This is a genomic window from Nonomuraea sp. NPDC052129 (genome assembly GCF_040680095.1).
Lineage (GTDB): Bacteria > Actinomycetota > Actinomycetes > Streptosporangiales > Streptosporangiaceae > Nonomuraea.
This window is the reverse complement of sequence record NZ_JBFAVX010000026.1, coordinates 57,672-171,008: the sequence shown is the minus strand read 5'-3', so window position 1 is coordinate 171,008 and position 113,337 is coordinate 57,672. Positions and strand designations below refer to the sequence as shown.

At 69.7% G+C, this 113,337-nt stretch carries 102 protein-coding genes (2 of these 102 running past the window's edge); 48 read left to right on the top strand and 54 right to left on the bottom strand.

Annotated features, from left to right (window positions below; translation table 11 throughout):
- Together AB0L53_RS41110 and AB0L53_RS41105 are read right to left on the bottom strand one after the other, a co-directional pair.
- Positions 1-539, bottom strand: partial view of an ABC transporter permease subunit gene (locus tag AB0L53_RS41110; protein ID WP_364006405.1) — the 5' portion only. The gene continues 226 nt to the left of window position 1, outside the view; the window shows 539 of its 765 coding nt (coding positions 1-539); the start codon lies at positions 537-539; its stop codon lies off the left edge, out of view.
- Positions 536-1,255, bottom strand: a complete 720-nt coding sequence (locus tag AB0L53_RS41105) for an ATP-binding cassette domain-containing protein (protein ID WP_364006438.1) — start codon at positions 1,253-1,255, stop codon at positions 536-538. Before AB0L53_RS41105 ends, AB0L53_RS41110 begins: the two co-directional genes overlap by 4 nt.
- A 112-nt stretch (positions 1,256-1,367) precedes the next feature.
- On the opposite strand from AB0L53_RS41105, the gene AB0L53_RS41100 reads away from it, so the two are divergent.
- From AB0L53_RS41100 to AB0L53_RS41090, 3 genes are all read left to right on the top strand, one after another.
- A complete protein-coding gene (locus AB0L53_RS41100) occupies positions 1,368-3,167 on the top strand; it encodes a histidine kinase (protein ID WP_364006402.1) in 1,800 nt (599 codons plus the stop codon).
- The gene (locus AB0L53_RS41095) at positions 3,164-3,805 is read left to right on the top strand and encodes a response regulator transcription factor (RefSeq protein ID WP_364006400.1); all 642 of its coding nucleotides are present in this window, start codon (positions 3,164-3,166) and stop codon (positions 3,803-3,805) included. Before AB0L53_RS41100 ends, AB0L53_RS41095 begins: the two co-directional genes overlap by 4 nt.
- 304 nt (positions 3,806-4,109) lie before the next feature.
- Positions 4,110-4,622, top strand: a complete 513-nt coding sequence (locus tag AB0L53_RS41090) for a DUF402 domain-containing protein (RefSeq protein WP_364006397.1) — start codon at positions 4,110-4,112, stop codon at positions 4,620-4,622.
- Between the two features lie 94 nt (positions 4,623-4,716).
- Here the strand turns inward: AB0L53_RS41090 and AB0L53_RS41085 are convergent, their stop codons facing one another.
- The gene (locus AB0L53_RS41085) at positions 4,717-5,106 is read right to left on the bottom strand and encodes a hypothetical protein (protein ID WP_364006394.1); all 390 of its coding nucleotides are present in this window, start codon (positions 5,104-5,106) and stop codon (positions 4,717-4,719) included.
- Between the two features lie 935 nt (positions 5,107-6,041).
- The gene (locus AB0L53_RS41080; RefSeq protein WP_364006391.1) at positions 6,042-7,298 is read right to left on the bottom strand and encodes a glucarate dehydratase family protein; all 1,257 of its coding nucleotides are present in this window, start codon (positions 7,296-7,298) and stop codon (positions 6,042-6,044) included.
- Between the two features lie 104 nt (positions 7,299-7,402).
- Here AB0L53_RS41080 and AB0L53_RS41075 point away from each other — a divergent pair, with 104 nt between their 5' ends.
- Positions 7,403-8,875, top strand: a complete 1,473-nt coding sequence (locus tag AB0L53_RS41075) for an aldehyde dehydrogenase (NADP(+)) (RefSeq protein WP_364006388.1) — start codon at positions 7,403-7,405, stop codon at positions 8,873-8,875.
- A gap of 170 nt (positions 8,876-9,045) precedes the next feature.
- On the opposite strand, the gene AB0L53_RS41070 is transcribed toward AB0L53_RS41075, so the two are convergent.
- The 5 genes from AB0L53_RS41070 to AB0L53_RS41050 form a co-directional block, all read right to left on the bottom strand.
- Positions 9,046-9,951, bottom strand: coding sequence for a 5-dehydro-4-deoxyglucarate dehydratase (locus AB0L53_RS41070; protein WP_364006385.1), 906 nt, complete (start codon positions 9,949-9,951; stop codon positions 9,046-9,048).
- A gap of 418 nt (positions 9,952-10,369) precedes the next feature.
- Positions 10,370-11,131: an IclR family transcriptional regulator gene (locus tag AB0L53_RS41065; protein WP_364006382.1), complete on the bottom strand. Its 762-nt coding sequence runs from the start codon at positions 11,129-11,131 to the stop codon at positions 10,370-10,372.
- Between the two features lie 79 nt (positions 11,132-11,210).
- Positions 11,211-12,074 carry a carbohydrate ABC transporter permease gene (locus tag AB0L53_RS41060; protein ID WP_358436258.1) on the bottom strand — a complete coding sequence of 288 codons (864 nt, stop codon included), beginning with the start codon at positions 12,072-12,074 and terminating at the stop codon, positions 11,211-11,213.
- Complete coding sequence (locus AB0L53_RS41055; RefSeq protein WP_364006378.1) at positions 12,071-12,997, bottom strand: sugar ABC transporter permease; 927 nt, start codon at positions 12,995-12,997, stop codon at positions 12,071-12,073. The genes AB0L53_RS41060 and AB0L53_RS41055 overlap by 4 nt, the downstream gene beginning before the upstream one ends.
- On the bottom strand, positions 12,994-14,301 hold the full coding sequence (locus AB0L53_RS41050) for a sugar ABC transporter substrate-binding protein (RefSeq protein WP_364006375.1): 1,308 nt from the start codon (positions 14,299-14,301) through the stop codon (positions 12,994-12,996). The genes AB0L53_RS41055 and AB0L53_RS41050 overlap by 4 nt, the downstream gene beginning before the upstream one ends.
- Positions 14,302-14,440: 139 nt before the next feature.
- Between AB0L53_RS41050 and AB0L53_RS41045 the strand changes: the two genes are divergently transcribed.
- From AB0L53_RS41045 to AB0L53_RS41020, 6 genes are all read left to right on the top strand, one after another.
- On the top strand, positions 14,441-15,235 hold the full coding sequence (locus tag AB0L53_RS41045; RefSeq protein ID WP_364006372.1) for an NAD(P)-dependent oxidoreductase: 795 nt from the start codon (positions 14,441-14,443) through the stop codon (positions 15,233-15,235).
- Positions 15,236-15,474: 239 nt separating this feature from the next.
- A complete protein-coding gene (locus tag AB0L53_RS41040) occupies positions 15,475-16,449 on the top strand; it encodes a sugar ABC transporter permease (protein WP_364006369.1) in 975 nt (324 codons plus the stop codon).
- Complete coding sequence (locus tag AB0L53_RS41035; RefSeq protein WP_358174457.1) at positions 16,433-17,302, top strand: carbohydrate ABC transporter permease; 870 nt, start codon at positions 16,433-16,435, stop codon at positions 17,300-17,302. Before AB0L53_RS41040 ends, AB0L53_RS41035 begins: the two co-directional genes overlap by 17 nt.
- Before the next feature lie 34 nt (positions 17,303-17,336).
- Complete coding sequence (locus tag AB0L53_RS41030; RefSeq protein WP_357946904.1) at positions 17,337-18,611, top strand: extracellular solute-binding protein; 1,275 nt, start codon at positions 17,337-17,339, stop codon at positions 18,609-18,611.
- 63 nt (positions 18,612-18,674) lie between these two features.
- On the top strand, positions 18,675-19,955 hold the full coding sequence (locus tag AB0L53_RS41025) for a Gfo/Idh/MocA family oxidoreductase (protein ID WP_364006365.1): 1,281 nt from the start codon (positions 18,675-18,677) through the stop codon (positions 19,953-19,955).
- Between the two features lie 46 nt (positions 19,956-20,001).
- Complete coding sequence (locus tag AB0L53_RS41020) at positions 20,002-21,090, top strand: dienelactone hydrolase family protein (protein WP_364006362.1); 1,089 nt, start codon at positions 20,002-20,004, stop codon at positions 21,088-21,090.
- Here AB0L53_RS41020 and AB0L53_RS41015 read toward each other — a convergent pair.
- From AB0L53_RS41015 to AB0L53_RS41000, 4 genes are read right to left on the bottom strand one after another with little or no spacing between them, the layout of a single operon-like run.
- Entirely contained in the window at positions 21,067-22,959 is a 1,893-nt protein-coding gene (locus AB0L53_RS41015) for a DUF6807 family protein (protein WP_364006359.1), read from the bottom strand. The two genes, AB0L53_RS41020 and AB0L53_RS41015, sit on opposite strands and share 24 nt — an antisense overlap.
- A gap of 2 nt (positions 22,960-22,961) precedes the next feature.
- Positions 22,962-24,011, bottom strand: a complete 1,050-nt coding sequence (locus tag AB0L53_RS41010) for a mandelate racemase/muconate lactonizing enzyme family protein (RefSeq protein WP_364006356.1) — start codon at positions 24,009-24,011, stop codon at positions 22,962-22,964.
- Positions 24,008-24,886, bottom strand: coding sequence for a 5-dehydro-4-deoxyglucarate dehydratase (locus AB0L53_RS41005; protein ID WP_364006353.1), 879 nt, complete (start codon positions 24,884-24,886; stop codon positions 24,008-24,010). Before AB0L53_RS41005 ends, AB0L53_RS41010 begins: the two co-directional genes overlap by 4 nt.
- Positions 24,883-25,770 (bottom strand): NAD(P)-dependent oxidoreductase, encoded by an 888-nt coding sequence (locus AB0L53_RS41000; RefSeq protein WP_364006350.1) that lies wholly within the window; start codon positions 25,768-25,770, stop codon positions 24,883-24,885. The genes AB0L53_RS41005 and AB0L53_RS41000 overlap by 4 nt, the downstream gene beginning before the upstream one ends.
- A gap of 221 nt (positions 25,771-25,991) precedes the next feature.
- Between AB0L53_RS41000 and AB0L53_RS40995 the strand changes: the two genes are divergently transcribed.
- On the top strand, positions 25,992-26,963 hold the full coding sequence (locus AB0L53_RS40995) for a LacI family DNA-binding transcriptional regulator (protein ID WP_357656179.1): 972 nt from the start codon (positions 25,992-25,994) through the stop codon (positions 26,961-26,963).
- Entirely contained in the window at positions 26,960-27,901 is a 942-nt protein-coding gene (locus AB0L53_RS40990) for an aldose epimerase family protein (RefSeq protein WP_364006347.1), read from the top strand. Before AB0L53_RS40995 ends, AB0L53_RS40990 begins: the two co-directional genes overlap by 4 nt.
- 10 nt (positions 27,902-27,911) lie before the next feature.
- Here the strand turns inward: AB0L53_RS40990 and AB0L53_RS40985 are convergent, their stop codons facing one another.
- Positions 27,912-30,383: a SpoIIE family protein phosphatase gene (locus AB0L53_RS40985; protein ID WP_364006344.1), complete on the bottom strand. Its 2,472-nt coding sequence runs from the start codon at positions 30,381-30,383 to the stop codon at positions 27,912-27,914.
- Between the two features lie 175 nt (positions 30,384-30,558).
- Between AB0L53_RS40985 and AB0L53_RS40980 the strand changes: the two genes are divergently transcribed.
- The 7 genes from AB0L53_RS40980 to AB0L53_RS40950 all read left to right on the top strand — a co-directional run bounded on the left by AB0L53_RS40980 (position 30,559) and on the right by AB0L53_RS40950 (position 37,844).
- Positions 30,559-31,188 carry a response regulator gene (locus tag AB0L53_RS40980; protein WP_364006341.1) on the top strand — a complete coding sequence of 210 codons (630 nt, stop codon included), beginning with the start codon at positions 30,559-30,561 and terminating at the stop codon, positions 31,186-31,188.
- 95 nt (positions 31,189-31,283) lie between these two features.
- On the top strand, positions 31,284-33,791 hold the full coding sequence (locus AB0L53_RS40975) for a DNA translocase FtsK (protein WP_364006338.1): 2,508 nt from the start codon (positions 31,284-31,286) through the stop codon (positions 33,789-33,791).
- 78 nt (positions 33,792-33,869) lie between these two features.
- On the top strand, positions 33,870-34,634 hold the full coding sequence (locus tag AB0L53_RS40970; protein WP_364006335.1) for a helix-turn-helix domain-containing protein: 765 nt from the start codon (positions 33,870-33,872) through the stop codon (positions 34,632-34,634).
- Positions 34,635-34,680: 46 nt separating this feature from the next.
- Positions 34,681-36,090 carry a 30S ribosomal protein S12 methylthiotransferase RimO gene (gene rimO / locus AB0L53_RS40965; RefSeq protein WP_364006332.1) on the top strand — a complete coding sequence of 470 codons (1,410 nt, stop codon included), beginning with the start codon at positions 34,681-34,683 and terminating at the stop codon, positions 36,088-36,090.
- Positions 36,087-36,659 carry a CDP-diacylglycerol--glycerol-3-phosphate 3-phosphatidyltransferase gene (pgsA, locus tag AB0L53_RS40960; RefSeq protein ID WP_364006329.1) on the top strand — a complete coding sequence of 191 codons (573 nt, stop codon included), beginning with the start codon at positions 36,087-36,089 and terminating at the stop codon, positions 36,657-36,659. Before rimO ends, pgsA begins: the two co-directional genes overlap by 4 nt.
- A 2-nt stretch (positions 36,660-36,661) precedes the next feature.
- The gene (locus tag AB0L53_RS40955; protein WP_364006326.1) at positions 36,662-37,153 is read left to right on the top strand and encodes a CinA family protein; all 492 of its coding nucleotides are present in this window, start codon (positions 36,662-36,664) and stop codon (positions 37,151-37,153) included.
- 334 nt (positions 37,154-37,487) lie between these two features.
- A complete protein-coding gene (locus tag AB0L53_RS40950) occupies positions 37,488-37,844 on the top strand; it encodes a helix-turn-helix transcriptional regulator (protein ID WP_357656163.1) in 357 nt (118 codons plus the stop codon).
- Here AB0L53_RS40950 and AB0L53_RS40945 read toward each other — a convergent pair.
- Both AB0L53_RS40945 and AB0L53_RS40940 read right to left on the bottom strand, forming a co-directional pair.
- A complete protein-coding gene (locus tag AB0L53_RS40945) occupies positions 37,841-38,620 on the bottom strand; it encodes a DNA-formamidopyrimidine glycosylase family protein (RefSeq protein WP_364006323.1) in 780 nt (259 codons plus the stop codon). The two genes, AB0L53_RS40950 and AB0L53_RS40945, sit on opposite strands and share 4 nt — an antisense overlap.
- A 109-nt stretch (positions 38,621-38,729) precedes the next feature.
- Positions 38,730-39,179 (bottom strand): Rrf2 family transcriptional regulator, encoded by a 450-nt coding sequence (locus tag AB0L53_RS40940; RefSeq protein ID WP_357946947.1) that lies wholly within the window; start codon positions 39,177-39,179, stop codon positions 38,730-38,732.
- Between the two features lie 235 nt (positions 39,180-39,414).
- On the opposite strand from AB0L53_RS40940, the gene AB0L53_RS40935 reads away from it, so the two are divergent.
- On the top strand, positions 39,415-40,596 hold the full coding sequence (locus AB0L53_RS40935) for an ROK family protein (RefSeq protein ID WP_364006320.1): 1,182 nt from the start codon (positions 39,415-39,417) through the stop codon (positions 40,594-40,596).
- Between the two features lie 52 nt (positions 40,597-40,648).
- Here AB0L53_RS40935 and AB0L53_RS40930 read toward each other — a convergent pair whose 3' ends face one another.
- The 4 genes from AB0L53_RS40930 to AB0L53_RS40915 form a co-directional block, all read right to left on the bottom strand.
- Positions 40,649-42,088 carry a glycoside hydrolase family 3 protein gene (locus AB0L53_RS40930; RefSeq protein ID WP_364006317.1) on the bottom strand — a complete coding sequence of 480 codons (1,440 nt, stop codon included), beginning with the start codon at positions 42,086-42,088 and terminating at the stop codon, positions 40,649-40,651.
- Positions 42,089-42,187: 99 nt separating this feature from the next.
- Positions 42,188-43,039: a carbohydrate ABC transporter permease gene (locus AB0L53_RS40925; RefSeq protein WP_358535353.1), complete on the bottom strand. Its 852-nt coding sequence runs from the start codon at positions 43,037-43,039 to the stop codon at positions 42,188-42,190.
- Positions 43,036-44,043 (bottom strand): sugar ABC transporter permease, encoded by a 1,008-nt coding sequence (locus AB0L53_RS40920; RefSeq protein WP_364006315.1) that lies wholly within the window; start codon positions 44,041-44,043, stop codon positions 43,036-43,038. The genes AB0L53_RS40925 and AB0L53_RS40920 overlap by 4 nt, the downstream gene beginning before the upstream one ends.
- Positions 44,044-44,047: 4 nt before the next feature.
- Entirely contained in the window at positions 44,048-45,379 is a 1,332-nt protein-coding gene (locus AB0L53_RS40915) for an extracellular solute-binding protein (protein ID WP_357946961.1), read from the bottom strand.
- Positions 45,380-45,517: 138 nt separating this feature from the next.
- Here AB0L53_RS40915 and AB0L53_RS40910 point away from each other — a divergent pair, with 138 nt between their 5' ends.
- Genes AB0L53_RS40910 through AB0L53_RS40900 form a run of 3 tightly spaced genes read left to right on the top strand, consistent with a single transcriptional unit; the run spans position 45,518 to position 48,444 of the window.
- Entirely contained in the window at positions 45,518-46,663 is a 1,146-nt protein-coding gene (locus AB0L53_RS40910; RefSeq protein ID WP_364006311.1) for an ROK family transcriptional regulator, read from the top strand.
- A 12-nt stretch (positions 46,664-46,675) separates the two neighbouring features.
- Positions 46,676-47,335: a M15 family metallopeptidase gene (locus tag AB0L53_RS40905; protein WP_364006308.1), complete on the top strand. Its 660-nt coding sequence runs from the start codon at positions 46,676-46,678 to the stop codon at positions 47,333-47,335.
- 23 nt (positions 47,336-47,358) lie between these two features.
- Complete coding sequence (locus AB0L53_RS40900) at positions 47,359-48,444, top strand: glutamate--cysteine ligase (protein WP_364006305.1); 1,086 nt, start codon at positions 47,359-47,361, stop codon at positions 48,442-48,444.
- A 10-nt stretch (positions 48,445-48,454) separates the two neighbouring features.
- Here the strand turns inward: AB0L53_RS40900 and AB0L53_RS40895 are convergent, their stop codons facing one another.
- From AB0L53_RS40895 to AB0L53_RS40855, 9 genes are all read right to left on the bottom strand, one after another.
- On the bottom strand, positions 48,455-49,204 hold the full coding sequence (locus AB0L53_RS40895) for a sulfite exporter TauE/SafE family protein (protein WP_364006302.1): 750 nt from the start codon (positions 49,202-49,204) through the stop codon (positions 48,455-48,457).
- Positions 49,201-50,997: a gamma-glutamyltransferase family protein gene (locus AB0L53_RS40890; protein WP_364006299.1), complete on the bottom strand. Its 1,797-nt coding sequence runs from the start codon at positions 50,995-50,997 to the stop codon at positions 49,201-49,203. The genes AB0L53_RS40895 and AB0L53_RS40890 overlap by 4 nt, the downstream gene beginning before the upstream one ends.
- Entirely contained in the window at positions 50,994-51,962 is a 969-nt protein-coding gene (locus AB0L53_RS40885; protein WP_364006296.1) for an oligopeptide/dipeptide ABC transporter ATP-binding protein, read from the bottom strand. Before AB0L53_RS40885 ends, AB0L53_RS40890 begins: the two co-directional genes overlap by 4 nt.
- Positions 51,959-52,927, bottom strand: coding sequence for an ABC transporter ATP-binding protein (locus tag AB0L53_RS40880; protein ID WP_364006293.1), 969 nt, complete (start codon positions 52,925-52,927; stop codon positions 51,959-51,961). Before AB0L53_RS40880 ends, AB0L53_RS40885 begins: the two co-directional genes overlap by 4 nt.
- The gene (locus tag AB0L53_RS40875) at positions 52,924-53,799 is read right to left on the bottom strand and encodes an ABC transporter permease (RefSeq protein ID WP_364006290.1); all 876 of its coding nucleotides are present in this window, start codon (positions 53,797-53,799) and stop codon (positions 52,924-52,926) included. The genes AB0L53_RS40880 and AB0L53_RS40875 overlap by 4 nt, the downstream gene beginning before the upstream one ends.
- Positions 53,792-54,751 (bottom strand): ABC transporter permease, encoded by a 960-nt coding sequence (locus tag AB0L53_RS40870; protein WP_364006287.1) that lies wholly within the window; start codon positions 54,749-54,751, stop codon positions 53,792-53,794. Before AB0L53_RS40870 ends, AB0L53_RS40875 begins: the two co-directional genes overlap by 8 nt.
- Positions 54,751-56,358: an ABC transporter substrate-binding protein gene (locus AB0L53_RS40865; protein WP_358535377.1), complete on the bottom strand. Its 1,608-nt coding sequence runs from the start codon at positions 56,356-56,358 to the stop codon at positions 54,751-54,753. The genes AB0L53_RS40870 and AB0L53_RS40865 overlap by 1 nt, the downstream gene beginning before the upstream one ends.
- Positions 56,359-56,473: 115 nt before the next feature.
- Positions 56,474-57,148, bottom strand: coding sequence for a GntR family transcriptional regulator (locus tag AB0L53_RS40860; protein ID WP_364006283.1), 675 nt, complete (start codon positions 57,146-57,148; stop codon positions 56,474-56,476).
- A gap of 149 nt (positions 57,149-57,297) precedes the next feature.
- Entirely contained in the window at positions 57,298-62,106 is a 4,809-nt protein-coding gene (locus tag AB0L53_RS40855; protein WP_364006280.1) for a DEAD/DEAH box helicase, read from the bottom strand.
- 89 nt (positions 62,107-62,195) lie between these two features.
- Between AB0L53_RS40855 and AB0L53_RS40850 the strand changes: the two genes are divergently transcribed.
- Together AB0L53_RS40850 and AB0L53_RS40845 are read left to right on the top strand one after the other, a co-directional pair.
- On the top strand, positions 62,196-62,684 hold the full coding sequence (locus AB0L53_RS40850) for a VOC family protein (protein WP_358436160.1): 489 nt from the start codon (positions 62,196-62,198) through the stop codon (positions 62,682-62,684).
- 239 nt (positions 62,685-62,923) lie between these two features.
- Positions 62,924-63,118 (top strand): DUF3046 domain-containing protein, encoded by a 195-nt coding sequence (locus AB0L53_RS40845; RefSeq protein WP_364006277.1) that lies wholly within the window; start codon positions 62,924-62,926, stop codon positions 63,116-63,118.
- Positions 63,119-63,174: 56 nt separating this feature from the next.
- On the opposite strand, the gene AB0L53_RS40840 is transcribed toward AB0L53_RS40845, so the two are convergent.
- Entirely contained in the window at positions 63,175-63,465 is a 291-nt protein-coding gene (locus tag AB0L53_RS40840) for a hypothetical protein (protein ID WP_364006274.1), read from the bottom strand.
- A gap of 214 nt (positions 63,466-63,679) precedes the next feature.
- On the bottom strand, positions 63,680-64,042 hold the full coding sequence (locus AB0L53_RS40835) for a hypothetical protein (protein WP_364006271.1): 363 nt from the start codon (positions 64,040-64,042) through the stop codon (positions 63,680-63,682).
- Positions 64,043-64,054: 12 nt separating this feature from the next.
- Here AB0L53_RS40835 and AB0L53_RS40830 point away from each other — a divergent pair, with 12 nt between their 5' ends.
- A complete protein-coding gene (locus AB0L53_RS40830) occupies positions 64,055-64,267 on the top strand; it encodes a hypothetical protein (RefSeq protein WP_364006268.1) in 213 nt (70 codons plus the stop codon).
- Between the two features lie 229 nt (positions 64,268-64,496).
- Here AB0L53_RS40830 and AB0L53_RS40825 read toward each other — a convergent pair whose 3' ends face one another.
- Positions 64,497-64,844, bottom strand: coding sequence for a VOC family protein (locus AB0L53_RS40825; RefSeq protein ID WP_364006265.1), 348 nt, complete (start codon positions 64,842-64,844; stop codon positions 64,497-64,499).
- Between the two features lie 399 nt (positions 64,845-65,243).
- Here AB0L53_RS40825 and recA point away from each other — a divergent pair, with 399 nt between their 5' ends.
- The 4 genes from recA to AB0L53_RS40805 all read left to right on the top strand — a co-directional run bounded on the left by recA (position 65,244) and on the right by AB0L53_RS40805 (position 71,946).
- The gene (recA, locus tag AB0L53_RS40820; protein WP_357947004.1) at positions 65,244-66,344 is read left to right on the top strand and encodes a recombinase RecA; all 1,101 of its coding nucleotides are present in this window, start codon (positions 65,244-65,246) and stop codon (positions 66,342-66,344) included.
- Positions 66,345-66,380: 36 nt separating this feature from the next.
- A complete protein-coding gene (gene recX / locus AB0L53_RS40815) occupies positions 66,381-67,994 on the top strand; it encodes a recombination regulator RecX (RefSeq protein ID WP_364006262.1) in 1,614 nt (537 codons plus the stop codon).
- 602 nt (positions 67,995-68,596) lie between these two features.
- Positions 68,597-70,213, top strand: coding sequence for a ribonuclease Y (gene rny, locus AB0L53_RS40810; RefSeq protein ID WP_364006260.1), 1,617 nt, complete (start codon positions 68,597-68,599; stop codon positions 70,211-70,213).
- Between the two features lie 821 nt (positions 70,214-71,034).
- A complete protein-coding gene (locus AB0L53_RS40805; protein ID WP_364006257.1) occupies positions 71,035-71,946 on the top strand; it encodes a hypothetical protein in 912 nt (303 codons plus the stop codon).
- Positions 71,947-72,023: 77 nt separating this feature from the next.
- Here the strand turns inward: AB0L53_RS40805 and AB0L53_RS40800 are convergent, their stop codons facing one another.
- The 10 genes from AB0L53_RS40800 to AB0L53_RS40755 form a co-directional block, all read right to left on the bottom strand.
- On the bottom strand, positions 72,024-72,986 hold the full coding sequence (locus AB0L53_RS40800) for an ABC transporter permease (RefSeq protein ID WP_364006254.1): 963 nt from the start codon (positions 72,984-72,986) through the stop codon (positions 72,024-72,026).
- The gene (locus AB0L53_RS40795; protein WP_364006251.1) at positions 72,986-73,966 is read right to left on the bottom strand and encodes an ABC transporter permease; all 981 of its coding nucleotides are present in this window, start codon (positions 73,964-73,966) and stop codon (positions 72,986-72,988) included. The genes AB0L53_RS40800 and AB0L53_RS40795 overlap by 1 nt, the downstream gene beginning before the upstream one ends.
- Positions 73,963-74,973, bottom strand: coding sequence for a dipeptide ABC transporter ATP-binding protein (locus tag AB0L53_RS40790; RefSeq protein ID WP_364006248.1), 1,011 nt, complete (start codon positions 74,971-74,973; stop codon positions 73,963-73,965). Before AB0L53_RS40790 ends, AB0L53_RS40795 begins: the two co-directional genes overlap by 4 nt.
- A complete protein-coding gene (locus AB0L53_RS40785) occupies positions 74,973-75,995 on the bottom strand; it encodes an ABC transporter ATP-binding protein (RefSeq protein WP_358436142.1) in 1,023 nt (340 codons plus the stop codon). Before AB0L53_RS40785 ends, AB0L53_RS40790 begins: the two co-directional genes overlap by 1 nt.
- A 48-nt stretch (positions 75,996-76,043) precedes the next feature.
- The gene (locus AB0L53_RS40780) at positions 76,044-77,870 is read right to left on the bottom strand and encodes an ABC transporter substrate-binding protein (RefSeq protein WP_364006244.1); all 1,827 of its coding nucleotides are present in this window, start codon (positions 77,868-77,870) and stop codon (positions 76,044-76,046) included.
- Positions 77,871-78,080: 210 nt separating this feature from the next.
- Positions 78,081-79,961, bottom strand: coding sequence for a prolyl oligopeptidase family serine peptidase (locus tag AB0L53_RS40775; RefSeq protein WP_364006242.1), 1,881 nt, complete (start codon positions 79,959-79,961; stop codon positions 78,081-78,083).
- A gap of 149 nt (positions 79,962-80,110) precedes the next feature.
- Positions 80,111-81,010, bottom strand: coding sequence for an amino acid ABC transporter permease (locus AB0L53_RS40770; RefSeq protein WP_364006240.1), 900 nt, complete (start codon positions 81,008-81,010; stop codon positions 80,111-80,113).
- Complete coding sequence (locus AB0L53_RS40765; protein ID WP_364006237.1) at positions 81,007-81,678, bottom strand: amino acid ABC transporter permease; 672 nt, start codon at positions 81,676-81,678, stop codon at positions 81,007-81,009. The genes AB0L53_RS40770 and AB0L53_RS40765 overlap by 4 nt, the downstream gene beginning before the upstream one ends.
- Positions 81,679-81,740: 62 nt before the next feature.
- On the bottom strand, positions 81,741-82,592 hold the full coding sequence (locus AB0L53_RS40760; RefSeq protein ID WP_364006234.1) for a glutamate ABC transporter substrate-binding protein: 852 nt from the start codon (positions 82,590-82,592) through the stop codon (positions 81,741-81,743).
- Between the two features lie 41 nt (positions 82,593-82,633).
- Positions 82,634-83,389 carry an amino acid ABC transporter ATP-binding protein gene (locus AB0L53_RS40755; RefSeq protein ID WP_225290675.1) on the bottom strand — a complete coding sequence of 252 codons (756 nt, stop codon included), beginning with the start codon at positions 83,387-83,389 and terminating at the stop codon, positions 82,634-82,636.
- Positions 83,390-83,523: 134 nt separating this feature from the next.
- Between AB0L53_RS40755 and miaB the strand changes: the two genes are divergently transcribed.
- Positions 83,524-85,014 (top strand): tRNA (N6-isopentenyl adenosine(37)-C2)-methylthiotransferase MiaB, encoded by a 1,491-nt coding sequence (gene miaB / locus AB0L53_RS40750; protein WP_364006231.1) that lies wholly within the window; start codon positions 83,524-83,526, stop codon positions 85,012-85,014.
- A gap of 235 nt (positions 85,015-85,249) precedes the next feature.
- On the opposite strand, the gene AB0L53_RS40745 is transcribed toward miaB, so the two are convergent.
- Positions 85,250-85,885 carry a hypothetical protein gene (locus tag AB0L53_RS40745; RefSeq protein WP_364006228.1) on the bottom strand — a complete coding sequence of 212 codons (636 nt, stop codon included), beginning with the start codon at positions 85,883-85,885 and terminating at the stop codon, positions 85,250-85,252.
- Between the two features lie 183 nt (positions 85,886-86,068).
- Between AB0L53_RS40745 and AB0L53_RS40740 the strand changes: the two genes are divergently transcribed.
- Entirely contained in the window at positions 86,069-86,614 is a 546-nt protein-coding gene (locus tag AB0L53_RS40740) for a hypothetical protein (RefSeq protein WP_364006225.1), read from the top strand.
- Positions 86,615-86,785: 171 nt separating this feature from the next.
- A complete protein-coding gene (locus AB0L53_RS40735; RefSeq protein WP_364006222.1) occupies positions 86,786-87,529 on the top strand; it encodes an isocitrate lyase/phosphoenolpyruvate mutase family protein in 744 nt (247 codons plus the stop codon).
- 12 nt (positions 87,530-87,541) lie between these two features.
- Here the strand turns inward: AB0L53_RS40735 and AB0L53_RS40730 are convergent, their stop codons facing one another.
- Positions 87,542-87,934 (bottom strand): VOC family protein, encoded by a 393-nt coding sequence (locus AB0L53_RS40730; RefSeq protein WP_358436114.1) that lies wholly within the window; start codon positions 87,932-87,934, stop codon positions 87,542-87,544.
- 63 nt (positions 87,935-87,997) lie between these two features.
- Between AB0L53_RS40730 and AB0L53_RS40725 the strand changes: the two genes are divergently transcribed.
- Positions 87,998-88,423, top strand: coding sequence for a MarR family winged helix-turn-helix transcriptional regulator (locus AB0L53_RS40725; RefSeq protein WP_358174385.1), 426 nt, complete (start codon positions 87,998-88,000; stop codon positions 88,421-88,423).
- A 43-nt stretch (positions 88,424-88,466) separates the two neighbouring features.
- Positions 88,467-89,339 (top strand): LLM class flavin-dependent oxidoreductase, encoded by an 873-nt coding sequence (locus AB0L53_RS40720; RefSeq protein ID WP_364006218.1) that lies wholly within the window; start codon positions 88,467-88,469, stop codon positions 89,337-89,339.
- Position 89,340: 1 nt separating this feature from the next.
- Here AB0L53_RS40720 and AB0L53_RS40715 read toward each other — a convergent pair whose 3' ends face one another.
- Positions 89,341-90,240, bottom strand: a complete 900-nt coding sequence (locus AB0L53_RS40715; protein ID WP_364006215.1) for a ribonuclease Z — start codon at positions 90,238-90,240, stop codon at positions 89,341-89,343.
- 18 nt (positions 90,241-90,258) lie between these two features.
- Positions 90,259-91,161, bottom strand: coding sequence for a class I SAM-dependent methyltransferase (locus tag AB0L53_RS40710; RefSeq protein ID WP_364006212.1), 903 nt, complete (start codon positions 91,159-91,161; stop codon positions 90,259-90,261).
- Between the two features lie 107 nt (positions 91,162-91,268).
- Here AB0L53_RS40710 and AB0L53_RS40705 point away from each other — a divergent pair, with 107 nt between their 5' ends.
- The 12 genes from AB0L53_RS40705 (at position 91,269) to AB0L53_RS40650 (ending at position 106,161) form a co-directional block, all read left to right on the top strand.
- Positions 91,269-91,784, top strand: a complete 516-nt coding sequence (locus AB0L53_RS40705; protein WP_358535431.1) for a methylated-DNA--[protein]-cysteine S-methyltransferase — start codon at positions 91,269-91,271, stop codon at positions 91,782-91,784.
- 69 nt (positions 91,785-91,853) lie between these two features.
- Entirely contained in the window at positions 91,854-92,759 is a 906-nt protein-coding gene (gene miaA, locus AB0L53_RS40700) for a tRNA (adenosine(37)-N6)-dimethylallyltransferase MiaA (protein WP_364006209.1), read from the top strand.
- A 9-nt stretch (positions 92,760-92,768) separates the two neighbouring features.
- A complete protein-coding gene (dapF, locus tag AB0L53_RS40695; RefSeq protein ID WP_364006206.1) occupies positions 92,769-93,581 on the top strand; it encodes a diaminopimelate epimerase in 813 nt (270 codons plus the stop codon).
- Positions 93,582-93,632: 51 nt separating this feature from the next.
- The gene (locus AB0L53_RS40690) at positions 93,633-94,388 is read left to right on the top strand and encodes a hypothetical protein (protein ID WP_364006203.1); all 756 of its coding nucleotides are present in this window, start codon (positions 93,633-93,635) and stop codon (positions 94,386-94,388) included.
- A 19-nt stretch (positions 94,389-94,407) separates the two neighbouring features.
- Positions 94,408-96,684 (top strand): tetratricopeptide repeat protein, encoded by a 2,277-nt coding sequence (locus tag AB0L53_RS40685; protein ID WP_364006200.1) that lies wholly within the window; start codon positions 94,408-94,410, stop codon positions 96,682-96,684.
- 44 nt (positions 96,685-96,728) lie between these two features.
- Positions 96,729-97,487, top strand: a complete 759-nt coding sequence (locus AB0L53_RS40680; protein WP_364006197.1) for a glucose 1-dehydrogenase — start codon at positions 96,729-96,731, stop codon at positions 97,485-97,487.
- Positions 97,488-97,620: 133 nt separating this feature from the next.
- On the top strand, positions 97,621-97,983 hold the full coding sequence (locus AB0L53_RS40675; RefSeq protein WP_214638474.1) for a phosphomannose isomerase type II C-terminal cupin domain: 363 nt from the start codon (positions 97,621-97,623) through the stop codon (positions 97,981-97,983).
- Positions 97,984-98,301: 318 nt separating this feature from the next.
- Complete coding sequence (locus AB0L53_RS40670) at positions 98,302-100,749, top strand: FAD-dependent oxidoreductase (RefSeq protein WP_364006194.1); 2,448 nt, start codon at positions 98,302-98,304, stop codon at positions 100,747-100,749.
- Complete coding sequence (locus AB0L53_RS40665) at positions 100,746-101,948, top strand: sarcosine oxidase subunit beta family protein (protein WP_364006191.1); 1,203 nt, start codon at positions 100,746-100,748, stop codon at positions 101,946-101,948. The genes AB0L53_RS40670 and AB0L53_RS40665 overlap by 4 nt, the downstream gene beginning before the upstream one ends.
- On the top strand, positions 101,948-102,196 hold the full coding sequence (locus AB0L53_RS40660) for a sarcosine oxidase subunit delta (RefSeq protein ID WP_364006189.1): 249 nt from the start codon (positions 101,948-101,950) through the stop codon (positions 102,194-102,196). The genes AB0L53_RS40665 and AB0L53_RS40660 overlap by 1 nt, the downstream gene beginning before the upstream one ends.
- The gene (locus AB0L53_RS40655) at positions 102,193-105,429 is read left to right on the top strand and encodes a 2Fe-2S iron-sulfur cluster-binding protein (RefSeq protein ID WP_364006186.1); all 3,237 of its coding nucleotides are present in this window, start codon (positions 102,193-102,195) and stop codon (positions 105,427-105,429) included. The genes AB0L53_RS40660 and AB0L53_RS40655 overlap by 4 nt, the downstream gene beginning before the upstream one ends.
- Before the next feature lie 99 nt (positions 105,430-105,528).
- Positions 105,529-106,161, top strand: a complete 633-nt coding sequence (locus AB0L53_RS40650) for an HNH endonuclease family protein (RefSeq protein ID WP_364006435.1) — start codon at positions 105,529-105,531, stop codon at positions 106,159-106,161.
- Positions 106,162-106,208: 47 nt separating this feature from the next.
- On the opposite strand, the gene AB0L53_RS40645 is transcribed toward AB0L53_RS40650, so the two are convergent.
- Genes AB0L53_RS40645 through AB0L53_RS40635 form a run of 3 tightly spaced genes read right to left on the bottom strand, consistent with a single transcriptional unit; the run spans position 106,209 to position 108,471 of the window.
- Positions 106,209-106,523, bottom strand: a complete 315-nt coding sequence (locus tag AB0L53_RS40645; protein WP_358436077.1) for a PepSY domain-containing protein — start codon at positions 106,521-106,523, stop codon at positions 106,209-106,211.
- A gap of 35 nt (positions 106,524-106,558) precedes the next feature.
- The gene (locus AB0L53_RS40640) at positions 106,559-107,797 is read right to left on the bottom strand and encodes a HAMP domain-containing sensor histidine kinase (protein WP_358436074.1); all 1,239 of its coding nucleotides are present in this window, start codon (positions 107,795-107,797) and stop codon (positions 106,559-106,561) included.
- Positions 107,794-108,471 carry a response regulator transcription factor gene (locus tag AB0L53_RS40635; RefSeq protein WP_358436071.1) on the bottom strand — a complete coding sequence of 226 codons (678 nt, stop codon included), beginning with the start codon at positions 108,469-108,471 and terminating at the stop codon, positions 107,794-107,796. The genes AB0L53_RS40640 and AB0L53_RS40635 overlap by 4 nt, the downstream gene beginning before the upstream one ends.
- 93 nt (positions 108,472-108,564) lie before the next feature.
- Here AB0L53_RS40635 and AB0L53_RS40630 point away from each other — a divergent pair, with 93 nt between their 5' ends.
- The gene (locus tag AB0L53_RS40630) at positions 108,565-108,993 is read left to right on the top strand and encodes a hypothetical protein (protein WP_364006182.1); all 429 of its coding nucleotides are present in this window, start codon (positions 108,565-108,567) and stop codon (positions 108,991-108,993) included.
- Here AB0L53_RS40630 and AB0L53_RS40625 read toward each other — a convergent pair.
- The 5 genes from AB0L53_RS40625 to AB0L53_RS40605 form a co-directional block, all read right to left on the bottom strand.
- Positions 108,977-110,890, bottom strand: coding sequence for a hypothetical protein (locus AB0L53_RS40625; protein WP_364006180.1), 1,914 nt, complete (start codon positions 110,888-110,890; stop codon positions 108,977-108,979). The two genes, AB0L53_RS40630 and AB0L53_RS40625, sit on opposite strands and share 17 nt — an antisense overlap.
- Before the next feature lie 62 nt (positions 110,891-110,952).
- Complete coding sequence (locus AB0L53_RS40620) at positions 110,953-111,165, bottom strand: DUF2277 domain-containing protein (protein ID WP_225290696.1); 213 nt, start codon at positions 111,163-111,165, stop codon at positions 110,953-110,955.
- A gap of 4 nt (positions 111,166-111,169) precedes the next feature.
- Complete coding sequence (locus AB0L53_RS40615; RefSeq protein WP_357656073.1) at positions 111,170-111,907, bottom strand: IclR family transcriptional regulator; 738 nt, start codon at positions 111,905-111,907, stop codon at positions 111,170-111,172.
- 19 nt (positions 111,908-111,926) lie between these two features.
- Positions 111,927-112,679 (bottom strand): IclR family transcriptional regulator, encoded by a 753-nt coding sequence (locus tag AB0L53_RS40610; protein WP_364006175.1) that lies wholly within the window; start codon positions 112,677-112,679, stop codon positions 111,927-111,929.
- Positions 112,680-112,698: 19 nt separating this feature from the next.
- Positions 112,699-113,337, bottom strand: the 3' portion of a protein-coding gene (locus tag AB0L53_RS40605; protein ID WP_364006172.1) for a heterodisulfide reductase-related iron-sulfur binding cluster. Its footprint extends 579 nt past the window's final position; 639 of the gene's 1,218 nt are visible here — the last part of the coding sequence; the start codon falls outside the window, past its right edge; its stop codon occupies positions 112,699-112,701.

Genomic DNA, 113,337 nt, shown 5'->3' with positions numbered 1-113,337 from the left:
AGCGACACGACCGAAACGATCGCCGCCGCCGTGGATCGAGTGGCTACGCCCAAGCCGAGGCCCACCAATGCGAGCACGGTCACCGACAGCCCGGAGGCGAGCAGCATCGGCAGGTCGTTGGCCAGAGGGGACTCGTTGAACTGCAAGTGGCGCTCGCCCGCTATGAGGCGGCTCGTCACGTACGTGAGGATAATGATCGAGTTGGCGGCGACGAAGGTGACGGCGGCGACCACCCCCGCCTTGGCCAGCAGTAAGGTCCCTCTCTTGGGAACGACTGTGAGACTTGTGCGGATCATGCCGCTGGCCTGCTCCGCAGTGATGGCCAGCACGCCGAGGACAGCCAGGCTGATTTGGATCAGTGGCAGGAAACCTTGTTCGGGGGCCGCCGCTCGCAGTGATCCGCGTTCATCCGCCAGGCCGCTGACGTAGAAAGTCCAGATCATGCCGAGGACCACCGTGAGCGCAGCCACTCCGAGTGCGTGATAGGTCGAGGTGACCGAACGCAGCTTCAACCATTCGGAAGACAGGATCGTCCTCATCGTGCGGCTCCGTATTCCACGCTGCTCGCCGTCAGGGCAAGGTAGGCGTCTTCGAGCGACGGGTAACGCTCAGTGAGCTCCGCCACGGTGGCTTCCATGATCAGCTTGCCTCGGCCAAGGATGATGATGCGCTCGGCCGTCAGCGCCATCTCGCTCATCAGGTGGCTGGAGAGCAGGATGGTCCTGCCCTCCTTGGCCAAGGAGCGCATTAAGTCGCGAATCCAGCGCACCCCGTCGGGATCGAGTCCATTGACCGGTTCGTCGAACATCAGCGTGCCCGGGTCGCCGAGCAGGGCGGCCGCGATGCCGAGGCGCTGTTTCATGCCGAGTGAGAAGCCGCCCACCCGCTTGCGTGCCACCCCGGCCAGGCCCACCTGTTCGAGAACCTCGGCGACACGCGTCGGACCGATGTCATTGGTGCGCGCCAGGCACAACAGATGGTCGTAGGCCCTGCGCCCGCCGTGCACGGCGCTCGCGTCCAGCAGCGCGCCCACCTCACGCATGGGCCTGCTCAGCGAGGTGTATCGTCGCCCGTTGACGAGTGCCTGGCCCGAGGTGGCGGAGTCGAGGCCGAGGATCAGGCGCATCGTGGTGGATTTGCCGGCACCGTTGGGGCCCAGGAATCCGGTTACGTGGCCGGGCTCTATGTTGAAGGACAGATTGTCTACGGCGAGCGTGTCGCCGTAGCGTTTGGTCAGGCGGTTGAGTTCGATCACGCGGTAAAGAATGAGGTACGGCGGGCGCTTGCCACATCGGACCACGGTCCGAACCTCAAGGTCAGACCCCAGTCTGACGTGCAGGCCCACCCTCAACCACTACGGTCAACGCGTGAACGAATCCCCCTCCCTCTTCACCGCTCGCTTGAGCCGTCGCCAGCTGATCGGGCTGGACCTGCTGGCAGGGTTGGGCTTCTGTCTCATGTTCCTCACGGCGGCGACGAGTGGGTGGGCGCTGCCGCCGTGGGCGAGGCTGGCTCTTATCCTGGGGCTGGGTTTGCCGCTGGTCATGCGCAGAGTGTGGCCGTTGCCCGTCTTCTGCTTCGTGCTGACAGTCTCCATCGTGGCCGCTGCGGTGTTAGGGGTGTCATCCGCTTATATCTCGCCTGCCTACGCGCTCTATGTCGTCGCTCTGGCCGATGCCCGGGGTGCGTGGGTTCCGACCTCGGCGATCGGTGTGCTCACCCTGGTCACGTTGGTCGGAATGGTGGTCGCCGGCGGTGTGCCGCAGCCGGCGGGCCCCGCGTGGCTGACGAATCTCGACCAGCCGCTCATCGGCATCGCCGCACTGGGCGGCGCGTGGACGGTTGGGCGAGCCGTACGAGAACGAAGACACTATGCGGCGCGCGATGCCGAGCGCCTGGCTGGACAGGCCGTGGCGGAGGAGCGGTTGCGCATCGCCCGTGAGCTGCACGATGTCGTCGCGCACAGCGTGGGATTGATCGCGGTCAAGGCGGGCGTGGCCAATCATGTGATGGCCACCAGGCCGGAAGAGGCACACGATGCGTTGCGGGTGATCGAGACCGCCAGCCGGAGCGCGCTCGTCGAGATGCGCCATTTGCTCGGCGTCCTCCGCTCAGACGAGACGCCTGACCGTGGCCCCGCACCGGACCTCAGCGGCCTCCCGCGGCTGGCCGAGCAGGCCAGATTGGCGGGCGTGGAGGTAGAGCTGGACCTCCGGTTGGCGGCCGGGGGAGGCCGGAACAGTGGAGAAGATGTCGCACCGCATTCGCGGGCTGATCACAAGGACGACAAGGGCAATCGCGCGGCCGGGTCTAGTACCAATCGTGCAGACCGGGACAGTGCGGCTATGGAGGATGCCGACGTTGCGATCAGGGACGGTGGGGGAGACCAGGGGTGGGTTGGTGACCGGACTGATACCCGGGGCGGTACCGGCCAGAGGGTCCAGGGTGGGGCTGGTCTGGGCTTCCGGGGTGGGGTCGGTCGAACGGCCCAGGACGGCAGCGGCCAGAGGGTCCAGGGCGGGGCCGGTCTGGGCTTCCGGGGTGGGGTCGGTCGAACGGCCCAGGACGGCAGCGGCCAGAGGGTCCAGGGCGGAGCTGGTCTGGGCTTCCAGGATGGGACCGGTCAAACGGCCCATGGTGGGACCGGCCAGTGGGCCCATGGTGGTGCCGACCAGAGGGACCAGGGTGAGGCTGGCCAGTGGAGCCAGGACGGGGCCGCTCAACGGGCCCAAGAGGGGACAGGTCAACAGGCCCAGGACATGGCAGGCCAACGGGTCCATGACAGAGCCGGCCAGGGGGCCCGGGACGGGGGCGAGAGCGGCCTAGGCATGGGCGAAGGAGAAGATGGCTCGCGGCTCGGGGTGGGACTGCCTGAGGGGGTGGAGTTGTCGGTCTATCGGATCGTCCAGGAGGCGCTCACCAATGTGGTGAAGCATGCGGCACCAGCCCGGTGCCGGATATCGGTGGTGGCCGACGTGATGGAGGTGCGGATCGAGGTGATCGATGACGGTCCTGGCCGTCGCACACTGCCGGTGGAGGGAACGGGACACGGGCTGATCGGAATGCGGGAGCGGGTCATGATGTACGACGGGGTGTTCGAGGCCGGGCGTCTACCTGGGCGAGGGTTTCGGGTGTCGGCCCGGTTGCCTTATGGGGGCACTTCGTGATCCGTGTTCTTGTCGCCGATGACCAGGCGCTGCTCAGGGGGAGCTTCAAGGTATTGGTCGACTCGGAGCCCGATCTGACCGTTGTGGGTGAGGCCGCGACGGGAGCCGAGGCGGTGGCCGTTGCTCTGGAGGAGCGGCCTGATGTGGTCCTCATGGACGTGCGCATGCCGGAAATGGATGGCATCGAGGCCACTAGGCGGATAGGAGATGTGGCTCGGGTCCTGATCGTGACCATGTTCGACCTCGACGCCTACGTTTACGACGCACTCCGTGCTGGAGCCAGTGGGTTCCTGCTCAAGGACACCCCGCCGGCCGACCTGGTCGCCGCCATTCGGGTGGTCGCGGCTGGTGAGGCGTTGCTGGCTCCGAGGGTGACGCGCAGGCTGATCGAGGAGTTCACCCGCACGCCTGCGTCACTACAGGTCAAGGGGCTGCATGGCATTACGGAGCGGGAGCGGGAGGTTCTCATCCTGATCGCTCGGGGTCTCTCCAACAACGAGATCGCCGCCCATCTTCACCTCAGCCTCGCCACGGTCAAGACCCACATCGGGCGGCTCCTGGCCAAGCTCGATGCTCGGGACCGGGCACAGCTTGTCATCGTGGCGTACGAGAGTGGGCTCGTTTCTGCGGTTCGTTGATCAGGGAGTTGGTTCGTTGGTCGGCGGGTTAGGAGCGCGGACGGGGCCGGAGTGTTGGTTGGCGGGCTAGGGAGTGCGGTGGCATCGGGCTGTTGGGGGCCTCGATGAGTGGGCGGCCCGGAAGGGTCGCTGAGTGCTGGATGTTGTCGGTGGGCTAGGGAATGCGGGTGAGGTGGGGGCTGTAGTCGGGTGCGAGGAAGAGCGGGATGTTGGTCGGTGAGTTAGGGAACGTGATGCGTCGGGGATGTTGGTCGGAGGTTTGGGGAGCGCAGGATCTGAGTGATGGTCCGGTAGCGTCCCTGGAGTGACCGATGTGAGGGTTGTCTTCCGGAAGTACGGCGGGGCGTTGCACTGGAACCATTCAGCGAAGGTGCTCGGTGAGGATGAGCACGGCGTGTGGGTCGCGGTGCCGGGCGGGACGGTCGCCCGTAAAGGGGAAGGGCAGCCGATTGTGTGGGAGACCACGGCCATCATGTTGTTTCCGCGTGACGGCTGGTGGACGGCGTCTTTCAACTCGCCGCCGCATCGGGCTGAGGTGTATGTGGATGTCACTACCGTTCCCGAGTGGCGTGATGGTGAGGTGACCATGCTCGACCTCGACCTCGACGTGATCAGGATGCGTGACGGGCGGTTGATTCTGGACGATGAGGACGAGTTCGCCGAGCACCAGGTGTTGCTGGGATATCCGCAACAGATGATCGACCAGGCCGAGGAGACGGCCAGGTGGTTGATGGGCGCAGTGGGCGGACGGCAGGGGCCGTTCGGGGGTGCGCATTCGAGGTGGCTTGATCAAGGGGGCGGTAGCGACCCGGCTTGATCAAGGGGGCGGCAGCCACGCGGCTTGATCAAGAGGGCGGCAGCCACTCACTTGATCAAGAGGGTGGCGGCAGGACGAGGCGAGCGGTGGGCGGTCAGCGGATGAGGCGTAGGGCTTCGGCCATGGCGGCCAGACGGCGGGGGGAGGCGAGACCGGCGTGGTAGAGGTGGAAGTCCGTGGCGCCTGCCTTGGCGTACGTTCTGAGTTGCTCGGCGAGTGCCTGGCCGTCGGCGGGGCGCGGGGGAAGAGCCAGGACATATGCGCCCACTCGCTGGCCGGGACCGCAGAGTTCGCCCAGTCTGGCCAGGCGGGCGGCGTCCGAAGTTGGGTCGCCCCAGCAGTTGCCCACCAGCACCTCCGCTCCGGGCTCACCGGCGGGGAGGGCGGCGAACGAGCTGGCAGCCCAGGGGTCGGGGTTGGCGTGCAGGGTGATGGGTACGTTCGGCGCGGTCTCGCGGGCCACGGTGATGAGGCGGGTGCGCAATGATGCCGACAGTTCAACGCGTACGTTTCGGACATCGTCGGCGAATGGGCCGAGGGCGGCCTCCACAGTGTCGGGAGGCGATGGCGAGCCAGAAGCCGGCGACGCAGTCGCTGGTGAGGCAGCAGTTGGCGATACAGGTGCTGACGAGCCAGAAGCTCGCGACGCAGCTGCTTGCGCGGCGGAAGACGGCGATGCAGGTGCTGGTGAGGAAGCAGACGGTGCGGAAGAGGTCGGTGCGGGAGATGCCTGGTCGTTCCTGCTCGACGCGGGAGAGGTTACGGCCCTAGCGGGAGGGCCGTCGATGGCCGCGCGCACGCGTTCTCTGGTGCCTTCTGGGTAACGGGGAGCGCAGACCGTACAGAAGCAGAGCGTCAGCAGGTCACTGTCCACGGACGTCCAGTCGGCGCCGGCCGTCTTCTCGTGCACGCTCTGGTGCCCGAAGCCCATGGGGCCGCACGCCTCGAGGATGAGGCCATCCGGTTCGCCGACGGTCAGGATCTCGCTGACCAGACGCTCGCAGTACTCGATCACGTCCTCGAAAGCCGGACACAGCGCATATGGATAGGGATCACCGAATGCGTTACGTACTACCAGGTCAGGATGCAGACCGCCCAGGAAGGAGTTGTGTGTCAACACCGTCCATGCGTATACCTGAAGTCCGACGGCCTTCAGGGCGTCCCGTGCCTGCAGGTAGGCGTCCGTGGGTGTCCAGGTGGGGGAGGCCGGTGTCAGGCGTCCCCAGGAGGAGGGCCGTACTGGCAGGTAGAAAGCCGATTGTGGGACATCCAGCACTCGGTGGGCGGGGTGATACGGCGTTGCCGCGCGGGTGGAGTGATAGCTGGCCGCCAACGCGACGGCCTCGACGCCCAGCTCCGCGAGGCGCGAAGGGGCCGACGGGTCGCCGACGATGTCCCAGGGGTAGGCGTAGGCCACGTTCACCAGCGCGGTCTCCTCGCAGAGAAAGCAGGCTCGAAGCGCTGCATATAGGTGGTGTCGTCGCGCTCGGTGATTCCGCACGCGAGATATTGCTCATGCATCATGGCCAGGGCGTCCCGGTCCAGTTCGATGCCCAGGCCGGGCCCGTTGGGCACGGGTACGGCGCCGTCTACGAACCGCAATGCGCCCGGCGCGACTACGTCCTGCCCGTTCTGCCATGGCGTGTGGGTGTCGCAGGCGTGGGTGAGGTTCGGCGTGGCGGCGGCCAGGTGGGTCATCGCGGCCAGGCTGATCCCAAGGTGCGAGTTGGAGTGCATGGACAGCTCCAGCCCGAACGTGTCACACAGTGCGGCGATATGCGAGGAACGTACGAGTCCGCCCCAGTAATGGTGGTCGAGCAGCAGCACTCCGATCGCTTGGGTGGCGATGGCAGGCGGAAGGTGCTCGGGCGTCACCACGCACATGTTCGTGGCCAGCGGCATCGGGACCTCGCTGGCGACCTTCGACATTCCGGGGATTCCGGGCGTGGGGTCCTCCAGATACTGCAGGCTGCCTTCGAGCGCCTGTCCTACCTGGATCGAGGTCTCGACGGTCCAAGCGGCGTTCGGGTCGAGGCGGAGGGGCACACCCGGGAAGGCCTCCCGCAGGGCTATGATCGCCTCGACTTCTTCCTGAGGCGCGAACACGCCGCCTTTGAGCTTGATCGACGCGAAACCGTACTCCTTGATCAGTATCGATGCCTGCTCGACCAGCCCCGCCGGGTCGAGCGCCGCGCCGAATCTGTCGGGCTCGCCGCCCGGATGTCCCGCCCACTTGTAGAAGAGATAGGCGCTGTACGGCACGGCGTCGCGTACCCGGCCGCCCAGCAGATCGACGACCGGGACGCCGGCTGCCTTGCCGCGAATGTCCAGACAAGCCACCTCGAAGGCCGCGAACACCCGATCGATGCTCTTCTCCTGGGTCGCGGCCCCGGTCAAGCCGTGCATATCGGTCACTACGTCGCCGACGAGCGCGCTGATCCTGACATACATCTCGTTCGTGGCATGCACATCCACGCCGACCAGTGCCTCGGCGCATTCGCGTACCTTGGTGAGATGCCCCAGGTCACCGTACGTCTCGCCGAGGCCGCTCAGCCCCTCGTCGGTGACCACCTCGACGATCGTCCGCAGCGCCCAGGGTTCGTGTACGCCGGCGGCGTTCAACAGCGGCGGATCCTTGAAGGCTACGGGGGTGACGTGGATCTGCCTGATGATCATATGACCGCCGTCCATATATGTGAACAAGTGCCAGGTTTGTGGACAGGTTGTCGCAACTGTAAGAATCAATATGAAGAAGTGTCAAGACTCCGAAGGGCCATTCGATGATCTACGGACACAACCCCAGGACCGGCGAGACCGTGGGCAGCGCCCTGCCTGAAACCGACCGCGCCGGGGTCGACATGGTTGTTTCCGCCGCGGCCGCCGCAGGTGCGGCCTGGCGGGCGACTCCCGCCGCCGAGCGGGCCGAAGCGCTGGAGGCTGTCGCCGACGCTCTCACCGCGAAGGTGGACGAGCTGTGGCAGACCGCCGACAGTGAGACGGCGCTGGGAGAGGTGCGGCTGCGCGGCGAGGTCGCTCGTACGGCCGGCCAGTTCCGGCTTTTCGCTCAGGTGATCAGAGATGGTGGCTACCTCGACGCCATCGTCGACCACGCCGATCCCTCGGCCACCCCGCCCAGGCCCGACGTACGCCGGATGAAGCAGCCGTTGGCCGGCGTGGTCGCGGTGTTCGCGGCGAGCAACTTCCCGTTCGCGTTCTCCGTGGCGGGTGGCGACACCGCATCGGCGCTGGCCGCCGGTTGCGCGGTCGTGGTGAAGGCGCATCCGGGCCACCCCAACACCTCTGAGCAGGTCGCTCGCATCGTCCGCAAAGCCCTGCCGTACCCCGACCTGCTGGGGCTGGTGCAGGGCATGCAGGCGGGCGCCGACCTGGTGCAGCACCCGGGCGTGGTCGCGGCCGGGTTCACCGGGTCGGTCCCGGGCGGCAAGGCGATCCAGGGGCTGATCGACCAGCGAGAGGTGCCGATCCCGTTCTTCGGGGAGTTGGGCAGCGTCAACCCGGTCGTCGTACTGCCGTCCGCGCCCATGGCGGAGGTGGCCACCGGGTTCGCTACATCGTTGACGATGGGGGTCGGGCAGTTCTGTACGAATCCCGGGCTGATGTTCGTGCCCGAGGACGATGAGCTGCGCAAGGCGCTGGCCGCAGCTGTGGAGGGGACCACCGGCGGGCCGATGCTGGGTGAGCGGATCAGGGACGGCTACCTGGGCGGGCTGCAGCGGCTCGGCGAGCTGCCGGTGCTGGCCGAGGGCAAGGCGGGAGAGGGTAGCTTGGCCGTCACGCCCACGGTGTTCACCACGGATCTCGACTCGTTCGCGGCGAAGTTGCCGGGCATCAACGAGGAGTGCTTCGGTCCGGCGTCGATCGTCGTGACTTATCGCGAAGTTTCGGACCTGCGGGCCGTGCTTGAGCGGCTGGAAGGGTCGCTGACGGCCACCGTGCACGCCACCGACCCCAGCGAGGCCGGTGAGGTCGCCGAGGTGCTCGGGCGTAAGGCCGGGCGGCTGATCTGGAACGGGTGGCCCACCGGGGTTGCGGTGTGCTGGGCGATGCATCACGGAGGTCCGTGGCCGGCTTCGACCTCGGCAGCGCACACGTCGGTCGGCGCGACGGCCATCGACCGGTGGCTGGTGCCGACGGCGTACCAGGACTGGCCGGGTGAGTTGCTTCCAGAGGAGCTCAGGGACGACAACCCGCTGGGTGTCCCGCGACGGGTGGACGGCGCGCTGGGGCGTTAGTCAGGGACGGGATGTGGCAGGTACGCGCCCTGGTATGGGCGCGTCTTGCTGTCTGGTGGTGTGCGGAGACGGGCCCTGGTCTGGGGGTGGAGGGCGCGTCTTGCTGTCTGGTGGTGTGGCGGAGACGGGCCCTGGTCTGGGGGTGGAGGGGCGCGTCTTGCAAAGGCCGGTCAGGCCCCGGCGATCTCCAAGCCGATGGCCAGGATGCGCTCCAGCTCCCGAAGGTCCTCCGCAGAGGGGTCGACCAGCGGAGGCCGTACGCCACCGACCGCCAATCCCCGCATCCGGACCCCCGCCTTGACCAGCGAGACTGCGTACCCCGGCACCCGGTCCCGTAGCTCCACCAGCGGCAGGTAGAAGTCGGTGAGCAGTCGTTGCACCAGCACCTCGTCGTCCCCGGTCACCGCCTTGTGGAAGGCCAGTGCGATCTCCGGTGCGAAGGCGAAGACGGCGCTGGAGTACAGCGTTACGCCCAGCCCTCGGTAGGCGGGGACGGTCAGTTCGGCGGTGGGCAGGCCGTTGAAGAAGGTGAACTCCCGGTCCGTAGACCGCCGTACGGTCAGGATGATGCGCTGGAGCAGGTCGAAGTCGCCGAGTCCGTCCTTGAAGCCGATGATTTCGGGCAGTTGGGCCAGCTCGGCCACCGCCGAGGGGGAGAAGCGGGCGGTGGCGCGGTGATAGATGATGACGGGCAGCCCGCCGGCTGAAGCCACCTCACGCACGTAGCGGACCAGGCCGTCCGGGGGAGCGGTCACCAGGTAGGGGGGCATCAGCAGCAGGCCGTCAGCTCCGTTGTCCGCCGCCGCGCGGGCGAACGCCTTGGCAGTGGGCAGCGGGCCGCCCGCGCCCGAGAAGACCGGGACCCGGCCGCCTGTGGCCCGCACCGACGTGGCCACGACCTTGGTGTAGTCGGTGACGTCGAGCGCGTTGAACTCGCCTGTGCCGCACGCGGTGAACACTCCTCCGGCTCCGGCGGCGACCCCATTGGCGACGTGCTCGGCCATCGTCTGCTCGCCTATGTCGCCGTCAGTGCCATAGGGGGTCACGGGAAAGAAGAGAACACCATCTAGCCGCATCAACAATCCTTCCTAGCGGATGAGCGGATAAGCGGAAGCCGATGGGCCCGAAGCGGATGTTCGGGAGAGCCCGAAGCGGATGTTCGGGAGAGCCCGAAGCGGATGCGCGGGCGAGCAGATGTGCGGGTGGGTGGATGCGGCCCAGTGGATCTGGGTGGGCGCCAAGCGGATGCGGATGTGCGAGGGAGGGGATGCGGCCCAGTGGATCCGCGTGGGCGCCAAGCGGATGCGGATGTGCGGGGGCGTGGATGTGGGCCAGTGGATCCAGGTGGGCCCGAAACTGAAGCGGACACGCGGGGGAGTGGATGCGGATCAGTGGATGTGGGGAAGCGCGAAGCGGAAGCGCATGAGCCCGAAGCGGCAGTGGACGAGCGGGGGAGCGGATACGGATCAGCGGAACCGGATGGCCCGCAGCCGATCAGCGGATGCCCTCTCGGCGAAGCGTGGCGGCCAGCTTCCGCGTGTGTCTGGTCACCGCGTCCGTGACCTTCTCGATCTCGGCCGGTGCCAGGCCCGCCGGCATCGAGCAGCTGATCGCGTCCGTGGCCGGGATTCGGTAGTCGACCGCCACCGCCACGCAGGCCACGCCCGGGGTGCCCTGTTCGCGTTCGTAGGCCCAGCCCCGAGTGCGTACCTGGTCCAGTTCCCCGATCAGCTTGGCCGGATCGGTGAAGGTGTGCTCGGTGATCGGCGTCAGCGGGTCCGGCAGCAGGGCCGCCACCTCGTCGTCGGTGAGCTGGGCGAGCAGCACCTGGCCGAGCGCCGTGACGTGGGCGGGCAGTCGTCGGCCCACCCTGGGGATCACGTGGTGTGCCTCCCGCGACTCCCTGGTCGCCAGGTAGAGGACGTGCGCCTCGTCGCGGCGGGCGAAATGTGCGGTCTGGCCGGTCTCCGCGCGCAGGTCCTCCAGCGTCTCCTGGGCCAGGGGCAGGGCGGGGTCCTTGTCGAGGTACGCGGTGCCGGTCAGCAGGGCGTGTGGCCCGATGCCGAAGGCCGATCTGGCGGAGTCGGTCTCGACCCAGTTCAGCTCGACCAGGGTGCGCATCAGGGCGTGCAGGGAGCTGCGTGGAAAGCCCGTGTGCTGCTGGAGCTCCGACAGGGTCAGGGTCTCGTGGGAGGCGGCCAGAGTCTCGAGGATGCGGACCGTCCGCTCGGCGGACTTGACTAGCTGGGGCTCCATACTCATCCCATCTTGACAGAGGCTTCAGAGTGTCAGCATATGGGATTCCATCCAGATACATGGACAGATACATGGACGTCTAACCCTTGATGGCGCCGCTGGTAAGGCCGCGCATGAACTGCCGTTGGAAGGCCAGGAACGCGATGATCGACGGCAGCAGCGCGAGCAGTGATGCCGCGAGCAGTACGCCGATGCCGACCTCCTCGTCGGAGCGGAGGGAGCGCAGCGCGATGGGCAGGGTCCACATGCTGGACTCGGGCGCCACGATCAGCGGGAGCAGATACTGGTCCCAGATCATGGTGAAGCCGAAGACGCCGATGACGCCGAGCGCGGGCCGGCACAGCGGCAGGATGATGCCGAAGAAGATGCGCAGTTCGCCCGCGCCGTCGATGCGCGCGGCCTCCTCCAGTTCGACCGGCACTTCCTTCATGAACTCGGTCATGACCAGGATGGAGAAGCCCCAGGCGCCCACCGGAAGGATCATGCCCGCGTACGTACCGATGAGATCGGCGTGGATGATGGGCATGTCGGCGAGCACCAGTGAGAGCGGGATCGCGATGATCTCCTCGGGCAGCATCATCGTCGCCAGCATGATCAGCATCACGAACGCCATGCCCCTGAACTTCTTGCGCGCGAGCGCGTAGGCGGCGAAGACGCTGACGAGCATCTGGAGCAGCAGCCCGAACCCGACCACCACGAACGAGTTGAACAGGTAGTGGTAGACGTTCTTGTTGCCGGCCTGGACGAAGTTCTCCAGGGTGAAGTCGTCGGGCCAGAGCGAGAATCTGGTCGGGTCGAGCGTCTTGCTGAAGGCGCTGACCAGCAGCCCGACCAGCGGCCCGGTGAAGACGATCACCATGAAGGCGTAGACCAGCACCTTGAGGGTCGTGGCGAGAGGGCCCCGCCTGGACTCCAGGCCGAGAGCGCTGTCGAATCTCATCATGCGTTCTGCCTCCTGCGCATGACCTGGGTCAGCACTGTGAGCAGCAGGGTCACCGCGAACAGCACGATCCCGCCGGCCGACGCGGTGCCCAGGTCACCCTTCTGGAACCCGAGCTTGTAGATCAACGTCATCAGCACTTCGGACGATCCGTTCGGCCCGCCGTTCGTCAGCACGTACACCTCGACGAAGACGCGTATGCCGCGGATGGCGGCGAGGGTGAACAGGATCCAGAACACCGGGCGCAGCGCGGGCAGCGTGATGTGCCGCAGCCGGTGCCAGGTGGTGGCCCCGTCGACGGCGGCGGCCTCGTACAGCGTGCGGTCCACGCCGACCAGGCCCGCCAGGAAGATCATCATGTCGTACGGCGTGCCGCGCCAGATGCTCATGCCCATGATCGACAGCAGCGAGGAGTGCTCGCTGGCCAGGAAGGGCTGCGGGTCCAGGGCGATCCAGCCGAGAATGGTGTTGATCATGCCGCTGTCGGCGGGATGATACATGATCCGCCAGACCTCGGCCACCGCCGCCATCGTGGTCACCACCGGCAGGAACGCCGCGGTCCTGATGAACCACAGGTAACGTGCCGGACCCTCGATGAGCAGCGCGAACAGCAGGCCGAGAATGAGCGAGCCCGCGGTCGTGCCCAGGGCCAGCACGATGCTGTGCCAGATGGCCGAGACGAAGGCGTCGTCGGTCATGATCGTGGCGTAGTTGTCGAGGCCCACCCATCGATCACCGACGTAGCGGATCTCGAAGAAGCTCATCCGCAGGCCCTCGAACATGGGGATGAACTTGAAGAACAGGAACAATAGCAAGGCCGGCGACAGGAACGCCCACGCGATGAGAGTCCCCCGCCGCCGCATCCGCTTGGGACGGCGGCGGGGGGTCTCCGTGCGGCTCCGCGCCTGGGTGAGCGTCGGAGTCATGATGCTTTCTGGGTCTGCAGTTCCTGGGTGAGCTTGGTGCTCAGGGTGTCCATCGCCGTCTTGACGTTGGCTGAGCAGTCGGCCCACACCGTGTTGATGGAGTCGGCGGAGTCCTGGCGGATCGGCGCCCAGTTCGGCACCGGCGGCGCGTAGACCGCGTTGGCGTAGGCCTCCTGGAACACCTTCCAGCGCGGGTCCTGGCGTTCGGCGGCCATGTCGACCTGGGAGTTGACCGGCAGACGGACGATGGCGCCGTTGGCGTCCTTGTTCATGCCGATGCGCTGGCCGTCGGGGGAGACCGCGAACTCGGCGAACTTCTTCTGGCCCTCGACGTTGTCGGAGCCGGCCATCTGGTAGACGTTCTCGCCCTCACCGAGGGTGCCGGGGCCGCCCGACGGGCCCTTGGGCACCGGTACGACCTCGATCTTGTCGGTCCCGATGCTCTTGACGAACCTGGCGAGCACGTACGGGCCGACCAGGTAGATGCCGCCCTGGCCCTTCTCGAACACCTCGTGGGTGACGGTCGTGTCGTTGCTGACCGCGCCCGGATTGACGGTCTTGGCCTTGCAGAACTGATCCTGCAGGTACTGGACCGCCTCCACGGTCTTGGGGTCGCTCACGAGAGGGCTGAACTTGCCGCCGCCGTTGGCCTTCACGAAGTCGCCGCCGTTGGCGTAGATCAGCGAGGAGGCGTACCAGGAGGCGTAGCCGCGCTTGGTGCCCGCGGGGATCACGAAACCGGCCGTGTCCTTCTGGCCGTTGCCGTCCGGGTCCTTGTCGGTGAAGGCCGCGGCCAGCTTGGCCAGGTCGTCCCAGGTCTTGGGCGGCTCCATGCCGACCTTCTCCCGCCAGTCCTTGCGGATGATCAGGGCGAAGGCCTGGGCGGAGAACGGTGTGCCGTAGTACTTGCCGTCGGAGCCCTGAGCGGCCTTCCATGCCTGCTCCGACACCTTGTCGCCGCCGGCCAGCTTGGCCTTGTCGACCTCCTGCAGCCAGCCCTGCGTGTGCATGTTGCCGAGTTGTGCCGTGTCGTTGATGACGATGTCAGGTAGCTTCTTCTGAGCTGCCTGCTGTTGGAGCTTCGTCTCGAAGTCGTCGAAGAGCGCGACGACTTTCGTTTTGATACCGCTGGCCTTCGTGAACGCGTCGGCCAGTTTCACCGCCGTTTTCGCGGAGTCGGAATCGGGCGCCTGCCTGATCCAGATCTCCAATGCGTTGTCCGAACTTGATCCCCCGGAGCCGCAGCCTGTCAGCGTTACGGCCAGGGCCGTCGCAATCGCGGCCCCGAGCAGCTGGCGTGACATCAGACCGCCTCCCGTTCACATATATGGACACCTGTCGCAGACGTGGAGCCTGTCCGTGTGAACGTAACGAGTGACCTAGGTCACGGTCAATATTCAGGAATGTGAATTTGGACCAGAGTTGTGTACAACAATGAGCCATATGCGCATTCTCATGACCGGCGCCGCCGGCAAGGTCGGTACGCTGCTCCGCCCCCGCCTCGCCCGTGACGGGCGTACGCTGCGCCTGTCCGACCTCCACCCGCTGGAGACCGCGCCCGGCGAGGAGATGGTGACGGCCGACCTCGCCGACGAGGCGGCCATGGCCGAGGCGATGAAGGGCGTCGACGCGGTGATCCATCTGGGCGGCCAGAGCCGGGAGCATCCGTGGGCCGACATCGTGCGGGCCAACATGGACGGCATGCACGTCCTGCTCGAGGCCGCCCGCCGGGAGGGTGTCGAGCACCTCGTGCTGATGGGCAGCCATCACGCGGCCGGTTTCCACACCCGCCCGGCCGATGGCGCGGACCTGCCCGACTACGCCTTCCCCCGGCCCGATACCTTCTACGGCGTGAGCAAGGTCGTCATGGAGGCCCTCGGCAGCCTCTACCACGACAGGTTCGGCATGAACGTGACCGTGATCCGGCTGGGCACCTGCAACGAGGCTTCGGGTGACACGCGCGGCCTGGCCACCTGGATCTCCCCTGACGACCTCGCCCGCCTGGTGGAGGCCGCGCTGACCGCGCCCGGCTACCACGTCGTCTGGGGCGTCTCCGACAACGCGCGCCGCTGGTGGTCGCTGGAGGAGGCCCGGTCGATCGGGTACGTCTCGCGGGACGACTCGGAGGGCCAGGCCGCCGCGCTGATCGCCGAGCACGGCGAGCCCGATCTGAGCGAGCCGCTGCACGACCGCGCGGGCGGCGTCTTCACGCTGAAGGACCTCGGAGGCAAGTGGTAGGACGTTTCCCCTGCGTGACGCCCTCATAAGGTGCTGTGCAACCGGTTGTATTCAGTCACAAAACATTCATCCGACCCTTTGCTCTCGACCATTCATTGAACTGGCGAAATATAGATCACGATATATCGATAACAGCTATGTAACGCCTGCAAAGGGTTGACGAAACTTTTGGCACACCTATAGGAAGGCGCTATCCCATCCCGCCGAGCCGGGCAAGCCCTGATACGAGGGGTGCATGAATGTCTGTAACCCCGGACAGCGCGGTTGCGACCGTGCCACCACGCGCGCAACCGCCCGGTGGGCGTCGCCGCATCTCACCCGTTAACGCTCACAAACGGCGTGAAGCCCGCACGGCCTACGTCTTCCTCGCGCCGTGGTTCATCGGCCTGTTCGTGATCACGGTCGGCCCGATCCTGGCGTCGCTGTACCTGTCGTTCACCGACTACAACCTGCTCGAAGCGGCCAAGTGGGTCGGGTGGGACAACTACAGCAAGCTCTTCACCGTCGACACGCGGTTTCTCACCTCGCTGAAGGTGACCACGATCTACGTGGTCGTGTCGGTGCCTTTGCAGCTGGCCTTCGCGCTCGCCCTGGCCCTGGCGCTCGACCGGGGCCTGCGTGGTCTGTCGTTCTATCGCTCGATCTACTACCTGCCCTCCCTGCTCGGTGGCAGCGTGGCGATCGCCATCCTCTGGCGCAAGCTCTTCGGTAGTGACGGCCTGGTCAACGCCGTGCTGGACGTCTTCGGCATCCAGGGCGCCGGTTGGGTCTCCGACCCCGACACCGCGCTCGGGACGCTGATCCTGCTGCACGTGTGGACGTTCGGCGCACCCATGGTGATCTTCCTGGCCGGGCTGCGGCAGATTCCGCAGAGCTACTACGAGGCGGCGGCGGTCGACGGGGCGAGCAGGTTGCGGCAGTTCCGTTCGATCACACTGCCGTTGCTGACGCCGATCATCTTCTTCAACCTCGTGCTCGAAGTGATCAAGTCGTTCCAGTCCTTCACCCAGTCGTTCATCGTCAGCAGCGGCACGGGTGGTCCGGTCGACTCCACGCTCTTCTACACGCTCTACCTGTATCTGAAGGGCTTCAAGAGCTACGAGATGGGCTACGCGGCCGCCATGGCCTGGGTCCTCCTGCTCATCATCGCCGGACTGACCGGCGTGAATTTCCTCGCGTCGAAGTATTGGGTCTTCTATGGCGACACGAAGTAAGCCGCTGCCGCTGCTGTTCCGCCCGCTTCCGCGGGGCAGCCGCGTCCTCAAGCACATCCTGCTGATCGGCTTCGGCCTGGTCATGCTCTATCCGCTGCTCTGGATGGTGTCCAGCTCGCTGAAGCCGGAGGACCTGATCTTCCGCGAGCCCGGCCTGTGGCCGAGCAGCTTCACGCTGGAGAATTACAGCGAGGGCTGGACCGCGCTCAAGCACTCCTTCGGCTACTACCTGTGGAACTCCGCCGTCCTTACGGGCTTGACCGTGGTGGCGAATCTGGTCGCCTGCTCGCTGGCCGCGTACGCCTTCGCCCGGCTGGACTTCCCGCTGAAGAAGCTCTGGTTCGCGGTCATGCTCGGCTCGATCATGCTGCCGTACCACGTGACGGTGGTGCCGCAGTACATCGTGTTCTCCAAGCTCGACTGGATCAACACGATCTGGCCGCTGATCGTGCCCAAGTTCCTGGCCACGGACGCGTTCTTCATCTTCCTCATGGTCCAGTTCATCCGCACCCTGCCGAGAGAGCTGGACGAGGCCGCGGCCATCGACGGCGCGGGCTACTGGAGGGTCTTCCTCCAGGTGATTCTCCCGCTCTGCACCCCGGCGCTCGCGACGACCGGCATCTTCACTTTTATCTGGACGTGGAACGACTTCTTCAGTCAGAACCTTTACCTGACAAACTCGGACAATCTCACAGTGGCCGTTGCACTCCGCTCCTTCCTAGACTCCAGTGGCGAGTCGTCGTGGGGCCCCATGTTCGCGATGTCGATCGTGTCATTGGGGCCGATCTTCGGCTTCTTCCTTGCCGGTCAGAAATATCTGATTCGTGGTGTTGCGACCACCGGACTGAAGTAACACCCCCCGCAACTCTTCACCAGGAGGTAGAGCTGTGAAGCCTAGGATGATGTGGACCGTCGCCCTGCTGTCGGCGGCCGTCATGACGGCCGCCGCCGGCTGTGGCGGCGGTAGCGGCGACAAGGCGAGCGGCGACAAGATCCATCTCCGCTTCTCCTATTGGGGCAGCGACGCGCGGCAGAAGCTCACCGAACAGGTGATCAAGAAGTTCGAGGAGAAGAACCCGACCATCGACGTCGAGGGCGACTTCTCCAACTGGGAGAGCTACTACGAGAAGCTGGCCACCAAGGTGGCGGCCAACGACTCGCCCGATGTCATCAGCATCGAGATCCGCGGCCTGAGCGAGTACGCCGGCCGCAACGCCCTGGCCGACCTGGCGGGCAAGGTCAACACCGCCGACCTCGACCAGCAGGTGCTCACCAGCGGCCAGGTCGACGGCAAGCAGTACGCCATCCCGAGCGGCGTCAACACCTTCTCGATGCTCGTCAACAAGTCGGCGCTGGAGAAGGCCAAGCAGAAGCTGCCTGACGACAAGTCCTGGACCTGGGACGACTGGATCAACCTGGCCAAGCAGATCTCCGCGGCCGGCAACGGGGTCAACGGAGCCGAGTACAACTACAACCCCGCCTGGCTGCAGATCTTCGCGGCCCAGCGCGGCGAGAAGTTCTACGACGGCAACAAGATCGGGGTGACGCCCGAAACGCTCAAGGCGTGGTGGGGCATCCACCAGCAGCTCATCCAGACCAAGGGCTCCGCAGACGCCGCCAAGAGCGCCGAACTGATCTCCGTGGGCCCCGAGCAGTCGCTGCTGGCCACCAACGCGGGCGCGATGGGCATGTGGTGGAGCAACCAGCTCAACGCCCTGTCCAAGGCGTCGGGCCAGGAGCTGACCCTGATGCGGATGCCCAAGACGGCGGGCGCGACCACCGGCGGCATGTTCCTGCAGCCGTCGATGTTCTACACGGCCTCCGCCAAGTCCGACCACCCCGCGGAAGCCGGCAAGTTCATCGACTTCCTGGTCAATGACCCGGACGCGGCCTCGATCCTGCTGAGCGACCGTGGCCTGCCGACCAACGCCAAGGTGCTCGCCGCCGTGAAGGGCAAGCTGCCGGCCGTCGACCAGAAGACGCTGACCTTCATCGACGCCGTCAAGGGCGAGCTGAGCCCGATCGTCGCCCCGCCGAAGGGCGCGCTGCAGATGGAGGACATCCTCAAGCGCAACAGCGAAGAGGTCCTCTTCGGCAAGACGACACCGGACGCCGGCGCGCAGAAGTTCCTGACCGAAGCCAACGCGGCCATCGCCGGCTGAGGTCTGATCCAGGCTGGGGGCGCGACAGCCCCCAGCCCCCACTCCACGACTCGGGGAGAGAAGTTGAGCACCAGGTACGCCTTCGTCGGACTCGGCCATCGCGCCCAGATGTACGTCGATGCCCTGCTGGGTGACTGGCGGGACACCGGTACGATCGTCGGCCTCTGCGACGTCAACCAGACGCGCATGAACTACTACGTCGAGCGCATCGGCCAGCAGGTGCCGTGCTTCGCCCCCGACGAGTTCGGCAAGCTGCTGGAGCTGGCCGACGCCGTCGTGGTCACCACGGTGGACGTGACCCACGCCCGCTATGTCGTCGCCGCCCTCGACGCGGGCCTCGACGTCATCGTGGAGAAGCCGCTCACCGTCGACGCCGAGGGCTGCGAGGCCATCGCCGCCGCCGCCGAGCGCAACCCGGGCAAGCTGGTGGTCACCTTCAACTACCGCTACTCGCCGCGCAACTCGGCGGTGAAGAAGCTGATCAGCGAAGGCGCGATCGGCGACGTCACCTCGGTCCACTTCGACTGGGTGCTCGACACCATCCACGGCGCCGACTACTTCCGCCGCTGGCACCGCGACAAGGCCAACTCGGGCAGCCTGCTGGTACACAAGTCCACCCACCACTTCGACCTGGTCAACTGGTGGCTGGCGGCGGCGCCCGAGCTCGTCTTCGCCCAGACCGACCTGCGCTTCTACGGCCAGGCCCTGCCCAGGGGCCCGCGCCCCGCCCGTGGCCAGGGCGCGCCCGGCCTCGGCACCGACCCGTTCATCCTCGACATCTCCACCGACGAGCGGCTCAAGCGCCTCTACCTGGACGCCGAGCACGAGGACGGCTACATCCGCGACCAGGACGTCTTCGGACCGGGCGTGACGATCGACGACAACATGTCGGTCCTGGTCCGCTACGCCAACCGGGCCATGCTCACGTACTCGCTCACCGCGCACGCCCCGTACGAGGGCTACCGCGTGGTGTTCAACGGCACGGAGGGCCGGATCGAGCTGGAGGTCCTCGAGCGGCCCTGGACCCCGGAGCACGCCGCGATCGACCCGAGCGCCGCGGGCAAGGAGCACATGGCCGGCGCCGGGGAGAAGCTCACCCTGCACCGGCACTGGCAGGAGCCGGAGGAGATCGCCATCGAGCAGGGAGAGGGTGGTCACGGCGGTGGCGACCGGCTGCTGCTCGACGACGTCTTCCGCGGCCCCGGTGATGACCCGCTCGGGCGCCCGGCGGGTTACCGCGACGGCATCCGCAGCGTGCTGGTCGGCGTGGCCGCCACCCGCTCGGCCAGCACCGGTACGCCCGTCCGCCTGGCCGCCGACGGCACCCGCCTCGTCGGCGCCTGACCGATGCGTGAGCTGCGCCATCTCCGGCCGTTCTCTGGGCTGGCCGATGCCTGAGCTGCGCCACCTCGGGCCGTTCTCCGGTCTGGCCGAGCTCGCGGAGCGCCGGCACGGCCTGTTCCCTGAGGCCGCGCCCGGCCCCGCGCTCAGGAAGGCCGCCCGCGAGGCCATCGGGACGCTCGACCTCGCCGTACGCGAGGTGCGGGTCGAGCGCTCCTGGACGACGCCGGACCTCAGCGGCGAGGAGCTCTCCTGGTCGGTGGGGTTCGGCCCGCGTACCCACGCCTACCTGCTCAAGCCCCGCGACGCGGAAGGACCGCTGCCCGGCGTGCTCGCGCTGCACTGCCACGCGGGCATGAAGTGGGCGGGCAAGGAGAAGATCGCGGACGGCCCCGAGCCGGCCACGCCCGAGGTGCTGCGGCTGCGCGAGCAGATCTACGGCGGCCGGGCCTACGCGAGCGAGCTGGCCAGGCGGGGCTTCGCCGTACTCGTCCCCGACGTGATCGGCTGGGGCAGCCGCCGCTTCGACCCGGCGGACATGCCCGAGCGCGTGCTCACCCAGGCGAACGACCCCGGCATGTCCGAGGCGGATCGCTACGACGTCGCGGCCGGCCACCACGAGCATGTGCTGGAGAAGTACTGCACCCTGCTCGGCACCTCGCTGGCCGGTGTGGTGGCGGGCGAGGACCTGGCCGCCGCGGCCTACCTGCGCTCGCGCCCAGACGTCGGGCGGATCGGCTGTGTGGGGCTGTCAGGGGGCGGCCTGCGGGCGGCGCTGCTCGGCGCGTTCGACACCGGCGTCGACGCGGTCGCCGTCGCCGCGATGGTCTCCACCTACCGCGAGCTCCTGGACGGCTACGTCGCCGGGCACACCTGGATGTTCTTCCCGCCCGGACTGTCGCGCGTCTGCGACTGGCCGGCGCTGGTCGCCGCCCGCGCACCCGAACCGCTTCTGGTCATGTACGGCGAACGGGACCAGCTGTTCCCACCGGCCGGGATGCGCGCGGCGCACGAGGCCATCACGCGCCGCCACCCGGACGGCGGCTACGAGGGGGTTTTCTTCGACGCCCCGCACGCCTTCGACGTCCCCATGCAGGAGCACGCCTTCACCTGGCTAGAGCGCCACCTCGGCGGCTAGCCCGGCCGCCTCTGTGGCGGACAGGTGCCCGTCGGCCACGACCACGGACACGCCCCTGGTCAGCTCGTCCTCGAAGACCAGCGGCGTGTCCCAGGCCAGCGCGGTGCCCACACCGGGATACTGCGCCACTCTGACGAACCACGGCTCGTCCCCCGCCCGGACGAACACCAGCGTCCAGTCCTCGCCCGCCAGCGCCAGCCAGGGCGCCCGGGAGCCGTGGACCAGCTCCTCGCCTTCGTCTGACGCGGTGAACACGCCCAACCCCCGCGACGCCACCGGCGCCCGCCAGAAGAAGCCGCCATAGCCCGCCCCGGTCCGGCCCTTGGTGGCCGAGCTCTGGATCGTCAGCGGCGCGCCCGTGAGGTTGCGCAGCGTGAAGCCGAAGTCCAGCGCCCAGCCCCGCGACAGCGGGACGGCCCGCACGGTCCGCTCCTCACGCACCACCGGCTCCTCGCCCGGCCGCTGCCACAGCAGCGTCTCGGCGAAGCCCGAGGAGTCGCGCCCGGTGAACGACACATGCCGCTGGATCCCGTGGTCGTCCAGCCACTGAGGCCCCTGGTCCCTGACGAACGTCCGGCCGCCCCAGAAGTTGCGGCCGCCGACATCGGTGACGGCCACCCCGGCGCCGAGGTGGTGCGGATGGTCGGCCGGCTGCAGCTCGGTCACCACCGTGCCGCCCAGCGTGCGGACCGGGTGGAGATAGGGGCGCGGGGCCGCGGTGATCGGCAGGTCGGGCCGCGTGACGTACTCGGCCACCACCTGGTCGGCCACCATCAGCGGCACGGCCCAGCTCACGCCCAGCTCGGAGAAGAGCTCCAGCCGCTCCGCGCAGGACTCGACCACCTGGGCGATGCCGGGCAGCACCGGCCCCTCACCGGAGAGGTCCTGGTGGTCCTGGGAGATCGGCAGCGGATCGGGCGCGACCCTGATGGCCTCCAGAACCTCCATGAAGGCCCCGGTCCGGTGGATCGGCACGATCAGCTCAGCCCCGGAGCGTACGTGCTCGACGAGGTTCTCCAGCAGGTCGGCCCGGGGGAAGCGACGCACGGGGCCGTCGCCGACGCGGACCTCGTCCACCGTGTACGTGAACGTGATCGTGCCCCGTTCGCCGTGGACGACCACGTACGGCTCGTCGCGCCCGGTGGCGCAGAGCGTCACGGCGGCCACGATCGGCGGCCCGTCCGCCAGGTGGACGCGGATGGCCGAGGTGTCGTCCGACTCGATGGCGTTGGCGTGGAACAGCTCCGCCTCGACCGACGTGACCGCGCCGCGCTCCTCGGCGCCCGCCACGGCGAGGGCGGTGGCGACGGCGTGCGCGAACGGGTTGGTCAGCGCGCCGTCCACGATGTCCACGCCGTCGAGCCGGCGCCGTCCCGACCAGGAGCTGCGGGTGAAGTAGGAGGCGGGCCGCGGCCACGCCCCCGTCACCCCGATGCCGGTCACGCGGCCGATCGTGTCCTCGGCGATCAGCCGGCGCACCTCCGGCAGGGCCGCGGACGCGAGGCTCTGGAAGCCCACCTGGCAGGCGAGACCGGCCTCGGCGGCGGCCTGCTCCATGCGCTCGAAGTCGGCGAGCGTGGCCGCCGTCGGCTTCTCCACCAGCACGTGCGCGCCGGCCGCCAGAGCCGCCAGCGTCAGGTCCGCGTGCGTCGGGATCGGGGTCGCCAGGATGGCGATCTGCGCGCCGGTCCGCTTGATCAGCTCGGGCAGGTCGGTGGAGAACTCCGGCGTGCCGAGCCCGTCGAGGTCTTCGGGGGCGACCGGCCGCACGTCGCAGACGCCCGCCAGCTCGATCTGGCCGGCCAGCTTCCGCAGCCGGTTGAGGTAGTGGGCGCCGAACCCCTGTGCTCCGGCGAGTACGACCCGCATGGTCATCTCCAGTGGAGGCCGAGCCCCCGGTGCTCACCGACGCGCACCTTCGCGTCGCTCACGTGGACGGGATACGGCTCGGCCAGCAACCCCAGCGCGGCGAACGAGGCGTCCTCGACCTCCTCGGCCATGCACGGCAGCGGCAGAGCCAGCGCGAGCTGCGCCGACAGGTCGGGCAGCAGGTGCGGGTAGACCGGTACGTCGAACGTCCGGGCCAGCTCGGTGATGCGCAAGAACGGGGTGATTCCGCCCACCCTGACCACATTGGGCTGCACGATGTCGCAGGCCCCCGCCGTCAGCAGGTCGCGGAAGCCGTAGACGGTGTAGACGTTCTCGCCGACCGCGATGGGCACGTCCACGGACCGCCGCAGCTCCACGTGCGCGGCGACGTCGTCGGCGGGCAGCGGCTCCTCCAGCCAGTGCAGGTCGTACGGGGCCAGCGTCTCGACGGCGCGACGGGCCCGGTGCAGGTCCCAGCGCTGGTTGGCGTCGATCATCAGCAGCGTGCCGGGGCCGACGACCTCGCGGACCGCGGCCACTCGCTCGACGTCTTCGGCGAGGTCGGGCCGGCCCACCTTCATCTTGATCCCGGGATAGCCCGCGGCCTTCCACCGCTCGGCCTGGGCGACCAGCTCCTCCAGCGAGTAGTGCAGGTTCACCCCGCTGCCGTAGACCGGCACCGTGTCCCTGCGCCGCCCCAGCACGTCGGCCAGGCCGCGCTCGCCGCAGCGCAGATCCCACAGCGCCAGGTCCACCCCGGCCAGCGCGACGGTGGTGATCCCGCCGGGCCCGGCCTCGCGCAGGTGCCGCCAGAGCCGGTCCCACACCACTTCGGGGTGCGGGTCCAGGCCGATGACGGCTTCGCGGATGTCGTTCTCCAGCAGCGCCTGTACGGCCCGCGCCCCGATCTGCGGCGTCCAGGAGAAGCCGGTGCCCGTCCGGCCGTCGTCGAGCGTGAGCTCCACGACCATGACGTGGTTGACGGGCACGTCCGGCCCCCACGGCCTGGACAGCTCGGCGGTGTGAGCGCTCACTTTCAGGTCACGGATCATGAGGCGCCTGCCAGCGACCGCCCGTGTTCGATCAGGGCCTTCAGCTCGGCCACGTGCTCGGGCGAGGCGTCGACCAGGGGCGGGCGTACCGGGCCCGCGTCCAGGCCGCCGAGGCGTACGCCGGCCTTGACCAGGGAGACGGCGTAGCCGGGGACCTTGGAGCGCAGCCGTACGAGCGGCTCGTAGAACTCGGTGAGCAGGTGGTCGGCGCCGTTCAGGAACGCGGTGGCGATCTCCGGCGCGAAGGCGAAGACGGCGGAGGAGTAGAGCTCCACGCCGATGCCCCGGTAGGCGCCCATCGTCAGCTCGGCCGTCGGCAGCCCGTTGAAGAACCGGAACTCCTCGCCGATCTCCCTGCGCACCGCCAGGATCGTGCGCTGGATGAGGTCGATGTCGCCCAGGCCGTCCTTGAGACCGATCACGCCCGGGATCCTGGCCAGCTCCACGACCTGCTCGGGGGTGGGCGCCACCGCGTCGCGCTGGTAGATGATGACCGGCAGGATCGCGGCGACCGCGCGTACGTAGGCGGTGAAGCCCTCGTTGGGGCCCTTGGCCAGGTAAGGGGGCATGAGCAGCAGGCCGTCGGCGCCCGCCTCGCGGGCCGCGCGGGCCTGGCTCAGCGCCGCGCCGAGCGGGCCGCCGGCCCCCGCGAAGACCGGGACCTGGCCGGCCGTGGTCTCGACGGCCACCCGGACGGCCGTGGCGTGCTCAGCCTCCGACAGCGCGGGGAACTCACCCGTGCCGCAGGCCGCGAACACCGCGCCGGGCCGGTGCCGGAGCCCGCGCCTGATGTGCTCGGCCAGCACCTCCTCGGCCAGCCCGTGGTCGGGGTCGAAGGGGGTCACGGGGAAGAAGAGGACTCCGCTGAGGTTCATCCGGTCTCCAGTTCGGTGTGCCACGAGCGCTTGGGCGTCCAGCCCAGCATCCGCCCGGCCTTGGCGGAGGTGAAGGCGGGAGAGGTCCCGGTGAGGTTCGCGGCCGCGGCGGCGGTCGAGGGGATGACGGCGGGGAGCAGCTCCGCCAGGGGCTCGCGGGCCAGCGCGTCGGCCGCCCCCGCGAAGAACACCTCGCCGTTGGGCAGGTCGGGCAGGCGTTCGAGGAGCACCGAGATCAGGTCGGAGGCGTCCCTGGCGTCGAGGTAGTTGAACAGCGAGGCCCCGGCGATGTCCGGCCGGTCCAGCCGTTCGACGATCGTGTGGCCCGACTGGGTGGGCGCGCCCGCCCACTCTTCAGGAGCTACCACGAAGCACGGCCGCACCGCCGCGAACCGTGTCTCCGAGCTGCGCGCGAACGACGCCATCGTCTGCTCGGCCACGACCTTGGACAGGTTGTAGGCGTTCCACGGCGCGACGGGGTGCTCCTCGTCGATGGGCAGATAGCTGGGCGTCCAGCCGCCGGGCGCGCCGTAGCCGATGACGGTCGGGCTGCTGGCCACGACCACCTTGCCGACCCCGGTGCTGCTCGCGGCCGCGCACACGTTGAAGGCGAGCTGGGTGTTGGTACGGAAGGTCAGCCCGTCGGTACGGCTGAACGGGGTCGCGATAGCGGCCAGGTGGATCACGGCGTCGGGCCGGAAGCGGGCCATGACGTCATACGCCTCGCCCAGGTTCGTCAGGTCGGCGGGCAGGGTGACCGCGGCCTCGGGGGGAGTGCCCGGTGTGACGTCGATGCCGATCACCTCATGACCGGCCTGAGCCAATGAGGCGACCACGCTGCGCCCTAGCCGGCCGGCGCTGCCGGTCACCAGTGTTCGTGTCATCGGTCGTTCACCACTCCTGCTTGGGATACAGCAACCGGTTGCAGAAAGTATCGAGGCGGGGCCGGGAGAACGTCAAGCGGCATGGCCTTCTCGCACCAGGTGGTCTGGCCATATGAAGAGATATGGTGGGGATTTGGGTGAAAAATCCGGCGGGGATGGCTGATTGACAGTGATACAAACGATTGCACTAAAGTACTAGGTACGGTCGGAGGAGGCCAAGCGTGGCGGTGACGATTCGTGACGTGGCTGAGGCGTCGGGCGTGCATGTTTCCACGGTGTCCCGGGCGTTCTCCGCGCCCCACCTGGTCAACCCCGAGACGCGCACCCGCGTGCTCGCCATCGCCGAGGATCTCGGCTACCGGCCCAACCGCGCCGCGCGAGCGCTGACCACGGGCCGCACCCACAACATCGGCCTCATCGTGGCCGACATCGCCAATCCCTTCTTCCCGCCGCTGATCAAGGCCGCCCAGGCGCAGGCCAGGCTCCGCGACTACCACGTGTTCGTGGCCGACACCGATGAAGACCCGCAGGTCGAGGAGGATCTGATCCAGACCCTCACCAAGCAGGTCGACGGCGTGCTGCTGTGCAGCCCGCGCCTGACGAACCGGACGATAGAGCGGCTGCGCGAGGAGGTGCCGTTCGTCGTGGTCAACCGCCGGGCCAAGGGCATGCCGACCGTGCTCATGGACGTGGGCCGCGGGGCCAGGCAGGCCGTCGAACACCTCACCGCGCTCGGGCACCGGCGCATCGCGCTGGTCACCGGGCCCAGCGGGTCGTGGACCAGCAAGGAGATGCAGGAGGCGGCCGCCGCGATGAACGACGTGGACGTCGTCTTCCTCGGCCCCAACCCGCCGACGGAGCTGGGCGGCCTGGCCGCGGCCACCGACGTCATCGCCTCGGGCGCGACCGGCGTGCTGGCCTACAACGACCTGGTCGCCATCGGCCTCATCGAGGGGCTCGCCGAGCGGGGCAAGAGCGTCCCCGGAGACGTCAGCGTGATCGGCGTGGACGACATCGTGCCGGGCCGGCTGAGCCGCCCGAAGCTGACCACGATAGCCATGCCCACCGCCGCCGCCGGCCGCATCGCCGTAGACCTGCTGCTCCAGTCGGTCGACTCGGCGGCCACCGCCGCCGCCACGATGCTGGAGACGGCCCTGATCGTCCGCGAGTCCACGGGAAAGGCACACAGATGATGTTCGGAACGCTGCCGTCGGGTGAACAGGTCGAGCGCGTCGAGCTGTCCTCGGGACGGCTGCGCGCGAGCGTGCTCACGTACGGCGCCATCCTGCAGTCGCTGGAGGTGTCCGGCGTCAACGTGGTGCTCGGACTGCCCACGCTGGAGGACTACCTCACCCGCAGCCGCTACTTCGGCGCCGTCGTCGGCAGATACGGCAACCGCATAGCGGGTGGCCGCTTCACCCTCGACGATGTCGAACACCGCCTGCCGCTCAACAACGGGCCCAACAGCCTGCACGGCGGCAACCGTGGCTTCGACCGCAAGGTGTGGACGGTCTCCGAGGTCACTGACTCCTCCGTGACGCTCACGCTGACCAGCCCCGACGGCGACCAGGGCTATCCGGGCACGCTGACCGCCTCGATCACCTACACGCTCGAGGACGACGCCCTGCGCCTGGACTACACGGCCGAGACCGACGCGCCCACCGTCGTCAACCTCACCAACCACTCCTACTTCAACCTGGCGGGCGGCGGCGACGTGCTCGGGCACGTGATCCAGATGGACGCCGAGCACTACCTGCCCGTCGACGAGGACAAGATCCCCACGGGCGAGCCGGCGCCGGTCAAGGGCACGGCCTTCGACTTCACCACGCCGCACGCGGTGGGCGAGCGCTACGACGGCGGCTACGACCACTGCTTCGTGCTCGACGGCGGCATCCGGGTGACCGAGCCGGTCGGCGGTCTGACCATGGAGGTCACGACCACCGAGCCGGGGGTCCAGTTCTACGCGGGCGGCATGCTGGACGGCGTCGCCACGCCGTACGGACCGCACGCGGGTCTGTGCCTGGAGACGCAGCACTTCCCCGACTCGCCCAACCAGCCGCAGTTCCCCTCGACCGTGCTGCGGCCGGGCGAGACCCGCACCTCCACGACCTCCTACCGGTTCACCAGCTGACCGACCGCTCCTACCGGTTCACCACCTGACCGCCTGCCCGCAGCGCGGTCGTGGCGCGGAGCACCAGGAGCGCCACGTCGTCGTTCGACGGCTCGGTGGCGAACGACTCGACCACTTGCCGGATCCGCTCGGCCACGGCGTGCGCGCTCAGCCCCGAGCAGCCCGACAAGATCGCGGTCAGCCCGTCGTCGTCATCGAGCAGCCGGTCGCCGTCGCGCCGCTCGGTGACGCCGTCGGTGACGCACAGCAGCAGCTCCTCGGGCAGCAGCTCGAACGTCTCGGTGTAGAACCGCGCGTCGCCGTCGATGCCCAGCAGCAGCTGCGAGGTGGCGACGGGCTGGACCTCGCCGTTCGCGCGCAGCAGCAGGGGCGGGGGATGGCCCGCCGAGGCGAGCGTGCACAGCGCGCCGCCCTGGGGCAGCGGCGTCAGCTCGCCGCAGAGCAGGCTGAGGAAGCGGCCGTCCTCGCCCTCATCCAGCAGCGTCTGGTTGAGCCGGTCGAGGATGTCGGACACGGTGTAGTTCTCCTTGGCCAGCAGCCGTACGGCGTGGCGGGCCAGCCCGGTCACCGCGGCGGCCTCCGGACCGCTGCCGCAGACGTCGCCGAGGGCGAAGCACCAGTGGTCGCCGACGGTGAACAGGTCGTAGAAGTCGCCGCCGACATGCGCGCCCTCTTCGGCGGGCTCATAGACGACCGCCGACTCCAGCCCCGGCATCGGCGCCACCCGCATGGGCAGCAGGCTGCGCTGCAGCACCCGTGACGTGGTCGCCTGCCGCGAGTAGAGCATGGCCGTGTGCAGGTTGAGCGCCACCAGGCGGCACAGGTCGGCGAGCAGGTCGGCCAGCTCCAGCGGAAGGGTCGGCTCGACGCGCCCGATCACCAGCGCGCCGTGCGAGCGGCCCTGGGTGAGCAGCGGGAACGACAGCACGCTCTCCGGCCCGACCGGCCAGGTCACCTCGCCCAGCGCCGCGCGCGGGATGACGGGCAGGGCCTGGCGCAGGTCGGCGTTGTGGCGTTCCTCGCTGTGCCACACGTGCGCGAGCCTGGTCATGCCCGCCAGGTCGGTCAGGTAGACCGCCGCCCAGGTGGCGATCTTAGGCACGACCAGCTGGGCCGTCAGAGCCGCGATCAGCTCCTCGTCGTGCACGCCCGCCAGCAGCTCGCCGGCCTCCGCGAGGAACGACAGCCGGCCCCGATGCGCCCGGTCGCGCTCGGCCAGTCGCTCGCGCTGCACGGTCACCGCCACCTGGTCCGCGATGTGCTGCAGGCTCGCGGTGAGCGCCTGGTCGAACCGGCCGGGCTCGGCGGCGGTCGCCACGAGGTAGCCGGTCACCTCGCCCGCCACCACGAGCGGCGCGCACACCAGCGACCTGGCCTGGAGCCGCTGGGCCAGCTCGACGTCGGTGGCCAGCAGGTCGTCGAACATCACCGGCGCCTGCCGCTCCACGCCGAACACGCCCGCCGCCACCACCCCCACCAGCCCCGCCGTCGCCCCGGTGCCCGCCGCGACGCCGAACCGGTTGCCGCCCTCGGCCCGTACCAGCACATAGGCGGCGTCGGCCGCGCTGGACAGCTGGACGATCTGCGCGATGGTGTCGAGCAACTCGTCCAGCGGCATGTCGTGGTCGAGCAGGTCCTTGATGCGGCCGCCCTGCTCCCGTTTGAGCGGGGCGGGCGGGGAGGCCAGAACATAGCGGTGGTCGCTGGACACCACGATCCAGATCGACCGGCGGTCCCGCGCGCGGCCGTCGGTGCGCAGGTGAGAGATGTAGACCGGGAGCAGGTCCCCGTCGCGGTGCCGCATCCTGGACTCGCCGCGCCAGCGGCCCAGACCGAGCGTGTCCGACAGCGACAGCGCGCACGGGCCGTGCCTGCGCCAGGCGACCAGCTCCGCCAGCGGCTCGCCGACGACCTGGGCGGCGGGCCAGCCGAGCAGTGCCTCCGCCTCGGCGTTCCAGGTGACGATCCGGCCGTCGAGATCGCTCACGATGACGGCGACGTGCAGGGTCTCCGTGGAGGCCGAGACCGAGGCGGCCTTCGTGGCGGGGATGCCGGAGGCGCTCTCGTGGCCGCACCCCTTGTCGAGCTCCATGCGGACCCAGACCCGCTTGGCGGCGCCCGTGTACGTGACGCCCCAGGCGTCGGCGAGCATGCCCGCCAGCGCCAGACCGCGCCCGCTCGTGGCCATGCCCTCGGGCGGCGGCGACTCGGCGGCCGGCACGATCAGGGCCGGGTGGTGATCGTCGACCTCGATCTCCAGCCTGGTCGGGATGGCGTTCGGGTCGAGCCGGCAGGTCAGCTCCAGCCCCGTGCCCGCGTGCACCACGGCATTGGTGACGAGTTCGCTGGTCAGCAGAACGGCGTCTTCGGTCAGGTGGCTCAGCTGCCATTCGCCGAGCACCTGACGTACGAAGCGCCGCGCGGCCGCGGGGGCCTGCGGGGTGCCGTCGAAGGCCGTGCTCGACACGCGGGTCGTGTCCACTATGCGTCCTAGAACATCACTCGATGTGGCAGTTCGGTCACTCTCAGAGTGGCAGACTGGACGGCTCCAATACCCCCCAGTTGCAAAGAAGGCCTCCATGGTCGTGCTGTTGGACCCGCTGGAGGTGAGGTATGGGCGGGTCTCAGGTGGTCTCGGGGGAGAAGGACGGGTTGTGATGAATCGCCAGGTGAAGATCCTGCTGGTCGACCACAAGGACGAGAGCCTGGTCGCGCTCGAGGCGGTCTTACGCCCGCTTCAGCAGCAGTTGTTCAAGGCCAGATCGGGGCAGGAGGCGATGAAGCTGATGCTCCGCCACGACTTCGCGGTGGTGCTGCTCGACGTGCTCATGCCCGGCGTGGACGGCATGGACGGTTTCGAGACGGCGACCCACATCAAACGGTTCGACCAGGCGCGTGACGTGCCCATCATCTTCCTGACGGGCACCGAGCCGGGATCCGGCGCCGCGTTCCGCGGTTATGCCGTGGGGGCGGTCGACTACATCACCAAGCCGTTCGATCCGTGGGTGGTGCGGTCCAAGGTCGCGGTCTTCGCCGAGTTGTTCCGCAAGAGCGCGGTGCTGCGGGAGCAGACGGTCCTGCTGGGCGACCTCGTGCAGAACGATGTGGCGCACTCGAGGAACGCGCGGGTGCTGTGCGGATTCTCCGAGCGGCTAGGCGCCGTCGAGGCGCGGCTCGGCGAACTGGCCGGCTCCTGCGCCGGCGACGAGGCTTTGAGGGAAGCGATCAGGGACATGGCCGAGCTGGTGGCCGGCATGCAGGCGGCCTTCGACACGGTTCGATTGTGACGGGTCCGGGGTAAGAGAGCTTTCGCACGCCGCCTTCACGCGTGTTCGGCGAGCCTGTGTGCGTTCCGCGGTGTCTCCGTCGTACCTTTGGCATCATGGCCACCCGTACGCCGAAAAGCGCATCGAAGGGGCCGGCGAAGCGGTCGACCTCCGCCCGCTCGACCCCCGCCAAGCGCGCATCCAGCTCGACCGGGCGGCCGAGGGCGAAGGGGGCCGGGTCGGCCCGCAAGCCGGGCATGACCCACCATGACCCGATCACGTGGGTCTTCACGATGATCGGCAAACTGATCGTCGGGCTCTGGATGCTGCTCGCCAACGGCATCGGCAGCACCGCCCGGGCGCTCGGCAAGAACGCGCGCGACCTCGATCCCGCGCATCGGCGCGACGGGGTGGGCCTGTCCGTGCTCGCCGGCGCCATCGTGCTGGCCGCGATGACCTGGCGCCAGGCCGACAGCACGGTCTCCGGCGTGGTCAACGTCACCGTGCACAGCGTGTTCGGGTCGCTGGCGTGGGCGCTGCCGCTGCTGCTCGGCCTGCTCGCCTGGCGCTACCTGCGCCACCCCGACCAGAACGCCGACACCGGCCGCATGGTGATCGGGTGGAGCGCGCTGCTGGTCGGCGTGCTCGGCGTCATCCACGTCGCCAACGACACGCCCTACCCCGCCGGCACCGCCAACGACGGCATGGAGCGGGTGTCGCAGGCGGGCGGCATCATCGGGTTCATCGTGTCGGCGCCGCCGATGAGCATCCTGCCCGCCTGGATCACGATCCCGCTGCTGCTGATCCTTTCGGGCTTCGGCGTGCTGGTCATCACGGCCACTCCCGTCCACCGCGTCCCGGAGCGGCTGGCCGAGCTCACGCACCTGCTGTTCGAACGGCACGCGCTCGCCGAGCAGGCCGCGCCCGTCAAGAAGCGGCCCAGGGCCAAGAAGGGCGAGACGGGCGAGAAGGCCGATCTGGTCAAGCCGTACGACACGCCGGTGCTCTCCGAGCAGGACAAGCGCGCCGGGCACTCGCCGGAGATCGTGCCGGGGCTGACGGACGAGGAGGAGCCGCCCCCCACGCCGGTCAAGAAGACCGAGCCGCCGGAGCCCACTCCCGCGCCCCGCAAGGTCGAGCAACTGGTGCTCTCGCCCCAGGCCGGGCCGTACAGCCTGCCCGATCTGCAGTTCCTCAAGCCGGGCAGCGCGCCCAAGCCGCAGACCAAGGCCAACACCGTCGTCGTCAACGCGCTGACCAGCGTCCTTGAGCAGTTCGTCATCGACGCGCAGGTGATCGGGTTCACCCGCGGCCCGACCGTGACCCGCTACGAGATCGAGCTGGGCCCCGCGGTCAAGGTGGAGAAGGTCACGGCGCTCACCAAGAACATCGCGTACGCCGTTAAATCGGCAGATGTCAGGATCTTGTCGCCGATTCCGGGGAAGTCGGCCATCGGGGTGGAGATCCCGAACGCGGACAAGGACCTGGTCTCCCTGGGCGACGTGCTGAAATCCCAGGTGGCGCAGAGCGACCACCACCCGATGATCGTGGGACTGGGCAAGGACGTCGAGGGCCGCACCATCGTGGCGAACCTCGCCAAGATGCCCCACCTGCTCATCGCGGGCGCCACCGGCGCCGGTAAGTCGGTCTGCGTCAACGGCCTGATCACCTCCATCCTGATGCGAGCCACGCCCGACGAGGTGCGCATGGTGCTCGTCGACCCCAAACGGGTGGAGCTGTCGGTCTACGAGGGCATCCCCCACCTGATCACGCCCATCATCACCAACCCGAAGAAGGCCGCGGAGGCCCTCGAATGGGTGGTGGGGGAGATGGACCGTCGCTACGACGACCTGGCCGCCAGCGGGTTCCGGCATGTCGACGAGTTCAACAAGGCCGTGCGGGCCGGCAAGCTGCAGCCGCCGCCGGGCAGTGAGCGGGTCTACCAGCCCTACCCGTACCTCCTGGTGATCGTCGACGAGCTGGCCGACCTGATGATGGTCGCCCCGCGTGACGTCGAGGACTCCATCGTGCGCATCACGCAGCTCGCCCGCGCGGCCGGCATCCACCTGGTCATCGCCACGCAGCGGCCCTCCGTCGACGTGGTCACCGGCCTGATCAAGGCGAATGTGCCCTCGCGGCTGGCCTTCGCCGTGTCGAGTCTCACCGACTCGCGGGTCATCCTCGACCAGCCGGGCGCCGACAAGCTGGTCGGCCAGGGTGACGCGCTGTTCCTGCCGATGGGGGCCAGCAAGCCCATCCGGATCCAGAACGCGTTCGTCTCGGAGAAGGAGATCGCCGAGATCGTCACGCACTGCAAGACGCAGATGCAGGCCGAATACCGCGACGACGTCGCCGCGGCGCCGGTCAAGCGGGAGATCGACGGCGACATCGGCGACGACCTCGACCTGCTCGTCCAGGCGGCCGAGCTGATCGTGACCACGCAGTTCGGCTCGACCTCGATGCTGCAGCGCAAGCTCCGCGTCGGCTTCGCCAAGGCGGGGCGGCTCATGGACCTGCTGGAGAGCCGCAACGTGGTCGGCCCCAGCGAGGGTTCCAAGGCTCGCGAAGTGATCGTGAAGCCCGATGATCTGCCCGGTTTGCTAGCTGACTTGCGTGGCGAATGACCCCAATGCACGTTCGCCCGACGACTACTGATTGAATGTGAATCATTACAGAACGTCGTGGGACGGAAGGCGCTAGCCATGCCGGAACAGAGCACAGGGGCCATGCTGGCGGCGGCCCGGCGATCAGCCGGGCTGTCGGTCGCGCAACTGAGCGAGACCACCCGCATTCGTGAGGCGATCATCTACGCGATCGAGCGCGACGACTTCTCGCAGTGCGGTGGTGATTTCTATGCGAGGGGACATGTCAGAGCCGTAGCCAAGGCCGTCGGGCTCGACCCCGTGGCGACCGTCCACCTCTATGACGAAGAACACAGCGGGGCGGCCACGCCCATCCGGGCCGCCGCCGTCTTCCAGGCCGAACGCAAGATCAGGATCAACGAGCGGCGCGGTCTCAACTGGACGATGGCGCTGGGCGTGGCCCTGGCCATCACCATGGTCTTCGGGGCGGTCAGGGTGCTCGGCGGCGGCACGTCGGACGAGATTCGCACCGCCGACTCCCACCTCATCCCGCCGAACGTTCCGATCAACGAGCACGCGCCCAAACCGTCGCACGCCAAGGGGAAGGCGTCCAACGCGGCAGCCAAGGACGTCGTCGTCGTCAAGGTCAAGGCCAAGCGCCCGTCATACCTGAACGTCAGCGACGCCAAGGGACGCAAGCTGTTCTCGGGGACGTTGCAGGCGGGCAAGAGCAAGACCTACCGGTCCGACATCGAGGTCCGTCTTCTGATCGGTGACGCGGGCGCCGTGTCGCTGCAGGTCGACGGCAAGGATCTGGGACATCCGGGGGCTAGCGGGGAGATGGTGACGCGCTCGTTCAAGCCTTCCAAAGCACAACCTAGGTAGCCCGTGCGCCCGGTGGTGGCCAACTGCCGATACCGTAGTGTTCACCATGTCATCCCGCCGAACCGCATCGCTGATCACTCTGGGCTGCGCGCGCAACGAGGTCGACTCCGAGGAGCTGGCCGCGCGACTTGAGGCTGCCGGTTGGCAGCTGGGCGACGACGACCCCGATGTCGTCGTCGTCAACACGTGTGGCTTCATCGACTCGGCGAAGAAGGACTCCATCGACACGCTGCTGGCCGCGGCCGACTCCGGGGCCAAGGTGGTCGCCGCGGGCTGCATGGCCGAGCGCTACGGCAACGAGCTCGCCGACGCTCTGCCCGAGGCCAGCGCGGTCATCTCCTTCGACGACTACACCGAGATCGGCGGCCGACTCGACGACGTGCTCGCCGGTCGGCCGCTCAAGCCGCACACGCCAAGAGACCGCCGCACCCTGCTACCCATCTCGCCCGTGGACCGTGCCAGCGCGGGCAAGACCGCCATCCCCGGCCACGGCGACCTGCCCGACGGGCTGGCGCCCGCCAGCGGGCCGCGCGTGCTGCGCAAACGGCTCGACGAGAGTCCTGTGGCCTCGCTCAAGCTGGCCTCCGGCTGCGACCGGCGCTGCACGTTCTGCGCCATCCCGGCCTTCCGCGGCGCCTACGTCTCGCGCGACCCGGAGGAGCTCCTGGCCGAGGCCGACTGGCTGGGCCACCGGGGCGTCCGTGAGCTCGTCCTCGTCAGTGAAAACTCGACGTCCTACGGCAAGGACCTGGGCGACCTGAGGGCGCTGGAGAAGCTGCTGCCGCGGCTGGCGGCGGTCGAGGGCATCCAGCGGGTGCGGGCCAGCTACCTGCAACCGGCCGAGCTGCGGCCGGGGCTCATCGACGTGCTCGCCGGCACCGAGGGCATCGCCCCCTACTTCGACCTGTCCTTCCAGCACGCCAGTGGCACAGTCCTGCGCCGGATGCGCCGTTTCGGCGACCCTGAGCGCTTCCTAGGACTGCTGGACAGCATCCGTGAGGGCGCGCCCGAGGCGGGTGTGCGCTCCAACTTCATCGTCGGCTTCCCCGGTGAGACCGAGGAGGAGTTCGGCGAGCTGGTCGGGTTCCTGGAGCAGGCCAGGCTCGACGTGATCGGCGTGTTCGGCTACTCCGACGAGGACGGCACCGAGGCGGCCGGCTTCGCCGACAAGCTCGACCAGGACGTCATCGACGAGCGCGTGCGCGTCCTGACCGAGCTCGCCGAGGAGCTGACCGCGCAGCGCGCGGAGGAGCGCATCGGCACGGAGGTCGACGTGCTCATCGACGACGACCTGGGCGACGGTGGCTATGAGGGACGGGCCGCCCACCAGGGTCCCGAGGTCGACGGGTCCGTCACGGTCCAGGGCATCGGCCTGGTCCGCGGTCAGATCGTGCGCGCGGTGGTGGTCGACGCCGAGGGGGTTGACCTGATCGCGCGCATCAAGGCCGGTCCATGACCAAGGACGAGCGCCGCGTGGTGAGCCCGTGGAACATCGCCAACGTCCTCACGGTCCTCCGGTTGGTGCTCGTCCCCTTCTTCGTCGTCTGTCTCTTCCTGCCGGGCATGGGCTGGCGCCTGGGCGCGCTGGCGGTGTTCGGCGTGGCCTCGTTCACCGACCATCTGGACGGCGAGCTGGCCAGGCGCTATGGGCTGATCACCGATTTCGGGAAGATCGCCGACCCGATCGCCGACAAGGCGCTGACCGGCGCGGCCCTGGTGTCCCTGTCGATCCTCGGCGAGCTGCCGTGGTGGGTGACGGTCACCGTCCTGGGCCGCGAGCTGGGCATCACCGCCCTGCGGTTCGTGTTGCTCAGGCACGCGGTCATCCCGGCCAGCTACGGCGGCAAGGTCAAGACCGTGCTGCAGATCACCGCCATCGTCCTCTACATCCTGCCCGGCGTGCCCGACCCGATCCGCTGGGTGGTGATGGGCGCGGCCGTGGTCGTCACGGTGGCCACGGGCGTCGACTACGTGGTGCGCGCGATCAAGCTACGGCAGGTGGCCAGACGGGCCCGCGGGGAGTGATCATGGTTGGTGCCGCGGAAGTTCTCTCCCTGCTCGTACACCGGGCCGCCACGCTCGCCGTGGCCGAATCGCTGACCGGCGGGCTCATCGGGGCGGCGTTCACCTCGGTCTCGGGGTCCTCCAAGTCGTTCAGGGGCGGGGTCATCTCCTACGCCACCGATCTGAAGCACCGGCTGCTGGAGGTGCCGGACGAGCTGTTGCGCCGGGAAGGGGCCGTGCACCCGGAGGTCGCCGCGGCGATGGCGGTGGGGGTCGCCCGGCTGTGCGAGGCGACATACGGCCTGGCGGTGACCGGTGTGGCGGGGCCGGAGCCACAGGACGGGAAGCCCGTCGGCACCGTGCATGTGGCCGTCAGCGGACCCGGCGATCAGATTTGGCAGAGACAGTTGAGGCTTGAGGGGTCTCGCGAACGTATCAGGGTAGAGACGGTGGACGAGGCTATCGATCTACTGGCAAGTGTGCTGAAGGGGAACAATGGGGAACATACCGGGTGATTACCGTGTTACGTCCCCAGCGAACATCCGAGGCACGGTCTCACACGGTGTCGGTTGATACGGGTACGGTGGAGCTGTGAGTGAGGTCCGTGAGCCATCTGCAAGCACCGAGCGCCCGGCAGGCGGGCCTAACGAGTCACGTAACGAACCTTCACGTAATGAGCTGTCACGCACTGAGCCATTGCGCAATGAAGGAAGCGCGGCGGGGCAGGGACGGAGACGTCCGATGATGACGGCGAGGAGCATGTACGAGCCGAAGAAGAAGAACGGACGGCACGATCCGACCGCGCGGGGCGTGGCGGTGAAGCCATCCACGCCGGGGAGGGAGCGACAGATGATTCTGCTGCGTCAGCTGCTCGGCGACGTGCTGAGGCGATTGAGGGTGCGGCAGGGACGCACTCTTCGTGAGGTGTCCACGCTGGCGCGTGTCTCGCTTGGCTACCTGTCCGAGGTTGAGCGCGGTCAGAAGGAGGCGTCATCGGAGCTGCTGGCGTCGATCTGTGGCGCCCTCGGGGTGCCGCTGTCGCAGGTGTTGCGTGAGGTGTCCGACCAGTTCGCGCTGGCGGAGCTCCAGGCCACCCCTGTGCTCGCCGACGCGCCGGAGCACGAGCGCATCCCCCTTCCCGAGACGGTGCCCGGGTCGATCTCCGACTCCGTGTTTCCCGAAGTCAAGGACATGGTGGCCGCCTAACGCGGTTGGCAGTCACCACACCACAGGATCAGGCGTTCCTGTGGCTGTGCGCCCATCTCGCCGCGACTGATGCGCGTTCCGCATCGGCGGCAGGGTCGGCCTGCCCTGCCGTAAACCCACGTCTGGCCGGCCGGTCTGCGGTCGCCCGTGGTCACTGTGGCGGCGTGTGTCCTGTTCGCCGCCAGGAGCCGCTGGGCGAGCGTCACGAGCGCGTCCAGGTCCTCGATGTCGCCGACCTTCCGCCACGGCCAGATGCCGCGCAGGAAGAGTGTCTCGGCGCGATAGATGGTGCCGATTCCCGAGAGATTGCGCTGATCGAGCAGCGCCTCACCGATCGTCCGTTCCGGCGCCTCGCGCAGACGGCGCACGGCCTCGGCCGGATCCCAGTCGTCGCCGAGCAGATCGGGCCCCAGATGCCCGACGACGCGGTGCTCGTCGGCGGTCTTCAGCAAATCCACCACCCCCAATCGCACGCCCACGGCCTGCCACCGCTCGTTGGCCAGCACCAGCCGGATCTGGTCGCCGGGGGCGGTGCGACGGCCCGCCGGCAGCACTCGCCAGCTGCCGTCCATGCGCAGGTGCGTGTGCACGGTCAGGCCGCCCTCGACGCGGGTCAGCAGGTGCTTACCACGTGAAAGGCTCTCCAGGACCGTCCGGCCGCTGAGATCGGCCGTGGCGTGCCGGGGGACCCGGAAGTCCGAACGGGTCAGGATTCGGCCGTCGAGGGCGCCGCGCAGCCGCGCGGCCGTACGGTAGACGGCATCTCCTTCGGGCATGCCCCCAGTCTAGAAACTCGGCCAGACCGGCCGGCGCCCCCTTCTGAACGGCGTCCCGGCTGAGCCGCCGGGTTGCTCCCAGGGTGCCGGACGGGGCCGGTGGGTGGGGTCAGTCCCAGGCGGCGGGGTCGGCGGCGAGTTGGCGGACGCGGTCGGGGAGGGCGCCGCTGGCCACCTGGTCCAGCGTGACCTCCTCCAGGATGGCGCGTTCGGTGGCGCGCAGTGCGATCCAGACCTGCTGCAGCGACTCCGCCGGTCCCCGGTAGCCCACGTGCTCGGGACGCTCACCTCGTACGTTGGCCAGTGGCCCGTCGACCGCCCTGATGACGTCGGCGAGAGAGATGTCCGCGGCGGCCCTGGCCAGGACGTAGCCGCCTTCCGGACCCCGCTGGCCGCGGACCAGTCCGGCACGGCGCATCTGCAGCAGGATGTTTTCCAGGTATTTGGGGGGCATGTCCTGCTCTTTGGCGAGCTCGCCCACGGTGGTCGGGCCGGCGCCGGCTGCGGCGAGTTCGGCGGCAGCACGGAGGGCGTAGTCGACACGAGCGGAAAGGCGCATGTTGTCGATTATCCCTCCTGGTCAACACTGGTTATGCGCAACGTCGCCAGAATGGGCGGTCGATCCGGACGCGGCAGACGCGGTGCCTGCACGGACACCGCGATCAGTGGGCTGCCAAGGCGGCGGAGGATGGACGGGATGATCGTGAGACATCCTCGTGTTCACCTGCGGTGATAAGCAAGGTCCAGGGCGCTAAACTTCCAACAACCTTTTCGATTTGACGGTGGGATTCAGCGTGGAGCGACGCCCTGGTGTGCCCAGACTGCTCAGGGAGATCAACGACCGGGCCGCACTGGAGTTGTTGCTGGCCACGGGCCCGATGACGCGGGGGCAGATCGGCGATCAGACAGGGTTGTCCAAGGTCACCGCCTCGCAGACGCTGTCCCGGCTGGAGGAGCGCGGGCTGGTCGAGGTCGTCGGCACGCAGGCCGGCGGGCGCGGCCCCAACGCGGCGCTCTACTCCGTCATCCCCTCCAGCGCCTACGTGGCCGGGCTCGAGGTGGGGCCCGAGCTGATCTCCGCAGCCGTCGCCGACATCCACGGCCGGACGATCGCCGAGGTCACCGTCGGTCCTGCCGACCTCGACGACCCGGTCTCGGTCGTGCACGGCGCGATCATGAAGGCCTGCCGCAGCGCCAAGATCAGCATCGGCCGGCTGCGCGGCGTGGTCATCGGCACCCCCGGCGTGGTCGATCCGCGCAGCGGCGACGTGCGCTTCTCCTTCGACCTGCCCGGCTGGCACGAGGGCATCCACGAGGCGCTCGCCGGTGACCTCAAACGCGAGGTGACGATCGAGAACGATGTCAACCTGGCCGCGATCGCCGAGCGCGCCGACGGCGCCGCCCAGGGGCTCGACGACTTCGTGCTGCTCTGGTCCGCCCGTGGCCTCGGTCTCGCGGTGATGCTCGGCGGCAAGCTGCACCGGGGCCGTTCGGGCAGCGCGGGCGAGATCGGCTACCTGCCGGTGCCCGGCGTACCGCTGCCTGAGGACATCCGCAACGAGCCGGGCCGCCTGCCCTCGCTGGCGGGCGGCCTGCAGTCGCTCGTCAGCGCCGAGGCCGTGGGCGAGCTCGCGGGGGGCTACGGGTTCACGGCCGAGAGCGCCGGGGAGTGCGTGAAGGTCGCCATGGCGGCCGGAGCCGAGGGCGAGCCCTTTCTCGATGAGATCGCGCACCGGCTCGCGCTCGGCGTGGCCGCGGTCTGCGTGATCCTCGATCCGGGGCTGGTCGTGCTGGCGGGCGAGGTGGGCCAGGCCGGTGGCACCGCGCTCACCGCCCGGGTGGAGGAGGCCGTGGCCCGCATCTGCCCCGTACGCCCCCAGGTCGTCACCACCACGGTCACCGACAAGAACCCGGTGCTGCGCGGCGCCGTCCTCGCGGCCCTGGACCAGGCCCGCGAGGCACTCCTCAAACCGTGACCAGCCCGACTTGGGCCACGACCGGCCCGACTCACGCCACGATCAGTCCGGCTCAGACGGTGAGCAGTTCCACGGCCGCCTGGGCGTTCGCGCGGGCCGCGCCGTACGTCGCGATATAGGCCGCGCTGTCCGGCCGCCAGATCGGCAGCCCCATCTCGATCACCGTCGCGTCGGGCCGGACCGCCACCAGGGCGGAGACCAGTTCGCGGCTGGCTTCGTTGCGGTGCGCGTCCTTGATCACCAGGACCAGCGACCGGTGCGTGGCCTTCGCCAGCAGCACCGGCACGTCCGCGTCGGCCGGCTTCACCCGGATGATCTCTGCCTGGGGCAGCCATGGCCCCACGCCCCAGGGCACGTCGCCGACGGCGATCGTCGGCGGCGTGTCCACCTCGATCACCAGCGGCTCGACCAGAGGCTCCGTCACGCCCGTGAGCCGCACCGCGCGCCTGGCGGCGTGCAGGCCGACCCCGTTCTGCTCGACCGAGGGCGAAGCGGGCGAGCCGAACCACTCGCGCAGCGCCGCCAGCCTGGCCGCGGCCTCCTCCAGCCGGGCCTCGGGCAGCCGCCCCTCCCGTACGGCCGCGACGATCTCGTCGACCATGTGCCGCACGTCGTCGTAAGTCGGCAGCGGGCCCAGGCAGAGCAGATCGGCGCCCGCGGTCAGCGACAGCACGGCGCCACCGGCCAGGCCGACGCTCTTGGTGATGGCGTGCATGTCCATCGCGTCGCTGATGACCGCGCCGTCGTACCCGAGCTCGCCCCTGAGCAGTTCGGTCAGTGCGGCGGCCGACAGCGTGGCCGGGGTCGGGCCGGTCAGCGCGGGCACCGCCACGTGCGCGGTCATGATCGACTTGGTCCCCGCGCCGATCGCCGCCCGGAACGGCGCCAGCTCGCGCTCGCGCAGCACGTCGAGCGTGACGTCCACGACGGGCACGGACACGTGCGAGTCGACCCGGGTGGCGCCGTGGCCGGGGAAGTGCTTGACGCAGGCGGCCACGTTCACCGACTGCAGGCCCTGGACGGCGGCCACCGTGTGCCTGGCCACCAGCTCGGGGTCGTCGCCGAACGACCTGGTGCCGATCACCGGGTTGTCGGCCTCGGTGTTGACGTCGGCGTCGGGCGCCATGTCCAGGTTGATGCCGCAGGCGGCCAGTTCCGAGCCGATCGCCCGGTAGACCCGGTGGGTGAGCTCGGCGTCGTCCACCGCGCCCAGCGCCGCGTTCCCCGGGTACGGGCTGCCGACGTGGTAGGCCAGGCGGGTGACATCGCCGCCCTCCTCGTCCAGGGAGATGACGGGTTCGCCGGCCGCGCGCAGGGACGCGGTCAGCGCCCGCAACCGGTCCGGGGCGGCGACGTTGAAGCCGAAGAGGGTGACACCACCCAGGCCGTTCTCGAGCTCGCGCAACACCCAGTCGGGCGCCGTGGTGCCCTGGAAGGCGACGAGCAGTGTGCCGGCCGCGAGGCGGCGCAGCCCCCGATCACTCTGACTCATAGCTCCTCATCAAATGGACGTTCAGGCATTGGACGTTCAGGCATTGGAGTTCAGGCACGGTCAGGGCACGGCGAGGCCGCACGAAGACCCGTGGATCGGTCAGCCCTTGACGGCCCCGGCCACCAGACCGGAGACCATGCGGCGCTGAACCAGCAGGAAGAAGACGACGACCGGGATGGTCATCATCGTGGAGCTGGCCATGATGGCGCCCCAGTCGGTGCCCTTCTGCCCGAAGAAGTACTGCATGGCGACCGGCATCGTGTAGCCCTCCGAGCCGCTCATCAGGACCAGCGCGAAGATCAGCTCGTTCCACGCGGTGATGAACGAGAAGATGCTGGTGGCCACCAGACCCGGCGCGACCAAGGGGAAGAGCACCTTCCAGAACGTGGTCATCCGCCCCGCGCCGTCGATCCAGGCCGCCTCCTCCAGCGACTTGGGCACGGCGGCGACGAAGGTACGCAGCATCCAGATGCCGAAGGGCAGCGTGAGCCCCACGTTGACGAGGATCAAGCCGGCCAGCTGGTCGTACAGGCCGAGCCGCTTGACACTCAGGAACAGCGGGATGAGCAGCGCCTCGGAGGGGATCATCTGCACGATCAGCAGCAGGATCAGGAACGTGTTGCGCCCCTTGAACCGGAAGCGGGCCACCGCGGTCGCCGCCAGCAGCGAGAAGACCGCCCCGATGAGCACGGTGCCCCCCGCCACAATGGCGCTGTTGCGCATGTAGAGCCAGATCGAGTGCCCGGCCACGCCCTCGCTCAGCACCCGGTCGACGTGCTCGAAGGTGAAATGGGTGGGGAACGGGATGAAGTCGGTGGTGAAGATCTGGTCGTTGGCCTTGAACGAGGTCGAGGCCATCCAGTACACGGGGAAGATCGCGATCAGGAACACCAGCAGCCCGGCCGCGTTCAGCGCGATCTTGCCGAGTTGTTTGCGCGCGAGCGGGCTCACATCTCCTCCTGCTTGACGAGCTGCCTGACGTACACCGCGGTGACGACCAGCAGGATCGCGGTCAGCACCAGGGCGATCGCCGCGCCGGAGCCCATCTTGGGCGGCGGCCGGAAAGCCTCGGCGTAGGAGTAGATCGACAGGTTGAACGCCTCACGGTTCGATGGACCGCCCATGAGCACGTACAGCTGGGCGAAGACCTTGAAGTCCCAGATGATCGACAGTACGGTCAGCACCGCGAAGACCGGCTTGAGCAGTGGGAAGGTGATCTTCCTGAACGTCCGCCAGGCCGACGACCCGTCCACCCGCGCGGCCTCGTACAGCTCGGCCGGGATGCCCTTCAGCCCCGCCAGCACCGAGACGGCCACGAACGGGAAGCTCGCCCAGACGACGCAGATGATCAGCACCATGTAGATGGACCACGCGTCGTTGAGCCAGGGCTGGCCGGTCCAGTCGGTCCGGCCGAAGAGCAGGCTCGACAGCCAGTCGGGCAGCAGGTTGAGGACCCAGTTGATGACCCCCGCCTCCGCGTCGAACAGCCACTTCCAGATGATGCCCTGCGCCACCGGCGGCACGGCCCACGCGAACATGATGCCGACCACCACGAACGTGGACATCTTTCTGCCGAGCTTGTTGAGCAGGACGCCCACCGCCGTGCCGACGATCAGCGTCAGCGACACCGCGACGACCGCGAAGACGAGCGTGTTGCGCAGCGAGGACCAGAAGATCTCGTTGTCGAAGATGCGGGTGAAGTTGTCCCAGCCGACCCAGGTGGCGGGCTTCCTGCCGCTGATCTGGACCAGGCCCACCTTCTGGAAGGCGATGACCCCGACCTGGAACAGCGGGTAGAGCAGCAGCGCCCCGATCACCAGCAGGCCGGGGATCAGCAGCACGTACGGCACCGACCAGGTGGGCAGGCCGCTGGCCCGGGCCGGGCGGTGGGAGTTGGGCCGCCGCGGGGTGGAGGACTGACCGCCACCCCTGGCGAGCGTCGAGGTGTTCGTCATAAGGCTAGGAGGCGGCGTTGAGGATGTCTTCGAGCTCCTTGTTGGCCTTGGCCAGCGCGTCGTCGGCCGACGACTTGCCCTCGATCACCGTGCGGGCCGCGTTCTGCAGCACCGCCTTGGTCTCGTTGGCCTCGGTCCAGTGCGGGCTGGCCGGGAAGGCCTTGGCCTTGGCGAAGGCGGCGGCGAACGGCGCCTGGGCCGGGTCGCTGGCCAGCGCGGCCAGGGCGTCCGGGTAGACGGGGAGCAGGCCGCCGTCCTTGGCGTACTTGTCGCCCCACTCCTTGCCGGAGGCCAGCTTCACGAACTCCTTGGCCGCGTCCTTCTCCTTGGCGCCACCCCACACGGCGATGTCGTTGCCGCCCAGGAAGGACTGCGCCTCGCCCCCGTCCTTGGACGGGAGCGGGAAGAAGGCCAGTTTGTCGCCCTTGAGCTTGCCCTTGCTGTCCTCGTCGATGCCCGGCAGGTCCCACGACGCGGTGAGGTACATGCCGACCTTGTTGTTGGCGAAGCGGGTACGGATGTCCGTGGTGTTCTGGGTGAGCCGCGACTTGCTGGACAGGCCGTCGGTGACCAGGCCGGTGTACTGGGCGAAGCCGGACTTGAAGGCGGGGTCGGTCAGCTTGCCGACCCACTTGTCGCCCTCCTTGACGGCGTAGTCGCCGCCGGCGGTCCAGGCGAGGGCGCCCAGCAGGTGGTTGGCGTCGGAGCCGCCGTTGAAGGCGAACCCGTCGACGTCCTTGCCCTTCTTGGACTGGATCTTCTTGGCCGCGGCGACCAGGTCGTCCCAGGTCTTCGGGACCTCGATCTTGAGCTCCTTGAACCAGTCGGCCCGGTACAGGACCGCCCGGCTGCCGCCGCCCCACGGCACGGCGTACGTCTCGCCGTCGATCGTCTCCAGGCCCATCAGGTTCTTCGGGATCTGCGCCTGGTCGCCCGAGGCGACGATGTCGGTGACGGGCTCCAGGGCCTCCTGGCTCTGCCACAGCGGCACCTGGTCGTTGCCGATCTCGGTGACGTCGGGACCGGTGCCACCGGCCGCCGCGGCGGTGAACTTGTCGTTCACCTGCGGCCACGGGATCCACTCGACCTTCACCTTCGCGCCGGTCTGCTGCTCGAAGGCGGCGACCAGCTCGTCGGTGTACTTCTGCGCGGCGGGGTTGCTGTCGCCCAGGCGCCAGAAGGTCAGCTCCTTGCCCGCGTACTTGGGGCCGGACGCGGGGGCGGAGGCCGCCGCGCTCGGCGAAGCCGCGGGCGTCCCGCCGGAACCACAGGCGGCCAGGCCCAGGGCCAGAGCGGCCGTGGTGACCGTAGTGGCGGTGATCTGCGCGATCCTCACAGGGTTCTCCCTTCCCGGGTGCTCGCTTGCGGTCCGCACCAGGCTGATCTGCATGTCCGAACGACTGCTGCTAAACTAACAAGAAACTTTCTTAAAAAAAACGCCCGTTAGCCATTCGTGACGAGAGGGAGCGCGTCGATGAGCCGAAGCCCGGGGATCCCTCGGCTGCTCCGCCGGTTGAACGACCGCACGGCACTCGAACTCCTCCTGGAGGACGGGCCGCTGACCCGTGCGGAGCTCGGAGAGCGGACCGGCTTGTCCAAGGTGACCGCAGGTCAGCTGCTCGCCCGGCTGGAGGAGCGGGGGCTCGTCCGGGTGGCGGGGGAGCGGGCGGGGGGCAGGGGTCCGCACGCGGCCCTGTACGCGGTGAACCCGTCCAGTGCGTACGTCGCCGGGCTCGAAGTGCTGCCCGACAGCCTGACCGTGGGTGTGGCGGACATCACAGGACAGATCGTGGTCGAGGTCACCGTCAACCCGGCGGACGGAGATCCGGTCAAGGCCGTGCACTCCGCGGTCCAGCGGGCCTGCGCCTCGGCCCGCGTCAGCCTGTCACAGCTGCGCGCCTTCGTGATCGGCACCAGGGGCGTGGTCGATCCGGGCAGCGGCGACGTGCGCTTCTCCTGCGACCTGCCGACCTGGCACGTCGGCGTGCTGGCCAGCCTGCGCCAGACACTGGGCGTTCCGGTGATCATCGAGAACGACGTGAACCTGGTCGCGCTGGCCGAGCACCGCTACGGCGCCGCCGTCGGACACGACGACTTCGTGGTCATCTGGGCGGGCGTCGGTCAGGGGCTGGGCGTCATGCTCGGCGGGCGGTTGCACCGGGGCATCACCGGGACCGCGGGCGAGATCGGCTGGCTGCCCGTGCCGGGCGAGCCGCTGCCGGTCGACGTGTCGCAGCCGACCTCGGGCTCCTTCCAGCGGCTGGTCGGGCACGACGCGCTGAGCGGGCTCGCCACCACGCACGGCGTGCTCGGCACCACGGTCCCCGACCAGGTGCGCAACGGCTGCGACGGGTACCTGGACGAGGTGGCGGCGCGCCTGGCGGTGGGGGCCGCGGCCGTGACGGTCGTCCTCGACCCCGGACTGATCGTGCTCAGCGGCGACGTCGGCCGGGCGGGCGGCGAACGCCTGGCCGCCAAGGTCGAGGAGGCCGTCGCCCGGTTCTGCCCGACGCGGCCCAAGGTCGTCACGACCGGGGTGGCGGGCAATCCGGTGCTGCGCGGCGCCCTGGTCGCGGCCTTGGCGCAGGCCCGAGATCAGGTTTTCTCCGACACTGTGTGAGAATTTCTGCCTATGTGGCAGCTCACGAGCGACATCGTGCTGATCTCTGATCCGCGCGTCGCCGCGATCCCGGTGCGCGACAACGGCGAGGAACTGGCGGACGTACGCGGCCGCCTGCGCGTGGACGAGCGGATGGCCGACCGCGTGGGTGCCTACGCGCACCTGCGGTCCGGGCTGCTGGCGCGGCTGGAGCGGGCCGAGCGGCGGCTGCCCGACGGCTTCCACCTGCTGGTCGTCGAGGGCTACCGGCCGATCGACACGCAGCGCCGGATCTTCGAGGAGTACCGCGACGGGCTGCGCGCTGCTTTCCCCGAAATGTCGCCTGACGAGGCATGTATCGCGGCAAGCCGGTATGTGTCGCCAGTCGAGGTCGCCCCACACACCGCCGGGGCCGCCGTCGACCTGACGCTCACCGCGCCCGACGGCACGGAGTACGACATGGGCACCCAGGTCAACGACAACCCGGAGGAGAGCGACGGCGCCTGCTACATGGACGCCACGAACATCTCGGCCGACGCCCGCGCCCATCGCAAGATCCTCGCTGACGCCCTGGAGCCTGTCGGCCTGGTCAACTACCCGACGGAGTGGTGGCACTGGTCCTTCGGCGACCGGTATTGGGCGCTCGCCGAGGGAAGACCGTACGCACACTATGGCCCACACCGCTTTGCCTAGCGGAAAAGGGGCATAAAAGGGATGTGACTCCTCTTATCGGGATCGAGGAGGAGTACCTCATCGTCGATCCCTGGTCGCGCCACGTGGCTCCCCGGGCGGCAGAGGTGTTGGCCGCCGCGACGGACGTCCTAGACGTCGTTCACGAGATCACCCGTTTCCAGGTCGAGGCCCGTACCGCTCCTTCGGCCGACCTCGGGGAGTTAGGCACGCGGCTGAGGGCCGCGCGCAAGGAGGTGGCCGAGGCGGCCCGCTCGTGCGGGCTGGCCGTGGTCGCCAGCGGCATTCCCGTCCTCGGTGACGTCGTGCCGATTCCGCTCACCGACGACGTCCGTTACGAGCAGGGCCGGATCCTCTACCGCGCGCTGCAGGACGAGCTCACCATCTGCGCCCTGCACGTGCACGTGGACGTTCCTGACGAAGAACAGGCCGTCTACGTCGGCAACCATCTGCGCCCGTGGCTGCCCACGCTGATCGCGCTGGCCGCGAACTCGCCCTTCTTCGTGGGGCGCGACACCGGCTACGCGTCCTGGCGGGTGATCAGCTGGGGCCGCTGGCCGGTCTCGGGCGCACCGCCGTACTTCCCGTCGTACGCCGACTACGAGCTGGCGCTGCGCGCGCTGTCGCAGTCGGGCGCGCTGATGGACCCCAAGACGGTGTACTGGGACGCGCGCCCGTCACCGTCGCTGCCGACCGTCGAGGTGCGCGTCGCCGACGTGCCGCTGGACGTCAGCGACAGCCTCACCATCATCGGGTTGATCCGCGGCCTGGTCGTGACCGCGCTGGCCGCCGTGGCGCGCGGTGACCGCGGCCTGCCGATCCCGTCGGAGGTCGTACGGGCCGCCTACTGGCGAGCGGCCCGCGACGGCCTGGGCGGCCACAGTCTCGACGTACGCGAGGGTGCGCTGGTGCCGGCGCGGGTGATGGCCGGCCGCCTTCTGGATCACGTACGGGACGCCACGGCCGAGGCCGGTGACCTGCCGTTGGTCGAAGAAGGGCTGGACCGGCTGCTCGGCCGGGGTTCCGGAGCGGAGCGGCAGCGCAGGGCGCACGCCCGTACCGGGCACCTGGCCGCGGTCGTGGACGACCTGATCGAGGCCACGGTCGCCTGACCGGTCAACTTCAGCGCAGGGCGAGCACGGTCGCTACGCCCAGCCCGAAGACGACCACCACGCCGCGCAGCACCGCGGGCGGCATGAGCCGGGCCAGACGGGTGCCGAGGAAGCCACCCGCCAGGCTCGCCGGCGCGACCACCGCCACCGCCTCCCACCGCACGGGCCCGAACAGCGAGAACGCCACCACCGACACCGTGCTGATCACCAGCGACAGGGTCGCCCGCACGGCGTTGACCCGATGCAGGTCGTCATGCAGGAACAGCCCGAGCACCGCCAGCAGCAACACCCCCATGCCGCCGTTGAAATAGGCGCCGTAGCAGCCGCCGAGGAACACCCCGACGTGGACCAGCCCGCTGGTGCCCTGCCGCCCGTCGCCCTCGAAGCGCTTGCGCAGCCAGGGCTGGGCCAGCAGCGCCAGACTGGCGAAGGCCACCAGCCACGGCACCAGCGAGTCGAACAGCCGCCCCGGGGTGAGCAGCAGCAGCGAGCTGCCCGCGATCGCGCCGAGCACGGTGGTGGCCGAGAGCACCGTGGCCCGGCGCCGCTGCCCGCGTAGTTCGGCCCGGTAGCCCAGGACGCCGCCCAGGTAGCCGGGCCACAGCGCCACCGCGTTCGTCACCGAGGCGGTGATGCTCGGATAGCCGAGCGCCAGCAGCGCCGGGAAGGAGATCAGGGTGCCCCCGCCGGCCAGCGCGTTGACCGCCCCGGCAAGCAGGCCCGCCCCGGCCAGGAAGGCCAGCTCGGACAGCTCGATCATCGGCCGGCCGCGTAGCCCTGGGCGCCGCGCGGGTTGGCGGCGGCCTTCAGGAAACCGCCGTCACGGGCGACCGCGCTGAGCCGGCCGAGCGACCACGGCCCCTGCACCTCCACCTGGTGGCCACGCCGCCGGAGCTCGGCGACCACCGCCGGGTCCATCCGGTTCTCCACGTGCATGACGCCCGGCCGGGAGCCACGCGGGAAGAACGAGCTGGGGAAGTGCTCGGAGTGGAACATGGGGGCGTCGACGGCCTGCTGCAGGTTGAGCCCGCCGTGGACGAGGGAGAGGAAGAAGTTCAGGCTCCACTGGTCCTGCTGGTCGCCGCCGGGTGTGCCGAAGGCCAGCCACGGCTTGCCCTCGCGCAGCGCGAACGACGGCGACAGCGTGGTGCGCGGGCGCGTGGCCGGCCGCAGCGAGGCGGGCAGCCCCTCCTGCAGCCAGAACATCTGCGCCCGGGTGCCGAGGCAGAAGCCCAGCTCCGGAATCGTGGGCGAGCTCTGCAGCCAGCCCCCGCTCGGCGTGGCGGAGACCATGTTGCCGTGCCGGTCCACGACGTCCACGTGACAGGTGTCGCCACGGGTGGAGCCGTCGGAGCCGACCGTGGGCTCGCCTATACCGGACCGTACGCCCGAGATGCCCGGCGCGGTGCTGACCGTGCCGGCTCCGGGGAACACCGGCAGCCGGGGCGTGCGCCCGCCTGGTGCGCCCGGCCGCAGCTCCATGCTGGCCTCGACGCCGATGATCGCGCGCCGCTTCGCCGTGTACTCGTCGTCGAGCAGGTCGGCCATCGGCACCTCGGCGTCGCCGTACCAGGCTTCGCGATCGGCGAAGGCGAGCTTGGCGCTCTCGATCACCGTGTGCACGTAGTCGGCGCTGAGCTGCCCCATCGCGTCCAGGTCGAACCCCGACAGCAGGGCGAGCTGCTGCAGGAAGACCGGCCCCTGCCCCCACGGGCCCGTCTTGCAGACCGTGTGCCCGTGGTAGTCGAAGGTGACCGGCTCCTCGACCGACGCCGACCAGTCCGCCAGGTCGTCGCCGGTGAGCAGGCCGCCGTGGACCTCGCCCGAGCTGTCGCGCCAGGCGGTGTCGGCGCTGAACCGGGTGATCGCCTCGGCGACGAACCCCCGGTACCAGGCGTCGCGGGCGGCCGCGATCTGCCCCTCGCGGCTGCTCGACGCGGCCCGCGCCTCGGAGACGAGCCTGCGGTAGGTGGCGGCGAGCACGGGATTGGTCAGCTTGGCTCCCGGCACCTTCCCCTGCGGCAGCCAGGTCGCGGCCGACGTCGGCCAGTCCTCGAGGAAGAGCCGCTCGACCGATGAGACCGTGGCGGCGATCCGGTCGAGCACCGGGACGCCGTGGGTGGCGTAGTGGATGGCGGGTTCGAGCACGTCGGCCAGCGTCCAGGTGCCCCAGCGCTCCAGCATGAGCATCCAGCCGCCGAACGCCCCGGGCACGGTGGCCGCCAGCAGCCCGGTGCCGGGCACCACGTCGAGCCCCAGGCCGGTGAACCGGTCGATCGTGGCGGCGGCGGGGGCGACGCCCTGCCCGCACACGACCGACACCCGCTCCTCGTCCTGGCTCCACAGCAGGATGGGCACCTCGCCGGCGGGCCCGTTCAGGTGCGGCTCCGCCACCTGAAGAACGAACCCGGCGGCGACGGCCGCGTCGAAGGCGTTGCCGCCGCGTTCGAGCACGCTCATGCCGGTAGCGGAGGCCAGCCAGTGCGTGCTGGCCACCATGCCGAAGTCTCCGGTCAGCTCGGGCCTGGTGGTGAACAAACTGCTTCCCTTCATCGGGTGGCGGCCGCGTCGGGCACGTGATCCGCCGTGACCAGGTGACAGGCGACCGGGTGGCCGCTCGTACGGGGGTCTGTCAGTGCCGGCTCGCTCGTCCGGCAGGCGTCGTACGCCAGCGGGCACCGAGTGTGGAACCGGCAGCCGGCGGGTGGATCGACCGGGCTCGGCACGTCGCCGCCCAGCACGATCCGGCGCCGCTCGCGCTGCCTGACCGGGTCGGCCACCGGCGCCGCCGACAGCAGCGCCTGCGTGTAGGGGTGGCGGGGTTCGGCGAAGATCTGGGCCGTCGGCCCGGACTCCACGATCTTGCCCAGGTACATGACCGCGATCCGGTCGGCCAGGAACTCCACCACCGACAGGTCATGGGTGATGAACAGGCAGGAGAAGCCCATCTCCCGCTGCAGGTCGGTGATCAGGTTGAGCACCGACGCCTGCACCGACACGTCCAGCGCCGACACCGGCTCGTCGGCCACCACCAGCTTGGGCTCCAGGATCAGTGCGCGGGCCAGCCCCACCCGCTGCCGCTGCCCGCCGGACAGCTCGTGCGGGAAGCGCGACCTCATCTCCGGGCGCAGCCCGACCTGCTCCAGCATGGCCGCGACCCGCCCGCCCGCCTCCCGGCGGCTCGCGATCCCGTGGTGCAGCAGCGGCTCGCCGACGATCTGCTCGATCGTGAAGCGCGGGTTGAGCGAGGAGTAGGGGTCCTGGAAGACCATGTGGACATCCCTGCGCAGCGGGCGCATGGCCCGGCGCGACAGGTGGGTGATGTCGCGGCCGTCGAGCCGGATGCCGCCCGAGGTGGGCTCGGTCAGCCGCAGGACGCACTTGCCGACGGTCGACTTGCCGCTGCCCGACTCGCCGACGAGGCCGAGCACCTCGCCCTGGCCGATGCTCAGCGACAGGCCGTCCACGGCGCGTACCTGGCCGTAGTGCTTGACCAGGTTGTCGATCTCCAGGATCACGACCGCCCTCCCGGGTGGAAGCAGGCCGCCAGATGATCGTCCGGCAGTTGGGGTTCTAGCTGGGGTCTTCTGCTTCGGCAGTCGTCCTGCGCGCGAGTGCAGCGCGCCTGGAAGGCGCACTCGTCCGGGTCCGTCAGCGGCGAGGGCACCATGCCGGGGATCTCGGCGAGCCGGCCGTTCACGGCGGCCGACGGCAGGGCGTTCATCAGGCCCAGCGTGTACGGATGGCGCGGCCGCGCGAACAGCTCGGTGACGGGCGCCTGCTCGACGGCCCGGCCCGCGTACATGACCACGGCCCGGTCGGCGATGTCGGCGACCACGCCCAGGTCATGGGTGATCAGGATGACCGCGGTGCCGAGCCGGTCGCGCAGGTCGCGGAACACGTCGAGCACGCCCGCCTGGATCGTCACGTCCAGCGCGGTCGTGGGCTCGTCGGCGATCAGCACGCGCGGCGAGCAGGCCACCGCGATCGCGATCATCACCCGCTGGCGCATGCCGCCCGAGAGCTGGTGCGGGTACTCCTTGATCCGGCGGGCGGGCAGCGGGATGCCGACCAGTTCGAGCAGCTCCACCGCGCGGTCCCGCGCGGCCCTGCGGGAGAGCCCCTCGTGCCGGCGCAGTACCTCGGTGATCTGGTAGCCGACCGTGAACGACGGGTTGAGCGAGGTCATCGGCTCCTGGAAGACGACCGACACGTCCTTGCCCCGGATCTGCCGCATCCGCGACTCGGGCAGCGTGGTCAGCTCGCGGCCGTCGAGCTTGACCGAGCCCGACAGCCTGGTCGTGTCCGGCGGCAGCAGCCTCGGCACGGACATCGCGGTGACCGACTTGCCGCAGCCGGACTCGCCGCAGAGCGCCAGGATCTCGCCCTCGCCCAGTTCGAGCGAGATGCCCCTGACCGCCTGCACCAGGCCGTCCTCGGTGTCGAAGTCGACGGTCAGGTCGGTGATCTCGAGTAGGCTCATCGGCCGCTCCTCGGGTCGAGAACGTCACGCAGCCCGTCGCCCAGCAGGTTGAAACCGAGCGTGGCCAGCGCGATCATCAGTCCCGGCCAGATCGCCAGCCACGGCGCGACGTCCAGGTACTGCTGGGCGGTGGTGAGCATCACGCCCCATGACGGCGTCGGCGGCTGGACTCCCAGGCCCAGGAACGACAGGGTCGACTCACCGATGATCGCCGCCGGGATGGCCACCGTGGCCTGCACGATGAGCGGGCTGGAGCAGTTCGGCAGCACGTAGCGGAGCAGGATGTGGCGGTCGGTCGCGCCGTCGGCGATGGCCGCGGCCACATAGTCCATCTCCCTGATCGCCAGCACCTCGCCACGGGTGATCCGGATGACCGCCGGCAGCTGGGAGAAGCCGAGCGCCAGCACCACGCCCTTCAGCGAGGGGCCGATGATCGCCGCCAGCCCCACCGCGAACACCAGGAACGGGAAGGCCAGCGTCACGTCGACCAGGCGCATCACGACCGGGTCCAGCCAGCGACGGTAGAACCCGGCCACCAGCCCGATCGGGATGCCGATCACCATGGCCAGCAGTGTGGACAGCACGCCGGCCTGCAGCGAGACCTGCGCCCCGTGCGCGATCCTGGCCAGGGCGTCGCGGCCCAGGTCGTCGGTGCCGAGCGGGTGCGCGCCCGACGGCGGCGCGAGCGTGGCGGTGTAGTCCTGCGCCGACGGATCGCCGGTGAGCAGGGGTCCGAGCAGCGCCAGCAGCAGGAACCCGGCGACGAGCACCAGCCCCGCCATCGGCATCGGACGCCGCCTGAAGCGGCGCCACAGCCTGCGGCGGCGATCGGCCCGGCCCGTCGTCACCGGTACGGCCAGTGCCTCAGCCATGCCCGCCCCCCGACAGCCGGATGCGGGGGTTGAGGAAGGCGTAGGCGATGTCGACCAGGAGGTTGACCAGCACGTACCCGATGACCGTGATCAGCACCACGGCCTGGATGACCGGATAGTTGCGGGTGAGCACGGCGTCCACGGTCAGCTTGCCGAAACCGGGGATGACGAAGATCTGCTCCGTCACCACCGCGCCGCTGATCAGCGCGCCGAGCTGCAGGCCCAGGACGGTCACCACGGTCGTGAGGCTGTTGCGCAGCGCGTGCGCGCCCACCACCTTGGCCTCCGACAGGCCCTTGGACCGGGCGGTCCGCACATAGTCGGCCGACAGCGCGCCCAGCATGGCCGAGCGCGTCTGCCGCATCAGGATCGCCGCGAACCCGGTGCCGAGCACCAGGGCGGGCAGGATCATGCGTTGCAGGTTCTGGCCGGCGTCCTGGGTGAACGGGACGTACCCGGAGGCGGGCAGCCAGCGCAGCGTCACCGCGAACAGCAGGATGCCGAGCAGCCCCAGCCAGAAGTGCGGCACGGACAGTCCCGCCAGGCCGAAGCCGGTGGCCACGTAGTCGGGCAGCCGGCCCCGCTTCATCGCGGCCACGATGCCCGCGCCCAGGCCTACGACGATCGCCACCAGCAGGGCCAGCGCCGACAGCTCCAGCGTGACCGGCAGCCGCTCGGCCAGGATGTCGGCCACCGGCAGCTGGTCCTGGGTGGAGCGGCCGAGGTTGCCGGACAGGGTCTGGCCCACGTAGTCGACGTACTGGGCGGGCAGGGGCTTGTCCAGGCCGAACTCATGGCGGATCGCCTCGACCATCGCGGGCGAGGCCTCCTCGCCGGCCATCACCACGGCCGGGTCCCCGGGCAGCGCCCTGATCCCGAGGAAGATCAGGATGCTGGCCAGGAACAGCACGATCACCGCCGAGCCCGCTCTGCGGAGGATGAACCAGACCATCAGGCGGCGAACCCAGCGGTGACGAAGCGGGGCAGGCCATCCTTGAAGTACTGGACACCGGCGACGGTCTTGTTCATGCCCAGGTAGTACTTGTTGTGATACAGGTACACCACGCCGCGCACCTCGGCCGCCCGCTGCAACGCCTTGGCGTACAGCTCGGCCCGCTGGGCCGGCTCCGTGACCGCCGCGGCCTCCTTGATCGGATCGTCGATGCCGGGGTCGGACATGCCGCTGTAGTTGTTGCTGCCGCGGCTGGTGATCAGGTTCGACAGGTTGCCGTCCGGGTCCACCCGGCCCGACCAGCCGTTGAGCACGGTGTCGAACTTGCCGGCCTTGCCCTGCTCCAGCGTGCTGACGAACTCGGCCGTCTGCACCGTGACGTTGAAGCCCGCCTCCTTGGTCATCTGCTGGATGACCTGGGCCAGACGCTGGTTGGTGGCGTCGTTGGGCGTGGTCAGCGTGACCGGGATGGGCGTCGGCACGCCGGAGGCCTGCACCAGCTGCTTGGCCTTGGCCAGGTCGCGCTTGGCGCACTGGAGCGAGGGCGAGCGGTAGGGGCTGTCGGCGGGCAGCGGGAAGCAGTCGGCCTCGTACAGGCCGTTGTAGACGGTCTTGTTGATCTGGTCACGGTCCAGCGCCAGCTCGAACGCCTCCCGCAGCTGCGGGCTCTTGGCCAGCGGAGTGCTGACCGTGCCCGGCTTCTCGGTGGAGCCGTTGGCGTTGCCGGTGTTGATCGTCAGGCCGTAGTAGCCGAGCCCGCCGCCGGACACGACCGTGAGGTTCGGGTCGGCCTGCACGCCCTTGACCGTGGTCGTGGCCAGCTGGTCGGCCACCTGGACGTCACCGGACTTCAGGTTCGCGGCCCGTACGTTCGGGTCGACGATGATTTTGTATACGAGCTTGTCGAGCTTCACCTTGGCGGCGTCGTAGTAGTCGGGCGCCTTGTCCAGCACGATCTGGCTGCCGGAGGTGCGCGCGGCGAACTTGAACGGCCCGACGCACACCGGGCTAGCGCCGAAGTTGTCGCCCGCCGCCTCCAGCGCCTTGGGCGACATGATCATCCCGGCGCGGTCGGCGAGCTGCGCCGTCAGCGGCGTGAACGCGCGCGTCAGCGTGAGCTTGACGGTGGCCGGATCGACCACGCTCACCTTCGACACGGCGGCCAGGTCGGCCTGGCGGGCCGACTTCTCCCAGGTACGGTGGCGATCGAGCGACTTCTTGACCGCCTCCGCGTCGAAGGCGGTGCCGTCGTTGAACTTCACGCCCTCGCGCAGCTTGATCGTCACTTCCTTGCCGTCGCCCGAGACCTCGGGCAGGGCGGTGGCGAGCTGCGGGACCAGCGTGGCCTTCGCGTCGATGTCGAAGAGCTTCTCGCACATGCTCGCGAACACCTCGCGGCCCACCAGCGTGGTGGACACGCTCGGGTCGAGCGCGTCGGGGTCGGCGTTGAGCGCGATGTTCAGGGTGCCGCCGCTCTTGACGGCGCGGCTGTCGGACGTGGCGTCGGCCACTGACGGGGCGACGGGGGTGCCGCTCGAACCGCCTCCACCGCAAGCCGTCAGGGCTATGGGAAGTACGGCGAGCGTCAAGACCAGCCTGGGTCTCATGATGCCTCCGGGGGACGAGCTTTAGGAGACTGTATACAAGAACCTGGATTTCAACGGTGTTTCGTCACCTCATGTTGTTATCCGACCGTTTTCTCAGCCCGCTGGGCTTTCCTTCTCATCGCGCTGGGGGTTCCGCCGGGCGTACGGCGGCCAGGAACGACCGCCTGGCCGCGGCGACGTGCGCGACCGCCCTGGCCTGGGCCTCGTCCTCGTCGCCCGCCGCGATGGCCTCGCACAGGCTCAGGTGCTCCGACCAGGAGTGCGGTCCGCGTGCGGCCGCGGTCTGCCGGAACACCCACTGAGCCCGCAGCAGCATCGGCGCCATCATCAGATTGAGGTAGGAGTTGCCCGCCACCTCGCCCACGGCCAGGTGGAAGGCGGTGTTGAGGTCGGCCACCCGTTCGAGCCGGCCCTCCTCGACCGCCTCCTTGGCCGAGTCGAGCACCAGCCGCAGCCGCGCGGCCGTCTCCGGAGTCCGCTTGCGCGCCGCCAGCCGGGCCGCCAGCCCCTCGATCGCCATCCGCACGTCGAAGAGCTCCTCGGCCTCGGCCGGCGAAAGCCGCGCCACGGTGGCGCCGATCCTGGGGATGACCTGCACGAACCCCTCGGCGGCCAGCACCCGGATCGACTCGCGCACCGGGTTGCGCGACACGCCCAGCCGGGCGGCCAGCCGGTCCTCGACCAGGCGCTCACCCTGGGGGAGCTCGCCGGAGATGATGAGTCGGCGGATCTCCGCGGTCACTTGGTCGCGAAGGGGGAGATGGGCGCCGCCCAGTGTCAGCTCAGTCATTTGAGGGAATCGTATACAAAGTTACGGCCGTTTCCGGTGTCGTCGCGGAATCCAGAGGGTGAGGCCGTACACATCGTCAGGCCGGAGCAGCCCTCAGGCGCGCGGGCCTTTCGGTCGGGCAGGTCTGTCGGTTGGTCAGAGGTGTTTGGTCAGGCGCGTAGGCGCAGGCCTCGGGGTGTCGGGTGGAACCCGGCCTCTTCCAGCGCCGCCGCCAGTGGTGACTCGCCGATCGAGGCGCCGTCGGCCCGCTCGACGGTCAGCTTTCCGAGCGCCCCATCCCGTACGGCCAGCGCCAGCGCGTCCACGGCCGGCCGCAGCCGCTCGTCGTCGGCGAACGACAGCAGCGTCTTGCCGCCCCGCTCCACGTACAGCACGAGGAACCCGTCCACCAGCACCACCAGCGCGCCCGCCTTCCTGCCGGGCTTGTGCCCCACCTCGCCGGGATGCGCCGGCCACGACAGCGCCGCCCCGTAGGGGTTGGCCGGATCAGCCGCGGCCAGGACGACCGCTCTCCGATCGGTGGCCCGCCCGGATGGGCCCAGGTCGCCGGATGCCGGGCCGGCCGGCGCGACGCTCGGGGCCATCGCGCGCATCCGGTCCACCGCCCCCGGCAGCGCGAACTGCGCGCCCCCGAGCCCCTCCACGAAGTAGCCCCGGCGGCACCGCCCGCTCTCCTCGTAGGCCCGGAGCACCTGGTAGACCGGCGTGAACCCGCCCGGCAGCCGCTCCGACGTCACCGCCCCGCGCGTCACCACCCCATGCCGTTCGAGCAGCACCTCGGCCTGGGCCTGCGCCCGCTGGGTGGCATCCTCGGCGGGCGAGGGAAGCAGCCACCAGCGCCCGCCCACCGTGGGCGGCCCGCTCCTGCTCGGCAGCACGGCCCGCCGCCGGCGCGTGGTGGCCGGCCGATGTGCGGGCCGGCCCGACCCGAGCGTGGCCCGCAGCGGTGCCAGCGTGTCACCGGACACGCGCCCCGACCACACCAGATCCCACAGCGCCGACACCAGTGCCGCGTCGTCGAGCGAGCCGAGCTGGTCGGAGATCCCCCGGAAGAACAGCGCCCCGCCGCCGCCCAGCACGTCGAGCACCCGCTCGTGCACCGGGGTCATCGTGATCTGGCCGGGTTCGGGCAGTAGCAGGGGAGCGGTGTCGGCGAAGTAGAGCGACACCCAGCCGTCGCCGCCGGGCAGAGACCCCTGGCCCACCCACATCACCTCGCCCGAGGAGGTCAGCTCGTCGAGCAGCGCCGGGTGGTAGCCGGGCACGCGCGACGGCAGGACCAGCGTCTCCAGCGCCGACGCGGGCACGGCCGCTCCCTGGAGCTGCTCGACGCTGTGGATCAGCGCGTCCATCGCCCGCGCCGCGCCGGCCGCGCCGCTGCCGCGTGGCGCCGCTCCGCTCCCGTCGGTGCCGCGTGACGCCGAGCCGGTGATGCCGTGCCAGGCGGGCATGAACAGCGCGAGCGTCTCGGGCGGGACCGGTTCGACCTCTTTACGCAGCCGCGCCAGGGACCTGCGCCGCAGCATCCGCAGCACACCGGCGTCGCACCACTCCTCGCCCCGTCCTCCCGGCCGGAACTCGCCGTTGACCACCCGCCCGGCCGCCGCCAGCCGGCGCAGGGCGTCGGTCACCACGGCCACGCCGAGGCCGAACCTGGCGGCGGGTGTGCCGGCATGGAAGGGTCCGCGCGTACGGGCATGGCGGGCCACGAGGTCGGCCAGCGGGTCGGCGACCGGCTCCAGGAACGCGTGCGGGATCCCGACCGGCAGCGGCGCGCCCAGTGCGTCACGCAGCCGGGCCGCGTCCTCGATCGCCGCCCACTGCTCCTCGCCCGCGATCCGCACCTTGATCGCCCGGCGGGCTCGTTCGAGCTCCGCCAGCCAGGCGGGATCGCCGCCGCGCAGGCTCACGTCGGGCACGAGCAGCGGCCCGTGCGAGCGCAGCAGGTCGGCCAGGTCCTCGGCGTCGCGCAACGGCCGGTCGAGCCTGGCCAGCTCGCGTTCGGTGTCGGAGATGACGTCGGGGTCGAGCAACTCCCGCAGGTCGGCCTCGCCGAGCAGCTCGGCCAGCAGGGTCATGTCCAGCGCCAGTGCCTGGGCCCGGCGCTCGGCCAGCGGCGCGTCGCCCTCGTACATGAAGGCGCCTATGTAGTGGAACAGCAGCGACGTGGCGAACGGCGACGCCTGCGACGTCTCCACCTCCACCACCCGCACCCGGCGCGCCGCGATGTCGCGCATCAGCGCCACCAGGCCTGGCACGTCGAACACGTCCTGGAGGCACTCGCGCATCGTCTCCAGCACGATCGGGAACGACGCGTATTGAGAGGCCACCCCCAGCAGGTGGGCGGCCCGCTGCCGCTGCTGCCAGAGCGGGCTGCGCCGGCCGGGCGTGCGGCGCGGCAGCAGCAGGGCCCGGCCCGCGCACTCCCTGAACCGGGAGGCGAACATCGCCGAGCCGCCCAGCTCCTCGGTGACGATCCGCTCGATCTCCTCGGCGTCGAACGCCGCCACGTCGGTGGGCGGCTCGACCAGCGTGTCGGGGATCCGCAGCACGATGCCGTCGTCGGAGTGCACGGCCTGTACGTCGAGGCCGTAGCGTTCGCGCAGCCGCCGGTTGATCGCCAGGGCCCACGGTGCGTGGATCCGCGCGCCGTAGGGGGAGTGGATGACGACGCGCCAGTCGCCGAGCTCGTCGTGGAAGCGTTCGACCAGGAGGGTGCGGTCGTCGGGGACGTAGCCGGTGGCGTCACGCTGCTCGTCGAGGTAGGCGCGCAGGTTGCCGGCGGCGTATTCGTCGAGTCCGGCCGCTCGCATGCGGTCGTTGGAGGTGTTCGCCGCGTGTTCGCGGAGGAACGCGCCGATCGCCTTGCCCAGCTCGGCCGGCCGCCCCGGCGCGTCGCCGTGCCAGAACGGCAACTTGCCCGGCTGGCCGGGCGCGGGGGAGACGAGCACTCGGTCGGCCGTGATGTCCTCGATCCGCCACGAGGTCGCACCCAGGACGAACACGTCGCCCACCCGTGACTCGTAGACCATCTCCTCGTCGAGCTCGCCCACCCGGGACGCCTTCTCGCCCACCAGGAAGACGCCGAACAACCCGCGGTCGGGAATCGTGCCGCCGTTGGTCACCGCCAGCCGCTGCGCGCCCGGACGGCCCTGCAACGTGCCCGTCACCCGGTCCCAGACGACCCGCGGCCGCAGCTCGGCGAACTCCTCGCTCGGGTAGCGGCCGGCCAGCATGTCGAGCGTGGCCTCCAGCGCGGTGCGCGGCAGCGTCGCGTAGGGAGCGGCCCGCTTGACCACGGCCTCCAGCTCGTCGACCGTCCACTCCTCCAGCGCGGTCATCGCCACGATCTGCTGGGCCAGCACGTCGAGTGGATTGCGCGGGTAACGCAGCTCCTCGATCTGGCCGCTCATCATGCGTTCGGCCACTACAGCGGTCTGGATCAGGTCGCCGCGGTATTTCGGGAAGATCACGCCTTTGGACACCGCGCCCACCTGGTGACCAGCCCGGCCGATGCGCTGGAGCCCGCTCGCCACGCTCGGCGGCGCCTCCACGCACGCGACCAGGTCGACGGCGCCCATGTCGATGCCCAGCTCCAGGCTGGACGTCGCGACGACGGCGGGCAGCCGGCCGGACTTGAGCGCCTCCTCGATCTGCGCCCGCTCCTCCTTGGACACGGAGCCGTGGTGCGCGCGGACGATCTCGGTGGCCACGCCCTTGCTCGCCCCCGCCTGCGCCATCATCTCGGCGGGCGCCCGCCGAGGCGGATCTTCCGGCGGGGGCGTGCGCCTGGGCGGATCTCCCGGCAGCGGCGTCGGCCGGGATGGATCTTCCGACAAGGGCGCAGGCCGGGGCGGATCTCCCGGCAACGGCGTCTCCCAGATCGACAGATCGACGGCTTCGGGCCCTTGAACGCGTTCGTAGGCGAGCTCGTTGAGCCTGGTGCAGAGGCGTTCGGCCAGCCGCCTGGAATTGGCGAACACGATCGTCGACGAATGCGCCTCGATCAGCTCGAACAGGTGGTTTTCGACATGCGGCCAGATCGACCGGCTGGACGGCTCGGGCTCCTCACCGTCGGCGAACCCCGGCCCGCCCTCGGAGGACCCCGGCCTGCGCTCCATCTCCGTCATGTCCTCGACCGGGACGACCACCTCGACCTCGATGACCTTGTCGGAGGGCGGCTGCACGACCGTCGCGGGGCGGGACCCGCCGAGGAACGCCGCGACCTCGCTCACCGGTCGTACGGTCGCCGACAGCCCGATCCGCTGCGCGGGCCGTTGGAGCAGGGCGTCGAGCCGCTCGAGGCTGAGCGCCAGGTGGGCACCGCGCTTGGTGGCGGCCACCGCGTGCACCTCGTCGACGATCACCGTCTCGACGCCCCGCAACGCCTCACGCGCCTGGCTGGTGAGCAGCAGGAACAGCGACTCCGGCGTGGTGATGAGGATGTCGGACGGGTGGGCGGCGAACCGCCTGCGGTCCTCGGCCGGGGTGTCGCCGGAGCGGATGGCCACCGAGATCTCCGGCACCGGCAGGCCGAGCCGGCGGGCGGTCTGCTTGAGCCCGGCCAGCGGTGCACGCAGGTTGCGCTCCACGTCGACGGCCAGCGCCTTGAGCGGCGACACGTACAGGACCTTGGTCTGCTTCTTGACCTGCTTGGGACTGGCGTCGCCCTGCTTCGGCCCCTGCTTCGGCCCCGGCTTCGGACCCGCGCCGCCTCGCTTCGGCTCCGCGTCGACCTGCGTCGGATCCGCCGGAGTGGTGGGGTGGTCGGCGGCCAGGCGGTCGAGGGACCAAAGGAAGGCCGCCAGCGTCTTGCCCGACCCGGTGGGCGCCACCACGAGCGTGTTGTCGCCGCGCGCGATGGACTCCCACGCGCCTTCCTGCGCACTCGTGGGCGCCTCGAACGCTCCGGCGAACCACTGCCTGGTGGTGTGGGAGAAATGTGCTAGCGAGCTCACCAGCACATACTGCCTCGTCGCACCGACAGAAAACTCATTGTGGCGGCGGTGCGAGATTGAGGCGGGGGCGCTGCGGACATAGAGCGAGCGTGGGCATCGACTACGCAGCCATTGAGAACCGCCGCGAGGACATCAGGGAGCGCTACCTGTTAGCGCACCGGCCGTCCAGTAGCGCGCGCGGCCTGCACCATTTCGCCCTGCTGTCGTCGGACGTGGAGCGGACGGTCAAGTTCTACCAGGAGCTTCTTGAGTTCCCCTTGACGGAGATTTTCGAGAACCGTGACTTCAAGGGCTCCAACCACTTCTTCTTCGACATCGGCAACGGCAACCTCCTCGCCTTCTTCGACTTCCCGGGGCTCGACCTCGGCCCCTACCAGGAGGTGCTCGGCGGGCTGCACCACATCGCGATCTCCGTCGACCCCGCCACCTGGGAGCGGCTGCGCGGCAAGCTCGAGGTGGCCGGCGTGCCGCACCAGATCGAGAGCGGCGCCTCCATCTACTTCAAGGACCCCGACGGCGCCCGGCTGGAGCTGCTCGCCGACCATCTGGGTGAGATGTACGGCTCGCGCGTGATGTGATCTACCGTCGCGACGCTCTACGCGTACGCGGTGTGCCCGCCCGAGGTTCCTGCCTGATGCCTGCGTGCCTTTCGGCTCTTTCCGATTTCTCCTGCTGTACGGCCAAGCGCTGGGTTAACCGGAGCCGGCGGCGCTTCTTTCGGTTGGTTTTGCACTCGGCGGACTTGGGCGGGGAGTGCTTGGGGGTCTTTGCCATGGGGGTGTCCTACCCACCCTTCCGGCGGTTCCATACTTGTGTGATGCGGTTGACCGAGTTCTGGAGACGGATGCGCGCCCACTTCGGGGAGTCGTACGCCGACTCGTGGGCCCGCGACTACGTGCTCGCCCCACTCGAAGGGCGGACGGTCGACCAGGCGCTGGCGGACGGCGAGAACGCCAAGACCGTCTGGCGCGCGGTCTGCCAGGTCGAGAACGTCTCCTCCCGACTCCGCTGACCTCCCTGCCCCGGCTGACCTCACGGCCCCGGCCGACCTCCCTGCCCCGGCTGACCTCACGGCCCCGGCCGACCTCCCTGCTCGTAATCCTCCATGCTCGCTTTCAGCGAGCGGGCCGTCAGATGCAGGTCGTCGGCGGTGCCCTGACCGCCGGGTGACCACAGGAACTGCCACCCACGACCGGCGGGGGTGGCGAAAACGAGCGTCTGCTTGCCGGTGCGGGGATGCCACGCCCACAGCACCGGTTCCTCACCGCCGATCATGCGGCTCGCCAGCCCATGACCGGGCAACAACGTGGCGAGTGCTTCCAGATGGGTGCGCCGTTCCCCGGTGTAGCCGCTCGTCAAGCCGCCTCCAACCCTCGCCCTTGCAGTGAGTCTCCCCAGCTCACCGCGCCTGACAACACGCGGAGGCCAACCCTCGTGAACATCACTTGACGGGGTCTGGAGGTTACGCGGCGGTGTCCATGAGGATTCGCATAAGACCGGCTACACCCGCGTGATCGTCCGCTGGGTGCCGGTGCAGAGAGGTCCTCGGGAGGGCGGGGACTCTTTCGCGTTCTCAGGACCCTGCGCTGCCCAGCACACGCTCCGGATCGTCCAGCCAGATCCGCTGGCCCTCCGGCGTGACGGTGATGCCGAACTGCCGCCGGCTCGACTCTCCCCGGGCGACCCACTGGGCGTACGCCTGGACGACCTCGTCACACACCGGCCGGTCGCCGACCTGCTGAATGCCGTTGTCCGCGCTCCCCGGCCGCCAGGTGGCGACGGCCCATGAACGTGGATCGCCCGGATCGAAGACCCACGTCCGGACGTACTCGCCGTCCTCGTCAGCGCCCTTGGTGGTGTGCGACCGGAGGCTGGTCAGCGCGCTGATGGCCAGGTCCGCGCCTGCGGACAACCGGTCGAGAGCCCGCGGGTCCAACGCCGTTCGGTAATGCCGCCGCCCCTCGCCCGGGGGCGGGTCTTCGCCCGGCCTCAGGCTTTGGGAGCGCATCATCATGTAGCCGGCGAAGCCCATCACAACGCCGGCTGCACGGTTATCGTGGCGGCGGCGCGACGCGTGTTGGGCGCTGTTCCTGTCGAGCAGCGGGAGCGGCCGGAAGCGGGCGATCTGCGGGAGCTGCTCGCGATCGAGCAGAAAGCGTGAAGCGCTCTGCCAGGAGAGCGCTTCAACCGGTCATCGCGCGCCTCTACACGCTGAGTAGTACGACCATTGACGATGGGCTCCGTCTCCGGGGCGGACGTCACATCCGAGTCGGGGGTGCCCCCGAATCGGCGGATGTGCAAGCGGATGGGCCAAGGCGCGCCTCGGTCGGCATTCCAGGTGGAGCTGTCGTGTGCCAGCGAACGTTGAGCGCATGCCATCAAATTCCGATTCAGGGCGCAGGCATAGTCTCGCCTCCGATGCCTGTCTCGTTGCCGTCAGCGTCACGGAAGACCCACTTGCAGACGTTGCCGTGCTGCTCCATGTCCACCGGCCGCAGGCCGCGCCCTGCGATCCGCTCCACCTCGGACATCGGATCGTCCAGCCAGATCATGCTCACGCCGCCTCCGGCGCGAGCGGCGTCCTCGATGACGTACACGTACCGGCCCTCGGCCAGTTGCCACACCGCTTCGACGTCGTTGGGCCAGAACGCCGGACCCCTGCCGAGAAGCCTGGTATACCACTCCACGGCGCTCTTGCAGTCGCGGACAGGGATGCCCGCGAAGATCCCCACTGCCACGATCGGATCTCCTCTCGCCATAGGGGCCGGGAAGGTCCGGCCCACCAAAGGAATAGACTCCGCGCGTCTGCGGAAATCATCGCGGTCCGCGTCAGGCGCGCGGGTGGACCGCCTCGTCCAACCCCTGTGAGCAGACGCTCTGGCCTGCACACTTGATCTTCGATGTCACGAGCTCGGGTCCGTCAAGGTTCATCGGCACGCGCTCAACGTTCGGCGTCGGGGGACAGGAGCCGTTTGCGTGGGGCATTACCGCGTGTTCCTGCTGTGATCGAACAGCCGTTCGGCTAGGATGTAATCCGCCAGGCCACGCCCTCCCAGCGACGACTCCGCAAAACTGTCGGTGGCAGGCCGTAGCTTTCACTCGACTGATCGGACCACAACCCTCCAGGGGGAGTTCCCATGGCTATCAACGACCGCGAGAAGGCCCTCGAGACCGCCCTCGCTCAGATCGAGAGGCAGTTCGGCAAGGGCTCCGTCATGCGCCTCGGCGACGACGCCCGAGCCCCCATCGAAGTGATCCCCACGGGTTCGATCTCCCTGGACGTCGCGCTGGGCATCGGAGGGTTGCCGCGTGGCAGGATCGTCGAGGTCTACGGCCCGGAGTCCTCGGGTAAGACCACGATCGCCCTGCACGCGGTGGCCAACGCCCAGCGCGCGGGCGGCATCGCGGCGTTCATCGACGCCGAGCACGCTCTCGACCCCGAATACGCCAAGAAGCTCGGCGTCGACACCGACGCCCTGCTCGTCTCCCAGCCCGACACGGGTGAGCAGGCGCTCGAGATCGCCGACATGCTGATCAGGTCGGGCGCCGTCGACATCATCGTCATCGACTCGGTGGCCGCCCTGGTCCCCAAGGCCGAAATCGAGGGCGAGATGGGCGACAGCCACGTCGGCCTCCAGGCCCGCCTGATGTCCCAGGCCCTGCGCAAGGTCGCCGGCGCGCTCAGCAACACCGGCACCACCGCCATCTTCATCAACCAGCTCCGCGAGAAGATCGGCGTCATGTTCGGCTCGCCCGAGACCACGACCGGCGGTAAGGCGCTCAAGTTCTACGCCTCGGTCCGCCTCGACATCCGCCGCATCGAGACGCTCAAGGACGGCACGGAGGCGGTCGGCAACCGCACGCGGGTCAAGGTCGTCAAGAACAAGATGGCCCCGCCCTTCCGGGTCGCCGACTTCGACATCCTCTACGGCGTGGGCGTCTCCCGCGAGGGTGGCCTCATCGACATGGGCGTCGAGCACGGCTTCGTCCGCAAGTCCGGCGCCTGGTACACCTACGAGGGCGACCAGCTCGGCCAGGGCAAGGAGAATGCCCGCAACTTCCTGAAGAACCACCCCGACATGTCCAACGAGATCGAGAAGAAGATCAAGGACAAGCTCGGCGTCGGCCCCCGCCTGGACGCCCCCGCCGAGGCACCCGCGGCCCCGGCCGCCCCCGCCGCCGCTCCCTCGGGCCGCGGCGCCAAGGCCGCCGCCACGCCGAAGCCCGGTGACGTCTGATCGGTCGCCGCATGAGTGACTCTGATCGGTCGTCGGATGAGTGACACGGACCCGTCGCAGGCGCCCCATTCCCATGACTGGGGCGCCTGGCCCGACCTCCCCACCCCACCTCAGGACCGCCGCCGCAACTCCAGCGCCAACCTCTTTCCGCGGTCATCAACTCCGGAGGACACCTGGCCCTCCGGGCCCTCCTCGGACGATTCACCCCGGAGCCGGAAACCATCCCGGAGGAAACGGTCCAGCGGGAGGCTGCCCGGCGGCGAACCGTCCGATGGGAGGCCGCCTGGCGGCGAGCCGTCGGGTAGGAAGCCGTCCGGTGAGAGGCTGTCTGGGGGTGAACCATCGGGTGGGCTACCCGGTAGCGAACCGTCAGGTGGCAAGCTGACCGGTAGCGAACTGTCCGGTGGGAAGATGTCTGGCGCTGCCCTATCCAGCGGAAAGCCGTCCGGCGGGGAGTCGTCGGCAGGGTGGCCGTCGCTCAGCGAATGGCGCCAACGGTCCCGCCCCCCAGCCGACCCACCCCCGGCCGAGCGACCCTCGGCTGACTCGCCCCCGGCCCAGCCCGCTCACGCACCTGCCGAGCCGAGCTCCGAGCTGGGCGCAGCATCGATCGCTGAGTCGTCCGGTGATTCGGGCAGCGAGTCGGGCGGCGGGCAGAACGACGAGCGGCTCTCAACCGCGCCCCAAGAAACCGTCTGGCGGCCTGCCCAAGGCAACTCAGTGTCCACCGCGGGCAGGGCGTCTCCCCGGGGCGACGACGTGTCTCGGCCTGCTCAGGACAACTCAGTGTCCACCGCAGGCAATGCGTCTCCCGGGGGCCAGGACGTGCCTCCGCCTGCCCAAGGCAATTCATCGTCCACCGTGGACGACCCATCTCCCCGAGGGGACGTGCCGTTCTCCCAGGACGGGCTGTCGTCCGGTGCGGGCACCGACAGCGGTCGGTTCGAGGGCGGTTCCTATACCGGTGGCCAGGCCGGGGACGATCCGTACCAGGATGATCCGTACCAGGGCGGCCGACGTGGGGAGAGGCGCTCCGGTAGAGGACGGCGATCGGGAGGGCGGGGTGGGAAAGGGGCACGTTCGGCGGGCTCTCGGGGGCGTGGTGGGTGGCTTCCCGACGGGCCCGATGAGGGGTCGGCCGCCGGTGCGGCTCCCAACGCCGACCCTGAGTCGGTGGCTCGGGCCATCTGCCTCCGTCTACTGACGATGGCTCCCAAGACGCGAGCCCAACTGGCCGAGGCACTCCGTAAGCGTGACGTACCGGATGAAGCCGCGGAGGCGGTCCTCGATCGCTTCTCCGAGCTGGGCCTGATCAACGACGAGGCATTCGCCGAAGCCTGGGTCGACTCCCGCCACCACGGTCGTGGGCTCGCCAAACGCGCCCTGGCCGCGGAGCTTCGCCACCGCGGCGTCGACTCCGAGACCGTCAACGAGGCCGTGGACCGCCTCGAGCCCGACCAGGAGCTCGAAACGGCGCGCCGCCTCGTCGAACGCAAGCTGTCCTCAACCCGCGGCCTCGACCCCCAGGTCCGCACGCGCCGCCTCGCCGGGATGCTGGCCAGAAAGGGGTACGCCCCGGGACTGGCCTTCCGCGTCATCCGCGAGGCGCTGGAGACGGAGGGCGTCGAAATCGAGGACGACTTCTCCTGACCTCCACACGGCCCCCGCCCGCAGCGGATCACTCCCTTCACACACACGTTCCACACCGGGGTGCGGTTCGTCGGGGTGGGGTGCCGAGTCTCTGGGGCGGGTTGCTTGGTTTCTGGCGGTACCGGGGTGCGGGCTGCCCGAGAGGTGCCCGGCTCTTCGGGCGAGGTGTTTGGGTCCTGCCGGCAGCGGAGGCGGGCCTCTTTCTGGTCGGGCTCGAGGTTTGGTGGGAGGGCGTGCGTAGTTGCGTGTGGAGCGGCATTTCGGGGCAGAAGCGGGAAATCTGCCTCAATGAAGAGATGCAAGCCCGTAAGACACGCTTGATGACTCGTTTGCTTGCTCGTGACTTGTTCGACGCATAACCTCGACGGCAGTGAGGAGTTACTCCGCGCAGTGCGGATTGCCATACCGGTGATTGACGGACGAACGAGCTCGGTGGATCGAGGCAGGCGAGGTGTCGGCTATCCCAGTCGACGCCCGGTCAGTCTTGGTTGGATATCGGTCGTGGTGAAGATGCCGATTGGGCGATCAGCGCCGCGCATGTGACCCCTCCCGTTTTGAGGGCGCGTTACGAGTCTTGACGACGCGAGGAGGGCGGGGAGCACATGGGGCCGCTTGTCGTGGTGCTGTCGGTGGCGGTGCTCCTGCTGGCGTTCGGGATGATCGCCGCGTTGCTCATCGTCGTCCGCCGCACATCGGGCAGCGGTTCGCGGGTGCTCAAGCCGAGCCCTGAGCAATTGCAGGCCGTACACGAGGAGCTTGAGCTGGCTCGTGAAGAGGCCGGGGAGATCCGGGGCAAGGCCGAGTCCGATGCCGAGGAGATCCTGCGCAGGTCGGCGGCCGCCGCCGAGAGCGCGGCGCAGTTGCGGCGCGAGGTCGAGGAGGAGGGGCGGATACTCAAGGCCGAGCTCAAGGAGCTCCGGGCCGACCTCGAACGCAGGGAAGGGCGGCTGGCCGAGCGCGAGCAGCGGCTCGACGAGGAGGCCAGGCGGCAGGCCGAACGTGATCGCAAGCTGGGCGAGACCGAGGTCGAGCTGGCCGACAGGCGCGCGGAGCTGCTGCAGGTCGAGAACGAGCGGCGGGTGATCCTCGAGCGCGTCGCCGGGCTCACCGGGGAGCAGGCCAAGAGCGAGCTGGTACGCGAGATCGAGAACCAGGCCAAGCGCGAGGCCGCGCTGATCGTCAGGGAGATCGAGGGCGATGCGCGCAAGGAGGGCGAGAAGCGCGCTACCAAGATCGTGACGCTGGCCGTGCAGCGGATGGCGGCCGAGCAGACGGCCGAGTCCGTGGTGAGCGTGCTGCACCTGCCCGGCGACGAGATGAAGGGCCGGATCATCGGCCGTGAGGGGCGTAACATCCGGGCGTTCGAGTCGACGACCGGCGTGAACCTGATCATCGACGACACACCGGAAGCGGTGTTGCTGTCGTGTTTTGACCCGGTACGCCGGGAAACTGCCCGGCTCACACTGGAGAAATTGGTACTCGACGGCCGCATTCACCCCCAGCGCATCGAGGAGGCGCACGAGCGCAGTCGTGCGGAGGTGCAGGACCTGTGCGCGCGGGCGGGTGAGGACGCGCTGGTCGAGCTGGGCATCACGGACATGCACCCCGAGCTGACGCTGCTCCTCGGCCAGCTCCGATACCGCACCTCATACGGACAGAACGTCCTCAAACACCTCATCGAGTCCGCGCACATCGCCGGAATCATGGCCGCCGAGCTCAAGATGGACCAGTCGCTGATGAAGCGCTGCGCCCTCCTGCACGACATCGGCAAGGCCCTGACGCACGAGGTCGAGGGGAGCCACGCGCTGATCGGAGCGGAGATCGCGCGCAGATACGGCGAGCAGGAGGACGTGGTGCACGCCATCGAGGCGCACCACAACGAGGTCGAGGTGCGCACGGTCGAGGCCGTGCTCACGCAGGCGGCCGACGCGATCAGCGGCAGCCGTCCGGGCGCGCGACGGGAGTCGCTGGAGGCGTACGTCAAGCGGCTGGAGCGGTTGGAGGAGATCGCGCAGTCGTACGACGGGGTGGAGAAGGTGTTCGCCATGCAGGCGGGCCGGGAGATCCGGGTGATGGTGAAGCCGGATGCGATCGACGACATCCAGGCGCAGGTGATCGCGCGGGATGTGGCAAAGCAGGTCGAGGAGGAGCTGACCTATCCGGGGCAGATCCGTATCACCGTCGTCCGAGAGTCGAGAGCGACCGAGTTCGCGCGCTGAGGTTCGCGATCAGTGCATTCCGTGCTTTGCGCGCTGAAAGTCACGATCAGTTTTCTGTACGGCGTGGGGTGGGGGACGACCTGTCTGTGCGGCGTGTGCGGCGTGGGGTGGGGGACGACCTGTCTGCCCGACCTGGCGTTTAGAGGCTCTTTTGGGAACCCCCTCGGGCTGATCGCCGCACTGCGTGCCGTTGGCCCGCTGGGCTCGCCGTAGATCGATGCAGGCCAGTGTGGATATGACCCGCCTCCGGTGGGGGCTCAGGCTCCGGGATGGCCGTGATCACCTTGTGCGGGTGGCTGGTGGGTGCCGTGCGGCCCGCCTTCCCGTCCGCCGTCCCCAAGGCGAGCGGTGGGCGCCGATGCGCGCCACGGCGGTCGAGGACGCCCACGGGCTTCTGAGACTCTCGGCCCTCATCGAGGGTGGACCTGAGTTCTGGGGCTGGCCGCGCGATCCGAGCGGGGTCGTGGAGGCCGCCGTGATTGACCATGCTTCATTGAACAGAGTATGGTTGCCGGGCGCGTCAGAGAGATCCACATTGGCGCTGATCGTGATACTCGCGTCCATGGCCTCCGACCGGGGCACAGGGGACGGGCCGCAGCAGGTCCAGGTGCGCGACTGTTGCGGCAGTGCTCGGCGCCAGCCGCGAGGTCGCTTGCGCCCGATCCGCACGACCTGCCAGATCGGACGGTAGCCGGCTCGTACGCGAGCCACGGAAGAAGCAGATCACGCGCGCCGGCGGGAGCGCCGGACGCCACCACGAGCCGTACAGGTGCCTCGGCGGTCGCGTGCGCGCGTGACGTTGACATGCGGGGAGACCGACCATGAACACCATCAGAAAGACCGTCTTAGCCCTGGCCGTGACGGCCGTGCTCGGTGGCTGCGGGGGTAACGCCGAGCCGCCTGGGAAGAGCGCTTCACCTCTCTCGAAGCCGGCCACGATGGCACAGGAGAAGAGGCGCCAGTTCGAATCCGTCAAGGCGGACTGCATGAAGCAGAAGGGCTTCAAGTACATCGCCTACGTGCCACCGGAAGATCCCGACACCGACGAGGAGCGTAAGCGCAAAGCCGGCGACTATGAGGCGTTGAAGGCCCAGCGGGCGAAGTACGGCTTCGGGGTCTTCTCGGTATATGTCCACCCGAAGGGCCCAGACGGCCCCGACAACATGCCCGACCTCTCAGGGGCCGACCCCAACGGCAAAATCTGGACGAAGCTCTCCCCGGCTCAGCGCAAGAGCTACTGGAAGGCCGTGGGTGCCTGCATCGTCGTCGCGGCCAAGCAGGCCCTCGGCAAGAAGGTGAGTTCCGATATGGATCTGTTGGAACAGGCCGACGCCGCCTCGAACAGGGCGTACGAGCGCGAGATTGACGGCGACGCCGAACTGGTCAAGCTGGCATCGAGCATGGCCACGTGCCTGACAGGCAAGGGATACAAGGTCTCCGACACAAGGCCGTCGGAACTGCAGCAGCGCGGCTGGCGTGCGTTCCTCGATCAGGAGGACCAGATCGGCCGCAAGCAGCGCGAGGACGTTCCCGACGTGCCGTCGCCCCCCAAGAAGGGCGAGGTCAAGCGGACCTTCGGAGCCACGCTCACGCCCGCCCAGGCCCAGCCGTACCTGGCCAAGGAGGTCAAGGCCGCGCTGGACGATCTGGAGTGCGGCAAGGACTTCTATCGGGTCTACACCCCCAAGTCGGAGGCCATCGAGCAGAAGATCGACGAGGAATTCGGCAGCTGACGCGGTCGACCTCTGCGCGAAGGGGAAGCGATCGGTGGGAGGTCGGGGAGGGGAGCGGTTGGTAGGAGGGCGGCGGGTCAGGCCAGGCGGATGCGGGGGTCCAGGAGGCCGTAGGTGATGTCCACCAAGAGGTTGGCCACGACGACGGCCGTGGTGGCGAGGACGACGACGCCCATGATGACCGGGAGGTCGCCGCTGACGAACGCCTGTACCACCGCCTGCCCGATGCCGCCGAGGCCGAAGACCGATTCCGTCACCACCACCCCGCCGATCAGCGTGCCCACGTCGACGCCGAGTTGCGTCACCACCGGCGTCAGGGCGGCGCGTAAGCCGTGCCGGTAGATGACCTGGCCCTCGGGGACGCCCTTGGCGCGGGCCGTGCGGATGTAGTCCTCGCCGAGGATGTCCAGCATCGACCCGCGCGTCAGCCGTACGTAGGAGGCGGCCTGGACCATGGCGAGCGTGATCCAGGGCAGGATCAGGTGGCGGGCCCATTCGCCGGGGCTGTCGGTGAGTGGCACGTACGAGTCCGGCGGCAGCAGCGGCGCCCCGGCCATGGAGAGCTGGAAGAACAGGAAGTACAACAGGAGCAGGCCGACCACGAAGGTGGGCATGGACACGGCGGCCAGGGCCAGGAACGTCACGACGCGGTCCAGCAAGGAGCGCGCCCGGGTGGCGCTGATGACTCCGGCGCCCACGCCGATGACGACCCAGAGGATCGCGCCGCCGATCACGAGCGAGGCCGTGGGCGGGAAGTCCTGGGAGAGGAGCTTGCCGATGGATTCGCCGGAGAAGTACGACTGGCCGAGGTCGCCGTGGATGAGGCGGTTCAGGTAGTCGAGGTATTGGACGAGGATCGGGCGGTCCAGGCCGAGGTTGTGGCGGATGAGCTCCACCTGCTCGGGGGTGGCCTGGCGACCGGCCAGCGTTCTGGCGGGGTCGCTGGGGGCGACGAAGAACAGCAGGAACGTGCCCAGCGTGACCAGCCACAGGACGAGCACGCCGAGCAGCGCCCGCCGGATCAGGAATCTGCGGAGCATCAGGCCCCCTTACGACGACGGCGGCGGTCACGGCGGTCACCACGGCCGCGGCGGCTGAACAGGCGTTCCATGCGCGGGTCGATGGCGTCCCTGATGCCGTCGCCGACCAGGTTGAAGGCGAGGGTGGTGAGCAGCAGGGTGGCCGCGGGGAAGCCCAGGTACCAGTAGGCGACCCGGTAGAAGCCCTGCGCCTCGCTGAGCAGGTTGCCCCAGGAGGGGGTGGGCGGCACGATGCCGAGTCCGAGGAACGACAGCGTCGACTCGAAGACGATGGCCGCCGGCACGAGTAGCGTGGTCAGGACGATGACCGGGGCGAGCAGGTTCGGCAGGATGTCGACGAACATGATCCGGAGATCGCCGCAGCCGATGGACCGGGCGGCCTCGACGTACTCGCGTTCCTTCAGCGAGAGCGTCTGGCCGCGTACGACCCGCGCGATGGCCGCCCACGAGTAGAAAGCGATCACCCCGATCGTCGCGGTCAGTGACGGCCCGGCGATCGAGACGACCGCGATCGCGAAGATCAGGTACGGGAACGACAGCACCACGTCCATGAGCCGGGACAGCACGGTGTCGATGACGCCGCCGTAGTAGCCGGCCAGCAGGCCGACGACGACGCCCACCAGCGCCGCCAGCCCGGTGGCGACCACGCCGACCAGCAGCGAGACCCGCGCCCCGTACAGAACCCTGATGAACAGGTCGCGGCCGAGCCGGTCGGTGCCGAACCAGAACGTGCCGTTCGGCGCGATCGGCAGCCCCTGCGCGGTGATGCCGGTGTCGCGGAACTGCTCGTCCGGGTCGTGGCCGTTCCAGGCGGCGATGAGCGGGGCCGCCAGCGCCAGCAGGCAGAGCAGGACCACGATCAGGCCGGAGACCAGCGCGACCTTGTCGGTCCTGATCCTGGCCCAGGCGAGCTGCCACGGGCTGCGGCCGGCGATCGTCCGGTCGCTGACCGCGTCCGGTCTGATCTCGGTGAGCGTCATGCGGGCCTCCCCCCGGAACCGGAAGCGGTCAAGTCCTCGCCTGCCTCGACGGGGAAGTGGCAGGCCACCAGGTGGTCCCGGAGCGCCAGCGGCGGTTCCTCCGTTGAGCAGCGCTCCCGCGCCTTCGGGCACCGGGGATGGAAGCGGCAGCCCGACGGCGGGTCGATCGGCGAGGGGACGTCGCCCGTGAGGATGATGCGCCGCCGCCGTTCGGCCTCGTCCGGGTCAGCCACGGCCGTGGCGGAAAGGAGGGCGTTGGTGTAGGGATGCCGGGGATGTTCGTGCAGCTCGTCGGCCCCCGCGAGTTCGACGAACTTGCCCAGGTACATGACCGCGATCCGGTCGCTGATGTGCCGCACCACCGACAGGTCGTGCGCGATGAACAGATACGTCAGCCCGAACTCGTCCTGCAGGTCCTTCAGCAGATTGAGGATCTGCGCCTGAATGGACACGTCCAGCGCGGACACCGGCTCGTCGCAGATGATCAGCCGGGGCCGCAGCGCGAGCGCCCTGGCCACCCCGATCCGCTGCCGCTGCCCGCCGGAGAACTCCGCGGGGAAGCGGTTGTAGTGCTCGGGGTTGAGCCCCACCCGTTCCATCAGCTCCTGTACGGTACGGCGCAGCTCGGCGCCGCGGCTCACCCGGTGGACGACGAGCGGGTCGGCGATGATCGAGCCGACGCGCCGGCGCGGGTTCAGTGAGCCGTAGGGGTCCTGGAAGATGACCTGGATGTCGCGCCGGTAGGCCCGCATCCTGGCTCTGGGCAGGTTCGTGATGTCGTCGCCGTCGAAGCGGACCCGGCCCGAGGTGATCGGATGCAGGCCCGCGACGCAGCGGGCGAGCGTCGACTTGCCGCAGCCGGTCTCGCCGACCAGCCCGAGGGTCTCGCCCGGCGACAGGTCGAAGCTCACCCCGTCGACCGCGCGCACCTGCCCGATCGTGTGCTTGACCAGCAGGCCGGTGGTGATGGGGAAGTGTTTGACGACGTTCTCGACTTCGAGGAGCATCAGGCCTCCTTCGCCTGCAGTCGCAGCGCGTCGGCCTCCGGGCCGAGCCCGACCGCCTCGTGGGGCAGCCAGCAGGCCGAGGCGTGCCCGCCGCCGCCCGTGACCCTGGCCGGCGGCGGCCGTTCGGCCGCGCAGACCGGCATGGCGTACGGGCAGCGCGGGTGGAAGGCGCAGCCCGAGGGGAGGTCGATCAGCGACGGCGGGGAGCCGGGGATGGGCCGCAGCCGTTCGCCCCGGGCCCCGGTGCTGCCCGGGATCGACTCCAGCAGGCCCTTGGTGTAGGGGTGGTGCGGGCGGTAGTAGAGGGTGCGGCGATCGGCCCGCTCGGCCACCAGGCCCGCGTACATGACCAGCACCTCATCGGCGATCCCCGCCACGACGCCGAGATCATGGGTGATGAGGATGAGCGCGATGTCGAACTCGGCCTGAACCCGGCCGATGAGCTCGAGGATCTGCGCCTGGACGGTCGCGTCGAGCGCGGTGGTCGGCTCGTCCGCGACGATGAGCTTCGGGTTCAGCGCCAGCGACATGGCGATCATCGCCCGCTGCCGCATGCCGCCGGAGAACTGGTGCGGGTAGTCGTCCACCCGCCGGTCCGGCCGGGGGATGCCGACCAGGCCGAGCAGCTCGATCGCGCGTTTGCGGGCCTCGGCGCGGCTGGTGCCGGGCCGGTGGACGTGGAAGAGCTCCTCGATCTGCCGGCCGACCTTGTAGAGCGGGTGCAGGCTGGTCAGCGGGTCCTGGAAGACCACGCTGATCTCCGCCCCGCGGATGCGGCGTAGCTGCTCGCGGTCCAGTTCGAGTAGGTCCACCCCCTCGAACAGGGCGGTGCCGGATATGTCGGCTCCGGGGGAGAGGCCGAGGATGGCCTGGGTGCTCACGGTCTTGCCGCTTCCGGACTCGCCGACGATCGCCAGCGTCCGGCCGCGGTCGACGGTGAACGACAGTCCCCGCACCGCCTGGACCAGGCCGTCGGAGGTGGGGAAGGTCACCTTCAGGTCCGTCACCTCTAGCAGGCTCATGTTCCTCCCTCACAGCGCCCCGCGGGAGTCCCGCAGGGCGCCGCACGGTCATGGCGAGTTGGGGTCAAGCCAGAGGTTGGTGATGTCGTAGAGCTGGAACGCGGGAAGATACAGCGCGTTGCGCACCCGCTTGCTCTTGTAGATCGGCGTGTTCTGGTTGTTGAACGGCACGATCACCGCGTCGGCCATCACCGTCTGGTCGACCTGGTGCCAGAGTCCGGCCGCCTTGGTCGCGTCGGGCTCGGCCAGCGCCTGCTTGATGAGGGCGTCCACCTTGGGGTTGCTGTAGCAGCCGTAGTTGCTCGTGCCCGGCGTGCAGTTGGTCTGGAACAGTGGCTGGGAGACGGCGCGGCCGTTGTTGCCGTACCAGTCGGGCACCCAGCCGGGGGCTGAGATGTCCCACTTGCTGTCCTTGGCGATGGTCGGGTTCTGCAGGAACGCGCCGTAGTAGTCGCCCTGCCGTACGGGCAGGCCCTTGACGGTGATCCCGCACTTCTGCAGGTCGGCCGAGTAGGACTGGAAGTTGGCCGGGTGGTTGCCCGCGTTGCGGAACGCGCCGATGAGCGTCATCCCGTTCGGGTAGCCCGCCTCGGCGAGCAACTGCTTGCACTTGGCCGGGTCGCCCTGGTCGCCGGGCGTCGGGTACGGGTTGTACTCCTGGTAGCCGATGTTGCCCGGTGGGATGGCCGTGTGCAGCGGGGTCGCCACGTCGGCACCGCCGTAGATCTTGGCGATGGCCACCTTGTTGATCGCGTACTCGATGGCCTGGCGGACCTTGACCTTGCCCATGGCGCCGTTCTCGTTCTTGCTCTGCTGGTTGAAGACGAGATACGGGTTCGTCACGGCGCCCGGGAAGATCTTGAAGTCGGGGTCGCCGCTCTTCAGCCGCGGGATCTGGGCGGTCGGCACCGGCAGGTCCCAGGACAGGTCCGCGCTGCCCGCCTCGATCTGCTGCTGCACCGCGTCGGGCTCGGTGACGCCCATCTTGACGTCGACGGCGTTGACGTACTGATGCCTGATCGGGTCGGCCGTCTGCGTCCAGGCGGGGTTCCGCTCCAGCCTGATCGACTTGGTGGCCACGTACTGGGTGATCTTGTATGGGCCGTCGGAGATCACGTGCTGGCGGAAGGTGGCGTCGTCCGGGACGTACTGGTCGTACTCCTGGGGCGCGGCCGAGGAGAAGTTCAGCGACAGGATGTTGAGGAAGTCGCCCGCCGGCTGGACCAGCGTGAACACGATCGTCTTGTCATCCTTGGCCTGAACACCGGCGATGTCGTGCGAGTTCTGGAAGGCCGCCAGCGCCGCCGCCGTGGGCTTGGCCTTCTCGAACGCCTTGCCGTAGGCAGCGCAGTAGGCGGCCATGCCCTTGATCGTGCTGGTGTAGTAGCCGGGCGCCCCCGCTCCGGCCACCGGGTTGCAGAGCCGCTTGAAGCCGCGGACGAAGTCGCCCGCGGTCACCGCCCGCGGCGGCTGGGTGTCCCACTGGACGCCGTCCCGCAGCTTGATCGTGTACGTGAGGTGGTCGGCGCTGAGGCCGCCGTTGGCGGTCGTCGGCAGTTCGGTGGCGACGTCAGGGACGACGGCGAAGCCCTTGGTGGTGTCGGACTCCTTGGCCACGCCGTTCAGGTTGAACAGCTGGCGCGCGTAACCGCGCAGGATGCCGTTGGTGACCGTGTAGTAGGAGCTGGTGGGATCGAGATGGTCGACGTCGCCGCCGCCCACCAGCCTGATCGTGCCGCCCGACAAGGGCTTGCCGGTGTCCTGGGGCGCTGTCGGCGGTGCCGAGCCGTTCGTGCCGGTGTCCGTGGCGCAGGCGGCGGCGAGCAGACTTGCCGCGGCCACCACGGCGATGCTGAGATGGCGCAAGCTGGCCATCTGGCCCTCCCTCGTGCCGAGATGGGGATGTATGGCTGGCCAGTGGGGCGCGCTTCGTGGCCGCGAGGCGCGCCCTACGTGCTGCTCCTTCGAGCAATCCACTTGGGGAGGGCGGTGTCGAGGACGGTTATTCAACCGTTGGCGAGTAGCGACCGCCGAGTGATACCGGTTCTGTCTAAGAACCGTGATTGATGGCGACGAAAGCGAGAATCAGCTGAAAATCTGCTGGTAGAACGCCAGTTCCGCGGCCAGGGCGGTGGCCCTCGTCTCGGTGCGGCGGAAACCGTGCGACTCGCCCTCGAACGCCAGATAGGTGCACGGGACGCCGCGCTCGGCCAGCGCGTCGGCGAAGGCCGCCGACTGCTCGGGCGGCACCACGGGATCGTCGAGCCCCTGGAGCAGCAGCATCGGGCAGGAGACGCCGTCGACCAGCGCCAGCGGCTCGCGCTCGGCGTAGAGCCGCGGGTCCTCCGGGCCGACCAGCCACTCCACGTAACGCGACTCGAAATCATGGGTGTGGGCATGGAGCGGGGCCAGCGCGCTGACACCGTAGTAGGACACGCCCCCCGCGAACACCTCCGAACGGCAGCAGGCCGCCATCACGGTCCAGCCGCCCGCGCTGCCGCCGCGCACCGCGATGCGCCCGGGATCGGCCAGCCCCTCGGCCACCAGCCATTCGGCGGCCGCGATCGTGTCCTCGACGTCGACGACGCCCCACTGCCCCTTCAGCCGATCGCGGTAGGCCCGGCCGTAGCCGCTGGACCCGCCGTAGTTGACGTCGAGCACGCCGATGCCGCGTGAGGTGAGGTACGCCTTCTCCAGGTCCAGCGCCGTGCCCTCGTGCGCCGTCGGACCGCCGTGCACGAACAGCACGTACGGAGGAGCGTCCGCCGAGTCCTCGGCGGCCGGGTTGGACGGCGGATAGAGGAAGCCGTGCACCCGGTGCCCCATCTCCACCGGCCGGGGCATGGGCAGGCAGGCGAGGTCGGGCAACTCGTCGAGGTCGCGCCTGAGGGTCTCGGCCTGGCCGGTGACGGTGTCGACGCGGATGACCGACTTCGGGAGCGCGGCGCCGTACGCGATGCCGGTCACGTGGGTGCCGTCGGCGGCCAGCACCGGATCCCACCCGTCGCCCGGCGGGTCGAGGTCGGCGAGCCGGCCCGTCTCGGGGTCGAGGATGCCGAGCCGCAGGTCACCGCGCCCGTGCAGCACCGCGAGCCGTCCGTCGCCGAGCACGGCGTAGGGCAGGCCGCCCAGCGTCCACGGCGGCCAGGCGAACTCCTCCTCCAGAGGATGGAGCGGCTGCGGCGAGAGGTCATGGAGGCCGGTCTGGTAGAGGTTCCACCAGCCGGAGCGGTCGGAGATCAGGTAGAGGTGGCCGTCGTCCTTCCAACTGGGCGCGAGCACGGACTCGGACGGGCTGCCGCCCACGGTCCACGATGTGCCGTCGGACAGGCGGGTGACGCGGAGCTCGGTGCCGGTCCATGGCATGCGCGGATGGTTCCAGGTGATGTAAGCGAGATGTTGTCCATCGGGAGAGATGACGGGGGAGGCGTAGAAGTCGCCGCCGGTGACCCATTCGCGCGTCTCACCGCCGCCGACCGGGGTCGAGACGACGGCCCTGGTCGTCTTTCCGTCGTCGGTGTGCCGCTCGCGTACGCACCAGACCTGGTCGTCACGGACCAGCAGGTCGGCGTAGCGGTCGCCTTCGGGGGTGAGCGGGACGGGCTCGTCGGCGAGATCGGGGCGACCCGCGCGGTCGGCGGAATCAGCGCGGTCGGTGCGGCCGGCGCGGTCCTTGAGCAGGTAGAGACGCTGGTCGGCGAGACAGGCGAAGATCACGTGGCCCTCGGGGGTCACCGCGTAGGGCCGCCCGCCGTATTCGTGCACGCGGGTGCGGGCGCTCCACGGCTCGGGCAGCAGCTCGCGGCAGGTGCCGTCGGCGGCGCGGTGCATGACCGTGGTGCGTCCGCCCTCGTCAGGGCGGTCCTCCGTCCACCACACCTGGCCGTCGAGCGCGGTCGGCCAGCCGAGCCGCCGGCCGGACCGGGCGACGTCGGTGGTCGAGATGGGGGAGCGCCAGAAGGGCATAGACGCATCCTGCCGGAAGATCGGCAAGAGTGCGGGGTGATCACCTCACTCCGGTGACCACCCCGCTTCGATCACCGTAGCCCGGTGACCACCCCACTCCCGTCACCGGCAATGCGCGATGATCGCTTGATGACGTTGGTCGACGTCGGTTACTGCGTCATGACGCTGCCGCCCATATCCGGCTGCCCCGGGGGCAGCGGCACCGCGCCCGGCGGCTCGAGCGGACCGGCCGTGGTCTTGCGGCTGCGTCGGCTGCGCTTCTCCAGCCACGTGGCGAACGCGCTGAGCGCCATGGCCATGAGGATGTAGATGACGCCGATGACGATCGCCGCCACCAGCTTCGTGCCGGGATAGACCGACGGCAGCGTCTTGAAGCCCATGTTCAGCAGGTCGACATAGACGATGAAGTAGCCCAGCGCGGTGTCCTTGAGCAGGACCACGAGTTGGCTGACCACCGCGGGCATCATCACCGTGAGGCCCTGCGGCAGCAGGATCAACCGCATCACGCCGCCCTTGCGCAGCCCGACCGCGTACGCCGCCTCGGACTGGCCCTTCGGGATCGAGTTGATGCCCGCCCTGACCACCTCGGCCAGCACCGACCCGTTGTAGAGCGTGAGACCGAGCACGATCGCGAACAGCGCGTAGTCACCGCCGCCGAACACGTCGGGCGCCAGGAACCAGATGAAGAAGATCAGCAGGAGCAGCGGGATCGCCCGGAAGAGCTCCACGATCCAGGCGGCGGGGAGTCTGATCCACCGGTGGTCGGAGAGCCTGGCGATGCCGAAGACCGCACCGAAGAGCAGTGCCAGGACGGCGCCGAGCACGGCCGCGGTGAGCGTGCCCACCAGACCGGGCAGGATGAAGTCCACCCAGACGGTCTCGGTGGTGAACGGCTCCCACAAGGAGGCCTTGAACTGGCCCTTCTCGTTGAACTTCAGCAGCACCCAGCCGAGGGCCGCCAGCAGGACCAGCGCGGAGACCCCGGTGATGAGGTGGTTGCGCAGCCTGCCGCGCGGGCCAGGCGTGTCGAAGAGGACGGACGCGCTCATCGGGCCACCGCCAATCTCCTGGCCAGCCAGCCGGTGTACCAGCCGATCGGCAGGATGAGTACCAGGAACGCGACCACGATGCCGAGGAAGATGGGGATCGAGACGCCGGTGGTGTCGAACGTCTCCCTCATCGTCGCGGCGACGTCCACGGTGTAACCCGCGGCCGCCACCACAGTCGTGTTCTTGATCAGGGCGATCAGGACGCTGCCCAGCGGGGCGATGACCGCCCGGAAGGCCTGCGGGAAGATGATGAGCCTGATCGACTGGCTGAAGGTGAGCCCGATCGCGCGGGCCGCCTCGGCCTGCCCAATGGGCACGGTGTTGATGCCGGACCGCAGGGCCTCGCAGACGAACGCCGCGGTGTAGGCCGACATGCCCAGCACGGCCAGCCAGAACGAGTTCGTCAGCGGCACCTCGGTGGAGAAGATCAGCCCGAGGGTGTCGCTGAGCCCGAGGTAGCAGAAGGCCAGCACCAGCGTGAGCGGAGTGTTGCGCACGAGGTTGACGTACGCCGTGCCCGCGGCCCGCAGGACCGGGGTGGGCGAGACTCGCATGGCGGCCAGGATAGTGCCGACGATCAGCGAGAAGACCGCGATGATCAGCGAGAGCTTAACGTTGTTCAGGAACCCGACGGCCAGGTCGGGACCGTACTGAATTAGTTCGTCCATCGTGCTCCACCAGTGAGAACGGCGGCGGCGGCCGGATCACCGGCCGCCGCGTGGGGTGAGGATCAGGCGCAACCCTCGGCCGGTGGGGCCTCCTTGGGCAGGTCCAGGCCGGTCTTGCCGAACCACTTCGTGAGCAGCTGGGTGGCCGTGCCGTCCTGCCACATCTTGGCGACGGCCTTGTTGACGGCCTCGCAGGTCGTCTTGTCGCCCTTCTTCAGGCCGATGCCGTACTTCTCGTCCGTGAAGGGGTCGTTGAGCAGCTTGTACTTGCCCGGGTCCTGGCTGGCGAAGCCGGCCAGGATCAGGTTGTCGGTGGTGACCGCGTCCAGGTTGCCACCACTGAGCTTCTGCACGCACTCGGAGTAGTTGCTGGCACCGACGAGCTTGGCGGGCAGGTTGAGCTTGCCGTCCGGCGGCGGGTCGGTGATCCGCTTGTAGGAGTTGGAGCCCTGCGCCTGGCAGATCCGCTTGTCCTTGAGGTCCGTCGCCTTGGTGATGTCCGCGGCGTCGGCACGGACCATGGTGTCCTGGTGGACGACGACGTATGGGCCGCCGAAGGTGACCTTCGGCTTGCGCGCGTCGGTGATGGAGTAAGTGGCGAAGATGATGTCCACGGTGCCGTTGGCGAGCAGCGCCTCGCGGTTGGACGAGGGCGACTCCTTCCACGTGATCTTCACATCCTGGCCGCCGGCCAGCTCCTTCACGATGTACTTGGCGACGTCCACGTCGAAGCCCTCAGGGTCACCGCCACCCTTTTTCAGGCCCAGGCTCGGCTGGTCCCATTTGGTGCCGACGGTGATCTCCTTGGCTCCCTTGAGCTTGTCCACGACGTTGGTGTAACTGCCTCCACCGCCACACGCGGCAAGACCGACCGCCATGGCCGTGACGGCGAACACGGCCCCAGTTCGACGCATCTGCATAGTGGTTACCTCAATCTTCCTGCTGCGGACTGGGATCAATGCGTGAGGATCTTCGAAAGGAAGTCCTTGGCCCGGTCTGTCTGGGCGTTGGTGAAGAACTCGTCGGGGGTGTTCTCTTCGACGATCTGGCCGTCGGCCATGAACACCACCCGGTTCGCGGCTCTTCTCGCGAACCCCATCTCGTGCGTGACGACCATCATCGTCATCCCGTCGCGAGCCAGCCCGATCATGACGTCGAGCACCTCCTGGACCATCTCCGGGTCCAGCGCCGACGTCGGCTCGTCGAACAGGATCATCTTCGGGTCCATGGCAAGCGCCCTGGCGATGGCGACGCGCTGCTGCTGCCCGCCGGAGAGCTGCGCCGGGTATTTATCCGCCTGAGCGGCGATGCCCACCCGTTCGAGCAGCTCCATGGCGCGCGTCTCGGCGGCGTCGCGGGCCTTCTTGCGCACCTTGATCGGCCCCAGCGTGACGTTCTCGCGAATCGTCTTGTGGGCGAACAGGTTGAACGACTGGAAGACCATGCCCACTTCGGAGCGGAGCTTGGCCAGTGCCTTGCCCTCTTCCGGCAGCGGCTGACCGTCGAAGATGATCTGCCCGCCGTCGATGGTCTCCAGCCGGTTGACGGCCCGGCACAGGGTGGACTTGCCGCCACCCGAAGGGCCGATCACGACCAGGACCTCGCCACGGGAAACGGTCAGGTTGATGTCCTTCAGGACGTGCAGAGCCCCGAAGTGCTTGTTGACGTGCTCCAACTTTACAAGTGGAGTGACGTCCCCGTTCTCCGTCATGTGCAAAACCTAGGGGCCATTAGGACGCTGGTCACTAACCGAGCGGTACCGATCCGATCACATCATGCCATCAAGCTGGTGTTTTAGATCCTACGACCGCCGCAAGCCGGACAAGGACTACCCTTGGACGTGCGATGACTGTGACCCAGGAGAGCCCCCGCACCTATGAAGTGCGCACATACGGGTGCCAGATGAACGTGCACGACTCCGAACGCCTTTCCGGCCTGCTGGAGGACGCCGGCTACGTGGCCGCGGCCGAGGGCGATACCGCCGACGTCGTGGTGTTCAACACGTGCGCCGTACGCGAGAACGCCGACAACCGCCTCTACGGCAACCTCGGCCACTTGCGACCGGCCAAGGTGAGCAACCCCCGGATGCAGATCGCCGTGGGCGGCTGCCTGGCCCAGAAGGACCAGGGCGAGATCGTCCGTAAGGCGCCGTGGGTCGACGTGGTATTCGGCACCCACAACATCGGGGCGCTGCCGGTGCTGCTGGAGCGGGCCCGCATCCAGGGCGAGGCGCAGGTCGAGCTCAAGGAGTCGCTCGAGGTCTTCCCCTCGACGCTGCCCACCAAGCGGGAGTCCGCCTACGCCGCCTGGGTCGCGATCTCGGTCGGGTGCAACAACACCTGCACGTTCTGCATCGTGCCGTCGCTGCGGGGCAAGGAGAAGGACCGGCGTCCCGGCGACGTTCTCGCCGAAGTCCAGACATTGGTGGATCAGGGCGTTCTCGAGGTCACGCTGCTCGGCCAGAACGTCAACACCTACGGCGTCGAGTTCGGTGACCGGCTGGCGTTCGGCAAGCTCCTGCGCGCCTGCGGCGGCATCGACGGGCTGGAGCGGGTCCGCTTCACCTCGCCGCACCCGGCCGCCTTCACCGACGACGTGATCGCCGCCATGGCCGAGACGCCCAACGTCATGCACCAGCTCCACATGCCGCTGCAGTCGGGCTCCTCGCGCCTGCTGAAGGCGATGCGCCGCTCCTACCGGGCCGAGCGCTACCTCGGCATCATCGAGCGGGTCCGCGCGGCCATGCCTGACGCGGCCATCTCCACCGACATCATCGTCGGCTTCCCCGGCGAGACGGAGGAGGACTTCCAGGCCACCCTCGACGTCGTACGCGAGAGCCGCTTCGCCAACGCCTTCACCTTCCAGTACTCCATCCGGCCCGGCACGCCCGCGGCGACCATGGACGACCAGATCCCCAAGGCGGTCGTCCAGGAGCGTTACGAGCGCCTGGTCGCGCTGCAGGAGGAGATCTCCTGGGCGGAGAACCGCAAGCAGGTGGGACGGACGCTGGAGGTCCTGGTCGCCGAGGGCGAGGGTCGCAAGGACGACGCCACGCGGCGGCTGTCCGGCCGCGCCGCCGACAACCGCCTGGTGCACTTCGCGGTCGGCGACCATACGCCGCGGCCGGGTGACATGGTCACGGTCGAGGTCACGTACGCGGCTCCGCACCACCTGGTGGCCGACGGGCCGGTGGCGTCGGTACGCCGTACGCGGGCCGGTGACGCCTGGGAGGCGCGGCAGGGCGCCCCGGCTCCGGCCAAGGGGGTCTCACTCGGCATGCCCACCATCGGCCGCCCGCCGTCGGTGCCCGCTGCTGGGGCGTGCTCGGCTTCCTAGGGCATCGGTTTCCCGGCACTGCGTACCTGGGCGGTCCTCATCCGCGCCCGGCGTCGGCTTCCTGGGGCTGCGTCCGCAGGGGTCTCTGGGCGATTCTCATCCGCCCCCCGAAGGGGGGTGTCCCTCCAAAGGCCCCCAGCCACGACAGACCGTCACAGGGATCGAGGCGGTCGTGTGACGGACCGGTCCGTTGTGGCCGGGGCCCCTGCGGTGGGATGTCCCCTTCGGGGGAGAGTCATCGGCCGAGGAGCCGGTAGCAGTAGTCGCGGCGGAAGTCGAGGAAGGTCGCGCACGGGTCGGTTCCCAGGGGTACGGAAGGCGCCGGTCTTTGCGTGGACGCGCTTGTCCGGGGGGCCTGCGCGGTGGCCAGGGTCGGCTGGGCGGTGCTCACGGTCGCCGGTGCGGCCGGTTCGGGGTCCGTGCTCTTCGGCGGGGTCGGCACGGATCTGGGCGCCCGCGTCCTGCCCGCCGGGCCGCTCGGTGTGGCGCTGTCCCTTCGCGCGGGCGGTGGCAGCGCTTCACCTATTCCCGGGCTTGGCGAGGGCACGGGCCGCGGGCGCGCCTTGATCTGCTTGGGCGCCAGGTCCTCCTCGGGCGCGAGGTCCTTCTCGGGTGTCAGGCCGTCCTCGGGTGTCAGACCCTCGTCGGGAGTCGGGCCGTTCTCCGGGGGTGGGCCGCTGTCGGCGGCCAGGCTGTCGGCTGGGTTGGCGTACGAGGGCCACGACGTCGGGACCGGCGGACGACTCGCCGGCGTAATGCTTGATCCATGGGAAAGCCCGCTTTCCTGATCATTTTTCGGCGCCTTTTCCCCCTCGGGACTTTGCGATCCCGTGAACGCCAGGAAAATACCGAGCGCGGCGATGACGATCACCCCGGCCACACCTGCCGCGGCTGCCAGGCGGTCACGACGACCTGGCCGAATGGCATGAAGTGGTGACAAGTCGTGATTCCTTTGTGATTGGTGCGCGAGCATTCCACTCCTGCGGCTAGTGTGGTCCATCACCCGCGGAAGCCGGCGAGCTTTCCCGATACGACCGCAGGGAGTCGCACCACCATGCAAGATCCGATGGAGCCGGATCGCCAGGAGATCCTCACCGGGCCGGGCGATATGCCGAGACCTGCCAGAAAAGCCAGGTCCACCACCAACAAGAAGACCGTCGTCATCGCCGCGTCGGCCCTCGTCGCCGTGCTCGCGGCGGGCGGCATCGGCTTCGCGCTGGCAGGCGGCCCCGGCCAGCCCACAACGCCGACCGGTCAGGCGGGCCAGTCGAGCCAGTCCGCCACCGCTGACGAACTCCAGCAAGACGAAGAGGCGTCCATGGGCGACGCCAAGACGGACGCCCCCGACGCCCGCACCCCGGCCGACGAGCCCTTGACCGATACCGACACGGGCACCGCCGACACGGCTGACACGGGTAAGGCGGACACCGGCCTCGACAAGGGGTCGGCGGGCACCGACACGCGCACCACGCCTCCGGCCCAGAACGGCAAGAAGCCCACGTCAGCCCCGACCAACCCGGCGCAGGAGTCCGCGGGCGAGAGCCCGGCGGACGGCCCGGCGGGTCAGGTCATCGGACAGTGCTCGAAGAGCGGCTGCTGACCGGTCCAGCGACTCGGCGGTCCCCCGCGCCAAACGGCTCAGCGGTCCCCACACCAAATGGCTCGGCGGTCCTCGGGCCGAGTGGCTCGGCGGTCCTCCGGCCAAGTGGCTTGGCGGTTCCCCGGGTCATTGGCCCTTTGGTGGGAGCCGCTTCCTTTCTACGCTGCCCGCATGACCACTGACAAGGCGGCTCTGCTGCGCGCTCTCCACGTGCCCGGCAACCCGCTGGTGCTGCCCAATGTCTGGGACGCGGCGTCCGCGCGAGCCGTACAGGAGGCCGGTTTCCCGGTGATCGCCACGGGAAGCGCGGCCGTCTCCCAGGTGCTGGGCTACGAGGACGGCGAGGGTACCCCCGTCGACGAGATGATGGCCGCCGTGGCCCGCATCACGCGCGTGGTGGACGTGCCCGTGACGGCGGATGTCGAGCGCGGCTACGGCCTGAAGCCGGCCGAGCTGGTCGAACGCCTGGCCGCGGCGGGAGCGGTCGGCTGCAACCTGGAGGACTCCGACCCCCGCACCGACGTGCTCGTCGACGTGGAGGCACAGGCCGAGTTCCTGGCCGGTGTGCGGGCCGCCGCCGGGGCGGGGCTGGTGATCAACGCCAGAGTCGACACCTATCTGCACGGCGACGGGTCACGGGAGGCGGCGGTGGCGCGGGCGCGGCGCTACCTGGAGGCCGGCGCCGACTGCGTGTACCCGATCGGCCTCGGCGACGCGGAGGAGATCCGGGCCCTGGTGAGCGAGGTCGGCGGCCCGGTGAACGTGCTGTTCCGGCCGGGCGTCCCGGATTTGACCGGGCTGGCCGAGCTGGGGGTGGCCAGGGTCAGCTACGGGGGCGGTCTGCACCGGGCGGCGTATGAGTACGCTCGCGGCCTGATCCGGGCGATCGACGAGGGCCGCAGCCCGTACGAGTGACCGCGTACCTGCTCAGTAGGACTGAAATTCCACCAGATTGCCTTCCGGGTCACGGATGTGAGCGGCGCGCAGACCCCAACCGGGCCGGTCCGCGGGCTCCGCGACGGACCGGCCGCCGTGGGCCAGGCAGACGGCGTACGCCCGGTCGACGTCGGCCACCCGGCTGACGAGCATGACGCGATCCTGGGCGGCGGCGTTCACCGGCAGGGCGCCGGCGACCTCGGGCATGAGGCCACGGTCGAGCATGGACAGCACCCCCTCAGAGCCCACGTCCCAGTGCGCGTAGGGACCGTCCGGGCCGCCCTTCGCGAGGTTCGCCCCGAGCACCTCTGGCAGGACCGCGTCATAGAAGGCGAAGCACTCCGCGAACGCCGAAACCAGCAGCCGAGGATGTAGCACGTCCATACGGAAATCTCCTGAAATAGTGGGTCGAGACCTATTATTGGGACTGACCCTACAATATTCAGGATGGAAGCGCTGCCGCCGAGCCTGCTCGGACTCACCACGTATCTGCTGTCGAAGACCGGGAAGGCGGCCAGAGGCCGGCTGGCCGCGCGGCTGGCGGCAGATGGGCTGCGCATGTGGCACATGGCCGTGCTGGCGGCGTTGGCCGATTTCGGGCCGCACGCCCAGCGCGACCTGTCGGCCAGGCTCGGCATCGACCCCAGCGACGTGGTCAAGGTCCTGGACGAGCTCTCGGCGCCCGGCTTCGTCGAGCGCGCTCGCGACCCCGGCGACCGCCGCAGGGTCACCGTCACCATCACCGCCCGGGGACGGCGCGAACTCACCCGCCTGACGCGGGAGGCGCGAGCCATCCAGGACGAGCTCCTCGCCCCCCTCGACGCCGCCGAACGCGACCAGCTGCACGACCTGCTCACTCGGATCCTGGTCTAACGGCTGTTGTCCGGTCCGGGTGCGGGCGGGTAGGAAAGATCTCATGACTGCTCTCGGTGCCGTGTTCCGGCCTCAGCTACCTCCCGAACGGATGCGCGGCGTGGCCCGTGCCGCGGAGGAGGCGGGGCTGGATGAGCTGTGGCTCTGGGAGGACTGCTTCTCCCAGAGCGGCATCGCCAGCGCGGCCGCGGCCCTGGCCTGGACCGAACGGCTGCGCGTCGGCGTCGGCCTGCTCCCGGTGCCCCTGCGGAACGTCGCCCTGACCGCCATGGAGGCGGCCACGCTCCACCGGCTGTTCCCGGGGCGGGTCGTGCTGGGCGTCGGTCACGGTGTACAGGAGTGGATGGCGCAGGCCGGCGCGCGGGTGGACTCGCCCGTGACCCTGCTGCGCGAGCACCTCGCGGCCCTGCGGGCGCTGCTGCGCGGCGAGCGGGTCACGGTGGAGGGCCGTTACGTGCGGCTCGACGACGTCGCTCTCGACTGGCCGCCGGAGACGGCGCCTCCGGTGCTCGCCGGGGCGATCGGGCCGCGCTCGCTGCGCCTGTCCGGCGAGGCCGCCGACGGCACCATCCTGGTCGCCGGAACTCCGCCCGACGAGGTACGGCGGGCTCGTGGGCTCATCGACGAGGGGCGGGCGGCGGCCGGGCGTACCGACCGCCACGAGGTGATCTTGCACTTGCACGCGGCGACTGGGCCGGACGCGGCCGGACGGCTCAAGGCCGAACTCGAGCGCTGGGGCGATGCTGGTAAACCGGACTTCGGGGTCGCCGGGGACGCGGGCACGGTGGCCGAGGCCGTACAACGGCTGGCGGACGCCGGAGGCGACACCGTGGTGCTTCAGCCGACGGCCGATGAGCCCGACCTCGAGGGTTTCGTCCGGTTCGTGGCCGAAGAGGTGCGCCCGCTGGTCCCGTGATCTACGGGTGTCGTCGCGGGACGGGGATCTTCATCAGGTCGCGGGCCAGGATGACCTCGCCGTCATAGCTACGCCGTACGTCGCTGAGGAAGGCGGGCTCGTCGGCGAAGCCGTAGCGTTCGGAGAAGTGGGTCAGCACCAGGCGGCGCACACCGGCGTCGGCGGCGACGAGACCGGCCTCGAACGCGGTGAGATGGCCGTACTCCTTGGCCAGGGCGCTCTCGGCGGACAGGAACGTCGACTCGATCACCAGCAGATCGGTGCCGGAGGCGAGCTCGAAGACGGCGTCGCACAGACGGGTGTCCATGATGAAGGCGGCGCTCTGGCCCGGCTTGGGGACGCTGCACTGGTCGAGGGTGATGCCGCGTACGGACCCGGTGCGCTGGAGTTCGCTGATTTCCGGCCCGCGAATACCGAAAGATGCCAGCTTGTCGGGCAGCATGCGGCGGCTGGACGCCTCCTGGAGGCGGTAGCCGTAGGACTCGACGGGGTGGGACAGGCGGCGGGCGGTCAGCGGGCCGATCGTGGCCTGCTCGCCGCTGACCGGCTGCTCCTCGATGACCGTGGTGTCGGCGAAGACGGCGGCATGCCGGAGCCGCTGCCAGTAGCCGGCGCCGGAGGCGGGATAGACCGCTCGTACGGGATGCCGGACCTTGTCACGCGCGATGCGCTGCACCACGCCGGGCACGCCCAGGCAGTGATCGCCGTGGAAGTGGGTCAGGCACAGCCAGTGGACGTCGTTGGCGCTGACCCCCGCGTGCACCATCTGCCGCTGCGTGCCCTCGCCCGGGTCGAACAGGAACCCCTGGCCGTCCCAGCGCAGCAGGTAACCGTTGTGGTTGCGGTGCCGCGTGGGCACCGCGCTGGAGGTTCCCAGGATGACGAGTTCACGGGATGACACGAGCGCGATGGTAGACCGTCAGCGCCGGGTGAGGCGTCTGCGGGTCCAGCGGACCGCGCGGTGGACGACGGGTCCGACCAGGCTGATCTCCTTGGTGGCCGTCTTCAGCGCCTGGACGGTGGTGCGGGATTCGGCCGCGGTCTTCTTCAGGTCCGCCGCCGTGCGCTTGAGCTCGGCGCTGAGCCGGCCCAGCTCGCCCAGCTCACCGGCCGGTGCGGGCGGCTTCTTGCGCCGGTTGACGCGGACGAGTTCGCGTTCGCCGAGCACGTCCGTGGTGTGCCAGAGCTCGGGCGTGGCCGCCAGCCATGCCAGCAGGCGCCGCTGGACGGGGACGGGATCGCCCCAGGTGGCGTACAGCTTGTGCGAGCTGACGCAGATCGGGGACAGTCCGAGCCCGGCGACCGCCTCCCAGACCGCCAGCGCGACGCCCGGCGTGTGCTCGCTGCGGTAGTCGTCGAAGGCGACGATCCCGTCACCCCGCAACACCGTCCGCGCCGCCAGGACGTCCTCCTTGACGTGCGCGTAGAGGTGCGAGGCGTCGACGTGGACGAACCGGCAGGAGTCCGCCTTGACGTGGTTCTGGATCACCGAGGTCGGCCCGTGGACGATCTCCGGCAGGCTGTCGTGGACGCTCAGGTAGTTCTGTTCGAAGCGTTGCCGGGTGAGGGTGGAGTAGGAGCCGGTGGTCTCGGCCTCGTTCGCGGCGTCCGGCGCTTCCGACTCGAACAGGTCGCAGACCGTGAACGTCTCGCCCGGACGCAGGTGGTCGCCGATCAGGACCGCGCTCTTACCGAGGTACGTCCCGAGCTCCAGAAGGTCGCCCGGCGCGTCGGCCGACAGAAACCAGCCGAAAAGGCGCTGGTCGGCGGGCCAGAACCAGCCGGGGATCCGGTCGAGTGCGGTGGCGCTCGGTGCTGACATGGTGTGACGGTAACAACACGGATTCCCAGCCCTGAAGAGCCTTTGCCACATGGCCATCCCGGAGTCGCCTAGTGTTTATGCCGGGAGCAATTCCCCCAGGGGAGGACATGATGGGTACGGTCGCGTTCGCCGAGGTGCCGACGCCGGTAGGGCCGTTCGTGCTGGCGGTGACCGAGGTCGGCCTGGCCGCCACGGGATGGGGCTCCCGGACGCATCCGGGGGAGCGGCTCGCGGATCTGACCGAGGTGGACGACCCCGAGCGCACGGCCTTCGCCGTCGCCGAGCTGAACGCCTACTTCGCCGGTGACCTGCGTACGTTCGAGACCCCGATCGACTGGCGCCTGACCTCCGGGTCGCGGCGCCAGGTGCTCAAAACCCTGCACGGCATCCCGTACGGCACCGCCGTCACCTACGGAGAGCTGGCCGAGCGGAGCGGTTCGCGAGTGCCGGCCCGCGGCATCGGCTCGATCATGGGCTCGAACCCGATCCCGATCGTGGTGCCCTGCCACCGCGTCGTCGCGGGCAACGGGCTGGGCGGCTTCAGCGGCGGCGAGGGCGTGGAGACCAAGCGCTGGCTGCTGACCCACGAGGGATACCTGCAGCCGACCCTTCTCGATCTCTAAACGCTCGATCTCTAGACGCTCGATCTCTAACGGTCTGTCCATACCCGGACAGTTGACACACTTGTCGGTGTGCGTCAGCAGCCAGTCATCGCCGTCGTGGGCCCCACGGCCGCCGGAAAGTCCGATCTCGCCGTGGATCTCGCGCTTCGGCTCGGGGGCGAGTGCATCAACGCCGACTCGATGCAGCTCTATCGAGGGATGGACATAGGCACGGCGAAACTGTCCCCGGCCGAGCAGCGGGGGGTGCCGCACCATCTGCTCGACATCTGGGACGTCACCGAGACCGCCAGCGTGGCCGAATACCAGAAGCTGGCCAGGCCGCTCATCGAGTCACTGGCGGCACCCGTGCTGGTCGGCGGCAGCGGGCTCTACGTGCGCGCGGCCATCGACGACCTGGACTTCCCCGGCACCGACCCGGAGATCAGGGCCCGGCTGGAGGCCGAGCTGGCCGAACGCGGCCCGGCACCGCTGTACGAGCGGCTGCGGGCGGCCGATCCGGCCGCCGCCTCGGCGATCCTGCCGAGCAACGGCCGCCGCATCGTGCGTGCGCTGGAGGTGATCGAGCATTCGGGCCGCCCGTTCTCGGCCACCATGCCGTCGTTCGAGGCGCTCTATCCGAGCGTGCAGATCGGGCTGGAGGTGCCCAGGCCGGAGCTCGACGAGCGGATCGAGGTCCGGGTCGGGCGCATGTGGGCAGCGGGCCTGGTCGACGAGGTGCGGGCGCTGCTCGGGCAGGGCTTGGCCGAGGGGCGTACGGCGAGCCGCGCGCTGGGCTACGCCCAGGTGGCGCGCTTCCTCGACGGCGAGTGGACCGAGGAGCAGGCGTTCGCCGAGACCGTCCGGGCGACCAGGCGCTTCGCCCGCCGCCAGGAGTCGTGGTTCCGCCGCGATCCGCGGGTCCACTGGCTGCCCTACGACGCCCCTGACCTGCTGGACCGGTCCCTGGCGCGGATCGCCGGCCAAGGCTCCGCATAAAATGGTCAAATGCGCTTCCTCAAGGGTCACGGCACCGAGAACGATTTCGTCATCCTCCCTGACCCCGAGGGCGAGCTCGACTTGTCCGCCGTGCTGGTCGCCAAGATCTGCGAACGGCGCTCCGGGATCGGCGCCGACGGCGTCCTGCGCGTGGTCCGCACCAAGCTGAGCCCCGAGGTGGCCGACCAGGCCGCCACGGCCGAGTGGTTCATGGACTACCGCAACGCCGACGGCAGCATGGCCGAGATGTGCGGCAACGGCGCGCGCGTCTTCGCCCGCTACCTCGTCGAGACGGGGCTGGTCGGGGAGAGCGACTTCAGCGTGGCGACCAGGGGCGGCGTCAGGAAGATCCGCATCGAGGACAACGGCGACGTCACCGTCGACATGGGCAAGCCCGTCGTCCGCGGCCACAGCGTCACCACCGTCGCCGGTCACGAGTACGAAGGCGTCCACGTCGACATCGGCAACCCGCACCTGGCCTGCCCCATCGGCGACCCGGTCGTCCAGCTCGACCTGACCCACCAGCCCGGCTTCGACCCGGGGGTCTTCCCCAGCGGCGTCAACATCGAGCTGTTCAACGCGGTCGGCCCCAGCCGCGCGGTCATGCGCGTCTTCGAGCGCGGCTCGGGCGAGACCCGCTCCTGCGGCACCGGTACGGTCGCCACCGCCGTCGCGGCGGCGGGCCTGAGTGGGGAGACCACTGGCAAGTGGACGATCGAGGTGCCCGGCGGCACCGTCGTCGTCACGCTCACCGAGGAGACCAGCTACCTGACCGGCCCCGCTGTCATCGTCGCGGGCGGGAACCTGATGCTTGCAGAATGATGTTCTCCTGAGGGATGCTGAGTCCACTTGGTGAACCGAGGGAAGGTGGACATGGCGGACCCCAGAACCACGGCGGCGCGCGTCAAGGGCCCCATCGGCCAATACGGTGGCGGCTTCATGGTCTCCAGGGAGGCCAAGGCCCGCTGCGAGGAGTACGGTCTCGGCCCGCGCGAGTTCTACTTCCGCGGGCGCTGCGGGGTCCTCGGCGAGTGCGCGGCCGACGTCGTCACCTCCGTCGCGGTCTTCTTCCCCGCCGCCCACGTCGAGGAGAGCTGGTACGGCGGGCGCAAGCTGAGCGTCGAGCGCGCCGTCGAGATCTACACCGACGTCTGCCACGAGTGGGGGCGGCGCCGGCTCGGCGACTACGACGGCTGCGCCAGGCTCGCGGAGCTGCTCGAACCGGTCGTCGCCCAGGCCCCGGCCGCCGGGGCGCCGTTGTTCGCCGGGTGGCGGGCCGTACCCCTGCCTGACGACGCGCCCGCGCGGGCCACGCAGCTCATGCACGTCGTACGGGAGCTGCGAGGGGGGCTGCACGCCAACGCGGTGATCGCGGCGGGCCTCGACCCGCTGGAGGCGATGCTGGCGGCCGACCACGACGGCACTCCTTTCGGACACTCCACGGGTGAGGTGATGGCGAAGTTCTTCACGTGGCCGGAGCCGTACCAGAAGCCGAGTCCCGCTGTCGTCGCGAAAAGGGCCGCGGTCGAAGAGGCGACCGATGATCTGCTGGCATCTGTATTTTCGGTACTCAACAATGACGAATCGGACGAGCTCATCGAGCTTCTGCGTTTTGGGCACGGTGATTGACCTGGCAGACTGACTGCTCATGGACGTGGACATCTGGGCCTGGGTCGGTGAAACCCAGCAGCAGCTTTCTGAGGCGGGCAACGTGGGGCTCGCCATGGCGCTGGGAGACCTGCCCGCACAGGCCTACGAGGGGCGATACCCCCAGCTAGACGTGATGGCTCCGGCCATCGCCCAGCAGGCGGAGGCCCTGGAGCTCCCGTGGCTCGAGTTCTACGCCCGCTACTGGCACCTGCTCGGCCGCGTGGGCGACCGTGCGCAGGGTGCCGTCGCGATCGGTGACGCCGAGCACCTGCTGTCGTTCGCTCAGCGCGAAGAGGTGCGTGACTGCCCGGCAACCCCGGCCGCAGTAGAGGCGCTCGCCCTGGCGTGGGCCAACGCCGACGGTCCGGGCTACGCCGGCGAGCGCCTGGAGACGCTCGACGCGGTCATCCAGGACCTGGAGCCGGCCAACCCCGCCTACACCGGGCTGGTGACGCAATACGTCGCCGCGCTCATCGACGCGGGCCGCGCCGGAGAGGCCGTCACCTACGCGGAGACCGCCGTCGAGCGGCTGCGCGCCGCCGACCGCGAGGCCAGCTGGGAGCTCGGCGCCGAGAGCGCCCGCGCGCTGCTGGCCGCCGGGCGCGGGGAGGACGCGCTGGCCGCGCTGCAGGCCGCGGCCGACTTCCAGGCCGACGACCCGGTGTCCAAGGAGCGCAACGACGGCGTACGCCGCGCGCTGATCCTGGCCACGCTGGGCCGCATCGCCGAGGCCGTCGACGCGCTGCCCGACCTCGACGTGGTCGGCGAGCACCCGCGCTCGTGGGTCGAGTGGACGCACGCCGTCGCCAAGCTGGCCGGCTCCTCGCAGATCACCAACACCTGGCAGCTCGGCCGCGTGCTGCGCCAGTGGATCGACTACTACGGCATGATGGGCGGCTACCGCGCCCGCTTCGAGCTCTCACTGGTCGCCGGCGAGCTGGCCATCGCCAGGCAGGGCGTCTGGCAGGCGCGGCTGCTGGCCGACCTGGCCCAGTCGGCCGCCGCCGAGCTGCGCGACAGCACGGGCGTCGCTGAGCGGATCGCCGCCCTGCGCGCCGCCGCCGACGCGACGACCGAGCCGCCCGCGCCCTGCCCGGTCGAGGAGCGGGTCGCCTACTTCGACGCCGCCGACGGCCACAACGCCGACCCCGAGCGGTGGACCGGCTGGCTGGCCCCGCGCTCCGGCGAGGACCTGGAGACCACCCGCCGCCACACCACCACGCTCGGCTTCCTCGGCTACCCGGCGACGGGCGCCGACATCTATTGGAAGCTGCTGGTCGACTCCGGCGACATCGCCACCGCCGACCCCGACGACGTCTCCACGCTGACCACGCTGCTCATCGAGGCCCGCCAGGACGAGCGGCTGGAGCAGATGGCGGCGCTGCTGCCGCACGACACCCAATACCTCGCGATGGCCCGTCTCCACAGCGCCCGCGAGCGCTGGCCGGAGGCGCTGGAGGCGGCCGAGCACGCCGTGGCCGCCGGGGGCGGCGTCGAGGCGCGCCGCCTGGTCGCCACCGCGGCCCAGCAACTCGACGACAACGCCAAGGGCGCCAAGGCGCTGCTCGAAGTGATCGACGAGATCACCGAAGAGGACACCTGGCGCATGATCGTCATGGCCACCTCGAGCGAGGACTGGGACATCGTCCGCAAGGGCACGGCCAAGATCGGCATGCCGGTCAAGTCGACCGAGGGGCCGATCGAGGAGGAGATGGGCCTGATCCGGGTCATCCTCCCCGCGCCCGACGGCGGCCAGCGCCAGATCCTGTCCATCCGCACCGGCCCGGCCACCGCCCGGCTCGCCTTGCCGCAGCCGCGCGGCATGGACTACAACGCCGGCGACCTGGTCGTGTTCGACCCGCAACTGCTGGAGCCGGTCCCCGACGACCCCGAAGAGCAGCAGAACTTCGTGCCGCCCTTCGCCGCGGTCCGCGTCCTCCGCCCCGGCGGCTACACCAGCTACTTCTTCGACGGCGCCGCGCCGAGCGAGGAGGACTGGGCGGAGTTCACTGAGGTCATGGCCGAGCGCGGCTGGCCGATGTGGGTCTACAGCGACGAGAACTACATGGTCACCCACCCGACCGGCGGCGAGCCGCTGCCCGGCGTGTTCGGCTGGGTCGCGGTGCCGCCGGACGTGTCGGCGACCGAGGTCGACGCCCTGCTCGACGACGCCACTGAGCGCTGGTCGCACCCGCTGGCCTGGCTCGACCTGGCCAAGGAGGTCGACGTGGAGGTCGAGCGCCACGAGCGGATCGTCAAGGAATACGGTCTCTAGGATTCTGCAACGCTTGAGCCTCGACAAGGATTACGGTCTCTAGGATGCTGCAACGCTTCAGCCTCGACGGGAAGGTCGCCATCGTCACCGGCGCGTCGTCGGGGCTGGGCGTGGCCTTCGCCCGCGGGCTGGCCGAGGCCGGGGCCGACATCGTGATCGGGGCCCGGCGGCAGGATCGGCTGGACGAGACGCGGCGGCTGGTCGAGGAGACCGGCCGCCGGTGCCTGGCTGTGCGAACCGACGTGACCAAGGTCGAGGACTGCCAGGCGCTGGTCGCCGCGGCCGTGGAGACCATGGGCGCGGTCGACGTGCTGATCAACAACGCCGGCGTCGGCACCGCCGTGCCGGCGCTGCGGGAGACGCCGGAGGAGTTCCGGCAGGTGGTCGACATCAACCTGCACGGCACGTACTGGATGGCGCAGGCGTGCGCGCGGGTGATGCGGCCCGGCTCGTCGATCGTCAACATCGGCAGCATCCTGGCGGAGACGACGGCCGGGCTGCCGCAGGCCGCCTATAGCGCGTCGAAGGCGGCGGTGATCGGGCTGACCCGGGACCTGGCGCAGCAGTGGACGGGGCGGCGGGGGATCCGGGTCAACTGTCTGGAGCCCGGGTTCTTCGCCTCGGAGATGACGGTGCAGTTCAAGGCCGACTACATGGAGCGGATGGTGGCGCAGCGGGTGGTCATGGGCCGGGTGGGGGAAGCGGCGGAGCTGGTGGCCGCGGCGGTCTTCCTGGCGAGTGACGCGTCGTCGTACATCACGGGCGTCGTCCTGCCCGTCGACGGCGGCATCCTCATCACCTGACCAACTCGTCTGGCCGTCCTGTGTCGGGCTACGCGTCGTCCGGCCGTGCGTTGCCAGGCCGCTTACCGCCTGATCAGGGGACGCCTGGTAGTTTGAGCGCGGGTTTATGGCGTGACTTTTCCATGGAGGGGCGATGCAGGACATCGACAGGCTGGCGGCTGTGATCCGTGATGAGCGGCCGTGGGGTGGGTTCGAGCGGTTCACCCTCAACGAGGTGTCCACCGTTAAGATCATCGAGGTCTCGCCGGGGCAGCGGCTGAGCCTGCAGCGTCATGAGCACCGCTCCGAGCTGTGGGTGGCGCTCGACCCGGGGTGCGTGTTCGAGGTGGACGGGAAGCGCATCGAGCCCGCTGTGGGGGATCGGGTGCTGATCCAGCAGGGGCAGACGCACCGGCTCAGCTCGTCCGGGCCCGCGACGCGGATCCTCGAGATCGCCTTCGGTCACTTCGACGAGGACGACATTGAGCGCCTTGAGGACTCGTACGGGCGCTCGTAGCCGCCCGGCTCTCCCATCATGAGGGGTCCCGCCTTTTCAGGCGGGATCCTCTTTTTTTACGGCAGAGCACGGTGGGCCCCACCCCCGCACGGGGCCGGAGACTGTCCAGGGACACGCTCCTCCGGTGGAGCGCGCTGGGCGCCGTGACGTGCGCGTTCTGGGCCCCGTCCGTGGTCCGGTCGAGAGCCGGTGTCGATTCGTATGCCCCTCCTCGGGCGACATGTGACCTTGCCGGGGCCTTGTCCGGGGGTGCGGTGGGCTCTATGTTCGTTGCGTAGTCCGGTGCTTGTTGCGTATTAGGGAACAACCGGAGGGCGCATGGTGAGCCGGCCTCGTTTGGTGATCATTGGAGCCGGCATCGTGGGCTGTGCCCTGGCCGACGAGCTCACCGAGCGGGGGTGGACCGATGTCACTGTCGTCGATCAGGGGCCCTTGTTCGCCGCCGGCGGGTCGAGCTCGCATGCTCCCGGACTCGTGTTCCAGACGAACCCATCCAAGACCATGACCGAGTTCGCCTCCTATACCGTGCGCAAGTACAGCGGACTGGCCCTCGCCGGGCGGCCCTGCTTCGACCAGGTCGGCGGCCTGGAAGTGGCCACCACCAACGAGCGGTGGACGGACCTGCACCGCAAGCAGGGATGGGCCGAGTCCTGGGGTGTCGAGGGCCGGTTGGTCGACGCCGACCAGTGCGTGGAGCTCTGGCCGATGCTCGACAGGGGCAAGGTGCTGGGCGGCTTCCACGTCCCCACCGATGGGCTGGCCGCGGCCGTGAGCTGCGGTGAGGCGCAGGCGCGGCGGGCGATCGAGCGGGGTGCCAGGTTCCTGCCGCACCACACGGTCGTGGGCGTCGAACAGGGGGGCGGCCGGGTGACCGGCGTCGCCGTCGAGGTCCGCCGGCCGGAGTCGCGCGAGGTCGAGTATCGGGTGCTGGCCGCCGACGTGGTCGTGTGCGCCGCCGGGTTCTGGGGGCCGGCGATCGGGCGGCTGGCGGGGCTGACCGTGCCGCTGCTGCCGCTGGCCCACCAGTACGCCAAGGCGCGGACGCCAGGCGTGCCGGACGGGCCCATCCTGCGGCACCAGGACCGCGACCTGTACTTCCGCGGCCATGGCGACCGCATCGGGATCGGCTCCTACGCGCACCGGCCGATGCCGGTCCGGCAGGACGAGATCGGGCCCAAAGGCACGGTGATGCCCTCGGTGCAGGCGTTCACCGAGGAGGACTTCGATCCCGCGTGGCGGGACGCGGTCGAGCTGATGCCGGCGCTCAAGGAGTCCACGTACGAGGACGGCATCAATGGGATCTTCTCCTTCACCCCCGACGGGTTCCCGCTGATCGGCGAGGCGCCGCACCTGGACGGGTTCTGGCTGGCCGAGGCCGTCTGGGTCACCCACTCGGCGGGCGTGGCCAGGGCGGTGGCCGAACTGCTCGTCGACGGGCGGTCCAGCTTCGATCTGCACGAATGCGAGCTGAGCCGGTTCGAGCCGGTGCAGCTGTCGCCCGCGTACGTCGAGGAGCGCGGTAAGCAGAACTTCGTCGAGGTCTACGACGTCATCCACCCGCTCCAGCCGATGGAGTCGCCGCGGCCGATGCGGACCAGCCCGTTCTATGTCAGGCAGCGCGAGCTGGGCGGCTACTTCCTGGAGGCGGCCGGCTGGGAGCGTCCGCACTGGTTCGAGGCGAACCTGCCGCTGCTGGAAGAGAACCTGGTGCCGCAGTACGACAGCCAGGCAGCCGAGGCGCTGCTCGGCGTGGCCCAGCGGGACCAGTGGGCCAGCCGCTACTGGTCGCCGGTCGCCGCCGCGGAGTCGTACGCGACCCGGGAGAACGTGGCGCTTTACGACATGACCTCGCTCAAGCGGATCGAGGTCGGCGGGCCAGGATCGGCGGCGTTCCTGCAGTACCTGACCACGAACAACGTCGACAAGAAGCCCGGCTCGGTCACCTACTCGCTGCTCCTGGACGCGAGCGGCGGCGTGCGCTCCGACCTCACGGTGGCGCGGCTGGCGGAGGACCGGTTCCAGATCGGCGCCAACGGCAACCTCGACCTCGACTGGCTGACCCGCCACGCCCCCGGCGGCGTTTACGTCCGGGACATCACGCCCGGCACCTGCTGCGTCGGCGTCTGGGGGCCGAAAGCCAGGGAGCTCCTTCAGCCCCTCACGGACATGGACCTGTCCCATGAGGGCTTCCGCTACTTCAGCCTCAAGACCGGATATGTCGGGCACGTCCCGGTGACCGCGATGCGCGTCTCCTACGTTGGCGAGCTCGGCTGGGAGCTCTACACCAGCGCCGACCTGGGCCTCAAGCTCTGGGACACACTCTGGGCGACGGGCCTGCCGGTCGCCGGGGGCAGGGCCGCGTTCAACAGCCTCCGGCTGGAGAAGGGCTATCGGCTCTGGGGCGTCGACATGACCCCTGTGCACAACCCGTACGAGGCGGGGCTGGCCTTCGCCGTCAAGGACGGCAAGGACTTCCTCGGCCGGGACGCGCTGTCCACCGAGATCACCCGCAAGCTGGTCCCGCTGCTCAGCGCGGAGGTCGTGATGGGCAAGGAGCCGGTACGGCACGCGGGCCGCACGGCCGGTTACGTGACGAGCGCCGCCTACGGGCACACGATCCGGCGGCCGATCGCGTACGCCTGGCTGCCGATCGAGCTGACCACCCCCGGGACGCATGTCGATATTTCGTACTTCGGGCGGTGTGTTCCGGCCGAAGTCGCCACCGAGCCTTTGTTCGACCCCAAGATGGAGAAGATCAGAAGGTGACCCACCCGGACTTTCTCTGGCGCAACCCCGACCCCAGGCCCGCCTATGACGTGGTCATCGTCGGCGGCGGCGGGCACGGCCTGGCCACCGCCTACTACTTGGCCAAGAACCACGGGATCACGAACGTCGCCGTATTGGAGAAGGGCTGGCTGGCCGGCGGCAACATGGCGCGCAACACCACGATCATCCGCTCCAACTACCTGTGGGACGAGAGCGCCGCCATCTACGAGCACTCGCTCAGGCTGTGGGAGGGTCTCAGCGAGGAGCTGGACTACGACCTTCAGTTCAGCCAGCGCGGCGTGCTCAACCTGGCGCACAACCTGGGCGACGTGCGCGAGGGCAGGCGGCGGGTCAACGCCAACCGGCTCAACGGCGTCGACGCCGAGTGGCTGGACGCCGACGAGGTCAAGAAGTTCTGCCCGGTCATCAACGTCTCCGAGCGCGCCCGCTACCCCGTGATGGGCGCCACGCTGCAACGGCGGGGTGGCATCGCCAAGCACGACCACGTCGCCTGGGCTCTGGCCCGCAAGGCCGACGCCTATGGCATCGACCTCATCCAGGGCTGTGAGGTCACCGGCTTCGAGATCACCGGGAACCGGGCGGTGGCCGTACAGACGTCCCGGGGGCGGATCGCGGCCGGGAAGATCGCGCTCGCGTCCGCCGGGCACACCTCGGTGCTCGCGGCCGAGGCCGGGATCCGGCTGCCGCTCCAGTCGCATCCCCTGCAGGCACTGGTGTCGGAGCTGCTGGAACCGGTGCTCGACTGCGTGGTGATGTCGAACGCCGTACACGTCTACGTGAGCCAGGCGCACAAGGGCGAGCTGGTCATGGGCGCGGGCATCGACTCCTACAACTCCTACGGTCAGCGGGGCGCCTTCCACGTCATCGAGGCGCAGATGGCGGCGGCTCTGGAGCTGTTCCCGATCTTCAGCCGGGTGCGGGTGCTGCGAACCTGGGCCGGCATCGTGGACGTCTCGCCCGACGCCTCGCCGATCATCGGGCGTACCCCGGTGGACGGGCTGTTCGTCAACGCGGGCTGGGGAACCGGCGGCTTCAAGGCCACGCCGGGCTCCGGGTGGGTGTACGCGCATACGATCGCGCACGGCGAGCCGCATCCGCTCGCCGAGCCGTTCGCGCTGGAGCGGTTCACCACCGGGGCGCTCATCGACGAGCACGGCGCGGCGGCGGTGGCGCACTGATGCTGCTCATCGACTGCCCCCACTGCGGGCCCCGCGACGAGAACGAGTTCCATTACGGCGGGCAGGCCGGCATCGCCTACCCCGAGACGCCCGCCACCGCCACGGACGAGGAGTGGGCAGAGTACGTGTTCCTGCGGGACAACCCCAAGGGCTGGTTCGACGAGCGCTGGTTCCACGTGCACGGCTGCCGGACCTGGTTCACGCTCCGGCGGCACACCGCCACTCACGAGTTCTGGAAGGCGCCATGACCCGTCTGGACAGGGGCGGTCTGGTGGACCGCTCTGTCGTGCTGCCGTTCAGCTTCGACGGTCGCCGCATGGAGGGGCATCCCGGCGACACGCTCGCCTCCGCGCTGCTGGCGAACGGCGTGCGCGTGGTCGGCCACAGTGTCGAGCTGGGCCGCCCGCGCGGCGTCTTCTCCGCCGGTCCTGAGGAGCCGAACGCCCTGGTCCGCGTGGGCGCCGACCCGATGCTGGCGGCCACCACCGTGGAGTTGTACGAGGGGCTGGCGGCGTGGAGCCTGCGCGGCAAGGGCCGGGTGGACCCGCACGCGACCGACGATCGCCGCTGCGACAAGGGCTACCTGCACTGTGACGTCCTGGTGGTCGGCGGCGGCCCCGCCGGGCTGGCCGCCGCGCTCAGCGCCGGGGTGGCGGGCGCCCGGGTGATCCTCGTCGACGACCAGCCCCGGCTCGGCGGCGACCTGCTCAACAGCCGGGTCCGCCTGGACGGCGCCCGCGCGCTCGATTGGGTGGCCCTGGTACGCGCCCGGCTGGCGTCCATGCCCGACGTCCGGGTGCTCACCAGGACCACGGCGATCGGCTACTACGACCACAACTACGTGGTGGCCGTCGAGCGCCGCCCCCGGGGTGAGCGGTTGTGGCATCTGCGCGCGGCCCAGGTCGTCCTGGCGACCGGCGCGCAGGAGCGCTCGCTCGCTTTCCCCGGCAACGACCGGCCCGGCGTGATGCTCGCCTCGGCCGCCCGAACCTACGTCAACCGGTTTGGCGTACGGCCCGGCCGCCGGGCGGTCGTCTTCGCCTGTACGGACTCGGGCTACGAGGCGGCGCGCGACCTGCGGGCGGCCGGGGTCGAGATCGCCGCCATCATCGACCCGCGCCCGCGAGCCGGTGCCGACGAGCTCGCCGAGCAGGTCGCCACGGGGGCCAGCGCCGAGATCATCACCGGAACCGTCACTGGGACCGTCGCGGATGCCGACGGTCTGCTCACCGAGGTCCTGGTCGGCGACCGGCGCTTCGAGGCCGACCTGCTGGCCGTCGCCGGCGGCTGGAACCCGGTCGTCCACTTGTTCAGCCAGTCGCAGGGCCGGACCGTGTTCGACGAGGAGGCGCAGGCGTTCGTGCCCGGCGTCTCCGCCCAGGCCGAACGCTCCGCCGGTGCCTGCCGGGGCCGCTACGGCACGGCGGAGGCCATCCAGGACGGCTACGCGGCGGGCTGCCAGGCGGCCCGGCCGACGGGCAAGAGGCAGGGAGGCGGCTTCCGCGTACCGGAGACCGACGAGCTTCCCCTGCGGCCCCCGGCGGCGCTCTGGGTGGTGGACCCGCAGTCCACCGACGCCTTCGCCGATCTGCATCGAGATGTGACCGTGGCCGACCTCGCCAGGGCCGCGGGGACCGGCATGCGGTCCGTGGAGCACGTCAAGCGCTACACCACCGCCGGAACCGGCGCCGACCAGGGCAAGACGTCGGGCGCCGTGGTGGCGGGGGTGATGTCCGCGCTGCTGGGTGCCGCCCCGGGGCAGGTGGGTACGACCACCTTCCGCCCGCCGTACACACCTGTCTCCTTCGCCACGCTCGCCGGACGTGACCGGGGCGCGCTCTCCGACCCGGTCAGGACGACCGCGCCGCACGCCTCGCACGTCGCGCGGGGCGCGGTGTTCGAGGACGTCGGGCAGTGGAAGCGGCCCCGCTACTTCCCGCTCGACGGCGAGACGATGGAGCAGGCGGTGCTGCGCGAGTGCCGGGCGGCCCGTACGGGTGTCGCCGCCATGGACGCCTCCACGCTCGGGAAGATCGACGTCAGGGGCGCCGACGCGGGGGAGTTCCTCGACCGGATCTACACGAACGTGTACTCCACGCTGCCCGTTGGCTCGTGCCGCTATGGGGTGATGTGCACCGCCGACGGGATGGTGTTCGACGACGGCACGACCACGCGGCTGGCCGACGATCGCTACCTGATGACCACGACCACCGGCAACGCGGCGGCCGTGCTCGACTGGCTGGAGGAGTGGCGGCAGACCGAGTGGCCGGGGCTTGAAGTGTCGTTCACGTCCGTGACAGATCACTGGGCGACGGTCGCGGTCGTGGGACCGAAGGCGCGGGAGATCATCGGGCTGATCGCGCCGGGGGCCGAGGAGCTGGCGTTCATGACGTACGCGGCCACGAGTGTGCTGGGCGTCGACGGGCGGGTGTTCAGGATCAGCTTCTCCGGCGAGCTGGCCTACGAGGTAAATGTGCCCTGGTGGTACGGCAGAGCGCTCTGGGAGACCGTGCTGGACCTGGGCGCGGTGCCGTACGGGACCGAGACCATGCACGTGCTGCGGGCCGAGAAGGGGTTCGCCATCGTCGGCCAGGAGACCGACGGCACGGTCACCCCGCAGGACCTCGGCATGTCGTGGCTGGTGTCGAAGCGCAAGCCCGACTTCGTGGGCAAGCGCTCGCACGCGCGACCCGACACCGCCCGCGACGGGCGCAAGCGGCTGGTGGGGCTGCTCGCCGACGATCCGGCCGCGTTCGTGGCGGAGGGCGCCCAGGTCGTGGGCCCGACCGGGCCGATGCTTGGGCATGTGACGTCCAGCTACCTGAGCGCGGCGCTCGGGCGGAGTTTCAGCCTGGCCATGGTCCATGGCGTGGCCGTCGGCGACCGGCTCTCGGCGGTGTCGGGGGAGGCGGCCGTGCCCGTGACGGTGGTCGAGCCGGTCTTCTACGACCCGGACAACACCCGGCGCGACGGTGATCCGGCTGCGCGGCCGGTTGCCGGGCGGGTGGAAGGTTGCCGGAAGGAGAGCCCGGCGGCGGCGTTCGCCGACCGCTTCGAGGCGGCCGGTTCCGAGCGGGTACGCCTGCGTGAGGTGCCCTTCGTGCGGATGTGGGAGGTTCGCGGGGCTGATCCGGGCGTGGGGCTGCGACTGGGACCCGACTGGTGGCTCGTCACAGAGGACACCGAAGAGCGGCCCGGGTGGGTGGATGTGTCGGGGCAGCGGACCGTGCTGGAGCTCACGGGGCCGGGCGCGCTGGACGTCCTGATCACCGGCTGCCCGATCGACCTGCACCCGGCGGTGTTCCCGGGGCACGCCCAGACCCTGCTGGGCAAGGCGGCCGTCCTGCTCGAACGGTTCTCCGATCCGGAAGGTCCGGAAGGTCCGGAAGGTTCGGAAGGGGAGGGCGGCTACCGGATCTATGTGCGTTCGTCCTACGCCGCCTACCTCGCCGAATGGTTGCTTGACGCACTTGAGGGATAAATAGGCGCTTAGGGGTAATTGCTCTACCTAGACTTTACGAAAACTTGAGTCTGGGGGTGGAGCGTGCGGCTTCGGGTGGGTTTGGCCGGTTTGGCCACAGTGGGATTGCTCGCGGGATGCGGGCAGCTGGATGCGCAGACACCTAAAGCCGACACGGGCAAGGCTTCGTCGGCCGACGTGGGGGACGCTCGCAAGAAGCTGGCCAAGCTCGCCGTCAAAGGTCGCGCGCCGCGTACCGGCTTCGAGCGGGAGAAGTTCGGCCCGGCATGGGCGGACGTCGACCACAACGGCTGCGACACGCGTAACGACATCTTGAAGCGCGACCTGAAGGACGAGACGTTCAAGTCGGGCACGCACGACTGCATCGTCCTCACCGGCGTGCTGGACGACCCCTACAGCGGTAAGACCATCACGTTCAAGCGCGGCCAGGACACCAGCACCGCCGTGCAGATCGACCACCTGATCCCGCTGTCGGACGCCTGGCAGAAGGGCGCGCAGCAGTGGACGGCGGACAAGCGCAAGGAGTTCGCCAACGACCCGATGAACCTGATGGCCGTGGACGGGCCGCTCAACGGGCAGAAGAGCGACTCCGACGCCGCGACCTGGCTGCCGCCCCGCAAGGCGTACCGCTGCACCTACATCGCCAAGCAGATCGACGTGAAGGCGAAGTACGACCTGTGGCTGACCACCGGTGAGAAGGACGCGATGACCGGCATCCTGGACTCCTGCTGACGATCCGGGCGCGCCGCCTCGAAGAGGAGGCGCGCCCGGCCGGCGCGTCAGTCGTCGTCGTCCGTACGGTCGGTGCTCTGGCTCAGGACCTTCCCCGTGGCCGCGTCGACGTCGAGTTCGTGGTCCACGTTGCCCTTGACCACCTCCACCTCCCACACGTCCGGCCGGTTCCCGCGGCCGTCGTAGGAGACCTCCTTGACCCACGCGCCGGGAACCTGCTGGTGCGCGATCTCGATGGCCCGCTCGGCCGTGACCTTGGGAGCCGCGGCGGTGGTCGTGGCGGCGGCGTAGGCGGCACCGCCACCCGCGACGAGGACGACGGCTCCGGCACCTGCTGCGACGAACTTGGTGATTGTGTTCATGCCCCAACGCAATCGTGATCGCCGGTAAGGCCGCGCTAAGCCCCGGTTAACGTCACCTCCACCACCGCCCCGCCCCTGGACGGAGCCGAGACCGACAGCCGCCCGCCCGCGTCCTCGGCCGTGCGCCGGGCGATGTCCAGGCCGAGCCCGGTGGATCCGCCTGCGCTGTTGCCCCGTTCGAGGAGCGCCTGGTCGAAGCCGGGGCCCTCGTCGGCGACCGTCAGCACGGCTCCGGGAGGGCGGGCCGCCAGCCGTACGGACAGGGCGGCTCCTTCGGGAGTGTGCGCGAACACGTTGCCGAGCAGCGCGTCCACACAGGCGGCGAGTTCCTCCGCGCGGACCACCACGGGGAGCGGGCCGGGCGGCAGATCCACCTCGACGGCCCGTCCCTGGTCCTCCGCGAGCACCGACCAGAACCGCACCCGCTCCCGCACCACCGCCGCCGCGTCGCACCCCGCCCGGTCGGCCGCGCGGCGGCGGGCGTCGGTGATGACCGCGCTGACGGCCCGCTCCAGGGCATCCACGCGGGCCCCGACGCGTTCCGCCTCCTCAGGGTCGCGCATCGATTCCACGTCCAGCCTGAGACCGGTCAGGGGGGTGCGCAGCCGGTGCGACAGGTCTGCCACCGACTCCCGCTCGGCAGCCAGCAGCTCGTCGATCCGCCCGGCCAGGTGGTTCAGCGCGAGCGCCACCGAGCGCACCTCCGGCGGGCCGCCCGGCTCCGCCCGCGCGGCCAGGTCGCCACCCGCCAGCCGGTGCGAGACCTTGGCCAGCCCGTCGATCGGCCTGGTGACGGCGAGCGCCAGCCGGTCGGCCAGGACGATGCCCAGCACCATCAGCGCCAGGCCGATCACCAGCAGCGCCAGCCACGCCTCGCGGACCCCGCGCAGCAGTTCCGCGTCGTCCGCGAACGCCCTGATCACCACCGTTCCCTCCGGCGAGCGCACCGAGACGAGCACCTCCCTGCCGCCCGGGGCCTCGGCGGTGACGCTACGGCCGGTCGTGGCCAGCCGTACCGCGTCAGAGCGGGGCGCGGCCGGGCCGAGCGTCCTCCGGTCGGGCATGAACACCGTCACGGGGCGGGAGACCTGCGCCACCGCGAGCTCCAGGTCGGGCGTGCCGACCGCGACGGCGACCGACTCGGCGGCGGCGGTGGCGCGGTTCATGGCGCCGTTCTCGGCCACGGAGCGGATCAGCAGCGCCATCGGCACCAGCAGCGCGATCAGCGCGACCGAGGTGGTCGCGGCCACCAGCAGCGCCAGCCAGCGCCTCACGACGGTTCGACCAGCTTGACCCCGACGCCCCGCACCGTGTGCAGGTAACGCGGTTCCGCGGCGGTCTCGCCGAGCTTCCTGCGCAGCCATGACAGGTGCACGTCGACGGTCTTGTCCGCCCCGCCGTACGGGAGCTGCCACACCTCGGTCAGCAGTTCCCGCTTGGTGACCACCTCACCGGGCCGGGCGGCGAGATAGCGCAGCACGTCGAACTCGCGCGGCGTCAGGTCCAGTTCCTCGCCGCCGAGCGTGGCGACCCGCGCACGCGGGTCGACGCACAGCCCGCCGACCTCCAGCGGCTCGGGCGCGGAGTCGCCCGCGCGGCGCAGCACGGCCCTGATCCGGGCGTCGAGCTGCGCGGAGCTGTACGGCTTGACCACGTAGTCGTCGGCACCCGCGTCGAGCACCGGCACCATCTCGGCATCCCCGTCACGGGCGGTGGCGACGATCACCGGCACCCGGCTCACCGCCCGCAGCATGCGCAGCAGGTCCACGCCGTCGAGGTCGGGCAGCCCCAGATCGAGCACGATCAGGTCGGGCCGGTCCTCGACGGCCAGCCGCAACCCGTCCAGGGCCGTGGGGGAGGAGGAGACGGCATGGCCGAGCTCCCGCAGACCGCGGCTCAGTGCCGTGCGGATCGCCACGTCGTCCTCGATGAGCAGGATGTCAGCCATATATGGCAACGGTAGAGGATGCCAGGACACGGGCAGGGCCGCCTTATCGTGGCGTTAACCCGGCCTTATCCGGAGAGGGGGGAAGCTGGCGTGGTGAAGCGACTCGTACTGGCCTGGGCCGCCACCGCGCTCGCCGCGACGGGTGCGGCCGTGGCGGTGCTCGGGCTGCTCGGCGGAGTGTTCACCGGCACGTCCGGGCGGGTGCTGAGCCAGAGCGAGATCCGCGCCGCCCTCGCCACCGCTACTGTGCGGGCGCCCGGGACCGCCGCCCCGAAGACGTCCGCGGGTTCGCGTGGCGGCAAGGTCATCCGTACGGCCGGCGGCACCGTGATCGCCTCCTGCGTGGGCGGCCGGGTGACGCTGCGCTCGTGGAGCCCCGCCCAGGGCTACTCCGTCGACGACGTCGACCCGGGCCCCCGGCAGGAGGCCATGGTCGAGTTCGACGCCGACGAGGACGAAGGCGCCGACGTCGACGTGCGGATCGGCTGCTCGGGCGACCAGCCGGTCACGCTTCCGCGCTGAGCGCGGCCTTCGTAAGCTCGGCCTGCCGCCTGATCTGCCCCATGACGATGGGGTTGACCCCCTTGGCCTGGAACAGCGCGACCATCTTGTCCATCACCGCGTTCGCCCGATCGAGGTCGCCCTGCCGGGCTTCGGCCCTGGCCAGGCGGCGCAGCACCATGTTCAGGGTGATGTTGTCGACGCTGGCGTCACGGGCGACCGCGGTGAGCTGCTCGATGCCCTGCTTGAGGTCCGGCGGCCGGATCCGTACCTGCTTGGCGGCGGTGATCGCCTTGAACTCCCGCTCGGCGTTGAGCCCCTTGACCATCCGGGCATAGACGGCCAGCGGGTGGCCGCCGTACCTGCCGATCACCTCGTCCAGCGCCCGGTTGCCCGAGCTCAGCGTCGGCGAGTCGGAGCCGAGCAGCGAGAACAGCTTGCCCTGCTCGTCGCCGAGCATCAGCTCGGCCACCCGGTGGTCGTCCGCGCCGACCGGGTAACGCACCTTGACCAGGCAGGCGGGGGAGACGATGCGGGATCCGTCGGCGGCGATGTACTGGCCGCGCACCTGGTACTCGCCGGGTTGCTGGAAGTAGTGCCCGTCGCGGCCGTGCCCGATGTAGGCGCTGCGGTACATGGCCGGGTTGCCCGAGTCGAGCCGGATGTCGGGTGAGGTGTCGACGCAGTGCCGCATCATCGGCCGGTAGAGCACGGTCCTGCCGGTCGGCTGGGTGATGGTGACCTGGGTGAACTCGGTGTCGGGGTGGAGGTGGCCGTGTGTGGTGCGCGGCTCCCCGGCCGTGGACAGCTTCAGCTCCACCACGACGGGCTCGCCGAAGCCGAACGACTCCTTGGCCCGCAGTTCGAGCCGCAGCCCTGACTGGTCCACGACCGGCTGCTCGAAGGGCGCGATGTCGGCGGCGCCCGTGCCGAAGGCGTTCGCGCCCATGGCCACGTCCCGGTAGAAACCATGGCGAAGGTGGACGAGCTCGGGGTCGGTGAACTGGAAGGGGAAGGCGGCCCAATAGCCTTGCTCGCCGCCTGGTTGGTAGTTCTGAACGTAGTTCATCCACGACAGGTCGCCGAAGCCGCCGTTCGGGCCGAGCGGCTGGGGTGGGTTGCCCAGGTTCTTCTGCCACGAGTGCAGCAGGTTGAAGGCGTGGCCGAGTTCGTGCACGTATGTGCGCAGCTGCGCGCGTTGCGCCTGCGGGGTCCGGCCTTTGATCGCGTCGTAGAAGACCGCGGACCCCTGCCGCTGGTGCGCGTCGTCGTAGTCGAACATGATGCCCCGGTAGCCGCCCACGTGCTTGCTGGCCACCAGCAGCCACACCCGCCAGGCCGGTATGTCCCCGAACGCGCTGAACTGCTGCGTCATCGCGTGATGCAGCTCGGCGTCGTCCCACGCCAGGTCCGCGCCCGACCCGTCGACCGGGATCACCCCGGGCGGGTTGACGGTCAGGCGGATCCCCGCCTCGTCGTACGCGGCGGCCACGCTCAGCTCCCTCGCCGGTGAGCCGGTCGGGCCGGGCAGGGTCCCGGTGTCGTACCTCTCGAACGGCTCGGTGCCCGCCACCGAGTCCTGTTCCAGCAGCACGGTCCGGAAGTGGCGGCCGGAGAACGTCAGCTGATAGCTCTGACCGGCGACCTGGGCGGTGCCCACCGTGCCGCTGATCGCGACCGTCACGTCCTTGGCCGGGGTGTCGAAGGAGAACGTCCCGCGCCCGGTGATCTTCGTCCCCGCGCCCTCGGCCACCGCCGCGGCCGTGTTCACCACGAACGAGCCGGCGTAGGACGTGGTCGCGCCGGCCGTGGTGAACAGGTCCCCGCTCACCCGCCCCGTGGGCCGCGCCCCGTCCACGTCCACCCGGAGTTCGAGGCGCGAGTCTCCGTCCGTACCCTGATACAGCCCACTGATCACGGGGTGCCCCCTGGCGAGATGGATGCGGTTACAGGGGACACTTCTCCCACCGGGGGATCGTGTCAACGCCCTCCGCGCACCTGCAGCGCCGCGAGCAACTCCTCCGACGCCTTGGTGATCGTCTCGACCGCCCGGTCGAACGCCTCGGCGTTGTGCGCGGCGGGCGCGCGGAACCCGGAGATCTTGCGTACGTACTGGAGCGCCGCCGCCCTTACGTCGTCTTCCGTCACGTCCTCGGTGTACGGCGGGCGCAGGGTCTTGATGCTTCTACACATGCCGTCAACGGTAATAGCCGATGCGCTGGCTTATCTCCCTCGCGCCCTCGGCCAGGAGCGCCCCGACTTCGGGCAGCCGCTCGGGCGTGAGCCGATAGGACGGCCCTGAGACGCTCACCGCGGCCACCACCGAGCCGTCGCTGCCCCTGATCGGCGCGGCCACCGCGTTCAGGCCCACCTCCAGCTCCTCCACCGTGGTGGCCCAGCCGCGCTCCCTGATCTCGGCCAGCCCCAGCCGCCCGGCCTCGGTGAGCGTCGAGGGCGTGTAACGCGCCGGCTCGGCGGGCAGCCGCAGCGCCCCGAACGCCAGCAGCACCTTGCCGCTGGAGGTGGCGTGCGAAGGGGTGCGCTGGCCCACCCAGTTGTGCCCGCTGATCGCGGCGGGGCCGCGGACCTGGCTGATGTTCACCGCGTCGCCGTCCTGGGGCACCGCGATGTTGACGGTCTCGCCGACGGTCTCGGCCAGGCGCAGGCACACCGGGCGGCTCTCCTTCGACAGGTCCAGCTGCGCGGTGGCCGCGCCCGCCAGCCGTACGACGCCGAATCCCAGGCGGTAGCGGCCGCGGTCACCGCTCTGCTCCACCAGTCCGCCCTGTTCCAGCGCGGCCAGCAGCCGGAAGGCCGTGGACTTGTGCACGTCGAGCTGGACGGCGAGGTCCGTCACCCGCGTCGCGCCCTCGCGCGCCAGGATCTCCAGGATGGCGATGGCCCGATCGACCGACTGAACGGACGTGTTGCTCATAGCGCAACAGACTAATGCTTCAGCTCCCGCCGGCCATCGGGCTGAGCTCGGCGCCGAAGTCCAGCGCGAGCCTTCGCATGGCCCCGGCCAGCTCCTCCCGGTCGAGGGCGTCGATCCGCTCCGCCGGGCCCGAGACCGACATGGCGGCCACCACCCGGTTCCCGTCGTGCACGGGCACGGCCAGGCAGTGCACGCCGAGCTCCTCCTCGCCCAGGTCCATGGCGTAACCGCGGTCCCTGACCAGGCCGAGCTCGGTGAGCATGCCGTCGGTGTCGGTGATCGTGTTGGGGGTGCGGCGCGGCATGCCGGTCCGTACGAACACCGCGACCGCCTCCTCCGCCGGCCGCCCGGCCAGCAGCACCTTGCCCACAGCCGTGCTGTGCGGCAGCACCCGCCGCCCGACCTCCGCGAACATCCGCAGCCTGCGCGGCGACGGCACCTGCGCCACATAGACGATGAAGTCGCCCTCCAGCACCGCCAGGTTCGCCGTCTCTCCCGACAGCGACACCAGCTTCGACAGATACGGCCGCGCCCACACCCCGACCATGCTCTCGGCGATGCCGCCCAGCCGCACCAGCCCGCCGCCCAGCGCGTAGCGCCGGTCCGACTCCTGGCGTACGTAGCCGCGGGCCAGAAGCGTCTGCAGCAGCCGGTGGATCGTCCCGAACGGCAGCCCGGTCTTGGCCGCGATCTCCGACAGCCCCGCCTCGCCACCGTGCTCGGCCAGCGCCTCCAGCACGTCGAGCGCCCGCTCGACAGACTGCACGCTCACCCGCCCAACCCCCGTCCGGTCAAAGAGAAACCCCGCGCAGCGACGCGTCCAGCACCTCGGCCGTGTGCGCCACCCTGATCTCCGCGCCGCCGCGCCGCATCGCGGCGGCTATCTGCATCGTGCAGCCCGGATTGGCCGACACCAGCAGCTCCGCGCCCGTCGAGGCCACCGACCTGGCCTTCCGGTCGCCCAGGTCGCGGGCCGCCTCGGGCTGGAAGATGTTGTACGTCCCCGCCGAGCCGCAGCAGATGGCCGACTCCGGCACCTCGCGCAGGTCCAGCCCCGGGATCGCCTTCAGCAGTTCGCGCGGCTGGGCCCGGATCCCCTGCGCGTGGGCCAGGTGGCAGGCGTCGTGATAGGCCACCGTGACGGGCAGGGGATGCCGGTCCGCCACCGGTCCCAGCTCGACGAGGTATTCGGACAGGTCCAGCACGCGGAACCCCGGCTCGCTGCCCAGCAGCTGGCCGTACTCCTTCATCGACGACCCGCACCCGGCCGCGTTGACCACGACCGTGTCCACGCCGGCCTTGGTGAACGTCCTGACCGTGCGCCGCGCGAGCCGCCTGGCCTGCTCCTCGCGCCCCGAATGCACGCTGAGCGCCCCGCAGCAGCCCTGGCCGGGCGGGATGACCACGTCGCAGCCCTCCAGCGCGAGCAC

What these genes read in the sequence shown, in the direction of transcription:
- AB0L53_RS41080 (WP_364006391.1), bottom strand. Translation starts at nt 7,298, where the DNA reads ATGATCATCAGGCAGATCCACGTCACCCCCGTAGCCTTCAAGGATCCG.
- AB0L53_RS41075 (WP_364006388.1), top strand. Translation starts at nt 7,403, where the DNA reads ATGATCTACGGACACAACCCCAGGACCGGCGAGACCGTGGGCAGCGCC.
- AB0L53_RS41070 (WP_364006385.1), bottom strand. Translation starts at nt 9,951, where the DNA reads ATGCGGCTAGATGGTGTTCTCTTCTTTCCCGTGACCCCCTATGGCACT.
- AB0L53_RS41065 (WP_364006382.1), bottom strand. Translation starts at nt 11,131, where the DNA reads ATGGAGCCCCAGCTAGTCAAGTCCGCCGAGCGGACGGTCCGCATCCTC.
- AB0L53_RS41060 (WP_358436258.1), bottom strand. Translation starts at nt 12,074, where the DNA reads ATGATGAGATTCGACAGCGCTCTCGGCCTGGAGTCCAGGCGGGGCCCT.
- AB0L53_RS41055 (WP_364006378.1), bottom strand. Translation starts at nt 12,997, where the DNA reads ATGACTCCGACGCTCACCCAGGCGCGGAGCCGCACGGAGACCCCCCGC.
- AB0L53_RS41050 (WP_364006375.1), bottom strand. Translation starts at nt 14,301, where the DNA reads ATGTCACGCCAGCTGCTCGGGGCCGCGATTGCGACGGCCCTGGCCGTA.
- AB0L53_RS41045 (WP_364006372.1), top strand. Translation starts at nt 14,441, where the DNA reads ATGCGCATTCTCATGACCGGCGCCGCCGGCAAGGTCGGTACGCTGCTC.
- AB0L53_RS41040 (WP_364006369.1), top strand. Translation starts at nt 15,475, where the DNA reads ATGTCTGTAACCCCGGACAGCGCGGTTGCGACCGTGCCACCACGCGCG.
- AB0L53_RS41035 (WP_358174457.1), top strand. Translation starts at nt 16,433, where the DNA reads ATGGCGACACGAAGTAAGCCGCTGCCGCTGCTGTTCCGCCCGCTTCCG.
- AB0L53_RS41020 (WP_364006362.1), top strand. Translation starts at nt 20,002, where the DNA reads ATGCCTGAGCTGCGCCACCTCGGGCCGTTCTCCGGTCTGGCCGAGCTC.
- AB0L53_RS41015 (WP_364006359.1), bottom strand. Translation starts at nt 22,959, where the DNA reads ATGCGGGTCGTACTCGCCGGAGCACAGGGGTTCGGCGCCCACTACCTC.
- AB0L53_RS41010 (WP_364006356.1), bottom strand. Translation starts at nt 24,011, where the DNA reads ATGATCCGTGACCTGAAAGTGAGCGCTCACACCGCCGAGCTGTCCAGG.
- AB0L53_RS41005 (WP_364006353.1), bottom strand. Translation starts at nt 24,886, where the DNA reads ATGAACCTCAGCGGAGTCCTCTTCTTCCCCGTGACCCCCTTCGACCCC.
- AB0L53_RS41000 (WP_364006350.1), bottom strand. Translation starts at nt 25,770, where the DNA reads ATGACACGAACACTGGTGACCGGCAGCGCCGGCCGGCTAGGGCGCAGC.
- AB0L53_RS40990 (WP_364006347.1), top strand. Translation starts at nt 26,960, where the DNA reads ATGATGTTCGGAACGCTGCCGTCGGGTGAACAGGTCGAGCGCGTCGAG.
- AB0L53_RS40980 (WP_364006341.1), top strand. Translation starts at nt 30,559, where the DNA reads ATGAATCGCCAGGTGAAGATCCTGCTGGTCGACCACAAGGACGAGAGC.
- AB0L53_RS40975 (WP_364006338.1), top strand. Translation starts at nt 31,284, where the DNA reads ATGGCCACCCGTACGCCGAAAAGCGCATCGAAGGGGCCGGCGAAGCGG.
- AB0L53_RS40970 (WP_364006335.1), top strand. Translation starts at nt 33,870, where the DNA reads ATGCCGGAACAGAGCACAGGGGCCATGCTGGCGGCGGCCCGGCGATCA.
- rimO (WP_364006332.1), top strand. Translation starts at nt 34,681, where the DNA reads ATGTCATCCCGCCGAACCGCATCGCTGATCACTCTGGGCTGCGCGCGC.
- pgsA (WP_364006329.1), top strand. Translation starts at nt 36,087, where the DNA reads ATGACCAAGGACGAGCGCCGCGTGGTGAGCCCGTGGAACATCGCCAAC.
- AB0L53_RS40955 (WP_364006326.1), top strand. Translation starts at nt 36,662, where the DNA reads ATGGTTGGTGCCGCGGAAGTTCTCTCCCTGCTCGTACACCGGGCCGCC.
- AB0L53_RS40950 (WP_357656163.1), top strand. Translation starts at nt 37,488, where the DNA reads ATGATTCTGCTGCGTCAGCTGCTCGGCGACGTGCTGAGGCGATTGAGG.
- AB0L53_RS40945 (WP_364006323.1), bottom strand. Translation starts at nt 38,620, where the DNA reads ATGCCCGAAGGAGATGCCGTCTACCGTACGGCCGCGCGGCTGCGCGGC.
- AB0L53_RS40940 (WP_357946947.1), bottom strand. Translation starts at nt 39,179, where the DNA reads ATGCGCCTTTCCGCTCGTGTCGACTACGCCCTCCGTGCTGCCGCCGAA.
- AB0L53_RS40930 (WP_364006317.1), bottom strand. Translation starts at nt 42,088, where the DNA reads ATGAGTCAGAGTGATCGGGGGCTGCGCCGCCTCGCGGCCGGCACACTG.
- AB0L53_RS40920 (WP_364006315.1), bottom strand. Translation starts at nt 44,043, where the DNA reads ATGACGAACACCTCGACGCTCGCCAGGGGTGGCGGTCAGTCCTCCACC.
- AB0L53_RS40910 (WP_364006311.1), top strand. Translation starts at nt 45,518, where the DNA reads ATGAGCCGAAGCCCGGGGATCCCTCGGCTGCTCCGCCGGTTGAACGAC.
- AB0L53_RS40905 (WP_364006308.1), top strand. Translation starts at nt 46,676, where the DNA reads ATGTGGCAGCTCACGAGCGACATCGTGCTGATCTCTGATCCGCGCGTC.
- AB0L53_RS40895 (WP_364006302.1), bottom strand. Translation starts at nt 49,204, where the DNA reads ATGATCGAGCTGTCCGAGCTGGCCTTCCTGGCCGGGGCGGGCCTGCTT.
- AB0L53_RS40890 (WP_364006299.1), bottom strand. Translation starts at nt 50,997, where the DNA reads ATGAAGGGAAGCAGTTTGTTCACCACCAGGCCCGAGCTGACCGGAGAC.
- AB0L53_RS40880 (WP_364006293.1), bottom strand. Translation starts at nt 52,927, where the DNA reads ATGAGCCTACTCGAGATCACCGACCTGACCGTCGACTTCGACACCGAG.
- AB0L53_RS40875 (WP_364006290.1), bottom strand. Translation starts at nt 53,799, where the DNA reads ATGGCTGAGGCACTGGCCGTACCGGTGACGACGGGCCGGGCCGATCGC.
- AB0L53_RS40870 (WP_364006287.1), bottom strand. Translation starts at nt 54,751, where the DNA reads ATGGTCTGGTTCATCCTCCGCAGAGCGGGCTCGGCGGTGATCGTGCTG.
- AB0L53_RS40865 (WP_358535377.1), bottom strand. Translation starts at nt 56,358, where the DNA reads ATGAGACCCAGGCTGGTCTTGACGCTCGCCGTACTTCCCATAGCCCTG.
- AB0L53_RS40860 (WP_364006283.1), bottom strand. Translation starts at nt 57,148, where the DNA reads ATGACTGAGCTGACACTGGGCGGCGCCCATCTCCCCCTTCGCGACCAA.
- AB0L53_RS40845 (WP_364006277.1), top strand. Translation starts at nt 62,924, where the DNA reads ATGCGGTTGACCGAGTTCTGGAGACGGATGCGCGCCCACTTCGGGGAG.
- AB0L53_RS40830 (WP_364006268.1), top strand. Translation starts at nt 64,055, where the DNA reads ATGCCGCCGCCCCTCGCCCGGGGGCGGGTCTTCGCCCGGCCTCAGGCT.
- recA (WP_357947004.1), top strand. Translation starts at nt 65,244, where the DNA reads ATGGCTATCAACGACCGCGAGAAGGCCCTCGAGACCGCCCTCGCTCAG.
- recX (WP_364006262.1), top strand. Translation starts at nt 66,381, where the DNA reads ATGAGTGACACGGACCCGTCGCAGGCGCCCCATTCCCATGACTGGGGC.
- rny (WP_364006260.1), top strand. Translation starts at nt 68,597, where the DNA reads ATGGGGCCGCTTGTCGTGGTGCTGTCGGTGGCGGTGCTCCTGCTGGCG.
- AB0L53_RS40805 (WP_364006257.1), top strand. Translation starts at nt 71,035, where the DNA reads ATGAACACCATCAGAAAGACCGTCTTAGCCCTGGCCGTGACGGCCGTG.
- AB0L53_RS40800 (WP_364006254.1), bottom strand. Translation starts at nt 72,986, where the DNA reads ATGCTCCGCAGATTCCTGATCCGGCGGGCGCTGCTCGGCGTGCTCGTC.
- AB0L53_RS40795 (WP_364006251.1), bottom strand. Translation starts at nt 73,966, where the DNA reads ATGACGCTCACCGAGATCAGACCGGACGCGGTCAGCGACCGGACGATC.
- AB0L53_RS40790 (WP_364006248.1), bottom strand. Translation starts at nt 74,973, where the DNA reads ATGCTCCTCGAAGTCGAGAACGTCGTCAAACACTTCCCCATCACCACC.
- AB0L53_RS40785 (WP_358436142.1), bottom strand. Translation starts at nt 75,995, where the DNA reads ATGAGCCTGCTAGAGGTGACGGACCTGAAGGTGACCTTCCCCACCTCC.
- AB0L53_RS40780 (WP_364006244.1), bottom strand. Translation starts at nt 77,870, where the DNA reads ATGGCCAGCTTGCGCCATCTCAGCATCGCCGTGGTGGCCGCGGCAAGT.
- AB0L53_RS40775 (WP_364006242.1), bottom strand. Translation starts at nt 79,961, where the DNA reads ATGCCCTTCTGGCGCTCCCCCATCTCGACCACCGACGTCGCCCGGTCC.
- AB0L53_RS40770 (WP_364006240.1), bottom strand. Translation starts at nt 81,010, where the DNA reads ATGAGCGCGTCCGTCCTCTTCGACACGCCTGGCCCGCGCGGCAGGCTG.
- AB0L53_RS40765 (WP_364006237.1), bottom strand. Translation starts at nt 81,678, where the DNA reads ATGGACGAACTAATTCAGTACGGTCCCGACCTGGCCGTCGGGTTCCTG.
- AB0L53_RS40760 (WP_364006234.1), bottom strand. Translation starts at nt 82,592, where the DNA reads ATGCGTCGAACTGGGGCCGTGTTCGCCGTCACGGCCATGGCGGTCGGT.
- AB0L53_RS40755 (WP_225290675.1), bottom strand. Translation starts at nt 83,389, where the DNA reads ATGACGGAGAACGGGGACGTCACTCCACTTGTAAAGTTGGAGCACGTC.
- miaB (WP_364006231.1), top strand. Translation starts at nt 83,524, where the DNA reads ATGACTGTGACCCAGGAGAGCCCCCGCACCTATGAAGTGCGCACATAC.
- AB0L53_RS40740 (WP_364006225.1), top strand. Translation starts at nt 86,069, where the DNA reads ATGCAAGATCCGATGGAGCCGGATCGCCAGGAGATCCTCACCGGGCCG.
- AB0L53_RS40735 (WP_364006222.1), top strand. Translation starts at nt 86,786, where the DNA reads ATGACCACTGACAAGGCGGCTCTGCTGCGCGCTCTCCACGTGCCCGGC.
- AB0L53_RS40730 (WP_358436114.1), bottom strand. Translation starts at nt 87,934, where the DNA reads ATGGACGTGCTACATCCTCGGCTGCTGGTTTCGGCGTTCGCGGAGTGC.
- AB0L53_RS40725 (WP_358174385.1), top strand. Translation starts at nt 87,998, where the DNA reads ATGGAAGCGCTGCCGCCGAGCCTGCTCGGACTCACCACGTATCTGCTG.
- AB0L53_RS40720 (WP_364006218.1), top strand. Translation starts at nt 88,467, where the DNA reads ATGACTGCTCTCGGTGCCGTGTTCCGGCCTCAGCTACCTCCCGAACGG.
- AB0L53_RS40710 (WP_364006212.1), bottom strand. Translation starts at nt 91,161, where the DNA reads ATGTCAGCACCGAGCGCCACCGCACTCGACCGGATCCCCGGCTGGTTC.
- AB0L53_RS40705 (WP_358535431.1), top strand. Translation starts at nt 91,269, where the DNA reads ATGATGGGTACGGTCGCGTTCGCCGAGGTGCCGACGCCGGTAGGGCCG.
- dapF (WP_364006206.1), top strand. Translation starts at nt 92,769, where the DNA reads ATGCGCTTCCTCAAGGGTCACGGCACCGAGAACGATTTCGTCATCCTC.
- AB0L53_RS40690 (WP_364006203.1), top strand. Translation starts at nt 93,633, where the DNA reads ATGGCGGACCCCAGAACCACGGCGGCGCGCGTCAAGGGCCCCATCGGC.
- AB0L53_RS40685 (WP_364006200.1), top strand. Translation starts at nt 94,408, where the DNA reads ATGGACGTGGACATCTGGGCCTGGGTCGGTGAAACCCAGCAGCAGCTT.
- AB0L53_RS40680 (WP_364006197.1), top strand. Translation starts at nt 96,729, where the DNA reads ATGCTGCAACGCTTCAGCCTCGACGGGAAGGTCGCCATCGTCACCGGC.
- AB0L53_RS40675 (WP_214638474.1), top strand. Translation starts at nt 97,621, where the DNA reads ATGCAGGACATCGACAGGCTGGCGGCTGTGATCCGTGATGAGCGGCCG.
- AB0L53_RS40670 (WP_364006194.1), top strand. Translation starts at nt 98,302, where the DNA reads ATGGTGAGCCGGCCTCGTTTGGTGATCATTGGAGCCGGCATCGTGGGC.
- AB0L53_RS40660 (WP_364006189.1), top strand. Translation starts at nt 101,948, where the DNA reads ATGCTGCTCATCGACTGCCCCCACTGCGGGCCCCGCGACGAGAACGAG.
- AB0L53_RS40655 (WP_364006186.1), top strand. Translation starts at nt 102,193, where the DNA reads ATGACCCGTCTGGACAGGGGCGGTCTGGTGGACCGCTCTGTCGTGCTG.
- AB0L53_RS40645 (WP_358436077.1), bottom strand. Translation starts at nt 106,523, where the DNA reads ATGAACACAATCACCAAGTTCGTCGCAGCAGGTGCCGGAGCCGTCGTC.
- AB0L53_RS40635 (WP_358436071.1), bottom strand. Translation starts at nt 108,471, where the DNA reads ATGGCTGACATCCTGCTCATCGAGGACGACGTGGCGATCCGCACGGCA.
- AB0L53_RS40620 (WP_225290696.1), bottom strand. Translation starts at nt 111,165, where the DNA reads ATGTGTAGAAGCATCAAGACCCTGCGCCCGCCGTACACCGAGGACGTG.
- AB0L53_RS40615 (WP_357656073.1), bottom strand. Translation starts at nt 111,907, where the DNA reads ATGAGCAACACGTCCGTTCAGTCGGTCGATCGGGCCATCGCCATCCTG.